Origin of the sequence: Polaromonas sp. (assembly GCF_030680935.1) — a bacterium.
Lineage (GTDB): Bacteria > Pseudomonadota > Gammaproteobacteria > Burkholderiales > Burkholderiaceae_C > Polaromonas.
This window is the reverse complement of sequence record NZ_JAUXUP010000065.1, coordinates 1-109,934: the sequence shown is the minus strand read 5'-3', so window position 1 is coordinate 109,934 and position 109,934 is coordinate 1. Positions and strand designations below refer to the sequence as shown.

Below are 109,934 nucleotides of genomic sequence, written 5' to 3'. Positions count from 1 at the left end.
GCTGCAAGCAGTCGGCCAGCCGGTCGGCGACGACCCAACATCCCTCAACCGGATTTTTGTTCCAGGAACTTGCCATGAAATTCAATCGCTCACTGACCTCCGCTCTCACGGCCATCGCATTGGTCGCCACTGGCGGATTTGCCTACGCACAAGCACAGGCACCTTCCGGCACCCTGCCCGGCGCTCCCGGCGAGACCAACAAGCAGGGCGCAGCCCAGATGAAGATCCCGACCACCCCTGCAGCGCAAGCCCAGCCTCAGGCACCTGCTCAAGTCCGGGTTCAGGCTCAGCCGCAAGCTCAGCCTGCTGCCAGCGCCATGCCCGCGACCACTAGCACGCCTCCAACCAAGACCGCCGTGGTTCGCCAGCCGCGCGCTGACCGCAACTAAATTCACCTTGGGATGCAGGTTTTCTCGGTGGAGTACGGGCTGAAGCCATGAAGTGTCCCCGGGACCACTCAGGGACCGTCCCTTCTCCTTCTGTTACCGTAGTGGCATGAGCTGCATCTTCTCGCACCAAGCCGACGGCCCCCTTAGGGGGGCGGTCGTTTTTCTTGCCCTGTTGGCGCTGGCCTTGCCTGGCCAGAGTGGGCCGGTGGAGGCGCCAAAATCTCATTCGCCGCGGTTGGCCAAGACGGTGCATGTCGCCGATTTCGCCTCTGAAAAGCCTGCACCGACCGTGCGCCAGATGGCGAACTGGGTTTTGTCGTCAGGCGATCACGCAGGCATGCCTTTTGTGATTGTGGACAAGCGGCAGGCCAGGGTGTTTGTGTTTCATCCAAACGGAGTGCTGAGTGGCGCAACCCCCGCATTGATGGGATCTGCTACGGGTGATGATTCCGTTCCGGGTATTGGTGATCGCCAGATGTCCGCCATTCTTCCCCATGAACGCACCACACCCGCTGGACGGTTTCTCTCAAGTCCTGGCGTGAACATGTCCGGCGAAGATATCGTCTGGGTGGACTACGATGCCGCTGTTTCCATGCACCGCGTACGGACCAACAATAAAAAGGAACGCCGGCTGGAGCGGCTGGCGTCAGCCACGCCGGACGACAACCGCATTTCCTTTGGCTGCATCAACCTTCCCGCCGCTTTTTACGACAAGGTCGTCAAACCCGCCCTCGGATCCAGCCCCGGTGTGGTTTACGTCCTGCCTGAAACACGGTCCCTGCAGTCCGTTTTTGGTCTCACGGTGCCTGAGTCACGGTCCCAGTGAGTCGGCGCTGTCGGGCATTGCGCGGCATCACATCTAATTTCTGGGTACCCGGTAGGGTCGGGATCCGGGGCTTTGCATGACGGTTTCCCCGGATCCAGCCACATAAGCCACGCCCCCGGTATTGACACGTGTGGTGTTGACTTGCGGGCAGTCGTTATCGGTGATCGAAAACACCAGATGACCACCGGGGTAGAACGCGGGCAGGGTCTCGTGCAGCTGATAACTCATGTTCACCGGCGCGGCTGCTGCGTGGTACACCACCTGGTTGGCGCGGTTGTACACCGTGTAGCAGGCCAGCGCAGGGCTGCCAAGCAGCAGGGCCAACACGGCGCCGGACGCGAATTTCAGGAGGGTGTGCATGACGCAATCCTTTCATAAAAAGGACATCGTGCGCCAAACTGTGGGTCTGACGCGCAGGCGGGGTGCGCAATACCGTGTCAGCCTGTGGCGTGTAGTTGCTCAATCCGGGGTTATTTGGTTTCCGGGGGCGCGGTGTTCTGAAAATCCACACGCACCGAATCGGCGGCAAGATCCAGCGGCACATCGCGGGCCGCAAACATGCGTTGCAGGTCTTTCAGGTCCTGCAAAACCTCGTCCTCGGTGTCCACTTTGGTCCCCACCGGCTCGGGTGAATCTTCTGGCAGTTCCGGTACTTCGGGAATCAGGGGCACGGAAGGAACCCAGCTCGCCGGATCCGGCATGTCGGGGTAGGGGCAGTTTGTACGCAGGTCAAGCTCCCAGGACATGCCGTGCAGCCAGGTGCTGGCCTGCGGCTCAAACTGGGTGATGGCGGCGCGCAACTGGGTCTCAAAGGCAAAAGCGTAACGCAGCAGGCGCTCGTCCCAGTGGCGCAGGACCAGGCGTACATACAGGCCTGGGCCGCGGCTGCGGCTTTCAGCGACCATCATCTGGCATTCAATCCAGCGGGCCGGAATGCCATTGCGACGCAGGCAATCACGCAGCACCACCTGCACCAGCTGGCGGCGAATGCCGTTGTCCGAGTTGTCCTCTATCGATACGTCCGGGGTACGGCTGTCGCCACCCACGGTTTTTGAGACCCGCGCGTCACCAGAGTCTTTGGTTGCTGCGGTCTTGAGGCCCAGCATTTTGTGGATGGCTTGTCGCATGTTTCGTCGTTCCCTTGCCTGCGCGGTGAGTCCCTGCCTGCAGGATGCTGTGGGTTCAATGGTCGTGCAAGTGGCGGGGCAAGTCAAGCGCGCACAACGACGCGCAAACACGATCGCCGTTCATGCTGGGGGCTGCGTCCTACCCCGCTATCAGCGCAGGACGCCGCTGCCTGGCGGTGGCCAGTGGTACAAACTTGTATCACCACTGGAGACACATGTTCATGGACAGCAACAGCAGCGCCGTCTGGTATGCGCAACTGGTCAAACCGTTTTTTGCACCTCCCGCCACGGTTTTTGGGCCGGTATGGGCTGTGCTTTATATCGTCATTGCCATCAGTTTTGGCTATGTGCTGCTGCAATACCTGAAGCGGCGATTGCCTCTGGCCGTGTTGTTGCCGTTTGTGGTCAATCTGCTGGCCAATCTGGCCTTCACACCCATCCAGTTCGGCCTGAAGAACAATGCACTGGCCAGCGTGGACATTGTGCTGGTGCTGGGCTCGCTGATCTGGGCCATGGTCGCCATCTGGCAACCGGCGCGCTGGGTGGCGCTGGTCAACATCCCCTACCTGCTGTGGGTGGCGTTTGCCACCGTGCTGCAACTGAGCATTACCTGGCTGAACCGGGGAGGGGCATGAACTTGCGCCGCCCGCCCCTGGTGGCTACGGTGTCGCTGCTGGCGGCGCTGATCGTGCTCACCACTTCCGGCTGCGCCGCATGGCGCATTCGCCAGTCGGTGGAGCTGGCGCGGCAGAGCGAGCCGTTCCAGGTGACTTCGGTGGGGGCTACGGCAAGATTGCTGGTGGTGGGTGACAGCACGGGGGTGGGCACCGGTGCTTCTGCGCCGGCGGCCAGCGTGGCGGGCCTGATCGCCCGCGACCATCCGCTGCTGACCGTTGTCAACCGCGCGCGCGACGGGGCCAGGTTTTCCGACATCGCGGCGCAGCTTGAAAGCGAGGAGAAGTTCGATGTGATACTGGTGCTGGGTGGCGGCAACGACGTCATCCGTCTCGCCCGGGACGAGCTGCTGGAGCAGGATATTGCACGTGCCGCCGAGCTGGCGCGCACACGTGCCCGGCTGGTGATTTTCATGCCGGCCGGCAATGTGGGCAGTTCGCCGTTTTTCTTCGTGCCGTGGTCCTGGCTGATGACCGAGCGAAGCCGAAAGCTGCACGCCTTTGTGCGCCAGGCCGCTACAGACAACGGCGCGCTGTATGTGAATCTTTTCAAGGAAAAAGCGGACGACCCGTTTGCCCGGCGCCCCGACGAACTCCACGCCCGGGACGCCCTGCACCCCAGCGATGCGGGTTACAGCTTATGGTACGACGAGATGAACATGCAAACCGGTTTGTCAGACCGGCTTGCCGCGCTGGGGCGTTAGGGGCGGGCGGGCAGCGTTCCCTCAGATGCCCAACATTTTCTTGGCGGCGCCCAGGGCCTTCATCGAGTCGTCGTGTTTGCCTTCCTTGTGGAATTTTTCACCGTCCGCACGCAGGCTCTTGACCTTGCTCATGTCGGCCGCGGCCAGAGTGGGATTGGTCAGGAGTTTGGCGTCAATCGCCTTCATTTCATTCGGGCAGCTGTGGGCCAGGGCCAGCGAAGAGACGGTGAGGGCTGCGGCTGCGATGAGGTATTTCATGCAAATCTCCAGTGCACGTCAGAAAATACTGACCGTAAAATCCTAGCAAAAACCACCCCCTGGCTGCAAGCGCACTTGCCCGCAAGCCCCGGGGCTGGCCGCAGGGGTCCTAAAATCGGACCAAGCCCGACAGGCTCCTCTACCCCCTCTGCTTTTTATCCACATCAGGTTTTTGCCATGTCTCTTGAAGTTATTGAAGCACAGACCGGCGAACAGCCGGTCGCCACGGTTCTTATCCTGCACGGCCTGGGCGCCGATGGCCGCGACTTTGTGCCGGTTGCCGAGCAACTGGATTTGTCCAGCATCGGCCCGGTGCGCTTTCTGTTTCCCAATGCCCCGGTGATGCCCGTCACCATCAACGGTGGCTACCAGATGCCTGCCTGGTACGACATTCTGGGGGCCGATATCACAGCGCGTCAGGACGAAAAGGGCATGCGCCAGACCCAGGACAGCATGAATCAGCTGATAACGCGCGAAATCGAGCGCGGCATCCCGGCCAGACGCATCGTGATTGCCGGTTTCTCGCAGGGCTGCGCCATGGCGCTGATGACCGGACTGCGTTTCCCCGAGCGGCTGGCCGGCATCATGGGCCTGTCCGGTTACCTGCCTCTGGCCGCCACACTGGCGTCAGAACGCAGCCCGGCCAACGCCGATGTGCCGGTTTTTCTGGCCCATGGCACGCGCGACGGCGTGGTGCCACTGACCCGTGCTACCGCTTCGCGCGATGTGCTGCTTGCCCTGGGCCACCCGGTGGACTGGTTTACCTATGAGATGGAGCATTCGGTTTGCGCAGAAGAGATCGCCGATATGCACCAATGGCTGCTGCGCGTGCTGGCGTAGGGACTTTCCCGTGGTTGGCCCTGCTTCTACGCGGCGCCGAAGTGCGTGCGGCTGTCAGTCTTGCAGTCAAATTGGCCTCCAGCCCAATAGGGGTGTGCGTCAACAGCTATTAAACAGATAGCAACTTGTTTGCCCCGTGGTGCCCCTGGCCAAGCGGCTTGCTTGCCTGGCACGAGCTGCGGGCGCAGCCGCCTGCAAACAACAGCGGCCTGTGATACCTTGCACGCCACGAAAGATTCCGAGGGATGGTCCAAATATGAACAGCTTGCACGCGCGATCTACCGCGCTTTTGGGAGACCGCCTGAAGGCGCTCGGCCCCGCCAGGCTGAAAGGCATGCGCCGCGGCATTGAAAAGGAAAGCCTGCGCGCGCAGCCCAATGGCTCGCTGGCGTTGACGCCGCATCCAGCTGCGCTGGGCTCTGCCTTGACACACCCCAGCATCACCACCGACTTCAGCGAGTCCCAGGTCGAACTGGTCACTGCCGCCCATAAAGGCCTCGGTGAGGGTGCGGACGCTGCGCTGCGGGAGCTGACGCAAGTACACCAGTTCACCTACCGCTCCATGCAGGCGCTGGGCGACGAGATGTTGTGGGTCTCCAGCATGCCCTGTGGCCTGCCGACCGACGAGACGATTCCGATTGCGCGTTTCGGCTCGTCCAACGTGGGCCGCGCCAAAAGTGTTTATCGCATGGGCCTGTCGCACCGTTACGGCAGGCGCATGCAGACCATCTCGGGCATTCACTACAACTGGTCGCTGCCGGACGTCAGCAGCGAGCAGTACTTTGCGCTGATCCGCAATTTCCGCCGCCATGCTTTTTTGTTGCTGTATCTGTTTGGCGCGTCACCGGCGGTCTGCTCGAGCTTTGTGGCGGGGCGCGAGCATGAGCTGCAGCAGCTTTCAGGCAGCACCATGTACATGCCACATGGCACCTCGCTGCGCATGGGGCGGCTTGGGTACCAGAGTGATGCGCAGGCTTCGCTGGCGGTCAGCTACAACAGCCTGGACGGTTACGGCGCCTCGCTGCAGGACGCGCTGACCCGGCCTTACCCCGCTTACGAGGCGGTGGGCATCCAGAATCCGGGCGGCGACTACAACCAGCTGGGCGCCACGCTGCTGCAGATTGAAAACGAGTTTTACGGCACCATCCGGCCCAAAAGGGTGATTTTCCCGGGCGAGCGGCCCTTGCATGCGCTGCGCGAGCGTGGGGTTGAATACATCGAGGTGCGCCTGATGGACCTTGACCCGTTTGAGCCGGTGGGCATCAACGCCAGCACCATGCGTTTTCTCGATGTGTTTTTGCTGCACTGCCTGCTCAGTGACAGCCCGCCCGACACGCCGCAGGAAATTGCCGAGCTCAAGCACAACCAGCACAACACCGCGGCGCGCGGGCGCCAGCCGGGGCTGCTGCTCAAGCGTGACGGGCGCGAGGTGCCGCTGACCAGCTGGGGTGCCGAGGTACTGGCGCAATGCGCGCCAATTGCTGCTGCACTCGATACGGCGCAGGGCGGGACGCAATACAGCGACACCCTGGTGGCCGCAGAAGCGGCGCTGCTGGACCCCGGCACGCTGCCTTCGGCCCGTGTGCTGGACGCCATGGCGCGCGAGCACAGCAACTCTTTTGTGGCTTTTGGCCGCGCCCAGTCGCTGCAGACGCAGCAAACCCTGCTGGGCCTGCCGTTTTCCGGCGCCGAGCAGGCCGCTTTCGAGGCTTTGACGCGCGAATCGGTGGCGGCCCAGAAAAAGATCGAGGCGGCAGACACCATGCCCTTCGAGATTTACCGCCAGCAGTATGTGTCTGCCGGTCGCCTGGGCATGGCGCGCGCCGAAACTGCCGCCGCTTGAGCGTCAGCTCAGGGCTGCGGGGTCGCCAGCTGTTTCAGCAGTTCGCGTGCGGCCGGCTCTGAGGATGCCGGGTTTTGCCCGGTGATCAGCAGGCCGTCGGTGCGCACATAAGGCTGCCAGTCGGCCGCCTTGCTGTAGATGCCGCCCTTGTCCCGCAGCATGTCTTCCACCAGAAACGGCACCACGTCGGTCAATTGCGAGGCGGCTTCTTCGGTGTTGGTGAAGCCGGTGACCTGTTTGCCGGCCACCAGCGGTGAGCCGTCCGGCGCGCGGGTGTGCCGCAGCACTGCCGGTGCGTGGCAGACTGCCGCCACCGGTTTGCCGGCAGCGTACATGGTCTCAATCAGCTTGATCGAGGCGGCATCTTCGGCCAGATCCCACAAGGGGCCGTGACCGCCGGGGTAAAACACCGCGTTGAACTGCTTGGCCGACACAGTGGCAAGCGGCTCGGTGTTGGCCAGGGCCTGCTGCGCCGCGGTGTCTGCGCGAAAGCGCCGGGTGGCATCGGTCTGCGCATCAGGGGCGTCACTTTTCGGGTCCAGTGGCGGTTGGCCGCCCTTGGGCGAGGCCAGGGTGATCTCAGCGCCCGCATCCTTGAAGGTGTAGTAGGGCGCGGCAAACTCTTCCAGCCAGAAGCCGGTTTTTTTGCCGGTAGTGCCGAGTGTGTCGTGTGAGGTTAAAACCATCAGTATCTTCATCGCTGTTCCTTGCAGTGTGTGGTGGGTGGGTGGCGCTTGGCCCTTGCTGATCTTCGCGCCGTGGGTTCAAGGCTGGCGTAGGCGCCCGGGTGGTTCGCCTGTCAGGCAGGTGCCGGGTCAGCGTCACACGGCACAATCGGCATGGTGCCGCCCTCGCAGGCGGCTGAAAAACACACAGAAAGAAAATTCAGAAAATGGCGATTCAGTGGTTCCCCGGTCACATGCACCTGACCAAGAAGGCCATCAGTGAGCGCATCAAGGAAATTGATGTGGTGATTGAGCTGCTGGACGCGCGCCTGCCCGGCTCCAGCGCCAACCCCATGCTGGCCGAACTGACGGGCGCCAAACCTGCGCTCAAGGTGCTCAACAAGCAGGATCTGGCCGACCCCACACGCACGCCGCTGTGGCTGGCACATTACAACAGCCTGCCGGGTACCAGCGCGATTGCGCTGGACGCCAGCGAAACCACGCCGGCGCGCCGTCTGATTGATGCCTGCCACGCGCTGGCACCCACACGCGGCAGCATGGTCAAGCCGATGCGGGTGCTGATCTGCGGCATTCCCAACGTCGGCAAATCGACCCTGATCAACACCCTGACGGGCAAACGCGCCACCAAAACCGGCGACGAAGCGGGCATTACCAAATTGGAGCAGCGCATTGTGCTGGCCGACGGTTTCTACCTGTGGGACACACCTGGCATGCTCTGGCCGCGCATCATTGTGGCCAAAAGCGGCTACAACCTGGCCGCCAGTGGCGCCATTGGCCGCAACGCCTTCAACGAAGAAGAGGTGGCGCTGGAGTTGCTGGACTACCTGATTCAGGCCTACCCGGCCCTGCTGGAGGCGCGTTACAAGCTCAAGCTGGCCCCGGACATCACCGACGAGCAGTTGCTGGAAGAAATTGGCCGCAGGCGCGGCGCGGTCTTGAGCAAGGGCCGTGTCAATCTTCAGAAAGCGGCAGAAATTGTGATTTACGAGTTTCGCGCGGCCACACTGGGCCGCGTCACGCTGGAAACGCCGGAGGAATTTGCCCAGTGGCTGGCTGCCGGGCAGTTGCTGGACGCCGAGCGGCAGGTCAAAAAAGACCGGATAGAAACCGACCGGCTGGTTCGGTTCAAGAAAATTCCACGGCCGCCGCGGACTTCTGGCGATGGGGCGTGAGCCGGGTCAGCACGTGGTCAGTGCTTGACCGCACAGTAAGCGAAAAACTGGTCCAGCTCGGTGGATTTGTCGAACACCGCGTCTGCACCTGACGCCATCCACCGAAACCGTATTTCATCGGTGGCGTAGTTGGACAACACCACCACCCGCTGTTGTGGGCTGCGGTTGGCACAGTAGTTGATGACCCCCAGGCCGCTGCCTTCCAGTAAAAACAGGTCCACCACCAGCAATTGCCAGTCGCGGCTGTGGCTGCTGAGCCAGTCGCGTGCCGCCTGTTCTGTTGCCGCGCAACCGAGCACCTGTATGCCCAACAGTTCGTTCATCGTGTCCATCAGGTTGTCCCGGATCAACGCATTGTCTTCAACAATGTAGGCTTTCAGTGCCATGGCGTTATGGGAGTGGGTGAAACTTTCCCGCTGCAGGGGGTAAGTCACCAGAGGGTTCAGGGGAGTCACCGGACCAGTCTCCTGCGGGGCGCCACCCACCGGCGCAAGGGATTGCACCACAGCGCTGTAGGACATCGCGCCCACTGCCGCCTGGCAAGGCGCTGCGTACCATAAGAGCCCTCGGTTCAAGGGGAAATTTGCCTCAACCCCTTGCCGGATATGCGCAAGCAGCTATAAAAAATATAGCGTACCGGGTGCTACAGCGGACTCGAAGGGCCACTGCGGCCGGTCAGGCGGCGGCGCCCATAAACCAGCATGAAGCCGCAGCCCAGCACCAGGGCAAACCAGCCGACCACTGAAGCGCTGGCCACAATGCCCTGCATGCCGGGCGACCGGATGAAGTAGGGTGCCAGCAGCACGGCCAGACCGATCGCGGCACACATAATGCCCTTGAGCAGGATTTCGTTGTTGGCTTTGGTGCTGTGCCGGCGCAGAGGGGGTGGTGGTAGGGGCATGGCCTGATTGTCGGGCAGTTGCCAGGGTCTCGCCCTGGCGGGGACATACAGCAGGGCGGGCCCAATACACGTATAGTGATTGCAATCCATTTTTCCGGTCGTGCCACTGCGCGGCCACTTCAGGAGTTCCTGTGAGCCTGCCATCCGCCGATACCCCCGCCCCCAGCCACCTGCCCAACCGTTTTGGCAGCGGACAGGCGGTGCGCCGCCTGGAGGATGACGCGCTGCTGGCCGGCAGCGGCCAGTTCACCGACGATGTGACCTTGCCGGGACAGGCGCAGCTCTTTTTTGTACGTTCACCCTATCCACATGCCCGCATTCTGTCGGTGGACGTTGCCGCCGCGCTGGCCATGCCCGGCGTTCTGCTGGTGCTCAGCGGCGCCGATCTGGTGGCGGCCGGCGTCAAGCCGATTCCGGGCTCCAGCGGCTTCAAGCGGGCCGACGGCTCTCCCGGCGCCACGCCACAGCGCCGGGTGCTGGCAGATGGACATGTGCGTTTTGTCGGTGAGGCGGTCGCCGCCGTGGTGGCCCAAAGCCTGCAGCAGGCCCGCGACGCGGCCGAAGCGGTGATGGTGGACTACGACGAGCTGCCCATGGTGGTGGACATGAACGACGCCACCGCCCCCGGCGCCCCCGCGCTCTGCCCCGAAGCTGCGGACAACATCGCCTGCGAAACCCGTTACGGCAGCGTGGAAGCGACGGCTGCCGCGTTTGCCAAAGCCAGCCATGTGGTCGCACTGGACATCGTGAACCAGCGCCTGCATGCGCTGAGCCTGGAGCCGCGCACAGTGCTGGCCGCTTTTGATGCGGGCTCACAGCGGCTGACGATACGCATGAGCACGCAGATGCCCACCGGCGTGCGTAATTCGGTGTGTGATGCGCTGGGCATGGCCCCGGAGCAAGTGCGGGTGGTGGTGGGGGATGTGGGCGGCGGCTTTGGCATGAAAACCAGTGTGTATCCCGAAGACATTGCTGCGGCATATTGCGCACGCGCCTTGCACAGGCCAATCAAGTGGACGGCCGAGCGCAGCGAGGAATTTGTTTCCGCCTACCACGGCCGGGACGTGCAGAGCCGCGCCGAACTTGCGCTCGACCAGCACGGAAAAATACTGGCCCTGCGCCTGGCCTCGCTGGCCAATGTGGGGGCGTACGCCACTGGCGCGGGCGTCGCCATACAGTTGCTGATTGGCCCCTGGGTGCAGACCAGCGTGTACGACATCCAGACCATAGACTTTCATTTTCAGGCGGTGCTGACCAACACCGCGCCCACCAGCGCCTACCGCGGTGCGGGCCGTCCCGAGGCCATCTTCAGCATGGAGCGGCTGATGGACGAAGCAGCGCGCCAGATCGGCATGGACCGGGTTGAACTGCGCCGCCGCAATTTCATCCAGCCCGCGCAGATGCCTTACAAAAACCCCATGGGCCAGGTGTACGACACCGGCAAGTTTGAATCGGTGATGGACCAGGCCCTGGTGCTGGCCGACTGGAAGGGGTTCGATGAGCGGGCGGCCCAGTCGGCTTTGCGCGGCCAGGTGCGCGGCCAGGGCATTGCCACCTTTCTCGAATGGACCGGTGGCAATGCACTGGAAGAAACCGTGACCGTGTCCGTTCAGGCCGACGGCATGATCGAAGTGTTCACCGCCGTCAACGCCATGGGGCAGGGCATTGCCACCACCCTGACGCAACTGGTGGTGGACGCCTTTGGTGTGCCGATTGAAAAGGTGCGGGTGGTGATGGGCGACACCGACCGTGGCAATGGTTTTGGCAGTGCCGGCTCGCGCTCGTTATTCACCGGCGGATCGGCGGTGCGCGCGGGTGCCGACAAGGCCATTGCGCTGGGCAAACAACTGGCCGCCAAAGAGCTGGAGGCGGCCGAGCAGGACATTGGCTACGCCGCCGGCAGTTACATCGTGGCAGGTACCGACCTGCGCATCGGTATTTTTGAACTTGCAGCCCGCCAGGAGCAGCAGCGAATTTTTGTGGACTCCACCACGGCAGTCGCTGGCCCGACCTGGCCCAACGGCTGCCACATCAGTGAGGTCGAGGTCGATCCGCAAACCGGCCATGTGGCCGTGGTCGCTTATGCCTCGGTCAACGACGTGGGCCGCGTGGTCAACCCGATGATTGTGCGCGGCCAGCTCGACGGTGGTGCGGTGCAGGGCATGGGCCAGGCGCTGTGTGAACACATGGTCTACGACCGCGAAACCGGTCAGCCGCTGACAGGCAGCCTGATGGACTACGCCGCACCGCGCGCGGACATCGCGCCCCCATTCCGCACCGAGATGGACGAGTCCACCCCTTGTCTGAACAACCCGCTGGGCGTTAAAGGCGTGGGCGAACTCGGCACCATAGGCGCCGGGCCCACGGTGGTCAATGCCGTGGCCGACGCGCTGGCGCGCAGCGGCAGGGCCGCGCAGGCGCGGCAGCTGCAGATGCCGGTCTCGGCCTCCAAGCTCTGGAGCCTGATGCAAGACGCTTGAGGAAGCGCTGCGGGGGACTTGTTCAGCGCTTCCCTAGTGGCGTTGCGCGGGCAACAGCCTCTGCACCAGCGGATGCAACACCTTCTTGTGTGCACCAATGGCAAAGAAGTTTTCTTCAACGCCTTCTGAAATCCCGACGCGCTTGACCCCGTAACGGGCCACGAGATCGTCCTGCACTATCTCAGCCATCGGAAAGACGCCCATACCCGACGCGCCAAAGGTCTTGAGCAGGGCGCTGTCTTCAAACTCCCCAACCACCCGGGGGCGTATGGACAGACGCTCAAACCAGTGATCCAGCCGCGAGCGCACCGCTGCCTGATCGGTCGGCAGCAACACCGGCACCCTGGCCAGCGATTGGGGAAAACCGCGCCGCGCGGCAGCGTAGAGCGACGGCGGCGCATACCAGGCCAGCGTGGAAGAGCCCAGAGAGTGGCTGTACACCTTGAGGTTGGGGTTGGATGGCGCCGGCCTGTCTGCCAGCACCACGTCCAGCCGGTGCAGGGCCAGGTCACTCAACAAGCCCTCAAATTCGTGCACCTGGCAGAGCAGGCGCAGGTTTGGCTCCTGCATGACGGGTTCCATCAAGCGGCTGACTGCCAGCTTGGGCAATGCATCCGATACACCGACCACCAGCCGCACGGTGGGTACGCCCACCGCGTCGCGTACCAGATCGGGCAACTGCTCACCCAGCTGAAAAATATGTTCGGCCTGACGCATGGCGGCCAGGCCTGCCTCGGTCAGCACCACGCCCCGGCCTGCGGGCTTCAGGAGCGCATACCCCAGAGAACGCTCCAGCTCGCGCACCTGCGTGCTCACGGTCTGCACCGCCATGTCCAGCCGTTCTGCGGCGCGCGCCATGCCGCCTTCTTTGGCAACCACCCAGAAGTAATAGAGGTGCCGGTAGCTGAAGGTTTGGTTCATTGTCAGGTTTTTCAGAAGTGTTTGTATCTGATTATCTTCTTTTTATGTGTTCGATAAAGCCCTATCGTTGCGGCCATGTTGTGCTGTTGCAAGAACCTTTATTTCCACTTTGGGGGAAGATTTTCATGAAATGCCCGTGCTGTCCGGACTCTGTACTGCTGATCACCGAGCGCCAGGGTGTCGAAATTGACTACTGCGCGCAATGCCGGGGCGTGTGGCTTGATCGCGGGGAGCTCGACAAGCTGATTGCGCTTTCTTCGGTGGCGCCACCCGTCCGTTCGGTCACGGCCGCGGCGCGAGAAGACTTTGCAGACTCCGACCAGCCGCGCGGATCTGGCTACTACCCGCGCCGTAAAAAATCCTGGCTGGGTGACATCTTTGACTGAGCCTTGCCACCCACCAACAAACCACCGTCCCATGAGAAATCATCCGCAATACAGCTCTCGCGCTGACCGCCTTGTTGCCCCGGCCCTGCTTGCCGACGGGGCGAAGTGCAAAAAAGGGCTTCCGGGTCTGCTGCAGGAGTTCTTGAAACCCGGAGATACGCATGACTGATTACGCCCTTCCCCTCGCATCGCTGGGGGTCTTGTTTTTGTGGTGCGCCTGGCGCGAACGTGTCGCTGATAACCGCCGCGATGCGAAGCTCCTGGCCACTTGTGGTGCCGGCGGTGTACTGGCTGGTGCCGCAGTGTGGCTGGTATGAGCCCGCGCTGCCTTTGCCGGTTGCCGCGTTTTGAAGCGGAACTGCCGGCCCCCCTTTTTGCCTTGGCTTTTTTGCCAGGTATTTTTCCTGACCTGCCGTCGCAGGCTGATTTATGACCAATATCGAATCTTTCGCCACCGGCCCGATGTGGGCCGGTTTTATTGTCTTTGTGCTGGCCATGCTGGCGCTGGACCTGTTCGTCCTGGGCGGCAACAAGGCGCACCGTGTCTCGGTGAAGGAAGCCGGGAGCTGGGTCGTCGCCTGGGTGCTGCTCGCCGTCAGCTTTGGTGCCCTGCTGTGGTGGTACCTCGACGGAACCGCTGGTCGCGAGATTGCCAACCGCAAGGCGCTGGAGTTTTTTACCGGTTATCTGATTGAGCAGACCTTGTCGGTGGACAACATGTTTGTGTTTGTCATGATCTTCACCTACTTCGCGGTGCCGCCCGAGCTGCAGCGCCGCGTTCTGCTGTACGGTGTGATCGGCGCGATTGTCATGCGGGCGGGCATGATCATGGCCGGTGTCTGGCTGGTGTCGGAGTTTGCCTGGGTTCTCTACGTGTTCGGCGCGTTTCTGGTCATCACGGGTATCAAGATGCTGGTTATGGCGGACCAGAAGCCCGATCTGGAGCAAAATCCCTTGCTGCGCTGGCTGCGCAGCCACATGCGTATCACCCCGGGGTTTCATGGTGAAAAGTTCTTCGTCCGCATCAACGGCCTGCGTTACGCCACACCGATGTTTCTGGTGCTGATGATGATAGAGGCCAGCGATCTGGTTTTTGCGGTGGACAGCATCCCTGCCATTTTTGCGGTGACCACCGATCCCTTCATCGTTTTCACCTCCAATATTTTTGCCATCATGGGCTTGCGGGCGCTGTATTTTCTGCTGGCCGACATGGCTGAACGTTTCCATCTGCTGAAGTACGGTCTGGCCCTGGTGCTGGTGTTCATCGGCGGAAAGATGCTGGTGATGCCGTGGTTCCATATGCCCGTACAGTGGTCCCTGGCGATCGTCGGTTCGATCATCCTGATCTCCGTCGTCCTCAGCTTGAAGTTTTCGGGTCGCAACCTTGCGAGGAGTAAATCATGAGTGATATCGCATCGAAGGACCCCATGCCGGTGCCGGTTCTTGAACAGCGCGATGACATGGGGCGGCTCGTTGGTGTCACCTGGCAGGGCATGCACGCCGGAGAAGTCACGGGCAGCGATCGCTGGCTGGTGGCGGTGGACGGTTCAGCGTGCTCCCTTCGCGCAGTCGAGATGGCGGCGCGCATGGCGGCGGTGGAGCAGGGAGCCGGGGTCGACCTGATCCACGTCCAGTCCTGGCTGACCAAGGAGGCGGCAGAGACCGAGCTGGCGCGGCGCGGTTGGGCAGCCACGGCGCAAGCGCGTCAGGTTCTCGACGCGGCGGGCGTCCAGTGGCGCTTGATGTCTCTCATGGGCGAGGAGGCCCCGCAGATCGTCCGCGTGGCGCAGTCGCTCGGTAGTCGCGGCATTGCCCTGGGCTCGCGCGGGCTGACGGCTACCGAATCCGCGTTGCTCGGATCGGTGGCCTACAAGGTGGTGCATCTGGCCAAATCGCCCGTGCTGTTGATACGCTGATGCGCACGCCTGTCCAGAGCCCATGATGTCCAGTTTTGAACCCGTCATCCTCTTCTTTGTGCTGGGCGCGCTGGCGGGTTTCGTGCGTTCGGATCTCAAGATACCGGGCGTCCTGTACGAGTCCTTGAGCATCTTCTTGCTGCTTGCGATTGGCCTCAAAGGGGGTGTCGAGCTTGCGCGTTATCCTCTGTCAGAAGTAGCCTTGCCAGCGTTGTTGGTGGTAGCGGTGGGCGCGCTGATTCCACTCATCGCCTATCCGGTGCTGCGTCGGCTGGGTCGCCTTGGCCGCGCTGACGCCGGGTCGATCGCCGGGCACTATGGTTCGGTCAGTGTGGTCACCTTCGCGGTAGGTGCGGCCTATCTTGCGCGGCTGGGCGAGGCGGCCGAGGGCTACATGGTGGTCTTTCTGGTGCTGCTGGAGTTTCCTGCGCTGGTTATCGGCGTATTGCTGGCGCGGCGCGGGGAGCGTGACACGCCCTGGGGGCAGGTGCTGCACGAAGTGTTTGCCGGTAAAAGTATTGTGCTGCTGGTCGGTGGCCTGGTGATTGGCTGGGTCGCCGGTGCCGGTGGCATTGCCCCCCTGGACCGCCTCTTCTTCGACCTCTTCAAAGGTGTGTTGGCGTTCTTTTTGCTCGAGATGGGGCTGGTGGTGGCCCGGCGGTTCGGTGAGTTGCGCCGCGCCGGCGCTTTCCTGATCGTATTTGCTGTCGTCATGCCCCTGCTGGCGGCAGGGCTGGGCCTGCTCACTGGCTGGTGGCTTGGCCTGTCGGTGGGCGGCATCACGCTGCTGGCTACGCTGTATGCCAGCGCTTCCTACATCGCCGCACCTGCCGCCATGCGAATTGCCGTGCCGCAGGCCAATCCGGCGCTGTCCATAGGTGCGGCTCTTGGCATCACTTTCCCGTTCAACCTGATCGTGGGTATTCCGCTGTACCACCGGCTTGCCCAGTCCCTCCACCCTCTGGGAGTCTGAAACCATGGAAATGACCGCCCGCAAACTCCTGACCATCGTCACCGAGGCCGCGATCGAGGACACCCTTGTGCGTGATCTTGAGCAACTTGGCGCACGCGGCTACACCATCACCGATGCACGCGGCAAAGGCAGTGGGGGCAAGCGCGACGCCACCTGGGGCCCGCACGCCAACATCCGGCTGGAAGTGCTTTGTGATGCAGCGACGGCCCTGGCCATCTGCGCCGCGCTGCGCGAGCGTTATTCCGACAACTACTCGATGGTGATGTACGTCGGCGATGTCGACGTGTTGCGCCCCGCCAAGTTCTGACCATCAACAACCGCCAAAAGTACACCATGCAAATTGTTACCAAGGGGCGTCTGGCCGTTGCGGCCATGCTGGACCTGGCCTTGTGCGCCGACCGCAAGCCGATTGCACTGGCCCATATCAGTGCCAGACAGAAAATCTCTGTGTCTTACCTGGAGCTTCTGTTTGGGCGGCTGCGTCAGCGAGGCCTTGTGCGCAGTGTTCGCGGACCGGGTGGGGGTTACAGCCTGGCGCGCAGTGCGCAAGACATCAGCATGGCGGATATCGTGCTGGCGGTCGATGATTCCGGCGCTCAAGTGTCTGCGGCCATCAGTGATCAACCGCGGGGCCAACGCGTTGCCAGTGACTGGCATGCCGAGCTGGAAAGCAACATGGTGGCGTTTCTGCGGTCGGTGTCCTTGCAGAACCTGGCCGAAGCGCAAGGCCAGCAAGCTCGCAGCGGAGACGCTGCAAGCAGATGACCGCTGGCGCTGCGTCCGCTGCACCTGCGCTGACGGCGGGAAAAGCCCGTGCCGCCGGGCGACAATCGAAGGGTGATGAAAACAATTCTTCCCCTGCAACTGCTGGTTGCGCCCCACAGAAATGACCCGCAGCCCCTGATCCTCTACCACGGTCGCGGTTGCCCGGACGGTTTTGCCGCAGCCCTGGCCGCCTGGCTGTATTACGAAGGCCGGGCCGAACTGGTGGGGCTGGATCACGGCGACATCCGCTCGCTCGCTGACTTGCCGGCACTGGCCGGGCGCGCGGTGTATATCCTCGATTTTTCGTTTTCGGCCGACGTCCTGCGCGGCATCGACGAACGTGCCGCCAAGCTCGTGCTGCTGGACCACCACAAAAGCGCCGCAGAAAAACTCACGGGGTTTGCCTGTCGTTGCGGGGTGCTGCACTTCGACATGGACAAATGCGGTGCCCGGCTGGCCTGGGAGTTCTTTCACCCCGCCGTCCCCTTGCCGGATCTGGTGCGCTACATCGAGGACCGCGACATCTGGGTCTGGCGCCACCCCGAGAGCCCTGCCTTTCTGGCTGCGCTCGACATGGAGCCACAAGAATTTGCGCGCTGGGCGGCTATTGCTGCGTTTACGCCCGAACAGGTGGGGGCCTTCATGGCGCGCGGTCAGGCCATGGACGAAAAATTCAGCAAACTGGCGGCCGGCATCGCAGAAAATGCGCAGCCGGTCACCTTCAATGGCCAGCACGGCCTGATGGTCAACGCGCCCGGCGTGTTTCACAGCCTGGTGGGTGAGATGCTTTCCAAACAAAGTGCCACCTTTGCGCTGATGTGGACGGTGGCCCCGGGCGGCGTTGTCAAGGCCGGGCTGCGGTCGCAGCGCGGATTTGACTGCATCGCGCTGGCAGAGAGCATGGGAGGCGGCGGCCATGCGCAGGCTTGCGGTTTCAAGATGGGCCTGGAGCGCCTGCCGGAACTCCTCAGCGGCAGCTTCAATGCGGTTTCACGCCGGGCACAGGACGGCGGCGCCAGCTCTTAGAGCGGTCCGGTGTATTCGCCGCGCGCCGGGTAATCCTTGCTGATGGCGAAGTCAATCGCCGCCAGCAACTCGTCAAAGTGCGGACGGGCAAAGGGCATGGTCTGTACCTGGCCGAAATACAGCGTGCCGTCCGGTCGGACGATAAAAACGCCGGGTTCGGAAAACAGCGCCGGCTCTTCAATGCCGATGGAGGTCTTGCCGCGACTGGTCGATATGTACAGCCCCCATTCACGCGCCACGCGCAGCGCCAGCCCGTAGCCAAACCGCAGCGCCGGTGCCTGAACCTTGGCGGCCATCTCACCGGCCCGGCCGGCGTCGTCACTGGAAACCGCGATCACCTTCACGCCGCGTTTTTCAAACTCAGGCAACAGCCGGCCCAGTTCCAGCAGGTATTTGGCGCAGACGGGGCAGTGCAGGCCGCGGTAGAACACCACCATGGAAAAGCGCTCGGGGGCGTCGCTTGCGAGCTCGTAGCTTTCATGCGCAAGTGTGTCCAGCCGCAGGGCGGGAACAGGTTGGCGGGGCATCAGCATAGGGTCTCCTTGGGGGTGAAAAGTGCGTTCAACGATATACCAACGGCCGCGAAATTAATGCCCAAGGGCTTTAGGGCATCAGGCTGACGCGCCACCAGGAGGCATTGGCCAGCAGCAGGCAGCCGCCGCCAGCCAGAGGTGTCAGTCGTTCCACCCGGGCCGGCAGCGACCGGGGGTCGGCAAGCTCCTGCCATTTCCCCGGCGCGACCCAGCGTAGCGCATGCAGCGCGCCCAGCTGCATGTCGGGCAGCACAATCGTCGGCCGCTGGCCCGCCTGTTCAACAATCACGGCGAGTCGCTGCTCCAGCATGCCCATCCGGTGATTGGACACGTCCATCGCCCTGGCGTAGGGCTCGAGCTGCGGCGGGCGGTAGTGGTACAGGGTCAGGACGCCCCCCACATGCGGCGTGATCACGCTGGCGAGGTCGAGGCGGCCGTCGCCATCGAAGTCGGCCACGCCCACGGGGTTGAGCCAGCGAAAGGTCGAACCGGCATGCGGGCTGCGCGCCAGCTCGGCCAGATGCCTGGCGGCTTGCGGTCCGCCGGTAGCAGGCCCTGTAGCGCTGGCGCGCAGGCCAAACACGACCATGGCAGCGCCATCAAAAGCGTCGGCCTCCACCAGGATGATTTCGTCGCGGCCGTCGCCGTCGAGATCGGCCAGCCGTGGCACCCGGTCCTCGAAAACCCGGCGCACGGGCAGTCTGTAAATCACCTGCTGCAGGCCACCTTCAGGCGTTCGCGCCAGCACATGCAGGCTGGCCGCATGGGCGCTTGAACCCAATGCGCCATGCGGGTAGCGTTGCGTGGGCGAACCCAGCCAGGCCCAGGCGATATCCCGTTGGCCGCTCACGGCCTGGCTTTGCTGCAGCCGGTGACGGGCAGCCTCAGGCGGCGCTGATAAAGCTGGCGCCGGCACGCCGCACTCGGCCTGCGCTGGCTCCACTTGCAGGCCCATGGCAGAACAGGTGCCAGCAATCCACAGGGGCGCCAGCCAGCACAGCCGCCATTTGTTTTTTGTTTGGTCAGGTCGGACGCGCTTGTAGGCGCAAAAAAAGGAAGTCATGGAAGTAGGTCGGTTTCAGACGAGGTTTCTTACAGTTGCCATGGCCTGGGGCCATGGTCGGGCCTGAGCGGCTGCCGCCCATGCTCCGGGGCTGCGGCACAATCGCCTGCTGTTCATTGCCTGATCAATTTGTTTGTCACGGACAAGCTTCAAGGAAACCCATGCCCCGCCTGCAACCGCTGCCGCCTGAAACCACACCGGCGCTGAAACCGCACTTTGATTTTTTTCTCGGCACACTCGGTTTTACACCCAACAGCGTGCTGACCATGCAGCGCAAACCCAAGCTGGTCCAGGCCCTGGCACAGCTGAACGCTGCCGTGATGGACCCGGACGGTGAGGTTGATCTGGGCTTTCGGCGCCTGATCGGTCATGTGGTGAGCAAGGTGGCGGGGTGCCTGTACTGCCAGTCGCATACGCTGCTGGGAGCCAAAAACTTCGGCATCAGCGACGCCAAGCTGGCCGATGTCTGGACCTACAACACCAGCCCCTTGTACAGCCTGAGAGAGCGGCTGGCACTGGATTTTGCGCTTGCGGCCGCCAGCCAGCCCAACGCGGTCACCGATGAACAGTTTGCGCAGTTGCAGCAGCACTGGAGCGACAGTGAGATCACCGAGATACTCGGTGTGGTGGCGATGTTTGCCTTTTTGAACCGCTGGAACGACACCATGGGCACACCGCTGGAGGCCAGCCCGACGGCGGTGGCCGCGCAGGCGCTGGGCAGCCAGGGCTGGACGGCTGGTAAACACACGGCCTGAAGGCGCTCCAGACCGCGGGTACCGGTCAGACCAATCCGGCTGCCTCTTTGGCGCGCATCTTCGCGCCTATGTACTCGCCGTGCGTCACATGCAGCAAGCCGGCGATCTTGCCGATCAGGTGATTCTCGTGGGCATCAAGGTGGGCGTCGGCGTAGGCGACCTGCCACATGTATTCAACCACCTGTATTTTCTGCGCCTGCGTGAAATGCGCGTTCATGCTGGACGTGAAGCGGTGGTAGTCGTGGCTGGTTTTGGCAGTGTCCTCGGCCAATTCCAGCAGGCGGGCCAGCTCATCATCGGCCAAAGCGAACTTGGAGCCCAGGCTGGCTAGCACCGCGGCACGCTCGGTGTCTCCCATGTCGGCATCTGCGCGCATCACATCAACCAACAGCACCGCAGTCGCGAGCTGGAGCACGTGGCTCAACTGCTGCGGCGACTGGCTTTCCGCAATAGCGGTGAAAGAGTCAAAGATATCTCGGAGGGTTCGAAGCATGAGAGGGGTGTCCTGAATGGCTGCATGTGTTTGCAGTAGTGGAGAAGATAGGCCCTGGATTGGTTCCTGCAAGGCCGGGATGCGCTGTTTTGTGCGTTCAGTTGCGGCTTCAGGTTGCCGCTCCAGGCACATCGCGCTACCCATACATGTAGGAGGTAAATAGCCGGTAAATACACCATTGCCTTACATCGCTTTCACATGGACCGGCCAACAATGGTTGCACTGGGTCACCGAGCTGCGCTGAAAAGTCACCGATCCAGCCAAGCAGCCTCAACAGCCTCCTGCCGCCCCTGGAATTTCCGGCCACGGCAAGTTGTCCCACAGGTTGTTGCTTGTTTCTTCCCGTATTCAGGAGAACCCTCATGAAATCGAAATTATTGACAGCGTCACTTTTGGCCACAGCCCTTTTTAGCGGCCTGGGCCTTTCGCCTGCGATGGCGCAAAACACCAGCACCCCCGGTGTTGACCGCGCCCAGCAGGCGATCAGCGCACGCATCGAGCAGGGCCTCAACTCGGGGCAGATCACGCCGACCGAGGCGCAGGAGCTGTACCGCCGCGACCGCAATATCGCCGCACGTGAGTCCTATTACAAATCCAACGGGACGGCCACCGCTCAGGAGCGCGAGGCGCTGCGCAGCGAACTCGACAGTCTCAGCGCAGAAGTTGAGCGCAAGATGACCAACAGCAAGACGGGCAGCTCGCCCGGCAACATGCGCGGCATAGACCACCAGGAGTACCGGATCAGCCATCGCATCGACGAAGGCATTCGCTCCGGCCATATCTCGCAGCGTGAAGCGCGCAGACTGCGCAAGCGTGAGGTGCAGATTGAACGCCACGAGGCCCGCTTCAAGGCCGATGGTGTTGTAACGCAGCAGGAGCGCAGTCAATTGCGCAACGAGCTGGCAGCCCTGCGCGATGAAGTGGAACGCATGATGCGCAACCGCCGCGGTCGTGGCTAGCCCAAACCAAAAAAAGCCGGGCAATGGCCCGGCTTTTTTTACCCCTGGACGCGATTTGCCTGAAATTTTTGGCTAGCCTGGACCACGCCAGTACAAAAGCCGCAGACAGCAGGCGCTAAACTGGTGGCAAGTTGCTGCAACAGAGGGATTGACAGGCCTTGCGCCGCTGCAGGGCTTTGCAGGGTGTTCGGCCAAAGCGACGCAGGAAAGAGCTATTTGTATGAAGGTGGGGCGGCAGGCATTGTTTTTATCGGACCCCGGCGCAGCCAGGGGCGGGCCAGCGCGACCAGCGCGCCCGGCCATCAGGCGGGTTGCCCGGTCCATTTTCGTGCTGCCATGGCCCTGCAAAAGGGCGGGCGCATGATCGACACCCAGTTTCGCCAGCTGACAGACGCCATGCCGCACATCGTCTGGACCATGCAGGCAGACGGACCGCACACCTGGTTCAATCAAACCTGGCTGGACTACACCGGCCTGTCGCTGGAAGACAGTCTGGCCTCGGGCTGGGGCGGCGTGATGCATCCCGATGACCTCCAGCGTGCTTCCGTGCACTGGGCTGCAGCGTTGGCTGCGGGTGGCCCATGTGAGATGGAATGCCGCTTGCGCCGGGCCGATGGTGTTTACCGCTGGATGCTCGGGCGCGCTGTGCCTCAGCACGATGCAAAGGGCCAAAGAACGCAGTGGCTGGGCACCCTCACCGATATTGACGACCTGAAACAGGCAGCGGCGCACCTCGAGCGCGACATTTTCATGAACCGCATCGCCGGCAGGGTGGCCCGGCTGGGCGGCTGGACGATTGAACTGCCCGACCGCAAACTCACCTGGTCAGATGAAAACTGCCTGATTCACGATGTGCCGCCCGGCTATCAGCCCACGCTGGACGAGGGCATCGGGCTCTTTCTGCCAGAGCACCGGCACATCGTCACGCGCCATGTGCAGGATTGCGCCCATCACGGCATTCCCTACGAATTTGTACTACCCAAGATGACCGTCAAAGGCAGGCGCATCTGGGTGCGTTCGCTGGGTGAGGCGGTGCGGGATGATGCCGGCAACATCATCCGGATTCAAGGGGCGTTTCAGGACATCACCGAACAAAAAGAAGCTGAAGCCCATACCCGCGCGCTGGAGCTGCAGCTGACCAATACGCTGGAAAGCATCACCGACGGCTTCGCCTTGATGGACAGGGAAGCGCGCTTCACCTACCTCAACGGTCAGGCGGAGCGCATGCTCAAGCGCCGCAAAGGGGGGCTGCTGGGCAAGGTCCTCTGGCAGGAGTTTCCGGCCATGGCCGGTACCGCCGTTGAGCGCGAATACCGCGCCGCGGTGGCAGACCAACGCACCACCCGCATTGAAGCTTTTTACCGGCCACTGAAAGCGTGGTTTGTATTTCACATGTACCCGACCGAGGCGGGGACTGCGGTTTACTTTCAGGACATCACCCAGCGGCGCGAAGAGCAGGTGCAATTGCGCCTGCTGGAGACAGCCGTCTCGCGGCTCAATGACGTGGTGGTCATTGCCAAAGCCAGGCCGGGCAAGGACCCCCGGATTGTTTTTGTGAACAACGCTTTCGAGCGCCACACCGGTTACAGCCGCGCCGAAGCCATCGGTAACTCACCCGCCTTTTTGTGGAAACGGCGTGCAGACAGTACCCCGGGTACTGTGCCGGAGGCGATCGTGGATGCTGTCAGAAAGTCGCAGCCGGTACGTACGGAAGTTCTCAGTTACACCAAGGCAGGCCAGCCGCGATGGGTGGACATCGATATTGCACCGATTGCCAACGCAGCCGGAAAACTCACCCACTGGGTGGCGGTGCAACGGGACATCACCGAGCGGCGGGCGCAAAGCCAGGAAATTCTCAGACTCAACGGCGATCTGGAGGAGCGTGTGCTTTTGCGTACCGCCCAGCTTGCCGAGGCGAACCAGGAGCTGGAGTCTTTTGCCTATTCCGTCTCGCACGACCTGCGCTCACCGCTCAATACCATCCATGGCTTCAGCCAGCTGCTGGCAAAAATTGATGCCGAAAACATCAGCGAAAAAGGCAAACATTACCTGACCCGAATTGGTGTCGGGGTTGAGCAGATGGGTGAACTGATAGAGGGCCTGCTGACCCTGGCGCACCTGTCGCGTGAAGAGATCAAGGCAGAAGAGGTGGACTTGTCGGTGATGGTCAGGCGCATGCTGCATGAGCACCAGGAAAAAGAGCCGACCCGCCAGGTAGAGGTGCAGGTCCAGGACGGCCTGATCGCCCAGGGCGATCCACGCCTGTTGTCAGCGGTGTTGCAAAACCTGCTGGCCAATGCCTGGAAGTTCAGCTCCAAAAAACCGGTGGCGCAGATTGTGGTGGGCAGCAAGCCGGCCGCAGAGGGCGCGCCCGTCTTTTTTGTGCAAGACAACGGCGCCGGTTTTGACATGGCTTTTGCCCACAAACTGTTTGGCACTTTTGAGCGCCTGCATTCGCCCGGGGATTTCCAGGGAACGGGCATCGGCCTGGCCACCGTCAAGCGTGTGATTGACCGGCATGGCGGCCGTGTCTGGGCAGAAAGCACACCGGGGCAGGGCGCTACTTTCTATTTCACCTTGAAGCCATCCACCGCCGCCATGGGCGGCTGAAAGCCCTTGCGCGAGTCGCAACACTCAGGCGCCCGTGGCCTCATGGGGCTGGCCGCGCCGGGGGCGGGTTCTGGCGGCGGGGTTGCCCGTCCACAATGATCAGTGCGATACCGCCAAGAATGGCGCAGGAAGACAGCAGCAGTGGCAGGCTGAGCGCTTCACCCAGAAACAGCGCGCCGCCCAGCGCGGCGATCACCGGAACGCTCAACTGCACCGAGGCCGCGTGGGTGGCCTTCAAGGCGGGCAGGGCCTGGTACCAGATCGCATAGCCCACGCCTGATGCCAGGGCGCCCGACAACACCGCCAGCACCAGCCCGCTGCCGTCCAGAGATAACTCGCCATACATCCACAGGCCCAGCACCAAAGCCAGCGCCATCGGCACGGTGCGCATGAAGTTGCCCGCAGTGACCTTGGTCGGATTGCCCTGGCCCTGCGGCGGCAGGCGTTTGCCACGCAGCGAATACACGCCCCAGGCCACCCCCGCGCCCAGCATGGACAAGGCGCCGCTCAGGCTGGGTGTTGCCAGCCCCGGCAACAGCAGCGCCACCAGCCCCGCCAGCGCCACGACCAGGCCCAGCAGTTGGCGGGCCCGCAGGCGCTCGCCTTGGGCCACGCCATAAAGAATCATCGTCGCCTGCACCGCGCCAAACAGCAGCAACGCGCCGGTGGCGGCCGACATGCTGATGTAGGCAAAAGAAAAACCGGCCGCGTAGGCAAACAGGGCGCTGGCAGACAGCCAGTCGCCTTTGCCTTGCGCCGCATCCGCGCTGCGTTGCATCCGTACCAGCAGCCACAACATGCAGGCGCCCGACACCAGCCTGATGGCGGTGAAGCTGGCTGCGTCGATGGCCGTGTGTTTGAGCGCCATGCGGCACAGCAACGAGTTGCCCGCAAAAGCCAGCATGGCCAGGCAGACATAAAAAGCCACGCGCAAACGGCTCATGCTCATGGGTAGTACTGGGGTGGTGAACAGGCAGAAAGTAAGGGCGGGGCTTTGAAGCGCGAGCCCCTGCGGAGCTGCATCATGCCTGAATCGGCGCACGGGCACATTTGCCAGGCCGGCCGAAAGCCGGCGCTGGTCAAACAAGGGCGTGGAGAAACCCTGAAATTCCCTGAAAAACAGGATAGACCCGGTGAAGCGGCCGATGTAGTCAACCGTTCACCGCGTCAGTTGCTATCTATTTGATAGCTGGTTACGCAAGCCCCTTATGGGCTGGCCCCACTTTTTACTTGAAGTTGATGGCTTCAGGCTGCTCAGGCGGCCTTGCGGCGCTGGCTGAAGGCCGTGCTGCGTTTGACGCTGGCGGTGCTCACTTCGTCGCCGGCGATTTTGTTGGCGAGTTCTGCGCTTTTCTGTTCAATCTGCGCGGCCAGTTTGCTCAGGGCCAGTGCGCCGGGTGCGGTGACGTGCGCGATGGTGCTCAGCGTGTTGACGCCGGTTTTTTCTTCAAACATGGCGGCGTTGGCGGCAGCGCGCTCGACGCCGGTTTCTGCGAGCTTCACCAGCTGCGTCACCACTTGTTGTGCGCCGTTGGTGGTCAGGGTCAGCCCCTTGGTGTAATAGGCGCTGAAGGCGGCCTGTGCGGCGCGTGCGTTTTTCGCGGTTTCATCCGTCAGTTCGGTGCGTGACTGCCTCAGTGCTTTGTTCCAGCGCTGCTCCAGCAGGCTGACCACACGCTCGCCGCCGGCGCGGTAAGCATCAATCACGTTTTTGGCGGTGTTGCCGTAAGACTCGATCAGGTCGGCTGCAACGGTGGAGAGGTTCTTGGCGCTCATGGTGTTTCCTTGATAGGTGAGGTTGGCGATGCCTGATCATCAGGGTTTTCACTAGTGGCTGCGACCTAACCGGCTAGAGGCGCGTGTCCAGACGGGTTTGCAGCCAGTGGCAGGCTCGCGATCTGCTATTTTTGTTATAGCTGCTTACGCCCGTGGCTAAAGGGCTAGAGCCACTTTTTGCTTATGCACTTCGGGTAGATGGCTAAAAACACTCTTCTGGCCAACTGTGGGAGTGCGCTTGGGGATCAAGCGGCCAGAAACAGCGCCGGGTCCACCATGGTGCGGTTCAGCATCACGCCCCAGTGCAGGTGCGGGCCGGTCACCCGCCCGGTGGCGCCCACCGCGCCCAGGCGCTGGCCGGTGGTCAGCGTGTCGCCCACTTGTACATCGATGGCGCTCAGGTGGCAGACCATGCTGAGCAGCCCGCCGCCGTGGTCCAGCCAGACCGTCTGGCCGTTGAAAAAGTAGTCGCCGGTGTCTATCACCCGGCCCGGCAGCGGCGCTGCCACCGGCGTACCGGTGGGCGCGGCGATGTCCATGCCGCTGTGCGGGTTGCGTGCCTGGCCGTTGAAGATACGCCGCAGCCCAAACGAGCTGGAGCGCCGGCCCGGCACCGGCACAAGCATGCGCAGGGCGGCGGGCAGCGGCTGGCTGAAGCTGGCCATCACTGCCTGCTGCTGCGCCCGCTCTTGCTCGTGGCGCGCCAGGTCTTCGGGCGACAGATCCACCGTGCGCGGCGAGACCTTGAGCTGCTGCTCGCTGTAACGCTTGGGGGCCACGCTGTAGGCCACTTGGCGCTGCGTGCCGTCAGCCGCTTGCACACTGATGCTGGCTGGGCCAGGCTCTGCCGACAGCGCAATACCGACCAGCGCCGTCCAGTCAATCACATCACCCACCACCAGCAAAGGCACATCACCCGCAAAGGCGACAGGCCGCACGGCAGCCGGACCCAACGACAGCCGCGCAATGCCGCCGGGCACTTGCAGGGGCCGGGGCCAGACGCCGGAAGGATTGGACGAGTTGGACGAGGTGGCGGCAATGCCTGCTGTCGGCAAGGCCAGCAGGCCCAGGCCGCCCAGCAGGGCGGTGCGGCGGTTCAGGCAGGCGTCGGGGTGATGCGGGTTGGCAAACATGCGCGGGATTATTGCTTGTTCGCCGCGCCCTCAGCTTCCCAGGTGATCTTGCCGTCCTTCACGTAGTCGTCAAACTGCGTGCGCGGAATGGCCGTGACACCGGCCACACCGTCACCGGCGTCCCAGCTCAGCGTGGCGCTGTCCGGCTCCAGCCCGACTTCCACCCGGCCCGGTGGGATGGGAATGGGTGCACCGTCGCCTGGGGTGAAGGTGACGCAACCGGAGATGGTGGCAAAGGTGGGCATGGTGTTTTCCTTGAAGGTGAGGCGGCCCAATGAGGCCGCGTGCTTGCTTCATGCCATTAAGCACGAGTGCCATCCGTTCGCCTGTCAGTCAAAAGCGCGTTTTATCGGGTGCGGTGGGGCTGAACTGGCAGCCGGGAAGATCGGGCTAACCGCAGGAAGCACCCGCCGCGCGCGTGAAGCGCTGGCCCTGCGCCAGCGCCATATTGCCTTGTGCGGCAGTGATGCGCAGGGCATCGTCACTGGCCGTCAGCACCAACTCACCGCTGCTGCCTGCCGGTGTGCGCAGCTCACTGCCGCTGATCGTGCCCTTCAGCTCACGCGTGCGATCGCGCCAGGCCAGCGTGCCTTCAAAGGCCTGGTACTTCTGCGTCAGTTTGATGCTGGCACCGCGCAGCAGCCCGCCCGCACACCACAGGCCTTCCACCCGCGCAGGCACCGTCCACAAGTGCACCTTGCTCGACTTCTCGCGCCCCACCACCTTGTCGGGCACAGGCAGAACGGTGGTGCGGTCCGGCGCCCAGTCACCCATGTCCCAGTCGTGCGAGACGATGCGTGTGCCCGGCTTGAGCGCAAGCAGGGAGGGGCGCAACAGAATGTTCACCTCTTGCAGCAGATACATGGTGATCACGGTGGCTTGCGACAGGTCGGTCTTGAACAAGTCCTGCTCGCGAAACTCCACCTTGTCTGCCACGCCGGCAGCACGGGCATTGGTTTTGCTGCGCGCCACCAGCGACGGGTCAATCTCCACGCCCAGGCCGGTGGCTTCAAATTTCTTGGCTGCCAGGATGACGATGCGCCCGTCGCCAGAGCCGAGGTCAATCACATGGTCGCCGCGTTTGACGCCTGCGACGCTCAGCATCTCCAGCGTGACGTTGTCGGGGGAGGTGATGAAGGGGACTTCTTCGAGGGGTTGGGCGTGGGCTACGGCCGCACATAGCAGGGCCATAGCAAGCGACCACAACCGCGACCCAAGCATTCGAGCAGTCGGAGTAAAAACGAAAGCCATCAATGCTGAAATTTTTCCGCGAGCATTTTAAGAAGAGCCTTCACAGTTTTAGCAGTTTTCTCCGATAGCGCATCGGCAATTGGGCCCCGAGCCCGCTCTAGATATTTACGTGCTGGCAGCACCTTGTCTAAGGGATTGGCCTTCAGGTAAAGCGAGTTCTTATCAAGCACTGTTTCCATTGGCACTTCAAAAATTGACGCGAATTCTTCTTTGCTAAAAATATCCTCAATACTTCCGTCAATATTCAGGGCTAATAGACATTCTTTAGAAATTGTCGCCCACTCGCGCTTGATCGATCTTTGTGCGTTTTTGTATGCTTGGTCGTTGTCATACAAGTAGATAACACGAGCGCCCCAACCTTGAAGAATTGTGCCAACTTTAGGCATATTTCCGGCACCGCCGCCAGATACGAAATTCAAGTGTTCTTGTGGATATAAGACATTAAATGCAGTTAGATAGAAGTAGTCAGCAGGCCCCTCTACAACCACATTGTTGAGCTTGTCAGAGCCCACTATTCCCTGATTTAGCTCCAATCCAATCGCAGTAAGGATTGGCGTCAGAGTTTCTTTATCTGAAACAGCGTGTATCTTATTTTCTATGAAGGTACCACGATCAGGTGGCTTCTGAACTAGCCTGATTCGTTCCAACTTGTCTGGCTCAATCAAATACGGCGAGTGGGTGGAAATGAGGATTTGACAGTTTCCACCGGAACTTTCTAAGTGTTTGAGAATGTCCCGTTGTGCGGTCGCGTGAAGATATAGACCAGGCTCATCTATGAGAATAATATTTGGTTTCCCTTCGCGAGCTCTAGCCGCTACGCGAATATAAAACGCGAGATGCCAACGCCTGCCTTGGCTTCGCACTTCCGGTGGGTAGAACTCGTCATTTTCCTGGACCCAAAATTGAATTTTTTCGCTGTTCCAGTCAATGGAAAGATTGGAAAAATCTTGAGTCCAAAATTGCGAGAAATCATTGTTGATCTGTAATCCGAGAGCGTGTTTGTGCCTTTTTCTGGCGGTGCCATCCGAACCAAGGATGGTTTCCACATCAATGTCACTCATCGCACTCAGATCAGCAATCCACTTGTTGTTTCGAAGATCTGTAAACGAAACTTCGTTTGGAAAGACATCTTCAAAACTACTGAATAAGATGAACTTGGGAATTTCTTGAAGGATCGCATCTCTGAGCTTGTCCGCGAGAGTCACCTTTTGAGCAGCGTTCTGTTCTAGCGCACCTTTTAGCGCAGCGAGGCTCGCCTGAACGCTAGCCAGATCCTCGGCCGATAAAGATTCAGATGATTCTGATACCCGAGTTTGATAGTTGGACAGTATTTCAGAGGCGTTTTTCGCTGAGTAAACGTCGTGCCCTAGTTTTGGAAGGCCTAGCTTTTTGGTCAGCGCATCAGTGTTGAGTAGCGAAACCGTGGCATTGAAAGCCGTAAGAAGAACAGACCATTCTGATGGCTTAACTTTCTGAATGTCTGAAAAAATTCCTGCGGTAATCTCGTATTCTGATGAATATGTTTTTTTGACTTTGAGTTGCGGTTTCGCTTCTAGCGATGCGGCGAATTGTTCTTTAAGTGCTGGAGGAAGGTCCAGTTTCTCAACAATCCCTAAGATGGCTATGTCCGTTGACTCGAAAGTAACTTCAATGCACGGCTTCGCGCCGGCGCGGTTTTTTTCGAGTGGAAGGGCTTTTGATGAGATAGCGGAGTTGAAATTGAAGTCGGAAAGTGCCTCCAATATCGAACTTTTTCCGGCCTCATTTTTGCCTGCGAAGATGGTTACTTTGTCTGCTAGAAAGCAGTCCCCGGAGTCAACAATCGATTTGTAATTCCAGATTCTGAATTTGATTATTCTCATATCCTCTCCCCTGTTATTTTGTCGACTGGCGTACTCTCTATTTGGCCCAACTATCCTTCATCCCCGTCACTCGATTGAACACCGCTTTGCCCGCAGCGTGATCCTTCAAGTCAGTGACAAAGTACCCATGCCGCTCAAACTGAAATCTCTTCCCGGCGGTGGCAGATGCCAGTGAAGGCTCCACATAAGCCGTCACCACGCTCAGGCTGCTCGGGTTCAGGTTCTCCAGAAAATCTTTGCCGTCCGCTTCGGGGTGCGCCTCGGTAAACAGCCGGTCATACAGTCGCACTTCGGCTTGCACCGCATCACTGACGCCCACCCAGGTGATCACGCCCTTGACCTTGACCGAGTCTGAGCCGGGCGTGCCGCTTTTGGTGTCGGGTATCAGGGTGGCCAGCACTTCAGTGACTTTGCCGTTTGCGTCTTTGGTGGCGCCTGTGCATTCGATGACGTGGCCGTATTTAAGGCGGACTTTGTTGCCAGGGAAGAGGCGAAAGAAACCTTTGGGGGGTGTTTCTTCGTAGTCGGTGCTTTCAATCCACACCTCTTTGCCTATTTTGAAGTGGCGTTTGCCCAGCTCGGGCAGGTGTGGGTGTACGGGTGCAGAGCAGTCGTCAAGCTTGCCCGCGCCCATGACTTCGTCCCAGTTGGTCAGCACCAGCTTGACCGGGTCCAGCACCGCCATGGCGCGCGGGGCAATCGGGTCCAGGGTGTCGCGCAGTGCGCCTTCGAGCGTGCTGTAGTCAATCCAGCTGTCGCTTTTGGTCACGCCAATACGTTCGGCAAACAGCTGAAGCGCCTCGGGCGTGTAGCCGCGCCGGCGCAGGCCAACGATGGTGGGCATGCGCGGGTCGTCCCAGCCGCTGACGCGCTTTTCAGTGACAAGCTGGGCCAGCTTGCGTTTGCTGGTCAGCACATAGGTCAGGTTCAGGCGCGCAAATTCGTACTGGCGCGGGTGCGGCGTGGCAATCAGGCCGCCTTCGGCCAATCTGTCCAGCAGCCAGTCGTAAAACGGGCGCTGGTCTTCAAACTCCAGCGTGCAGATGCTGTGGGTGATCTGCTCGAGTGCGTCTTCAATCGGGTGGGCATAGGTGTACATCGGGTAGATGCACCATTTGTCGCCGGTGTTGTGGTGGTGCGCGCGGCGTATGCGGTAAATCGCCGGGTCGCGCATATTGATGTTGGGGCTGGCCATGTCAATCTTGGCGCGCAGCACGGCGGCGCCGTCGGCCAGTTTGCCGTCGCGCATCTCGCGGAAGCGGGCCAGGTTTTCGGCCGGTGTGCGGCTGCGGAAGGGGCTGTTGGTGCCGGGCTTGACAAAGTCGCCGCGGTTGACGCGCATCTGCTCGGCGCTTTGTTCGTCAACGTACGCGTGGCCGGTTTCGATCAAATATTCGGCTGCGCGGTACATGAAGTCAAAGTAGTCGCTGGCCTGGTAAAGGTTGTTTTCTCCGTGGTTGTGCCAGTCAAAACCCAGCCACTGAACGGCGTCCTTGATCGAATCGACGTATTCGGTGTCTTCTTTTTCGGGATTGGTGTCGTCAAACCGCAGGTGGCAGACGCCGCCGTAGTCGCGTGCCAGGCCAAAGTTCAGGCAAATGCTTTTGGCGTGGCCTATGTGCAGGTAGCCATTCGGCTCGGGCGGAAAGCGCAGCCGCACCTTGGCGGGGTCGGTCTGGCCGGCGGCATGGTGGGCGGCATCGCCGGGGCTGCCACCCCACTGGCGGGCGGCGTAAGTCTGGTTGCTCAGGTCATGCTCGATGATCTGGCGTAAAAAATTGCTGGTTTTGGGGGTATCTTTGTCTGCAGGGGCGGTCATGTGTTTGATTCTAGTGTGCCGCCCCGGCCGTGCTGGTACGCCACCCCAGGCGCACCGCGCTTTGTAAAGTAGCAAGTAAAGTTACTTTTGGCTACCGTCTTCACTGTGCAGGCGGTAAGCCGTTACGGCACTGCAACGTTAAATACCTGTCAGGGCGCTTCCTGCCCGATTACAGGAGATCAACAATGCTTCAATCAACAACGCTGGCCGCACTGCCCAAAAGGGCGCTGCTGATGGCAGGCGCCACGGCGGCGCTGGCCCTGGCCGCCATGGCCTTTTCGGGCGGCGCCCAGGCGCGCAGCGATGTGTCATTTTCAGTCGGAGTCGGTTTGCCCGGTGTGCATGTGGGTGTGAGCAACGCCTATCCGGTGTATCAGCCGGTGTACCAGCAACCCGTCTATGTGCAACCGGCCCCCGTGTATTACCAGCCGCAGCCTGTCTATGTACAGCCGGCGCCTGTCTATTACGGCCGCCCGCACGGCTGGCACAAACGGCATGGCCACCATGGCCGCGATGACGACAACCGCCACGGCGGTTACCGCAGCAACGGCCATTACGTCCAAAGCCATGGCCCGCAGCCCTATGTACATGGCCCCCAGGGTTTCAAGCCCCAAGGCTATTACTACGGCCATTGATCACTTGAGACGCCCAGGCTAAAAAAAGCCCGCAGGCCTTGAGCCTGCGGGCTTTTTTATGGGTGCTGCTGACGTGGCGCGGCGGCTCAAGATCCGATGGGGCGCCAGAACACGTAGTCGGCCTCATACGGCACTGTGACCCGCATACCCAGTTGCGCCGAGGTGCAGGGGACGACGGTCAGCCAGCCGCCCACCGTGCGCAGGCGCTGGACATAACTGATGTTGTGCAGCGCACCTGGGGCGGCGGCTGGCTCTACCTTGTAGGTTTGCAGCGGCAGGTTGTGGCTGCCATTGGGTACCTCGACAAACTCGCGCGACTGCACGGTGGAGCCGTCACGGTGCGCCCAGCTGGCGCGTGCGCCTGGCTTGTGTTTGATGTTGTCGCCGCGCGCGTCGGTCAGATCAATGTCGGGGTTTCGCGCCAGCCACTCGTATTCAAAGGGCGAGCGTTTGATGGCCTGGCATTCGTAAACCAGCCTGCCGTTGCTGTGTGCCTGCAACACCGGCTGGTGGCCAGCGGGCACGCGCAAGGTGGCGGGGACGTCCTGCTGGGCAAAGGCGTTGGTCAAGGCGAGGATGGGGCGCGATCCGCAGCCGCCCAGCACGGCAGCGCTGCCGATCGCCAGCAGCAGGTAACCCAGGCGGTGCTTTTTGCCGCTCTGGCTGAAGCGGACGGGGCCAGATGCGTGGGAAGAAGGGTTGGTGCTCACAGCGGTTCCAATCGAAGCGGGTGTGATTCCAGTAGACCTGAATATGGTGTTACCGCGTGTAGGACGGTGCAGGCAGCCTGCGCCGGAAAGCGGCGCAACACCCAGCTCGCAAGCCCGGGGTTTACCCGAGTTTTGCGCAGGCGATGTCGTAAGCCGCAGCAGCACCCACGGGCTTGCCGCTTTCTGCCTGGACGCAGTTTTTAAGAACCCTGTCCCAGCCCGCAGGTCGGGCCTGCAGTGTGTAGCTGACGCGACTGATGGTGGCGGCCTCAGATCCTGGGCGCTCGGCCATCAGCAGGTCGCGGCTGGCGGGGGCAAAGGCGTGGGCCTGGCTTTCGTCCAGCAACACCCAGCGCTGGCTGCCGTCGCTGTCGATAACCCGCTGGTACAAGACGGAATCAGAGGCCGCTTGCTGCACCGCCCCCGGCATGGTGGCGGTCGCGGATGGGCGGAAGACGGCGCCCGGCACCTCAGCAGGAGTCACGCCGGAAAACGCACTCATCATCGCGGCGGTACCGGTCACCAGCAGAAAAGCCAGACCCAGGCTTTTGCCCAGGGCGCGCAATTTGTTGTGGGTGCTTTTCATGAGAGGGCTCCTTCAGCTGGCTGAGAACTCCAGTAAATCGTGAAGTGCTGGCCCAGCCTGTAGGAGACTGCCTCCAGGCCGTGACGTCTGTGGCCTGATTACCCATGTAAAAAACCCCACAGGCGCCAGCGAAGCTTTTGCCTGTGGGCGAGGTCACCCGCAAGGCCTGGCGGACCAGTCCCCGCAAGCGCCCCCAAAAGCCGGCCCCACATGACTGCAAAGCCGGCTGCTCACCATGACGGCAAACTTTCCCGGAGAAAACGCAAAAAAGGGGTTTACATCGCCTTGTAGAAGATGTAGTCGGCCTGGTACTTGACGATCTGTTTGGCCGAGAGATTGGCGGCTGTGCAAGGCGCGGCAGGGGCAACACCGCCCTGGGTGTTGACGCGCTGGATGTAAGTCACGCCCTGCATGGCGCCCGCGCCCATGGCCGGGTTGCCCTTGACCAGTTGCAGCGGAATGCTGCCGGCCGTGTGGGGCGCGACGGCCAGTTGCACGGCGGTCAGCTTGGAGCCGTCCATTGCCTCCCAGGTGGCGGGTGGGCCGTAGTATTTGCCGACCTGTTTGCCGCTGCGGTCCAGCAACCTGGCGTCGGGGCCCGCAAACACCCATTCAAACTGGCCTGCCATGTCTTTTTTGGCGCTGCACTGGTAGGTGATCTCGCCCACACCAATGGTTTCCAGGGCGACCTTGTTGCCGGTCGGGACCTGCACCGCAGCGGGCAGGGCGGCCTGCGAGTAGCTGGGCATCACGGGGGTCGTGCTGGCGCAGGCGGCAATCAAGGCGACGGTGGCGGTGGCCATGGCGGTATGGATCATCATGTGGAAAACTCCTGAGTGAGCTGGCAGACGCCAGTTGTTGTCGATAGGCTTGGTGACTGCATGCCATGAAGGGGTGGGCCCGTGCGCAGCTTGCACATTCAGGTTACGCAGCAGTTGCTGCACTGGATGTAGGCCAAAGTGTGCGAATCGTGAATAAGTTCACGCCGCCCCGCGCGTGCCCTGGCGCCGCCGGTTTTATTGACCGAAGCGTGGACCGATTTTCAGAAACTCGAACTCCAGCGCGGTGTTGGTTCGCCCCAGCGCCGAGTTGCGGTGTGGAAAGCGCCCCAGCCGCGCAATGATGTCGCGGTGCTGTTCGGCATAGGTCAGGCTGCTTTGCATCACGTCGCGCAGGTCTTCCGGTGCTGCGGCTGCCAGGCTGCGGTAGCGGCGTACGCCTTCTTCCTGCAGCTGCAGGTCTTCGGCATGCATCAGCGGCATGTAGAAAAATACGCGGCCCAGCCACGGCAGGGACAAGTCGGCTTTGTGCGCAATGCCGATGCTGACCAGGCGCTGGGCGCGCGCGTCTCCGTGAAATGCCCGGGCCTTGCCGCGAAAGATGTTGCGCGGAAACTGGTCAAGCAGCAGTATCAGCGCCAGCCGGTTTTGTGGCTCCGACTCCCATTCGATGAGGTCGCCCGCCTGGGCCAGCGCCACGGCTGCACCAAACCGGCGCCCGATGTCGCTGTCAAGCTCGGCGCCGCCGGTAAACCAGCGCTTGCGCATGTCGGGGTGGAGCCAGAAGTCGATGACCGAGGCGGGGCTGACTGGGGAAGGGCCGCCAGGGGCATACGGAACCGGAGAGGGTGAAGACGGCGTAGTGCCGGTTTCAGGCGCGTTTTCTGGCGGACTCATGCCACCATCATGACAGCATCACAATCCCTGCGCTACCGCCGTGCTTGTGACTTTTGATCGCCGGCGCGTGCTCCTGTCTGGTGCATCCCCCCGCTATGATGGCCGGGATCAAAAAACGGCAGGGGGAATTTCATGTCTTTCGCGCGCATCACAACCGCCTTGGGCTTTGCCACGGTATTGCTGGCCATGGGCGCCTGCAGCACGGCGCCAGCTACATGGCGCGGAACTGCTGGCTGTACATGCGGCTGACGGCCAGCTTTTCGGGCCGGCCGCGCAGGCTTAAAGTGAGTTTGCCGGCCTCATCACGCAGCACGGTGTCTATCGCGCTGCTTTGCACCACGGTGCCCCGGTGAATCTGCCAGAAGCTGCGGGGGTCGAGTTGGGGCAACAAGTCTTTGAGTGCGGTGCGTATCAGGTACTCGTGGCTGGCGGTCAGCACACGCACGTATTTGTCGGCCGCCTCAAAATACAGCACCTCACCGACGGGCACCATGCGTATGCTGCTGCCCACGCTGACCTGTAGCAGCTCGATAGGCGCACCGGCCGACGGGCTTGCTGGCTGCGCAGCGGCCAGCAGGTATTGCAGCTGGTGCAGCGCCTGATCCAGTGTCGGGTTTGCGCTGGTTCCTGTTGTTGCATTTGCTCCTGAATTGATAGCTGTTTGCGCACGACCAGCAAGGGCCAGCTGCACTTTTGCCACTGTTTTTTCGAGGCGCGCAGCTTGTAGCGGCTTGAGCAGGTAGTCCACCGCCTGCACCTCAAAGGCTTGCACCGCGTACTGGTCGTAGGCGGTGACAAACACCAGCGCGGGGAAGGGCGTGTGCTGCGGCCATTCATCAGCCAGCTCGGCCGCTGCCTCCAGGCCAGTCTGGCCCGGCATGCGGATGTCAAAAAACAGCACGTCGGGCAAGAGCTGCAGGGCCTGCGCCACGGCCGAGATACCGTCGCCCACGCTGGCCAGCACGCGCAGCCCCGGCCAGGTGCGCGCCAGCTCGGCCTGCAGCGCCTGGGCCAGCAGGGGCTCGTCCTCGGCAATCAGGGCGGTGGCCGGGTGCTGGCTCATGGCTTGAAGGGAAATCGGGCTGTAGCCCTTGTACCGCTTGCGTAACCAGCTACCAAATCAATAGCAGATGAAGCGCCGTAGCTGTTGGTCAGGCGCTCACGCACCTGGGCCAGGCCAAAACCCGGCCGGTCTTCCTGCGTGCCGGACAGGCCCACGCCGGTATCGGCCACTTCCAGCAGCACAAAGTCGCCCTCGCGCCGCGCGCTGACCTTGATGTTGCCACCCTCTACCTTGGGCTCCAGCCCGTGTTTGATGCTGTTTTCCACCAGCGGCTGCAGCAGCAGCGTGGGGACCGGGTGCTGGGCCAACTCAGGTGGCAGCTCCAGCGTGTAGCTCAGGCGTGGGCCCATGCGGATGGTCATGAGTTCCAGGTAGTCACGCACGCGGTCAAACTCGGCCTGCAGCGGATGGGTGGCCGCCAGCGATGCCCCCAGCGTGGCGCGCAGGTAGGCAATCATGTGGTCCAGCATGACCTGTGCGCGCTGCGGGTCGGTGCTGATCAGCGCGCGCAGATTGGCCAGGGTGTTGAACAACATGTGGGGCTCAAGCTGGGTTTCCAGCAGCCGCAGGCGGGCTTCGCTGGCGTGCTGGCGCGCCTCGGTCATCTTGCGCTGCAGGTAGGCGCTTTTGTTGATGGCGTAGAAGTAGAAGCTGCCGGCAATACCGGCCAGCGCAGTGATCAGGATGGAGCTTCGCAGCTGGGCCGGGTCCTGTTGGCCGGCGTTCGGCGGGTACCAGCCGTAATACTGGCACAGCGCGTTGGCAATCCAGGTGCCGACGACATAACCCAGCACAATCGCGCCCAGCACCAGTGCCAGGGCGGCCCAGCCCTGGGGCCAGCCGGTCTCGTGGCTGGACGGAAAGAAGTCACGGCCCAGGTCAATCACCGCCCAGGTGATGGTGGCAATAAACAGCGAATACACCAGCGGCGGGCCATAGGGCCGGTCCGGCATGAAAGCGTACTGGATGGTGGCGATGGCCAGCGCAAACGCCATGACCTGCAGCATGTGCCGCAGCTTGGCCAGCCAGTCGATCTTCATCGCGGTGTGCCGTCCTGCTGACGTTGGAGTTTGTCGCGCTCTTGCTGCACCATGCGCTCGCGCAGGCCGCTGCCCTTGCCGAGCAGAAACACCGATGCCCCATGTAAAGCCAGACCCAGACCCCAGCCGAGCAGCGGAAACGCAGACCACGACCGGCTGCCAAAACCGTACGTCGAAAAGGCCAACATGGCCAGGTTGACCACCAGGTACAAGGCGGCATGGGCGTACCAGCCGAGTTTGGCACCGGCGCGTTTGCGCGCAAGCTGGTCGAGTTTTTCGGGGCTGAGACGGTGGGTCATGCGGCGTGGGTGTTGCGTTTCATTTTAGGCTGGGGCAGCTTCAGGGGACGAAGGCGCGTGCGACGACCTGAACGGCGGCGCTGTCCAGCGTCAGGCCCATGTGGGTGCTGCCTTCCACCAGGGTCACCGGTACCACGCGGCCGGCGGCCTCGAACGCGGCGGCGTACTTGCTGGCGTCAAACAGTTCGTCGCTGCGGCCTGCCACCACGCGCATCGGACGCTTTGCGTTGCGGATGTCGGCCTGGTAGTCGTCGTGTGGGCGGAAGTTGGTGGCCAGCGTGAAGTCGTAGCTGGGCGTGAGAAATTGGCGCGCCGCGTCGTTCAGGCCAAAGCGCAGCACCGGCAGGTGGTTCCAGGTGGAGATGCCCGCGACATTGAGCAGGGTGACAGCGATCATGCGCGGCAAGCCCACCGACACCCAGCCGCCATTGTTGGGCATGTTGGTGGGGGCGTTGTGGTGCAGAAACGGTGCCAGCAACACGTAGCGGTCAAACAGGTCCTGGCGCGTGCTGCCGGCAAACCGAAGCACAAAACCACCACCCGATGAAAAGCCCGCGAGTGTGGTGGGCCCGGCGTGTGGGATGGCGCGCATGAAGTCCTCGATATCGTCTTCCAGCTGGCCGATGTAGGCAGCATGGCCGCGCGGACCCGAATCGCCATGGCCGCGCATGTCCAGCACTGCCACATCCAGGCCCGTCGCCGCCAATGCCCCGGCCAGCACATGCAATGAGCGGGCGCGTGCTGATGAGCCGTGTACCAGCACGACCCGGCGCGCTGCGGCCGCGTTGCCCGTTGCGATGCCCGCAGCCGGGTAACGCAGCCAGGCCAGGGCCGTGCCGTCACGGGCGGTGTAGCGGCTGGCGGGCGGCACCGTGGAAAAGTCAACCCTGGCAAACGGATCGTTGATGCTGGCCAGCGGCGCGATAGGCTCGGGTCCGCCAAAGGCGACGGCGGCGGCCAGGGCGGTGAAGACCAGCGCCACGGTAGCGAAGGTCGCCAGGGCAATGAATTTGCGCCTCATGGCAGCAGGTGTTTTCTGAAAAAGGCGGTGATTTTGCGGTCCACGGCTGGCAATTGGCTGCGGTCAAAGCCGGGTGGGTCCAGCAGCAGGTCCCGCGCCAGGGGAGACAGTGCATCGGCCGGTGGCGGTGGTGACAGCAGCGCGCCGTGGCCGCCGGTCGGCAGGTCGGCGACAAGCTCGCAGCTTTTGCAGGCCTGCAGCACGCGGTCGCTGTGAAATTTCGGTACCAGCCATTTGTCCTGCCGGGCGGTGACCAGGCCCAGCGGTACCGTCGGCGTGGCCAGCGAGGCCATGTCGAAGTCGGCGGCCAGCGGCACACCGGCCACCACCGCGCGGATACGCGGGTCGGCATGAGCCTGCCATGTGGCATCGCTGAACTTCTGGCTGATCACCCCCAGCGCGACGCTTTTCTTCAATCCGTCCAACATGCCGCCGGTCAGGCGTGTCGTCAGCCCCACGCAGGTGTGGAAGTCGTCGGCGATGTGCGCCTCGCAGTGGCGTGCAAGTTGCGCCGGTGACCAGCGCCCGCCCGCCAGGCTCAAGGCCGTGTGGCCGCCGGCCGACATGCCGTACATGCCGACCTTGTCCAGCGCCAGCAGCGGGGCAAGGCGCTGGTCGCGTGCCACCGCATCGATGGCGCGCGACACCTCGGCCGGCCGCTGCTTCCAGCTGTCAGGCCCGGGGCTGGACGGGTCGGTGGAGTTGTCGCCGCGGTGCCGGGGCAGCGCGACGATGAAGCCGTCGTTGACCAGGTTGCGCGCCAGGTCGGTGTAGGTCCAGGGCGAGCCGCCCGAGCCGTGCGAGATGATGACCAGCCGGCCGTTGCCGCGCACGGGCGGGCCCTCCCGGTCGAGTTGCAACGAAAACGGGCCCATCTGGACGCGCTGGCCTTCGCCGGTAGTGGGGTAGTAGACGGTGACGGGGCCGTCGTCGGACTGGCCGGCGAGTTCGGTAAACCCCATGCCAGCCTGTGCCAGGCCGGCCAGGGCCAGGCACAGGCCGGTGGCAGTGATACGCAACAGTTGAATGGGCATGAAACCTCCTTGTTGACCGATGATCAGGCGGGCACAAACTGGCCGTGCAGGCCCAGCGGCAGGCCATAGGGCAGGGTGACCCTGGCGATCGGACCGGCGTTGACCGCTGCGGCGTCAAACACCGACAGCGTGGTGCGCTCGCTGGGCCAATGGTAGGCCGTGCCCACCACCCAGCCCCGGCCTTCGGTCGCGCTGGGGGCTGACGGCACGTACACATGTTCCTCTGCAATCCAGCCATCGCCGTAGTGGTGGCGTTGTTGCTGCTGACCGTGCAGCGCCAGCACGCTGTCGAAACCGTCTACCCGGTTGTCCATCCCGCGGCTACGTGCCAGCAAGGTGGTGAACTGCGTGGGCAAGCCGTTGCGCGCCGGGTGGATGCGTGGAAACTCCACGTGGTCCAGGCCCAGAGACTGCATCTGTGCCTGGCCGGTGGCGGGGTGGAGTGTGATCTGTGTCCATTGCGTGGCGCGCGTCCTGGCATCGCTGCGGCTGCGGTTCACGTCCATTTGCCGCATGGCGCCCAGGATGTCGGGCTGGGCCACAAAACGCACTTGTACCGTGCCGCCTTGCTCCCAGGCATTGGCCAGGTGAAAAACGCCGGTGGCGGGCAGCTCGAACCGCTGCACCTTGAAGTCGGCCTTGTCCACCAGCAGCACAACCAGCGGCGATTGGTCTTGCCACTGGTAGTGCGACAGCAAATCGCCTGTGCCCGGGGCACCGGAAAACTTCAGCGGCATCAGCAAAAACACCAGGTGTTTTTCGGTGATGGCGAAGTCGTGCACCATGTCGGCCTGCGGCGCGGCCATGACGTGCTGGCGGTGCAACTGGCCGGTGGGGCTGATCTCGTACACCAGCAGGCGGCCCGTACCGGGCATGTAGCCGAAGCTCCAGACGGTGCCGTCGGGCGCCACCCGGGGGTGGGCCGAGAACGGCGCGCCCTGGGTGTCGGGCGACCACACCTTGAAGCCTTTGGCCTGCAGGCTTTGCGGGTCCACCGCCAGCGCCGAGCCGCCCTCCCACAGCGCAAGCAACTCGCGGCTTGCCGGCAGCGACAGCAGGTTGATATTGGCGGGGTTGACGGCGTCAGGACCGCTCAGCGGCGGCGAGTTGGGCAGGGTTTGCGCAAAGCCTGAGTACAGCAGGCGCCCCGCCGCCTCTTCGGCCTTGAGTTTGGGTGTGGCCAGCAGCACACCGCGATGCGAGACCTGGCCGCCCGCAAAGCGAAAAGCCTGCAGCATGCCGTCACCGTCAAACCAGTGGTTCATGGTCACGCCGCCGAGTTCGCGCCGTGCCGGACCCACGCGGTACAGCGTGCCCTGCAGGGCGGCGGGCCAGCGGCCTTCGATGCGCAGGGGTCCGCTGTCCAGCGGCGCTTTTAACGGCCCGTTGTAGGGAGCGTAGCTGCTGCGCCAGGCGTCAGGCGGGGCTGCGGCGTGTCCCAGGCCAGCGGCTCCGGCAGCGGCAGCAGCCAGGGCGGCCAGGGCCGCGCGGCGGTTGAGGGGGAAGGTCATGATGGACTCCGCCTTATTTCAGGTCGAACGCGTGTTGCTGCACACCTTCTTCCACAGGAAAAGCAGCGTCTGCAAACGGCGGTGGCCCGGCCATGGCGCGGGCATTGCGGCTGAACCCGTAAGCCTCTGTCGGCAAACCGAAGAGGTTGCTGTCGAGCTTGCTGTTGCTGTTTTCATCGAGGAAGGCGGTGAGCGCGTAGTTGCCTGGGGGCAGGTCGGTGAACTGCAGGGTGGCCTTGCCCTGAACCGGTTGGGCTGTGGCCGTGCGCAGGGGTGTGCCGCGCGGAAAGCCGTCGGCCTTGTTGAACAGCGCGGCCATCACGGCGCCCTGGCGGTCAGCGGGTACGCTGACTTCGATCTTCAGATCACCGGCCTGGGCAACGCTGGCAGCCAGGATGACGGACAGGACCGGCAGGATTTTGGAGAGAGTGGGGATGTGCATGGAAAACCTTGATGCAGTGAATGGTTGAAACCTAAAAGAATTGAAGCCTGTGAGTGCGACTCACCAGGGGTCGCGCTGCAGCGACAGGCGCTTGCGCTCTTGCTGCACCAGGCGTTCGTGCAGGCCGCCACCACCGGTGGCCAGAAACACCACAGCGCCGTGGATCAGCAGACCGATGCCCCAGCCAAAGGCCGGGAACACCGCCCAGTGCCGCTCGCTCATGGCCGACAGCACGGCCAGCAGCAGGTTGACGATGATGTAAACGCTGGCGTGGAGGTACCAGCCCATCTTGGCCCCGGCGCGTTTGCGTGCCAGGCGTTCAATGTCCGTGTTTTGCAGGGGGCTTGTGTTCATGGTGGCATCCTTTTTCAGGTGTTGAAGGCGGGCTGGATCGGGTCTGCGGCGGGCCGCAGCACCAGGCGGATCAGCCGGACGGAACGGCCGGCAAAGATGCCGCTGAAGACGCCGTAAAGCGTGCCTATGGCCAGGCTGAAGTTGGCGTGGACCTTTAATTCCGGGTGCATCACCAGGCTGACACCGACGGCGTATTTGGTCAGGAAGATGCCCATGATCAGCGCCATGGGCACCCAGCTGCCGGGCAGCTGAAACTGGCGTGTGGCACTGTCGTAACGCGCACCGGCCGGCAGCGCAAGCTGGTTGACCACCAGCACCAGCAGGACGGCGGTGGCCAGCCAGCTGCCCAGCACGGTGGGCGAAGTCCCGAAAGCGGAGATGGTTCCGTAGAGCGAGAACGCGCCCAGGCCCAGCGGCAGCAGCGCGACGCGAGCCAGGCCTGCGGTACGGCTGCGTGTCTGGCTGAAACCAAGCGCCAGCAGTGCGGCCAGCAGGCCCCAGACCCACAGGGGCGTGTTGATGAGGATTTGGGCAATCATGGGTGTTCCTTGGGGTGGTTGGTAGTTGGGGGAAATCAGTCCGAGCCATTGGCCAAAAACCAGGTTGCCGAGGTAACGGCCGGGCAGCAGGGTGAAGGCACCCGCCACCCCGCAGGCGCCTGTGTACAGGCCCAGCATGGTCTTGCGGTGACCGTTGCTGTTGCCCCGGGCCAGAAACCAGAAAGCAAGCAAAAGCATGCCGTACACCACTGGAATCAGCAGGTGAATCGGTGTGAAGCCGTTGATGTTGGGCAGGCGGAAGTCACGGATGAAGATGGCCGATGTAGCGGCCACCAGCATCAGCGTGACCCAGGCGTAACCGAAAGCGCGGTGTAGTTTGGGTCGCTGCGCACCGCTTCCGCGTGCCCACAACGCCACCGGGCCGGCGGCAACGGCGCCCAGTGCGGCGCTGAGGTGAATGGCGATGATCGGCGACATGTCCATGGTTTTGTCCGGTAGGGTCTGTGGAGACGGACTGTGCCGCTGTCGCGCTGCGGCTGCGAGGGTTTTGCGACGAAACCGCCAAAACCGGGCGTGAGTTGCGGCTGGCTGGCGCGAAAAGTGGCCCTTTGGACGGCTGGATCGGCGTCCACCGCGTCACTGGGGCAGTGAGGTGGCAGCGATAATCAGCCCATATTTTCTGGAGCGCTTGTGGACTTTGCATTGCTGATCAAGGCCGCCCTGATGGGCATCGTCGAGGGGCTGACCGAGTTTTTGCCCATCTCTTCCACCGGCCACCTGATTCTTGCGGGCGCCCTGTTGGGCTTTGACGACGAGAAGGCCAAGGTCTTCGACATCGCCATTCAGACCGGGGCCATTTTTGCGGTCATCCTGGTGTATTGGCAAAAAATCCGTGACACGTTGGTGGCACTGCCCAGCGAAAAACAGGCGCAGCAATTTGCGCTGAATGTATTCGTGGCTTTTGTGCCGGCCGTGTTGCTGGGCCTGCTGTTCGGCAAGGCGATCAAGGCCAACCTGTTCACCCCGGTGGTGGTGGCCAGCACCTTCATTATTGGCGGCTTCATCATCCTGTGGGCCGAGCGGCGGCAGCAGCGCAACCCCGCCGTCGCGCGTATTCAGGAGGTGGAGCAGATGACGCTGGGCGATGCCCTCAAGGTAGGGCTGGTGCAATGCCTGGCCATGGTGCCGGGCACCAGCCGCAGCGGCGCCACCATCATTGGCGGCATGTTGCTGGGCCTGTCGCGCAAGGCCGCCACCGACTTTTCTTTTTACCTCGCCATCCCCACGCTGATTGGCGCCGGGGTGTACAGCCTGTACAAGGACCGCGCCTTGCTGTCACTGGCCGACGTGCCCATGTTTGGCGTGGGCCTGCTGTTTTCATTCATCAGCGCCTGGTTGTGCATCCGCTGGCTGCTGCGCTACATCGCCACCCACAGTTTTGTACCGTTTGCCTGGTACCGCATTGCCTTTGGCCTGGTGGTGCTGGTGACGGCGCAGATGGGTTGGGTGCGCTGGGCGGGGTGAACGGGCTCCCTACAGCGCCGCTTCCTGAAGCAGTGCGGCAGCCGGCGGCAAAGGGGCACTGAGCACCGCGAAGGCATCCAGAATGCCGGTGCCCGCCACACCAGGCCCCCAGGGGTCCGGCAGGCGCGCGGTGCTTCTGGCGATTTGCTTGAAGGCCGCAATACGCATCCAGGGCTGGGTATAGGCATTGGCGATCGCCGCCTTCCTGTGAGTCAGCCACAGCGCCGCCACACCGCTGCTCAGTGCGGTGGCGTAAGAGGTACCGTCGCCGTTGTCCTTGTATTTGAAGGGGCCGGCGGCTGAATCAAGCGTGGCGCGGCGTATGTCCGCCGCCGGTGCAGACCAGTCGATCTCCGGGCCCAGACTCGCCTTGGCCCACACCTGATCCTTGCTGGTCGTGCCGCCCACCGCGATGGTGCGGCCGTATTTGGCTGGCGCCACCACCGACGAGACGTGTTGTCCGCCAGCGCATACGAAGAGAACGCCCTTGTTGTAGGCGTTGTTTATGGCGGTTTTGGCTGCTGGCGACAGGTAAGCCGGAAAGATGCCCATGCTGAGACTGACCACATCCACCTTGACTGTGTTGACCAGGTAGTTCAGCGCACTGGCAAAAGCGGGCAGCTGGTCGTTGATGACCACCGAGTTCGAGATGCGCACGATTACATGCGGCACCTTGGGCGCGCAACCGTAAAAATTTCCCCCACCGTCACCGCCGGGGTGCCAGCCTGAAATCGTGGCACCAATACGTGTGCCATGTCCCCAGAACGGGCCGGAGCCCGGGTCTTCGCCGGTGGGCTGGCCCTCTTCGTGGTTGCTGTAAGGAGGTGGCACATAGAAATTGCGGCATTGAGCGCTGTCGAACCAGGGGCTGGCGCCGCCTGTGAAACCGAGCGCAGGGTGCCGGGTGTAGCCGGTGTCGATTTGCCCCACCTTGCAGGTCCAGGCAATGGTGTCCGGGCCACCCAGCAAGGCCCAGGCCTGGGGCGCGTTGATGTTGGCCAGGTGCCACTGCACGCCGTTGACCGGCGGCACCACGATGTTGCTCTGCGCGTCCAGTTCTGCATTGGCCTTGTGGGCGATCAGCGCCAGCGCGTCTTCGTCGCTGATCGATTCAATCTTGTCAAACTTCAGGTGGTTGAACTGAAGGTATTGCCAGGGATCGATGTTGTACTGGGCCTCGATCGCGTCCAGGATGTGACGGCGGATCAACGCGCGGTTGCGGCTGACCGGGGTCAGTCGTACATCCAGGCCTTGAAGCAGCAGGCTGTTGATGGCCTTTTGCACGGCCGGAAAAGTCAGATGGTCCGACTCAATCAGGTAGTTGCTGTAGTTCACCGCTGCGCTCCTTGCGTGACTGCTGGGCATCACATCCTAAAGTCGGGCGACCGGCCGCGCATCCCCCAAACAGGGGAGACGCTCAGTCCATCAGGTTGCGCAGCGCCGCTTCAATGGCGGCCGCCGTCGCCACCGGCTTTTCCATTGGAAACAGATGGCTGCCGTCGAGCATCATGATGCGGCCCTTGGTGACCTTTTCAGTCATCGCCATGCCCACCTGTTTCATCTCGGCCGACTGGCGCCCGCCTATGAAGGCGACCGGGCATTTGATCGGGTGCCGTTTGAGAATGCCTTCGAGGTTGTGCGGCAGGGTGTTGTAGATCGCGGTTTCCACGTCGCGGTCAAAACTGAGCAGGCGCTGGTTGTCCCCTTCGCCCTGCGCGTCGTGGGTGCCGTGTTCGATGTAGTCCAGCAAAACCTGCTCGTCCCAGCGCGCAAAGGCTTTTTTGCTGCGGAAATGCGCCAGCACTTCGCTCTGCCCCAGCCATTGGTGTTTGCGTTTGCGGCTGATCGCGCCGGGCGAGATCGAGCCGACCAGCTGCGCGCGTTTGGCGACACTGAGCGCGGCGGCGCGCCAGCCGCCGAGGATGGGCGAGTCAATCAGCAGGACGCCGCGCACCGGCTGGCCGCCAAGCTCGGGGTTGCGAGCCGCACACATCAGGCTCAAAAAGCCGCCGAGCGAGTGCCCAACGAGAAATACCGGCTGACCGGTTTTTTCAACGGCCTCGGCGCTGAAGTCCGCCAGGTGTTGCACCAGGTGCGGCCAGTTGCTGGTGACCGGGTAACGTGGGTCGTGTCCGAATTTTTCAATGGCCCGGACCTGAAAGCCGCGTGCCTTCAGGCTCTGGAACAACACGCCATAAGTGCTGGCCGGAAAGCTGTTGCCGTGGGAAAAAACGATGAGGGGTTTGGCGGTAGTGGGCACTGCTTAAATCAGTTTTTCTTCAGGAGAGGTGATTTTTTTCAGCGGCTGGTTGCGTGTCAGGGGTGTCAACAGCGGCACCTGCGTTTCGCCGCCATTCCACAGCGGGTCTTCAATGCTGTCAAACACCTCGCGCAGTTTTTTGCCCCAGTTGTTGTGCAGCATGCGGAAGTAAGGATTCTCGTGGTCTATGCAGACCACCTTGTCGCTTTGTAGCGCGTTGACCTCATAAACCACCATGTCCAGCGGCAGGCCGACCGACAGATTCGACTTGAGCGTCGAGTCCATGGACACCAGCGCGCATTTGGAGGCTTCGTCCAGGGGCGTTTCGGGGGTGATCACGCGGTCCAGCACCGGCTTGCCATATTTCGATTCGCCCACCTGAAAATAAGGCGTTTCGGACGTGGCTTCAATGAAATTGCCGGCCGAGTACACCTGGAACAAACGCATGCCTTCGCCTGCGATCTGGCCACCAAAGATCAGCGAGACATTGAAATCAACACCGGCGTGTTTCAGGTCCTCGGCGTCGCGCTCATGAACCCGGCGTATGGCAGAACCCAGCACCCGCGCCGCCTCAAACATGCTTTTGGCGTTCCAGATGGTGATGGGCGGGCCGCCGTCGGGGTCCTTGAGTTGCTCCACCTGCAGGATCTCGCGCACCGACTGCGAAATCGACAAATTGCCGGCCGAAAGCAGCACCATGAAGCGGTCGCCCGGCTTTTCATAAATGATCATTTTCCGGAAGGTGCTGATCTGGTCCAGTCCGGCGTTGGTCCGGGAGTCGGACAGAAACACCAGGCCGGCGTTGAGTTTGATGGCGACGCAATATGTCATAGGGTCAATCTTTATCTGGAAAGAGGGTGGAACTGCTCAGACAGCAGCGATTTTTTTAAGTTGGTACAGGGCGTCCAGCGCCTCGCGCGGGCTCAGCGTATCGGGGTCTATCTGCTGCAGTGCTTTTTCCACCGCAGTGGCATCGGGCTCGGCCTGCGGCGGCGGTGCGGCAAACAGATCGACCTGGGCGCGGGTGCTGGTTTGCTGCGTTTCAAGCGCGGCCAGCGCGTGGCGGGCGTGGCTGACCACTGCGGCTGGAACGCCCGCCAGCTTTGCCACTGCAATGCCATAACTTTTGCTGGCCGGGCCAGGTTCGATGTGGTGCAGAAACACAATGTCGGCGCCGGACTCGACCGCACTCACATGCACGTTCACTGCCGCATGATGCCGCGCCGGAAACTCGGTCAGCTCGAAGTAGTGGGTGGCAAACAGCGTGAAGGCCTGGGTCTTGTTGTGCAGGTGCGCGGCAATGCCGCCGGCCAGCGCCAGCCCGTCGAAAGTCGAGGTGCCGCGTCCGATCTCGTCCATCAGCACCAGCGAATGCGGTGTGGCAGCGTGCAATATTTGTGCGGCCTCCAGCATTTCGAGCATGAAGGTCGATTGCGCGTTGGCCACATCGTCTGCGGCACCTATGCGGGTGTGGATCGCGTCGATAGGCCCCAGACGGCAACTGGTGGCTGGTACGTAGGAGCCCATGCTGGCCAGCAGCACAATGATGGCCACCTGGCGCATGTAGGTGGACTTGCCGCCCATGTTGGGGCCGGTGATGATCTGCATACGGGTCTTGCCGCCCAGGCTGCTGTCATTGGCGATAAAGCTGCCACCGCTGGTTTCAGCCAGCCGCGCTTCCACCACAGGGTGGCGGCCCTGGACGATATCGATACACGGCTCTTTCACAAACAGCGGGGCGGCCCAGTTCAGGGTGAGCGAGCGCTCGGCCAGTGCGCACAGGGCGTCGAGCGCGGCCAGTGCCCGCGCCAGCCGGCCCAGGGCCGGTACAAATACCTGAAGCTCGTCCAGCAGTTGTTCATACAGCCATTTTTCGCGTGCCAGCGCCCGCTCCTGCGCCGACAGGGCCTTGTCTTCAAAGGCCTTGAGTTCGGGTGTGATGTAACGTTCGGCGTTTTTCAGGGTCTGGCGGCGCCTGTAGTCGTCTGGCACCTTGTCCAGCTGGCCCTGGGTGACTTCAATATAAAAGCCATGCACCTTGTTGAACTGCACGCGCAGGTTGCTGATGCCGGTGCGGGCTTTTTCGCGGCCTTCCAGATCCAGCAGAAAACCGTCGCAGTTGGTCTGGATGGCGCGGAGCTCGTCCAGGTCGGCATCGCAACCGTGGTTGATCACGCCCCCGTCTCGAATCAGCGCAGCCGGTTCGTCCAGGACATACCGCTGTAACAAGGCGCCGCAGGCGGGCGGCGCCTGCAAGTCCTCAAAAATAGTGGTCAAAAGTGCCGGTAGCCCTTGCTGGCCGGGCGTGAGCAGCTCTGTTTTTTGTAGCGTTTTGTCCAGGGTCTGGCGCAGCGCGACCAGTTCGCGCGGGCGCACCTGGCGCAGCGCGATACGGGCGGTGATGCGCTCGACATCGCTGCAACCCTTGAGGCCGGCGCGCAGCGATTGCTGCAGGCCGCCGCGCAACACCGCGATGGCGTCCAGCCGCGCCTGCGCCTGGCTGCGGTCGCGGCGGGGGCTGAGCAGCCAGCTTTTGAGCGCGCGGCTGCCCATGCCCGTGCTGCAGCTGTCCAGCAGAGAAAACAGCGTGGGAGCATCTTCTCCGCGCAGATTCTGCGTCAGTTCCAGGTTGCGCCGGGTGGTGGCAGGCAGATCAATCAGCTCACCCGCGCGCAACACCTGCAGGCTTTGCACATGCGGCAGGGCGCGGCCCTGCGTGTGTTCGGCGTAACCCAGCAAGGCAGACGCCGCTGCGTGCGCTTCGGGCAGTACATCGGCGCTGAAGGCGGCGAGCGAGGCGACCTGCAACTGCGCCAGCAGGCGGCGTGCGCCCAGCGCGGCGTCAAACTGCCAGGCCGGGCGCGCGCTGACGGCGCAGCGCAGGGCCGCCAGGCGTTGCTCAAAGGCCGGCGTGGCATCGACGTTGTAAAGCAGCTCGCTGGGCGCCACCCGCGTTATCCAGGCTTCCAGCTCATCGCTGGGACATTGCGCCAGGTGAATGCTGCCCTGGGTGACACTGAGCCAGGCCAGACCGCAGGTGTTGCGGCTGCCCTGGTGCACCGCCAGCAGGATGGATTCGGTCTTGTCGCCCAGCAGCTCGGCGTCCAGCAACGTGCCCGGTGTCACCACCCGCACCACTTTTCGCTCTACCGGCCCTTTGGCGCTGGCCACGTCGCCCATCTGCTCGCATATGGCGACCGATTCGCCCAGCTTGATCAGTTTGGCCAGGTAGCCTTCGAGCGAGTGAAACGGCACGCCGGCCATGACCACCGGCTCGCCGGCCGACTGGCCGCGCCGCGTCAGCGTGATGTCGAGCAGGCGCGCGGCTTTTTCGGCGTCGGCATAAAACAGCTCGTAAAAATCGCCCATGCGGTAAAGCAGCAGGGTGTCGGGGTAGTCCGCCTTCAGGCCCAGGTACTGGACCATCATGGGCGTGTGTTTTCCGGCCTCCCCAGGAGTGTCACCAATTTTGTTTTTTTCTTTTGACATGAACAACTTAGCTGAAATTTGCATCCTCCGGTGGCCTTCCAGGGCCGTTAAATGCCTTTCAGTTCCCCGTGCCTGCGGGGGGGGGGCCGGGGGGAGGGTGACTGGATTTAATTATCCACTGCAAATGGGATGCCAGATGGCTGCAAGCTCCCGGGCAGGTAGGAGTGCATCCGCCGAAAAGCTTCCAAGGTATCGCCGGACGATTTGGGTTGGCGAGCGCTTGCAGGGACGTTTTCCCCTGCGGCCGGGGCCGGAAAAGAAAACACCCGCGAAGCGCGGGTGTTTTCTGGATGGCCGGACGATCTACAGGGGGCTGGCCAGCGTGGAGGACGAGCCGCCCGGGTCGGTGATGGTCACCGTGGGTGGCAGGACAATCGCATAACAGGCCGCACCGGTGTTCAGGAACTCCATCGTATTGGCGACGTCGAATTTCACCCCTATATTGGGAGCCGCCGTCGCCGTGGCCAGCACCGCGAAAACCGGCAAGCTGGTTGTCATTTGAAGGTCTGAGCCGACAATCGCCATCCCCGGCACATTGCCGATCGCGGCATTGGCTTCCGGCGGGACCGACAGTACGCGGTCATCGGTCGAGCCATTGCGGTTGACCACCTGGATGGTATACCCGCCACTAACGATGTCACCGCTACCGCCGGTGGAGCACGTGGCTGCAGCGCCGGGGCCGACTGACGTAGCCGAGCCATTCATCGTGAAGTTGCGCGCAAGGGTGACCCGGATGCCGTTGTAGGCACCCGCAGGAATTGAAACGCCTTCACCAATTGCGCCGCCGGAGCCACCGGCTTGCACCTTGCCGCTGCCCAGGTCGATGGAAGATGCGCCTGAGAAAAAGTTCCAGAACGTCCCATCCAGACGACGGAATTGTATTGATTTGATCGTGACGACATACTTGCTCGGCGTGGCCGCCTTGCCGCCAGCCGTGACAATCGGTCCAGACCACGCGCTGCCTGAAACAGCAACGACCGCCGCTGCGAGCCAACCCGCCGCACTGCTACCAGAGCGCTTTTTAAACAAGGTCATCGTCAATTCCTCCGCCCAATCGTTACACCACTACCGCCGCTGGTCTTTCTTTCCACAACGATATCGTTCTGCCTGCGCACCTTGTCAAGCGTGTGCAGCGTCAGGTCGCGCGCCTCGAATGAAACCGGACTGCGCAGGCCTGTGAGCAGGGTCCCCGCCACGCCGTTGCCCGGATTTCCCAGCAGGTTGTAGGAGATTTTGATGAACGATGCCGGACGGCTGTAGTTATCGTCCTGGCGGCCCAGCTCTAGGGAGACATTCTTTGAGATATTGCCCTTGAATGCCAGCTTGGCGCCTTTGACGTCGTCCACCCCGCTGGTTGCACTTTTCCAGCGGTAGGCGTTGGCGGCCACGCGCATCCAGGAAAGATAAGGAAGCGGGGCATCGATCTCGAAATCGTGACCACTCAGCGCCTTTTCCGTCGTGCTGATCCCGTTGATCAGGGATATTGTTCTTTCGCCGCTGATGGCGTGGTAAAAGTTGGTGCGAAAGGTCAAATACTGACCGATCGCCTCGGCGCCCAGGCCCCAGCGTTTGTGGTCGTACCTGGTCGTCGTGTCGTAAAAGGTATTCACACCCAGTAGCCAGGTCTTGTCATCTAGCAGCTTGCGATACCCCAAGCCAAGATTGAAGGTGTTGTCACTGTTGCGACGGCCCCAGCGACCCTGGAAAAAAACCGTATCGCTCAAGGTCCTGGGCGTCTGGTAAATCGGCTGCACCGTTTCAACCGACCAGGTCGGGTTGTTTCTGTCCATCGATTCGACGCTGATGTCGGTCCGGCGCAGCCAGTCGGGCAGGCTCAAGCCGCTTGCTGGCGGCTGGGCGGCGGTTTGAGGCGCTACCGCCGTCAGCGCGACAGGGTCAGCGGCCCGCGCAGAAAGCAGGCCGAACAGGCCCGCCGCCAGGACCGCCATTGAGGTTTTCTTCATTGGACTTGCTCCCTTTCTTGAACTGCCAAAAAACCGCTGTTTCGGTGCTTGAGCGAACAGGATTCGCCGCGCTTGAGAAGAATATTGTTAGCAGATGTGTCGATTCTGGGCGGATGGAGAAAGGATTTTTTGATCTGCGTCAAACCTGGAGCACAAACGAACGCCAGGAAATAGTTGCTTCAAGCTTCCCGGACCTGCGCTGGAGGCGCTCGCCTGGGGCCTGGAGGCGAGATGAAGGCTGACTTGACCGTCAAACTGGTCAGACTTCCCGACCGTTCAGAAGGGGGCGGCGATGGGCACGTTGGCCAGAGGCTTTGTGGCGCCGGGCAGGCACGAGCTGCAGGCCATGCCTTCGATCGGAAGGTGAAACCAGGCTTCTGCAAGTTCATGTCCGCCAGGTTCGCTGCAGCGTGGGCGCTTTCTGCATGTTTGGCTCGATACGCCCGAAAATCCGGGCGATGGAAGGATCATCAACCTTGCCATCATGTTAAGGTCAAGCCCCTTCCGAAAAAAAGTTTTTCCCGCGCCCTCTTGACTCTGCCCCAGTGTCAACCTCGACGATCCAGGCCTTCATCCACTTTTTTGGAGTTAGCCATGATCGAATTCAATCTCCCCGACATGACCTGCGGCCACTGCGCCAGCACCGTTGCGCAGACCTGCAAGCTCGTCGACCCCGCCGCCAAGGTCGAGGTCGACCTGAGCGTCCATCAGGTCAAGATCTCTTCGAATGAGGACCGCGCGGACTTCGCCGAGGCGCTGGCCGAAGCCGGCTACCCGCCAGCCCAGTGAGACGGGAGCTTCGGCAATGGAACGGCCACTTCCGCCGTCTCTTCCGTTGGGGCTGATATCCGCCGCGCCGCGCGACTGGGCGCGTCGCGCCGTTCAATTCGCCGTGGCCGCTCAGCGCCGCCTGCCTGGATGGCTGGCCGCAGCCGTTCTCGCGGCGGTGTTGGCCAGCTGGCTGGTCAATGCGGTCGATTGGGGTCATGGCGACGCCCGATTTCTTGTCGCCATGTGTCTGGGCGGGCTGGTGGCGACGGCCGCCCTGGTGGCAGGTTGGGTGACGGAGCCCGACGAGATCGCGCTCTGGGCGCTGCGCGCTCTGGTGGCCGCTTTCGCCGTGACGGTGCCTGTTTTTGCGTCGGGCGGCTAGAAGCGCCCGGAGTGGGTGCCGACGCGCGCGAAGACCGCGGCGCCTCATGGCTCGTCGACCATCACGACTCGGTAGATCAGCAGGAAGTCGCCTCCGACGCGGCACCCGCGGTATTTCGACCACTGCCTCTGGCGCGGGTAGTCCCTGTAGTCGAAGACACCGTGGCGCGTGTTGAATGCGGCTACGAGCTGGCCCTGCCCTTGCATGAAACTGCAAGACTAGACATTTCACTACAAGAATCCGCCGCCTGCGGCCATAAACTCCCTGAAGAGCTGTGCTGGATGTACAGCCAGAAATGCCCGCAGACCCGACCCGCAAGTGCGGCAGATGCGGCATTCCAGACAGGGAAACAAAATGACCGAACCCATCATCGAGGCCGCCCCGGCAGACGGATTGACCCCCTGCGACGTGCTGGTGATAGGCGGCGGCCCGGCAGGCGCCACCGCCGCCGCCTTGCTGGCGCAGCGGGGCCACAAGGTGGTGCTGCTTGAAAAAGAGCATCACCCGCGCTTTCACATTGGTGAGTCGCTGCTGCCTGCCAACCTGCCCCTGCTTGAAAAATTGGGGGTTGCAGATGCCGTCAAGGCCATTGGCATGGAAAAGTGGGGCGCCGAGTTTGTCTCTCCCTGGCACGAAAGCAAAAGCCAGACCTTCCAGTTTGCCGATGCGTGGGACAAATCCATGCCGTTTTCTTACCAGGTGCGGCGCTCCGAATTTGATGAAATCCTGATCCGCAATGCCGCCAAGGCAGGTGCCGAGGTGATTGAAGGCTGCCGTGTGCGCGATGTGGCTTTTTCGGGCGGCCCGGACGGCGCGACGGTGCAGGCCGAGCATGAAGACGGCCGCACCCAGCAGTGGCGCGCACGTTTTGTGGTGGATGCCTCGGGCCGCGACACGCTGCTGGGCAAGCAGTTTGACATGAAGCGGCGCAACCCCAAACACAACAGCTCGGCCCTGTACGGCCACTTCACTGGCGCCACCCGGCACGCAGGCCAGGACGAGGGCAACATCACCATCTTCTGGTTTGACCACGGCTGGTTCTGGTTCATTCCGCTGGCCGATGGGTTTACCAGCGTGGGTGCGGTGGTGTGGCCGCATTACCTGAAGACGCGGACCAAGACGGTGCGGGAGTTTTTTCTCGATACCATTGCGCTGTGCCCGGCCCTCAGCGAAAGGCTGGCCCTCGCCACGCTGTCCTCCGATGTCGAAGCGACCGGCAATTTTTCCTATGCCTGCGACCGCACCCATGGCCCGGGCTACATCATGATTGGCGACGCCTTCACTTTCATTGACCCGGTTTTTTCATCGGGCGTGATGCTGGCCATGCAAGGCGGTTTTGTCGGCGCCGAAACGGTGGACACCTGCCTGCGCGAGCCGGCCAAAGCCGCAGCCGCGCTGGCCCGTTTTGACGGCCAGGTGCGCAAGGGACCCAAAGAGTTTTCGTGGTTTATCTACCGCGTCACCAACCCGACCATGCGCGACCTCTTCATGGCGCCCAGCAATGTCTGGCGCGTCAAGGAGGCGCTGCTGTCCATGCTGGCTGGTGACATTTTTGGCAAGACGCCGATTTGGCGGTCGCTGGCGGTATTGAAAGGCATTTTTTATGTGGCCTCTGCCCTGAACTTCAAGCGCTCCTTGCAAGCCATGCGCCTGCGCAAAGCCAATATCCGCGTGGTGGAAGACGCTGCCCCGGCTGCGCATTGACCGACGGCCAACAAAGCAAGCCCATGGAACAGGACTCGAACATTCTCCTCACCGAGCCGCTGGCTTTGCCCGCCGGGCGCAGGGCCCTGCATGAGACCCTGCGCATGCACCTGGGCTATCTGCTGCTGGGCGTGATGTGCCTGGTTGTGACCCTGTTGGCCTTTCCCATGCGTGCGCTGCTTCCGCGTGTCATGAGCAAACGGCTGGGCCGGCATCTGGTGACCGCGATGACGCGCCGCTACCTGCACTTTCTGGTGTTGATGGGGGCTTGTCGCTTTGACCTGTCTGAGCTCGATGCGCTGCGCGATGCCCCGCCCATGGTGATTGCGCCCAACCATCCGTCACTACTGGATGCGGTGATGATTCTTTCGCGCCTGCCTGGCGCGGCCTGCATCATGAAGGCCGAGCTGGTGAACAGTGTTTTCTACGGTGCGGGTGCCCGGCTGGCCGGCTACATCCGCAACACGCCGCTGCGCACCATGGTGCAACTGGCAGTGGACGACTTGCACCGGGGCAGCCATCTGCTGCTGTTTCCCGAGGGCACACGCACCACGCGATTCCCCGTCGGGCGCATTCAGGGCACCACCGGGCTGATTGCCAAAAGTGCCGGGGTGCCGGTACAGACGGTGTTTATAGAAACTGATTCAGGTTTTCTGGGTAAAGGCTGGTCCTTGCTGTGGACACCCCGGATGCCCATCACCTATAAAGTACGGCTTGGCCGGCGTTTTGAGGCGCCGCTGCATACGGCAGAATTTGTCCGCGAGCTGGAACAATACTTCCATGCCGAACTGGCCCAGGCGCGGCTGCCTGATTTTCCCGTCAGGGCGCCACCGGCTTGACCCGGTTTCCGGTTTCCGGTTTCCGCCTGCTACTGTGCATGTTTCACCCGCCTGGATACCCATGCCTGCCTTTTCGCCTGATACCTCCCGCAGCCACCTGGTGCTGATCCCGAGCTACAACCCCGGCCCCAAGGTGTATGAAACCGTGCGCGCTGCCCGGTCCCAGTGGACACCGGTCTGGGTGGTGGTCGATGGCAGCACCGACAGCAGCGCCGCAGGCCTGCAGGCCATGGCCGCGCAGGACGATGGCCTGCGTGTGATGGTGCTGCCGCACAACGTCGGCAAGGGGGCGGCGGTATTGCATGGCATCAACATCGCCGCAGCCCGGGGTTTCACCCATGTGTTGACCATGGACTCGGACGGCCAGCACCCGGCGCCACTGATCCCCGAGTTCATGAAAACCTCTGCCGCGCAGCCGGCAGCCATGGTGCTTGGTGTGCCGGTGTTCGCCGCCGACGCGCCGCGTTTGCGCGTCAATGGCCGCAAGGTTTCAAATGGATGGGCTGATCTGGAAACCCTGTGGGCCGGTATTGGCGATTCATTGTTTGGCTTTCGCGTGTACCCGATAGCACCGCTGCGGCGTGTCATGCAGGGGCAGCGCTGGATGCGGCGGTTCGACTTTGACCCCGAAGCGGTGGTGCGCATGTGCTGGGCGGGCGTCAAGCCGGTCAACCTGCCGGCCACTGTTCAATACTTCAGGCCAGAAGAAGGCGGCGTGTCGCACTTCAACTACCTGCGCGACAACTTGCTGCTGAGCTGGATGCATTCGCGCTTGTTTCTGGGGTTTGTGTGGCGCCTGCCGCTGCTGCTTTGGCGTCGCATCAGGGGTAGCTGAATCCAACAATTTGCTATCGAAATAATAGCTACTTGCGCATTTGGAGCAAGGGCTACAGCCCGAAATGACTGTTGATCAATGGTCAAACCGGCGCCCAGGCGCAGGTTCAGATCATTCCGCCATTGATCGAGATGACCTGCCCGCTGATGTAGGCGGCGCGGTCTGAGGCCAGAAAGCCCACCAGGTCGGCGACCTCTTCGGCCTTGCCGGCGCGTTTCATCGGCACCATGGTGTTGATCGCCTCTGCGCTGAAGCTGCCTTGACTCATCGCGGTGTCTATGATGCCGGGCGCCACCGCGTTGACGGTGATGCCCCGGCTGGCCACTTCCAGTGCCAGCGATTTGGTGGCGGCGTGCAGCGCACCCTTGGCCGCTGAATAGTTGACCTGGCCCCGGTTGCCAGCCACCGCCGCGACCGAGGTGATGGTGATGATGCGGCCCCAGCGTGTGCGAATCATGGGCATCGTCAAGGGCTGGGTCACATGAAAAAAACCGTTGAGCGACACATCCAGCACACGCTGCCACTGCGCCAGCTGCATGCCCGGAAAAACCGCGTCGTCGTGAATGCCGGCGTTGTTGACCAGTACCTGGATAGGGCCTGCTTCCAGAAGATCCTCCAGCGCTACTGCCGTGGCCGCCGCATCGGTGATATCAAAAGCAACGGCCTGCGCCTGACCGCCTTGCGCAACGATGGCCGCCGCGACTGCCTGTGCGGTGTCCAGATTGCTGTTGGCATGCACGATGACATTGAAACCATCGGCGGCCAGACGTCGGCAGATGGCCGAGCCGATGCCGCCGCTGCCACCAGTGACAAGTGCCCGTCTGGGGTCTGTGCGCATGGTCGAGTCCTTCATGGTTCTAATTTCCCCCGACTGCCGGCTCGGCGCTCAGTGCCGCTGCATCCAGCACCACCACAGCGCGGCCACGCAACAGGATTTTTGTGCTGGCCCGTAGCTCAAAGCTGTACAGCGCGGTGTTGTCGTCGCCGGTGACCCGCTCTGCGCTGACCGTGAGCGGGCCAGATTGGGTGTCAAGCTGGGTCACCAACAGGCTGACGCTGCGCACGCTCGCCAGGTACCCGGCGCGTGGTCGCGTGTTGCCGCCTTCAGCCAGCGCCTCGCCCATCAGCGCACCGTGCACGGCCATGGCCTGCGCCGCATATTCGACACCGCATGCCGCGCCCAGGCGACCATGGGCGCGCAGCGGGTTGTCGGACGCCTGGTGGCTGCGGGTCTGGCACATGATGTGTTGCGCATCCCAGCCGGTGACTTCGTCGAGCAGGCACATGTTGCCCTGGTGCGGGATACGCCGCGCGATCCCGTCGCGTGCAAGTGTTGCCGGCGGTTGGCCGGGTGTCAGCACGGCGCCACCTGCACTGCCAGTTGCAGACCCTTCAGATAGTCCAGCACCACCGTACCCGCACCGTGGGTGGCCACGCTGTGCAGCAGCGGCAGGCAACGCGCAGCCGGTATGGCTGCACGCAGGGTTTCCAATTCACGGTTGCCCATGAGATGTGCGGCGGTGCTGGTCAGACACGTGGCTGGCGCCAGCGTCCACTGCGCCAGGCTATTGGGACTGCGCAGTGGCGTCAGCACCAGCGCCACCCCAAAGGTGTCGGGCAGGGGCCGCACGCTGCGCAGCGGCTCGGGGTAGTCGGTGTCGTAGGCGACCAGCAGCACGCCGGTGTTGTCCAGCCTCACCTGGGCTGCGGCCTCCAGCAGGCCGGCTGCAAAACTGCCGTCGCGGGCGCACAGCACAGACGACGGGGCCATGGCGCCGGTCGAAATGCTCCAGTAACCCGAGGATGCGTTGTGCACCGAATTGTGAAAGCGCGTGGGTGAGATCAAGCGGTCGTTCGAGGCCAGTGCGCTGCATATTTCATGGCAGTTGATCGCATCACCGCTGGATGATGTGAATACCGAGGGCAATTCGCTGGCCGGGTAGCCCGATGCCTCTACCGCTTCCTGGCCCACAGCCAGCGATACCTTGACCACCGCACCAGCGCGCCGGCGCTCGGCGGCGGGCAGGGCCATGGGCAGTGGCAGTACGCTACGCGCGCTCTGGTAAGGCAGCTCATCGGCCAGGTACTGGCGCCCAAGTGTCCAGCCGGGCAGGCCGGGGCCGAGCAGGCCAATACCTTCGACAAATACAGTCAACGGGGGCGCGCCAGGGGCGGGATGGGAAGTCATCATGTTTTCACCCGGCCCGGCCAAAAATCAGGCTGCAGTTGGTGCCGCCAAAACCAAATGAGTTGCTGAGCACGCGCTTGACGGGCTGCTCACGGTTGTGCAGCAGGTAGTTCAGCGGCAGCGCCGGGTCCAATTGCTGTGTATTCAGGCCCGCTGGCAACAGGCCGTGTTGCAGGGCCAAGGCGCAGATCACCGCCTCGACGCCGCCCGCTGCGCCCAGCGTGTGGCCGGTGGCGCCTTTGGTGGAACTGCAAGGCGTGTTGTGACCGAACAGGCCCGCCACGGCTTTGGTTTCGGCTGCGTCGTTGCTGGGTGTGGCTGTGCCGTGCAGATTGATGTAGTCGATGTCTGCGGCGCTGAGTCCGGCCATGCTCAAGGCCTGCTGCATGGCCATCCGTGCACCAAGGCCGTCGGGGTGTGGCGAGGACATGTGGTGCGCGTCACTCGATTCGCCGACGCCCAAGAGCAGCACGGCATCGGGCTCCAGCTGCGCCGGCGCCCGCTCCAGCAGCGCAAAAGCCGCGGCCTCGCCGATGGATATACCGTCGCGGTCCGCATCAAACGGCCGGCAGGCCCGGGTGGAGGTCAAGCCCAGGGAGTTGAAGCCGTACAGGGTGGTCAGACACAGTGAATCCACACCGCCTACCACCGCAGCGTCGATCAGGCCAGCCTCCATCATGCGGCGTGCCGAGGCAAAGACCTTGGCGCTGGAGGAGCAGGCGGACGACACCACCACGGCCGGGCCTGTCAGGCCCAGAGCGGCGCGTGTGAAATCGGCGACCGAAAAGGTGTTGTGGGTGGTCGGGTAATTGAAATCGGGCGGAAAAGCCCCGGTGACCGGATCCAGCCGGCGGTAGGCCAGTTCGGTCTGCAAAATGCCGGAGGTGCTGGTGCCGATGAAGACGCCGATGCGTTGCGGACCGTACTTCAGGCTGGCCTTTGTTATGGCTTCAGTAAAACCATCCTGCGTCAACCCGAGAAAGGCCAGGCGGTTGTTGCGGCAGTCAAAGTCGGCCAGTGCTGCGGGAAGCTGCACCGAATCGACGCCTGAAACCTCGCCGGTGAAGGTGGCCAGGTCCACGCTGTCAAAGGTGCAGGGCGCCAGCCCGCCGCGCTGCTCGCGCAGGGCAGACAGGGTCTGCGGCAGGCCAAGACCGATGCTGCTGGTCGCGGTGAAGTGGGAAAGCCAGAGCGGATTCAGCACAAAAAGAGGCGATCTATAAGTAAGTTCATATTAGCAAATGCCTGCGGTCCAGCATCGACAAACGGGCTGCCAGACCGCCCAGAAAGAGGCCGGCCCACATGTCCACAGCCACATGCTGGCGCGTGGCGAGCGTGGCGTAAATAATGCCGGCGCACCACAGGCCGTTGCACAAGCGCACCCACATCGGACTGCCAAAGCGGCGCAGCAAGCGGTGTAGCCACAGGCCTGAAAAAACGGCAGTGGCGACATGCAGCGAAGGGAAGGCATTGCCTGAGGCATCGAGGTTTTTCAGGAACGCCACACCCGGGTACAGAGCCCAGTCAATATCAGCCGGAGGAACGGTGGTGGGCCAGAAATAGAAAATCAGCAAGGCGATCAGGCAGGTGCTGGCCATGGCCCTGCCATAAACCAGCAGCTCGCGCCGGTCCGCCAGAAACGCCGGTGGCAACGACACGTACACCCAGAGAGACGCATACAGCGGCAGTGCGCCAGGCGCAAAACCGATCAGGCCGTCCAGCCAGGTGACCGGCATCACGGTTACCGGGTAGGCAGGGTATTTGAGTACATAAAAGTAGGCGCCGAAAAACACCGCAATAAAAAGCGGTATGCCTATGCTTTTGAGGCCTATGTGACGCGGCAGCACCTGCGCCGCCTGCCGGTACCAGGGTATGGGCTGGCGGATGATGTTCATGTCAGCGCCTCGCGCAGGGTGACGGTACGCAGGCCGGCCGTTGTGGCGGCTTCCAGCAGGCCGGGCAAGACTTCAAGAATGACCGGCACCCCGTGGGCCGTGGTGGCGGCGTGGCCATCGTGCAGCAGCACAATCGCACCGGGCTTGAGCCTGCGCAGCAATGTTGCCCGGACTTTTGCGGCATCCCTGATACGGGTGTCAAAACCACGCGCCGACCAGCTGGCCAGTTGCAAACCGAGGCCGGCCAGCACGGGCTGCAGAAAAGGGTTGCGCAAGCCGGCAGGTGCGCGAAAAAACCGGGGTGGCTCGCCGCAAATGCGGGTGAGGGTGTGTTGTGCCGCCTGCACCTCGCGCCCCATGCCGCGGGGTCCCATGACCGAAAAATGATGGCGGTGGTGCTGACTGTGGTTTTCAACCGCATGGCCACGGCGCACGATCTCGCGGCACAACTCCGGGTGGCGCAGCGCCTGTTCGCCTATGCAGAAAAAAGTTGCACGGGCGGCGTAGCAGTCCAGCAGGTCCAGCACCTGCGGCGTGACGCGCGGGTCGGGCCCGTCGTCGATGGTCACTGCAATCTCCTGCCGCGCGGCGGACGCTGCCGGTAAACGGGTCCAGTTTGGACCGAGCCAATGGCTGCGCGGCCACAGGCCGGTGGCCGCAATCAGCAGGTGGTTGAGCGCCACAGCGCCCAAAGCCCAGGGCCACAGTGCCGGTTCAAAGCTGACCAGGACCAGCGCCAACAGATGCAGGGCGATGGAGCCACGGATCAGCGGCGGCGCGTGCCAGCGGGTTTCACGCATGGGGCTGCCTCGCAAATATGGCGGCGTAGACCAGCGCCAGAATGACACCTGGCGCCACCGTGACTCCCATGGCCTGAAGGATGGCGATATTGGAAAACGCCAGCAGGCCAAAACCTGCCACAGTGGTCAGATTGGCCAGCGCCATCGAGGCGAGTGTTCGATCAGAAACAGACGCCTGAGGGCTCGGCCGTTCAAAGAACAGCGCGTAGTTGGAACCGACGGCCACCACCAGCAGCAAGCCGACCAGGTGCAGGATGATGAGCGACTGGCCGGCCAGCGCCAGCCCCGCGGTGACGGTGACGACCGAGGCCACCAGCGGGGCAATGATGCGCAGCACACGCCGTGGCGAGCGGAACACGACCAGCAACAGCACCACAATGGCCACCAGCCCGCCAAGTGACAGCAGCGTGGCCTCTCGCAGGTAGCCGGAGTAGAGGCGGTCGGACTCGGCTTTCATGTCGACAAACAGCACGTTGGGCAGATGCATGGTGGCCAGGGCGGCGCGAATCCGCTCGGCCTGGATGCCCACACCCTCAGGCGCCTTCAGCGGCAGCAGGGCTGTCCAGCCGCCGCGCGATTGCTGCAGCAACAGCGCATCAACCGCCATGGCCATCGAGGTATTGTCGAGGTCGCCGGGCAGCAGTGCGGGCTGGCTGCGGGCGGACTCTACATCGGCCAGAAACGGCGCGAACAATGGCGCGCGGACCGGCAGTCCCTGGACCGCCTGCGCCAGCCGGGCCTGCAACTCATCGGGTGCGGGCAAGCTGGCCTGGCGCGCGCGCTGGGTGGCCAGACTCGGGAGGTAGCGGCTGGGACTTTCAAACCCGGCGAGTTCCCCTTGGTCCACCTGCAGCTGCAGCAGCGCAGACACCTGGTCGGCTGCGCCCAGAACGGACTCCCGGCTGTTGCCCGAGACCACCACCAGGTAACGCACGTCGGGCGCACCCATGTCGGCGCGCAGTCGTTCGTCGAGTGCGATGTCGGCCTGCGACACCGGACTCAGGGAAGAAATTTTCTCGTTCAACAAGGTATCGCGCTGCGTCACCAGAACGGCGCAGGCCGCCAGCAGCAACAGCAACGCAGGCCAGCGCAGCGCACTGGCGCGCCGGGTCAGACGGCCCAGCACGCGCCCGATGGCCGATACGTCGTGAATACGAAACCGCGCTGGCAGCAAGTGCGGCAACACAAAACGGGTCATCGCGGCGGCGGCAAGCAGCCCGGCGATGGCGTACAGCCCGAGTTGCGCCAGACCCGGAAAACCCGATAGCAACAGGGATGCAAAGCCGAAGATGGAGGTCAGCACCCCCAGGCGCACGGTGGGCCAGAACAGCTTGACCCAGCGGTCTTGCCTGGCCTCGGCCTGCTCCGACTGCACAAACAGGTAGATGGAATAGTCCACCGCCTCGCCGATCAGGGCCGTGCCAAAACCCAGCGTGATGCCGTGCACCGAGCCAAACCCCAGGCTGACGGCGGCCACCCCGGACAGTACACCGCTGATCACCGGCAAAAAACCCAGGGCCAGCGCAGTCACCGAGCGGTACACCAGCAGCAGGAGCGTGGCAATCAGGATGACGCTGATGAGGGACAGCCGGCTGACCTGGCTGTGTATGGCCTCGCGCGAGGTGACGGAAAACACGCCCGGGCCGGTCATCAACAGGCTGGCGCCCGGACCCGCCTCATCTGCGGCGTCAAAGGCCTGGCGGATAGCGGCCATGGCACGCTGCTGCGCATCGGTGTCGGAGCCCGCCGCGCGTATCTGCACCAGCAGCAGTGCGCGTGCGCCATCGCGTGAGGCCCAGGCGCCGTCGTTCAGCGGCGGCTGGGTGCCGCTGCCCAGTTGCCCCAGCAGTTGCACCATCTCGCCGGTCGGGTCGCGCGGCAGCAGCGACTTGACCATCAGCCCTGCGGGCGATGCCAGCAGGTCTATGCTTTCAGCGAGGGCCGCGTGCAGACCGTCAGCGCTGAAACGTTCGGGCGTGACAGCGGGGCTTAGCAGGTAGCGGTTGTTGAACAGGTAGGCCCGGTCGCGTTCGGTGTTGACCGGCTCGCCGTTGTTGATGCTGACAAAAGCCGGGTCGGTGCGCAGGCGCCGCGCCACCTCTTTGGACAACCTGGCGCGGGCCGGTGCATCAGCGCCCTCTATGCCCACCAGGATCAGGCGCGACGCCAGCCCATCGCGCAACTGGTCCATCAGCAATTGTTGCTCAACCGTCGGTTTGCTGGGTAAAAAGGCCGACAGGTCGGTGGTGATGGGGGTGCGGCTGATGACCGCGCCGCAGGCCAGCAAAAAGGCCAGCCACAGCCAGACCGGCCACAGGGAACGTTGCAAAAACCGCTGCATCAGGGGGCTGCGAGTTTGCTGATGACCATCACCGACCGGTCCTTGTCGGCCTGCTCGATTTCAATCGTCTTGACCTCGGCGCGGCTGCCGCCAATTCGGATGCGCTGAACGACGGCCAGCATTTTTGTTTCCACCGGTCTGAGGGTCAGCGTCCAGCGCTCTTCAGTACCGTCGAGGTCCAGGTTGTAAACGCGCCGCAGCGCCACCTGGTCACCGGCCAGCGTGCCGCGTATGCTTTCTGTGAACGCGACCAGCTCCGGGTAGTCCGTCAGGCGCAGCACCATGCGGCGCTTGCCACGTTCCACCGTGAGGCTGCCACTTTCAATCAGCAGCGATTCGGGCCGGGGTTTGAGGGTGCGTTTTTCCAGCCGGTCCGGTGCGGTGTAAAGCAGCTCGCCCGATGATTCCACCGGGGTGTCCAGCAGCGCAATGTATTTTTTCTCGACAAAACTGGCGCGGCCAGATTTGTTGAGGGCCAGGGCCTGCATCAGTGCATTGACATCCCACGCAGCGTGGGCCGGCGCCAGGCACAGCAAACAGCCAGCCACGGTCAACCACCGCTTGAGGCGCAAAGTCGCTGAATGAGCTGTGTCATGCATGAGGCTGTCCCGCATTGGCTGCAGGCGGCGTTGGACCTGCCTGCCAGAAGTTGAAAAAGTTGAACCAGTTGAAGGGCGCGGCGCGGCTGTGTTTCTCCAGCAGCGCTGCATACCTGGTCAGGGCCGCTTGGACAGCGGCCTCGCGGCCACCCGCAGGAACGGCAGAAAAGTCTGCCAGCGTTTCAAAATGAATATCGTAGCGATTGCCGCCCGCGTACAAGCCCACCATGAACAAGACAGGCCGTCGCAAGATCGCTGCCATGCGGAAAGGGCCGACCGGAAACTCGGCGCTTTCCCCCAGGAAGGAAGCGGAGCGGGTGCTGTCCTGGTTCAGGCAGCGGTCTGCCAGCATGCCGACCACGCTGCCGGTCTCAATCAATTCATGCACCCGCAGCATGGAGTCGGCATGGCCCAGCGGCACGATGTCTTGCTGGGCCGCGGGGTTGATGGCTTTGAGCGTTGCGTTGATCTTGCGCGCGTTTTCTTCGTACATCACCATGGCCACCCGCAGCCCGGGTTGGCGCCGGCCAACGGCGCGCAACACCTCAAAGCTGCCAACGTGGGCGCCCATCAGGAACACCCCCTTGCGGTCGGCGGTCAGCTCGGCCACCAGATGCTCCTGATGAATCCTGATGTCAAACAGGTTGAATCGGTCGTTGATCAGGTACACCCGGTCATGGATACACGAGGCAAAACTCAAAAAGTGTTTGAATATCGTGCCCCAGCCGACATGCGCCGTGGCGGGCAGGGCGCGCCGCAGATAGGCGCGCGAGGCCTGGCGCGCCGCCGCATTGGCCAGCAGAAAATACCCCGCAATGCCGTAGAGCACGCAGCGCGCCACCGGGCGGCCCAGCCGCAAGGATATCCAGGTCATGACACGCAGCATCAGCATATTGCTGCGTTCGGGCCGCTGGCGCCAGCCGCTTGCCGGACCCGGGGGCAGGGCACTCATGACGCGACTTCCCTGGCCTCTGCCAGCACCGTACCGCTGGCAATCTGACGTTTGCCGCAGACAATCGTGAAACGGCTGCTGCCGGCAGCGCCGGGTACCCAGGACAGGGTCAGTGTTTCACCGGGCTGCACCGGGCTGAGAAATTTGGCCGAGGCAAATTGCCAGGCGCATGGCGAGCCGGTATCTGCGCTGCAGGGCTCAGCTTGTGTCTGCGTTATCGCATGCACAACGGCATCGAGCAGCAGCGCCCCTGGCACCATCGGCTGCCCCGGAAAGTGGCCGGCGAAGGCAGGGTGATCTGCGGCGAAGTGCAGGCTGGTTTCAGTTGGCATGGTCGTCGCCGCTGGGCGCTGGCCGCGCCTGATGTTGGCGCGCCAGGGTTTGCAGTACAGCGCGCGGAAGTTTGCCGGTTCTGTTGCGCGGCAGTGACTCCAGCAGCACCAGCGGGCGCGGCAGAAAGATGGCATCGATGCGTTCTTTCAGTGCCTGCTGCAGTTCAACGGAAGTCACGCCGGGTGCGACGGCAAATGCCATCAGGCGCACAACGCTGCCCTGTTCACCTTCATCCGGCATGAAAAATGCGCCATCGAGCACGCCAGGGATCTGGTTCAACTGGTGGTTCAGGTAAGACAGCGAGTTGCGTTTTCCGGCGATGTTGACCAGGTCTTCCAGTCGCCCGTGCAACAGGAAGTGGCGCGCATCCACCACCTCCAGCACATCGTTGAGCGGCACCACCTGCTCGACATGACCGCCGCAGGCCCAGATGCGCTCGTCGTGCGGAGTCAGGGTCACGAGGGGGAACAGCTGCCACTCGGGAGTTTGCACAGTGCGCCGTGAAGCGATTTGCCCGGTTTCAGTGGAGCCGTAAATTTCAAACAGCGGGGCGTCGAAGCGGGCTTCACATTCTTCTGCGAGCTGGGTGGACATCGGGGCGGTGGCCGACAACACCAGATCGAGCTCGGGCAGATCGATATCCGCGTGCACCAGCACCCTCAGGTGCACCGGTGTGCTGACCAGCATGCGCGCCGAAGGCAGGGGCCGCAGCGCCGCAGCAATATCGGCTGGGTAAAAGGGCTGGCCGGCATGAAAGGCGCAGCCGCTGTGCATGGGCAGCAGCACGGTTGATTCAAGGCCGAACATGTGTTGCGCCGGCACGGTGCCAACCAGTGTGCAAGGCCGGCCCGCATGGAGGCCCAGCCGCTGGGCCTCGGCACGCGCGCTTTGCACCAGCGAGCCCCAGGTTTTACGGTGCGGCAGCGGCAGGCCGGTGGAGCCGGATGTAAACACGTCGGCCACCGGCTGGTTGCCAGGCAGGTAGGGGATGTCACATGCGTCGTCGGGATCAAGCTCTGGAGCGCCTTGCGCAAAGGCATCGTGATAGACAAAACCGGGCAGAGCAATTCCATGGGGAGCGTCGGCCAGGCAAAACACATCCGGCGCCTGCAGTTGCATCTGGCGCATCATCTCGGGCGCGTGGGTAGGTGGCAGCAGGCAGATTTTGCGGGTCAGCAGCGCCGCACCCAGACCTACCGCAAAGTGGTAGCGGTCGCTGCACGCATTGAGCATGTGCTGGCTGGCTGGCAAAGCCGCCGCCAGATGCCGTACATCCGCCAGGTAGCGGCGCACGGTGATGGCTTCTCCGTAGCGCCATGCCACGATGTCGTCGCCACTGTGGTGACTGATGAGGGGGTAGGTGGTCATGACCATGAGCAGGCTCAGGACGATGGTGGCAGCGGGCCGGTACCGCTGGCCTGTCGGTAAGCGCGGAAGGCCTGCAAGGGGCCAGCCCGGTCGGACGGGTCCAGCAGGCACAGCCGTGCCACATATTCGGCTGCAAACATCACAATCACCAGCGGAAGGTTGAGCAGGTTGGCAAAAGCCGACCATATGGCTACCGGCGCCAGCCAGAACAACAGCAGCGACAGTGCCCCCATGCAGGCAAAGTACAGGGTCCAGGCCCAGGTGACCTGCCGCGTGTAGCGGGCCAGAGCGGGTGACAGCGGGCCGTGGATCAAGGCGGCAAAACGCGACACCATGGGTACCTGGCCTGCGCGCAGGGTGCGGCCAAAGGCCAGGCCCAGCAGTACCTGCATACCGGCGTGTTGCAGCAGAAAAACCCAGTTGAAGTGTTGCACCAGCCAGGCGCTGGCTGCATACAACACAGCGATGGTGGCGGCGCACAGCAGCAGCATCAAAGGCCGATGTGGGGAGCGCCAGGCCAGTACCAGTGCCAGCAGCAGCAGCGGAGCGATGGCGACTGCTGCATCCAGCCAGTCGGGGCTGGGATCGGCTGCCGCCAGATGGGCTGCCACCGAGTAGGCGATGCCGACTGCGGCGACGGCTGCCCAGCGGGCGCCGCGCAGCAATTTTGCCGTCAAGCCGGGTTTCACTTGCTTCTTTGCAGGGCGATGTGCTCGGTCAGGCTGCGCAACGACTGGAAGATGGCGGTGTTGTCTTCATGGTCGGCGCGTAATTGCAGGCCGTAACGTTTGGACAGCACCAGCGCGATCTCCAGAATGTCGATCGAATCGAGGCCCAGGCCTTCGCCATACAGGGGCTCGTCCGGCTGGATGTCTGCGGCCGCTGTGTCCAGGTTCAGCGCGCTGACCACCAGCTCGGCCACTTCGCGCATCAGGCCGGCGTCGGCGACCGTTGCAGAAGCTGAAGAAGAAGCGGCAGCAGCGGGTAAAAGTGAAGATTCTGGCATGGTGTGGGTACCGCTTTGGGGGTCAGGTTTCAAGGGTTGGCGCCGGGGCAACGGCCCCTCCATTCAGTCGTGAATTGATGGTAACTGACATTGTGTGACCGGCCTGCGCACGGTGTAGGCAAACATCCCTCGGCGCTGTCAGCTTGATGCGAAACAAAACGTAAAAACAGCGCTGTAAAGCGCTGTGCGGCCGGCTTCAGGTCTGATCGCCGGGGCTGGGTGTGACGGGGTGTGCAGCCCTCGCGCCACGCGGCCTTGACAGGGTTTGGGTGGCAGCGGGTGCATCGGTGGCCGCCGCGTCATCGGTCAGTGCCTGTCGCACCGTGGCCTTGTCGCCTGCGCCGGCAAACTTGCTGTACTTGCCCAGGGTGGTGACCAACTGGCCATAGATGCGCGGATTGCCGGCCACACATTCGCCGTGGTCCATGAAGTCGGCCTCGCCGGTGAAGTTGCCAATCAGACCGCCTGCTTCAGTGACCAGCAGCGAGCCGGCTGCGACGTCCCAGGGCTTGAGGTTGCTTTCAAAAAAGCCATCGCTGAAACCAGCGGCCACATAGGCCAGGTCGAGTGCTGCAGCGCCGGGGCGGCGCACGCCGGCGCACTGGCTCATGACTTCGCCGAGCATGTTCAGGTAGGTCTTGAGCTTGTCCCCGGGGCGGTAGGGAAAGCCGGTGGAGATCAGGCATTCCTGCAGCCGCGTCCGTTTTGCCACGCGGATGCGCCTGTCGTTCATGTAGGCGCCGCGGCCTTTGGTGGCGCAGAAAATATCGTTGCGGGTGGGGTCGTACACCACCGCCTGCTCGACCTTGCCCTTGACGCTGAGTGCAATGCTCACGCAATAGACCGGAAAGCCATGGATGAAGTTGGTGGTGCCGTCCAGCGGGTCGATGATCCAGACAAACTCGGAGTCTTTGGCGCCGTGTTCGCTGCCTGATTCCTCGGCCAGAATGCCGTGGCCGGGGTAGGCGGTCAGCAGGGTTTCGATGATGGCGGCTTCTGCGGCCTGGTCGATTTCGGTGACGAAGTCATTGGTTTGCTTGACCGAAACCCGGACCGACTCCACGTCAAGGGCTGCACGGTTGATGATGGCGCCGGCGGCGCGTGCAGCCTTGATGGCCACGTTGAGCATGGGGTGGAGATTGCTGGACATATAGGACTAAGAAAGAGCACAAGGGCTGCGGCCCGGTAACCGGGGCAGGCGACAATAAAGCCATTTTACCGGCTCGCACGCTCCGTCTGCCCCTTTTACCCATGAAAACGCGATTTGTCCTGATCAACACCAGCCATGCCGGCAACGTCGGCGCCGCCGCGCGCGCGATGAAAGTCATGGGGTTTGACGATCTGGTGCTGGTGGCGCCGCGCTGGGCCAATGTGCTGAACCGCGAAGAAACCATTCAACGCGCCAGTGGTGCGCTGGACGTACTCAAAAACGCGCGGATTGTGGCGACGCTGGATGAAGCCCTGGACGGCGTGACGCATTTATGCGCCACCGCAATGACGCCGCGCGACTTCGGCCCGCCGACCCGGGCGCCACGCGAACATTTTTCGGCCTTGCTGGGCGGCACCAATTTGCTATCACATCAGGAGCTTCTTTCGCCCGCCGCACAAGGGCTGCAGGCCAATTTGGCTTCAAAACCAGAAGGTGTGGCCTTTCTGTTTGGTTCTGAACGTTTTGGCATGCAGAACGAGGACGTCTACCGCTGCCATGTGGCGCTCAGCATACCGACCGATCCGAAGTTTGGATCGCTGAATCTGGCCGCTGCAGTGCAGTTGATTGCCTACGACTGGCGCGAGGCGCTGGGGGGTTTTGCGGTACAGGCTGCCCAACCCGCGCAGGCGCTGGCCGATGCAGCTGCGGTGGCCGGCATGTTGACTCACTGGCAGCAGGCGCTGACCGACATCGGCTTTCTGGACCCAGCCGCGCCGAAAAAACTGATGCCGCGCATGAACCAGCTCTTCAACCGGGCGCAACTGAGCCCGGAAGAGATTCATATCCTGCGCGGTGTGGCCAAGGCGATGTTGCAAAAGGGCCAGCATGTCGCGCCAGCAAAAACTGCCGCCAAGCCATAAACTCCCAGCATGTTCTCCCGACTCCAATCCGACATCCAGTGCATTCTTGAACGCGACCCCGCCGCCCGCACCGGCTGGGAAGTGCTGACCTGCTACCCCGGCCTGCATGCCCTGGTGTTGCACCGGCGCGCGCACTGGTGCTGGCAAAACGGCTTCAAATGGGCTGGACGGTTTATCTCGCAGCTGTCGCGCTGGCTGACCGGTATCGAGATTCACCCCGGCGCGAAAATCGGCGAGCGGGTGTTTTTTGACCACGCGATGGGCGTGGTGATCGGTGAAACCGCCGAGATTGGCGACGGCTGCACGATTTACCAGGGCGTGACGCTGGGCGGCACCTCGCTGTACAAGGGCACCAAACGGCACCCGACGCTGGGCCGCGATGTGGTGGTCAGCGCCGGGGCCAAGGTGCTGGGCGGTTTTCTGGTGGGTGATGGCGCCAAGATCGGCAGCAACGCGGTGGTGATCAAGCCGGTGCCCGCGGGTGCCACCGCCGTGGGTATTCCGGCGCGCATCATCCCGTCCAAAGCTGGCGAAAGCGCCGACGTCACCACCACCTCGCCCAAGTTCTCGGCCTACGGCATCACGCTCGAAGACGACCCGCTGGGCCAGGCCATGAAGGGCCTGATCGACAACGCCTCGTCGCAGGAGCACCAGATTGCGCTGCTCTGGCAGGCGATTGAAAAGTTGTCTGAAAGCAGCAAGGCGCATCGCGACTGCGTGCCCGATGACGCGGCGCTGCAAGAGACCTTTGAGGCCGACAAGATCAATCAGCTGATGGGCAAATAAGGGCGCCGCCCCAGCGCGCAGCCACCGGCATCACGACCCGGCCTCTATCATCTGCGCAATCGCCTCGCGCCCCAGCCGCCTGGCGTGCTGCAAGGCGTTGACACCATCACGGTCCACCAATGCCGGATTCGCCCCGGCTGCCAGCAGGCGCTGAACCACGGTGCTGTGCCCGTTGATGGCGGCCAGCATCAGCGGTGTTTTGCCCATCGCGTCAGGTGTATTGACTGACGCACCTTGCGCGATGAGCTGCTCGACTTGCGCCAGCCGCCCTGCGCCAGCCGCCGCGTGCAGCGACGCAGCGGCGCTTCGGCTGAGTTCGCGCGCCCCTGCCTGTTCACTGCTGCGTTCTTCCTGTTTTTGCTGCTGGGCCTGCGCGCGTGGGGCGGCCGCTGGCGCGGCCGCAAACGATGGGGGATAGGCCAGGTCGGGTCGGGGCGCATCCGGTGCTGCTGGTGGCGCCCGAAATGCAGGGGCCGCAGCGCGGCCTGCTGAAATGGTGGCTTCATCGAGCGCGTTGTTGGCGTTTGTATCGGCCAGACGGCTGCGCGCTGGCGCCACCTCGACGGGAATGGCAGGGGCGACAGGCGCTGGTGCCGTCTTGGCGGCAGGCGCAGGGGATGCTGGTGCAGGCGACAAGGCGCGGGGCAGCTCGGCCTGGCTTCTGGCGGGCGCGGCCTTGGCAGTGGCGGTGGCGGTGGCGGTGGCGGCACTTGCCTGTGTCTCTGGCGCGGTATGGGCAGCGGGGCTGGCCTCGCGGCTTGTTGACGGCCCTGCGGACGTGGCGGGGCTGCGGCCTGCAGCGCTCTGGCCGGCCACCAGCTCTTTTTCTTGCGGCGTGCCACGTTCAAACTGCAGCACCAGCAGCCCCGCCAGACCGACCACGGCCACACTGGCCAGCAGGGACAGCTTCCAGCGCGGCTGGTTGGCGGCGGGTGCGGGCCGGGTTGTGCGGCTGGTCGTCTGGCCTGCCAGCACGGCCTGTGCATGGGCGCGCACTGCCGCGCGCACATGTGCGCCGGGGCCGCGTGTATCCTGCGCGCTGGCCTCGTGATAGCGCCGCAGCAACTCGTCGTCGGGGCGGGGGGCTGTCATGCAAACTCCTGTAGCTGTTGTCGCAGGCTGCGTCTGGCATAACGCAGGCGGCTTTTGGCGGTTTCAAAACTCACGCCGGTGGTGCTGGCAATCTCTTCCACACTCATCCCGGCTTCGGCCTGCAGCAAAAAAGCTTCGCGTTGTTCGGCTGGCAATTGCTCCAGCGCCGCCATCAGCGCGGCAGCCTGCTCGCGCGACTGCAACTGGCGCAGCGGCCCAAAACCCGAATCAGCGGCCAGGGTGTTGATGAGGCTGTTTTCATCATCCTCCCCGCCGCCATGCCCGTCGATGGAGACATGTGGCCTGGCGGTCCGGAAGTGATCCACCAGCCGGTGGTGCGCGATGGTGAACAGCCAGGTGGTGAAGCGCGCTGTGGGCCGGTAGCCGGCATTGCCGACCCCCTGCCGGGCTACCGCAAACCACACGTCCTGCAGCAAGTCGTCGGCCACGGCCTGCACCCGCACACTGCGCAACAGGTAACGCCAGACGCGTAGCTCGTGGCGGCCATACAGCACGTCAAAGGCCGCCAGATCACCCGCTGCATAACGCAACATCAGGGACTCGTCGCTGTCAATTGCGGCGTGGTCGGGCGGGTCGGCGCTGGGCATGCGCCACGTTAGCACGGCCAGCAGCCCGCCTTTCTCAATACCTGCGGACAGGCGGGTCAGGTACGTAGGAGGTATTGGCCGACTGGGGAAACGGATTGGGCACCGGCCACAGCGCTGCCGGCTCGCGGATGACACCTGCGGCGATCAGGTTCTCGCGGCTGTCATAACGGATGCGGATGACCTCGTTGGGCTGCGCCTGCAGGCGCGCAAAGCTGGTGTGCGACACCACCGAGGTTTCACGCTGCCCATGTGCCGTCCCCAGCTGGGGTGCAGGCCGGGGCGCAAACGAAGGAGCCGCTTTGGCCAGGCTGTCGGCGGATGCGGACCCGCGCTGCGACTGCTCGCGCAGTGGCGCCTCGGCGCTTCTGCGCTCTGCCAGACCGGTGCTGTTTTCAGCCAGGGGCGTGGCTGGCGCAGGCGCACTGCGCGCACGCGGCAGGACCGACTCTTCACGCGAGAGGTCGCGAAAGGAGTCGCGCGACTCATCGCGGCGTGAATACTCGGGCAGCGGCAGCACCGGCTCGGGCAGCCGCTCACGAAACAGCGCCACACCAATCACCCCCACGTTGCCGGGCCGGCCGGTGCGGCCCGCATAGGATTCGCCAGACACGGAAAACTCGAAGGCCGCCACTTCGCTGCTGCTTTTGCGCCAGCCTGTCACCTGGTACTGCTGCCAGGGCGAAAACACATAACCTGTCTGGTCCCAGGCGGCGGTTTCGCCGCTGAGCACGTTGACGCCGTCCACCGCCGTCACGGCCAGCACACGCTCGCCCAGGCGGTTGCGCACCAGCACCGCATATTTGGCACCGTACTGGCCCGCCACCCAGTACTCGCCCCGGTGGCGGTACACCGGCAAGGTGGCGCCGGACTGTCGGTCTATCACCGTGACATCGGCCAGGCTGCCAACGGCATGTGCCGGCAGGGCAAAACCGGCAGCAGCCAAAAAAAGGGACAGGGCAAACGGCATGAGTTTCATGAAAGCTCCATAAAAGTTGGTTGGAACTGACTGAAACGAAGCAGGCGGTCAAAAGGGGTTAAAAAGGGCCAAAAAAATTGGGCCGCAAGACAGGTGTCAGGCCAGACGCTACAAAAAATGTAGCTGCTTACCGCCGAATCTAAAGGGCTGCAGCCCGATTTATCCTGAAGAATTGGTCAAACAGCGGCGTCAGGGCCGCAAAATCCTGGGTGAAGCGCGCACGGTTGACAAAGTAGGCTTCACACGCGACCGCAAAAAACTCGGCCGGTGCCGTGGCGCCATAAGCGTCCAGCCAGGGGGGCTGGCCGCCAAAACGTTCGGCGATGGTGACCTGCTCGCGGAAGGCGTCATAGGCCGGTTGCATCACGGCGTGCCAGGCGGCGTGGGCGGCGCGAGAGCCCAGGGGCGGGCAGCCGTCGGGGACGCCGTTTTTCATGTCGATCTTGTGCACAAACTCATGAATCACCACGTTGTAGCCCTGGCCGGCCTGCTCGCCGGCTGAGGCCACGTCTTGCCAGCTCAGGGTGACAGGGCCGCGGTCCATCGCCTCGCCGGCCAGCACTTCGCTGTAGCGGTGCACCACGCCGCTGGCGTCTTGCGTCTCGCGGCGCGCCAGCATTTGCCCGGGGTGCACCACGATGCCGACAAAGTCGCTGTACCAGTCAAGTCCCAGGTGCAGCACCGGCAGGCAGGCCTGGGCAGCAATGGCGACGGCCATTTCGTCGGAGACAAGCAGGCCGTGTGCGCCGGAAAATTCTTTCTGCGCCAGAAACTCACCCACCAGCGCACGTAATTGCTGCAGGTCGGCGGGCGGGCGGTCTGCCAGAAAAGGGTAGGCCGCCAGCGTGGCCTGCCACAGTGCGTCGGGAATGGGTGTGGAGCGGGCATTGCGGCCCCCCAGCAGCTGGCGCAACCAGTTCAGCATGGCCTAGTGGCCTGTCCCACAGACAAAGGCGATATGAAATCGCCCATTCAGCCGCCATGCGGCGTTGCTCGTCGTTGCCATGGCGATGGCCATGCCGCCTCCTCGCGCCTTGCCTGACAGCTGACTGGACAATTTCATTGCATCCCCCTATTTGTGGGACAGGACACTACAGCAGGCTGATGCGGCGCAGGCCGCCGGCCGTCAGGCGCAGTACCTCGGCGCGCGGCACGGTGGCAGCGGCGTCCCAGTCGCTGAGCACCACACGCGAGAAGCCGTGGCCCAGGTCGTGCACGGCGGGCTGGTGCGTATGGCCGTGAATCAGGATGTGCGCGTCGGCGGCGCGCAGTTGCGCCAGGGCGGCAGCGCTGTCCACATCGGCGTAGGCCAGGCCCGATAGCTGGCGCTTGTCATGCTGGGCCTGGCTTTGCTGGCGCAGGCCGCGCGCAAGGGCCTGGCGTTCGGTCAGTGGTTTGGCCAGAAAATCACTTTGCCACGCCGCGCTGCGTACCTGCTGGCGAAACGCCATGTAGTCGGTATCGGCCAGGCACAAGGCGTCGCCGTGCGACAGCAGCCAGCGTTGCCGGTGAAAGCCCAGCACCGTGGGGTCGGCCAGCAAGGCGGTGTTGCACAGGTCCATCAGGCGCTGACCGACCAGAAAGTCGCGGTTGCCATGCATGAAAAACAGCGCCAGCCGGCTGGCGGTCTGTCCCATCACGTGGGCGCAGCGGTCTTCAAACGCGCCGACGCACGCAGTGGAAGCTACATCGTCGCTGACGGCATCGTCACCGACCCAGGCTTCAAACAGGTCGCCCAGCATGAACACCGCGTCGGCGGGCGTGCTTTCCATGTAGTGCTGCCAGGCCGCAAAGGTGGCGGGCGCATCGGCCTGCAGGTGCAGGTCGGAAATGAAATCGACCGTGCCCCAGGCGGGCGGCGCATCAAGCTCCGCTGTCTGGGGCACGGTCGGGGGGGTGTTCACGGACGGAGCCGGGTAATAGCGCCGTCCCGCGGGATCAGGCGAGGGCCACGGCCTTTTCGATCACCACATCGGTTTGCGGCACATCGTCATGAAAGCCTTTGCGGCCGGTTTTGACGGCGGCGATTTTATCGACCACGTCCTTGCCGCCCACCACCTTGGCAAACACCGCGTAACCCCAGCCGGAGGCATTGGGTGCGGTGTGGTTCAGAAAGGCGTTGTCAGAAACGTTGATGAAAAACTGCGAGCTGGCCGAGTGCGGCGCGTTGGTGCGCGCCATGGCGACGGTGTAGTGGTCGTTTTTCAGGCCGTTGTTGGCTTCGTTTTCAATTTCGCCGTCGGTCGGCTTTTGTTTCATGCCGACTTCAAAGCCGCCGCCCTGAACCATGAAGCCCGGGATGACGCGGTGAAACACGGTGTTGCTGTAGTGGCCCTTGTTGACGTAGCTCAGGAAGTTGGCGACCGATTTGGGTGCCTTGTCCTGGTCGAGTTCAAGGGTGATGACGCCGTGACCGGCAATATGGAGTTCGACTTGTGGGTTGCTCATACGGGTTGATTCAGTGGGTTTTCAGGGATCTATTTGACAAGGGTGGCAGAGGTGACGAGAACCGGAGTTTTTGGCACGTCGCTGGGGAAGGGGCCACCCGGGCCGGTGGGCGTGGCCTTGATCTTGTTGACGACGTCCATGCCGCTGATGACTTTGCCAAACACGGTGTAGCCCGGCGCTTGCACGCTGGGGTTCAGAAAGTCGTTGTCGCGCACGTTGATGAAAAACTGTGCCGAGGCGGAATTGGGGTCATTGGTGCGGGCCATCGCCAGTGTGCCGACGACGTTTTTGTCGCCACCCTTGGCCAATGCTTCGCGACCTTCGTGCACCACGGGCGCGCGGGTTGGCTTTTGTGCATAAGCCGCGTCAAAGCCGCCGCCCTGCACCATGAAGTTGTCGATCACGCGGTGAAACACCGTGCCGTCGTAGTGTTTGTCTTTGACGTATTGCAGAAAGTTGTCAACGGTTTTGGGGGCTTTGTCGGGGTACACCTCGACCACAAAATCCCCGGCGCTGGTGGCAAATTTGACCTTGGGCGCGGCGGCTGTGCCATGCGCCCAGGCCTGGCCTGCCAGCAGGCCAAGTGTCGCCAGTGCCAGGCAGGCGCGCCGGCCGAATGTACGTGTGCTCAAAGTCATCCAATCACTCCTTCAAAGAATATTTTCCATTGCTTGCCCTGGCGCATCCAGTACTGGCGCCGGACCGGGCCGGTGCGTGCACCGCTGGGCACTTCGCCAAAGGTTACCACCATGGTATCGGCGCTGTCGGTCCAGCGCAGGTAGGACAGATCCTTGAGTTGCACGCTGCGGCCGCGTATTTTGCTGGCCTCGCCGCGCAGCACAAGTGTCCAGTCGGTCAGGGTCTTGCCGTAGCTGGTGAAGTCGCTGCTGTACAGGCTGGTCAGCGCCACCATGTCGCCGCTGGACCGGGCCTGTTGCCAGCTGTGCAGTGCATCCTCAAAACTCTTGCTGTCTGCCTTGGCGGTTTGCGGCGCCACCCACTTGAGGCTGTGTGCAATCACGACGGGGGTGCTGCGTACTTCCACTGTGCGGACAATGCGCTCCAGGTCGGGGTTGGCCAGCACCACGCAGCCATCACTGGCCAGCGGCGCGCGCGCAAACTGTCCCGGCGGCGTGCCGTGCAGCCAGATGCCGCTGCCGGTTTTCCCGCGTTTGAGGTCGAGCTGGTTCGGGTAGTTGATGGGCAGTGCGCCCGAGCCGTAAAAATCCTTGAGCGAGCGCGGGTCCAGGTTGCTGGTCACAAAATAAATGCCCAGCGGCGTGCGTGAGTCGCCTTCGACGTTTTTTTCAATGCCCGACTTGCCGACCGAGATGTAGTAGTCGGCCAGCAGCTTGAGCCCGGCTTCGGTGTTTTCAAACAGGTACAGACGGGAGCGCGAGGCGTCTACCGCAATCGCGTGTTTGTTGCGTGGCGACAGTGCCAGAAACTGCGAGGGAATGGTGCCGGCAGCCGGCCTTTCGCGCAGCGCTTTCAGGCGCATCAGCGACTCCTGGCGCAGCTCGGCCAGGGTGCTGGCGCCGCCCCTGGCCTCGGCCTCCGGCACGTCGCCCAGTGTGCGCAGTGGCCTGGACTGTGCCGCCAGCAGGTCGCCATAGACCAGCTGTGCCAGCTGGAAGTTGGGGTGGTCGTTGACCAGGCGCTCGGCTTTGGCCAGGGCCTCTCGCGCTTTGGACTGGCCTGCGAGTTTGTAGATTTCGATCAGGCGGGCCTCTGCCTCGCCGTCCTTCACTGCAGCGCGTTTGGCCCCGCGCGGGCTGGCCGACGGTCGTTTGTAGTTGGCGCCGTTTTCGATGTTGACGCGCCCGGCTTTTTCTTTGTCGCCTTGGGCAAATACCGCAGCGCTGCACAGCAGCAGCGCCGTGGCAAACGCAGCGCAGACAGCACGAGGAGAAAAGGCGCGGTGGACCCGTGGCATGAAGGGGATAAGAAACATGTCAGGTACACATGCCGGCGGACAGGCCAGCCATCAACCGCCGGTGGATTCCCGGACGATGAGCCAGCGCTCACCCGCACGCGCCATGTCCAGTGTCTTGCGGCTGGAGACATTGAGCGCGTCGGCGCTGTAGTCCTGCTTGAACTTGGCAGTTGCCTTGCTGCCTTTGACATCGACCGACAGGTTGCTGATCTTCACGCTGATGCGCGACTTGCCGACGATGCGGCTGCGGCGCTCTTCTTCCCAGCTTTTGCGAGTCTGCTCACCCGGCGGGTCAAAGTCTTTGGCATAGGCGGCCAGATAGGTGTTCATGTCTTTGGCCGCCCAGGCGCTGGCCCAGGCGCGCACCGCGCTTTCCACGTCCTTGTCGGCGGCGCTGACGGGTGCTGAAGCTGGGGCCGCAGGCGCCACCGGGGTTGCCGGTGCAACTGGGGCGGGGGGTGCAGCAGCGGGTGCCGGAGCGGGCGGGGCTACCGGTACAGGTGGGCTGACAGGTGCTGGCGTTGGTTTGGCAGGTGCCGCAGGCGTGGCTGCCGGCGCGGCCGCGGCATTGGTCGCGGCCGGTTTTTGCGCCCGGGTATCGACGGTGAACAGGGTGCGGATCAGGGCAAGTTTGGGTGGCACGGCGCTGTTGCCGCCGTCCAGTTGCAGGGCCTTGCTATAGGCCTGGCTGGCAAGCCGGGCGTAGACATCACCGAGGTTTTCATGGGCGGTGGCGTAACTGGGGTTGGTGCGTATCGCCATTTCCAGTGAGGCCCTGGCCTTGTCAAACTGGTTCTGGCCGGCGTAAAGCACAGCCAGGTTGTTGTAGGGCTCGGGCAGCTCGGGGTAGTCCTGGGTGATTTTGGTAAAGGTGGCAATGGCGTCGGCCTGTTTACCGCTTTCGGACTGGATCACGCCTTTGAGAAAACGCATTTGCGGGTCACGCGGTTTGCCTGCCAGGTACAGGTCGGCCTTGATCAGCGCCTGGGCCAGCTGGCCTGCGCGCACCAGGGCGTTGACGTCGTCGTAGTCGTCGGCATGGACCGCTGGCACATACAGGCCTAGGGCTGCGGCCAGTGCCAGCCAGCGCAATGCAGACGGCAGGCTTGAAAAATGGGCTGACTTGGGCATATGTCCTCTGGAACGCATGGGTGGCTGGTCTGAAAGATGAACCTGAAAGCCGGCGGCGCAGCATGCTGCACGGGCTTTGGCGAGCTGGATATACTGATTGATTGTATCTGAGGGGTATAGTTTCAGTTCCGGTGAAAAAACGCCGCGCGCCTGCCTGTTGATTCACCTTTCGGAGCAGCTTTCCCCTTGTTCGGCGATTCCAGCCTTACCGATCACCCACACCCTTCATGAGCCTTCGCATTTACAACACGCTGTCGCGTGCCGTGGAAGATTTTTCGCCTCTGGTCGCCGGCCATGTGCGCATGTACGTGTGCGGCATGACGATTTACGACCTGTGCCACATCGGCCACGCCCGCATGATGATGGCCTTTGACGTGGTGCAGCGCTGGCTCAAGGTCAGCGGCTACCAGGTGACTTACGTGCGCAACATCACGGACATCGACGACAAGATCATCAAGCGTGCGGTGGAGCGCGGCATCAGCATCCGCGCCTTGACCGACGAGATGATTGCGGCCATGAACCAGGACATAGGCGCGCTGGGCATTGAGCCACCTACCCTGGAGCCACGCGCTACGGAATACGTGCCACAAATGCTGGGCATGATCGCGACGCTTGAAAACAAGGGCTTCGCCTACCGCTCGCCCAACGGCGACGTCAATTACGCGGTGCGCAAGTTCGATGGCTACGGCAAGCTCTCCGGCAAATCGGTCGATGAGCTGCGGTCCGGCGAGCGTGTCGCGGTACTCGATGGCAAGGAAGACCCGCTCGATTTTGTGCTCTGGAAATCAGCCAAACCGACCGAGCCGGACGACGCGAAATGGGACAGCAACTACGGTCAGGGCCGGCCCGGCTGGCACATCGAATGTTCGGCCATGAGCTGCCAGACTTTGGGTGAGACCTTCGATATTCATGGGGGCGGTGCCGACTTGCAGTTTCCGCACCATGAAAACGAAATTGCCCAGAGTGAAGCCGCCAACGGCAAGCCGCTGGCCAGGTATTGGGTTCACAACGGTTTTGTGCGCGTGGACAACGAGAAGATGTCCAAAAGCCTGGGCAACTTCTTCACCATCCGCGAAGTGCTGGCCAAGTACGACCCGGAGACCGTGCGGTTTTTTATTGTCCGGGCGCACTACCGCAGCGCACTGAACTACAGCGATGCGCACCTGGACGACGCACGCAATGCGTTGAAGCGGCTGTACACCGCGATACATGCCGTGACCCCTGCCGAGGTGGCGATTGACTGGGCCCAGCCCTTTGCCGCGCGCTTCAAAGCCGCGATGGATGAGGACTTTGGCACACCAGAGGCCGTCGCCGTGCTGTTCGATCTGGCCAGTGAAATCAACCGCAACCGCTCGGCCGAACTGGCGGGCCTGCTACGGGCGCTGGGTGCTTGTCTTGGTTTGCTGCAGGGCGACCCGGCTGCCTTTCTACAGGCAGGAGCGACCCTTGACGATGCCGCCATCCAGGCGCTGATTGCCGAACGTGCGGCAGCCAAACAAGGCCGCGACTTTGCGGCCGCTGACCGTATCCGCAACGATTTGCTGGCCCGGGGCATTGTGCTCAAGGATTCACCCACCGGCACCACCTGGGAAGTGCAGTCTTGATCAAACCTACAAGTCAAATCGCCTCCAAGCCCTTGTCCGCCTTGCGCAAGCAGCTATGAAAAAGATAGTAAAAAGTGGCCCGGCCAGCGTTGAACTGGCCGAAGTGGCCGAGCCTGCGGTCAGCGCGGTGCCCGCCTACTGGGCCGAGGCTTGCAAACACCTGGTCAAAAAAGACCGGGTGATGAAGCGCCTGATCCCACGTTTTGGTGACGCCTGCCTGCAGTCGCGCGGCGACGCCTTCAGCACGCTGGCGCGCAGCATTGTGGGTCAGCAAATATCGGTCAAGGCCGCGCAGACGGTGTGGCACCGTTTTGAGGCCCTGCCTCGAAAAATGACGCCCGCCCATGTGCTCAAACTCAAGGTGGACGACATGCGCGCTGCCGGGCTGAGCGCGCGCAAGGTCGAATACCTTGTCGATCTCGCCATTCATTTCGACGCCGGCACGGTGCATGTGAAAGACTGGCAGGCGATGGACGACGAAGCCATCATTGCCGAGTTGATCGCCATTCGCGGTATTGGCCGCTGGACGGCGGAGATGTTTCTGATTTTTTACCTGATGCGACCCAATGTGCTGCCGCTGGATGATGTGGGCCTGATCAATGGCATCAGTCAAAACTACTTTTCTGGCGAATCGGTCAGTCGCAGCGACGCGCGCGAAGTCGCCGCGGCGTGGGCGCCGTATTGCAGCGTCGCAACTTGGTATATTTGGCGCTCGCTGGACCCTTTGCCGGTTCTGGGCACCGAGACCTGAATTTCTAGCAGCCTGAGGAGCAGACCATGGCCAAAAAGACCTTTCTCGATTTTGAGCAGCCGATTGCGGAGCTTGAGGGAAAAATAGAAGAGCTGCGTTATGTCCAGACTGAATCGGCAGTCGATATCTCGGAAGAAATCGACCAGCTGGCCAAGAAAAGCCAGCAGCTCACCAAAGACATCTACAGCGACCTGACGCCCTGGCAGATCACCAAGATTGCGCGCCACCCCGAGCGCCCCTATACGCTGGACTATGTCAACGAGCTGTTCACCGACTTTGTCGAACTGCACGGCGACCGGCATTTTGCGGACGATCTGAGTATCGTCGGCGGTCTGGCCCGTTTCAACGGCAACGCCTGCATGGTGCTGGGGCACCAGAAAGGGCGCGACACCAAAGAGCGCGGCCTGCGCAACTTCGGCATGAGCAAGCCCGAGGGTTACCGCAAGGCACTGCGCCTGATGAAAACCGCCGAAAAGTTCAAGCTGCCGGTTTTCACCTTTGTGGACACGCCGGGCGCCTACCCCGGCATTGATGCCGAGGAGCGCGGCCAGTCCGAGGCCATTGGACGCAACATTTTTGAAATGGCGCAGCTGGAGGTGCCCATCATCACCACCATCATTGGTGAGGGCGGCTCTGGCGGCGCGCTGGCAATTTCGGTGGCGGACCAGGTGGTGATGTTGCAGTACTCGATTTACTCGGTGATCAGCCCCGAAGGCTGCGCTTCCATCCTGTGGAAAACCTCCGAAAAAGCCGAGGAAGCCGCCGAGGCCCTGGGCATTACCGCGCACCGCCTGAAGGCGCTAGGCGTGATCGACAAGATCGTCAACGAGCCCGTGGGTGGCGCGCATCGCGATCACAAGCAGATGGCGGCTTTCCTGAAACGTGCGCTCAACGACGCCTTCCGCCAGGTCAGCGACCTCAAGGTCAAGGAACTGCTGGACCGCCGTTACGAGCGCCTTCAAGGTTATGGCCGCTACACCGACACCAAGGCTGACGCCAAATAGCTGGCCGTCGGCCGACCAGCGGCTGGCGTGACATGAGCCGCCGGGCCGTTCTCAAGGCGAATACCGCAGCCTGCAAGGCGAAGGTTATCCAGTGAGCCGCCGGGCCGTTCCCAAGATGAATACCGCAGCCTGCAAGGCGAAGGGTACCCAGTGACTACCACCGTTGACGACGCCATGCGCGTCTTTGCCCCCGCGCTGCCGCTGGCCGTGGCCTACAGCGGCGGCGCCGACTCCACCGCCTTGCTGCTGGCCTGTGCCGACAAATGGCCGGGGCAGGTGAGTGCCGTACATGTGCACCATGGCCTGCAGGCGGCAGCGGATGACTTTGTCGCGCACTGCCAGGCCGCGTGTGCCATGTGGCAAATACCTTTGCAGGTGTTGCGTGTGCAGGCCGGACATGCGCCAGGCGAAAGCCCGGAGGACGCTGCCCGCAAGGCCCGTTATGAGGCATTTCGGGCCCTGGCCCATGAGGGGCAAGCGCCAGCAGCTATAAAAAACATAGCGCTTGCACAACACGCCGATGACCAGGTGGAGACCATCCTGCTGGCACTCAGCCGTGGCGCGGGTTTGCCGGGGCTCAGCGCCATGCCGGCCAGCTGGCAACGCGACGGGCTGAGTTACCACCGACCCTTGCTGGCAGTGCCCGCGACGGAAATCCGCGCCTGGCTGGTGCGGCGCTGCGCGTCTTTTATCGAAGACCCGACCAACACCGACGAGCGTTTCACGCGCAACCGCATCCGTGCCCGCCTGTTGCCGGTGCTGGGCGACACCTTCCCGCAATTCAGGGAGACTTTTGCACGCAGTGCCCGCCACGCAGCCGAGGCGCAGGCGCTGCTGCTGGAGGTGGCGCGTGAAGACTTGCTGGCCGTGGGCAACCCGCCAGCGCTTGCTGCGCTGCAGGAGCTGTCGCAGCCGCGCCAGGCCAACTTGCTGCGCCACTGGTTGCAGGCGTCACACCGCGCCACACCCAGCGCGGCGCAGCTTGCCCAGTTGCTGGCGCAGATAGCCGCCTGCACCACGCGCGGTCACCAGATTCACCTGAAGGTGGCGGCCGGTCACATCACACGGGCAGGTGCACACCTGCGCTACGCGGCTTGAGCCTCGTGCCCGGCTGGCCCCGAGGGGTGGGCCCTGAACCGGCAGCATGGGGCCCAAGGCGGACCAGCCGCTAGTTATAATTGAAGGCTTTGCTGAGGCGCCTGAGCTGTGGCGCCGCGCAAAAAAGCAGTCCCTAACAAAAACCTGATTGACCCCGCAATGGCTTTGATCGTTCACAAGTACGGTGGCACATCGATGGGCTCGCCCGAGCGCATACGCAATGTGGCCAAGCGCGTCGCCAAATGGGCTAGGGCCGGCCACCAGATGGTGGTGGTGCCCAGCGCCATGAGCGGCGAGACCAATCGCCTGCTGGGCCTGGCCAAAGAGCTGGCGCCAGCAAAAAGCGACGATGCCTACCACCGCGAGCTCGATGCCCTGGCGGCGACCGGTGAGCAGGCTTCCAGTGCGCTTCTGGCCATCGCCCTGCAGGCCGAAGGCATGCAGGCCGTGAGCTACGCCGGCTGGCAGGTGCCTATCAAAACCAACAGTGCCCACACCAAGGCGCGCATTGAGTCGATTGACGACTCACGCGTGCGCGCCGATCTGGATGCCGGCAAGGTGGTCATCATCACCGGCTTTCAGGGCGCGGATGCAGCTGGCAACATCACCACGCTGGGGCGCGGTGGCTCGGACACCTCGGCCGTCGCCGTCGCTGCGGCCATGAAGGCGCACGAATGCCTGATCTACACCGACGTCGATGGCGTGTACACCACCGACCCGCGCGTGGTGCCTGAAGCGCGGCGCCTGCTGACCATCAGTTTTGAAGAGATGCTGGAGATGGCATCGATGGGCTCCAAGGTGCTGCAGATCCGCTCGGTCGAGTTTGCGGGAAAGTACAAGGTACCGCTGCGTGTGCTGTCGAGCTTCACGCCCTGGGACATCAACATCGACGAAGAGGCCAAGTCCGGCACCCTGATCAGTTTTGAGGAAGACGAACAAATGGAACAAGCCATCGTATCGGGCATCGCGTTCAACCGCGACGAAGCCAAAATTTCCGTTCTCGGCGTGCCTGACACACCGGGTATTGCCTACCAGATCCTCGGTGCCGTGGCAGATGCCAACATCGAAGTCGATGTGATCATCCAGAACATCAGCAAGGACGGCAAGACTGATTTCAGTTTCACCGTGCACCGCAACGACTACGCCCGGGCGATGGATCTGCTCAAGGCGCAGGTGTTGCCCAAACTGGGCGCACACGAGATCATCGGTGACGCGAAGATCTGCAAGGTCAGTATTGTCGGCATCGGCATGCGCAGCCATGTGGGCATCGCAAGCAAGATGTTCCGCGTGCTGAGCGAAGAGGGCATCAACATCCAGATGATCTCCACCAGCGAAATCAAGACCTCGGTCGTGATCGACGAAAAATACATGGAGCTGGCCGTGCGCGCACTGCACAAGGCCTTTGACCTGGACCAGCCCTCAACCTGAAGCGCACAAGCGAGCGGCTGGACAAGTGTGCAAGTCGTGAGATAATCGCTGCTCAGCCAGGAATCAGGAAACGTGACCGAGTGGCCGAAGGTGCTCCCCTGCTAAGGGAGTATGGGGTGTAGAGCCTCATCAAGGGTTCGAATCCCTTCGTTTCCGCCAGATAAAAAGCCACCGCAAGGTGGCTTTTTTGTGGGCGTCTGGCGGACGACCGGTCCGCCTGAGCAACCAGTCGTAAAAGTACGGGCCTTGTCGGGCTTGCCGCGTTATGGTGTGGATTTACACATGGAGAACGCATGTCCTTGAAGTTACTCGCAGTCAGTCTGGCCGTGGCCGGTTTGGGTGTTTTGACTGCTTGCACCACGCCCGGCAGTTCGCCTTCGACCAGCACCAGCCCGATGCCACCGCCTCCCGCCGGAAGCGCCTGCAACGCCCAAGGAGCCCAGTTCGCCATCGGCAAAGCTCCGGGCGCCAGTGTGGTTGAGGAGGCACGCCAGCGCTCCGGCTCATACATCGCGCGGGTCTTGAGGCCCGGCCAGATGGTCACCATGGAGTTCAACGCGCAGCGCCTGAATCTGGACCTCGATGCAGCCGGGGTCATCAGAAAGGTGCGCTGCGGTTAAAGCAGGCGCCGTCGGGGGCGCTCCGGGCTTCTCCGGTTGAGAGACATTTGTTTTGTATTTTACAAAAACATGATACAAACGTTTCATGTCCGCACCCGCCTTGTTTGCCGATGTTCCGCTTGACGGCCTGAGCCCGGAACTGCTGCGTGCTGCGCGCTGGGTCGAGGCGCACCCGCGTGAGGTGGCTTTGCACTCGATGCGTGAATGCGCGCGCCGTGCAGATATGGCGCCGGCGACCCTGAGCCGGTTGGCGCAAGCGTTGGGCTTTTCCGGCTTTGACGCGATCAAGCACATTTGCCAGGAGTCGTTTGCGGCGCGCGGGGGGTACGCGGGCCGGGCCGAGGTGTTGCAAGCCAGTGCTCGGCACCGCGCGGACTGGCTGGCCATACTCAATGAAACCCAGCATGCCAACACCGCGTCCATCAGCGGGTTGAACCAGCGGGTGCAGCTGGAAGCCGCGGCAGATGCCATGCTGGCCGCGCGCTGCGTCCATTTTCTGGGCCTGCGTGCCAGCCACGGCCTGGCGCTGCATCTGCATTACAGCTATGGCCTGCTGGCGTCCAACGGGCAGCTGGTTCAAGGTGTGGGCGGCACGCTGAGCGACCAGATCGACGAGATCCGTGCGGGTGACCTGCTGGTCGCGATGTCGCTGGCGCCTTATACCCGGCAGACGGTGGACGCCGTGAACCAAGCGCTGGGGCAGGGCGTGGACCTGCTGGTGCTGACCGACAGTGCGCTGTCGCCGATTGCCCGTTCTGCCACACATACCTTGCTGTTCCGCGCCGACAGCCCCTCGTATTTCCAGTCCATGGTCGGTGCACTGGCGCTGGCCGAAGCATTGGCCGCCGCTGTGGCGGTGCGTGGCGGCCGCAAGGTGCTGGCGCACCTGCAGGCACGGCAAGACCGGCTGGAGAGCGAGGGCGCTTACTGGGACAAACGTGCCGACAAACCCGGGCTTGCTCGCCCATCCCATTCTTCAGCCAGGAAATAAGTTTTATGCCCTCCGCATCCACCCACGTTTTTCATCGCCAGCTTCAGCACACCCCACCGGTCGCCGTCAGTGGCCAGGGCGTTTATCTGACTGACGCGGAAGGAAGAAAGTACATCGACGCATCGGGTGGCGCGGCTGTGTCTTGCCTGGGCCACGGTCACCCGGACGTGGTGGCTGCGATGCATGCGCAGATTGACAAGCTGGCGTATGCCCATACCAGCTTCTTCACCACCGAAGTGGCCGAGGAACTGGCCGATGAGCTGATCCGTACGGCGCCCGGCGGCATGAGCCATGTGTACTTTGTCAGTGGCGGTTCCGAGGCGATGGAAGCCGCTATGAAAATGGCGCGCCAGTATTTTGTCGAGACCGGCCAGCCGCAGCGTACCCATTTCATCGCGCGCCGCCAGAGCTACCACGGCAACACGCTTGGGGCGCTGGCGGTAGGCGGCAACCAGTGGCGGCGCGCACCGTTTGCACCCATTCTGATCCCGGTGACCCATGTGGCGCCGTGTTACCCCTACCGCGAACAGCTGGGGCATGAGACTCCAGAGCAATACGGTCAGCGCCTGGCCGCTGAACTGGAGCAGGAAATCATGCGTCTGGGCGCGGACTCCGTAATCGCATTTGTGGCCGAGACCATAGGCGGTGCGACGGCGGGTGTGCTGGTCCCGGTGCCGGGCTATTTCAAAGCCGTGCGCGAAGTCTGCGACCGGCATGGCGTGCTCCTCATACTCGACGAGGTGATGTGTGGCATGGGCCGCACCGGCTCACTGCACGCCTGCGATTTTGAGGGTGTGGTGCCCGACATCATGGCGATTGCCAAAGGACTGGGCGGTGGTTACCAGCCTATAGGTGCGGTACTGGCTCAGCAGAAGATTGTGCAATCGATGTCATCGGGCAGCGGATTTTTTCAGCATGGCCACACCTACCTCGGCCATGCGGTGGCGTGCGCGGCTGCGCTGGCGGTGCAGCGCGTGATCGCGCGTGACGGGCTGCTGGCACGGGTTCAGGTGAGCGGCACGCGGCTCGAGGGGCTGTTGCTGGACGCCTTTGGCGCGCATCCCCACATCGGTGACATTCGCGGGCGCGGATTGTTCTGGGGCATCGAGCTGGTGCAGGACCGGGGCAGCAAGAAGCCTTTTGATCCGGCACGCAACGTGCACGCACGTATCAAGCGGGAAGCCATGACGCGCGGATTGATGGTTTACCCGATGGGCGGCACCGTGGATGGGCGCTATGGTGACCATGTGCTGCTGGCCCCACCGTTCATCACCAGCGAATCTGAGCTGGCGATGATCGTCGAACGGCTTGATGCCGCCATCCGGGCCACGCTGTCCGATCTGTGATCTTCCCGATCCATCCATTTTTTAACGAGGAGTATTTCAATGTCCAGAACGTTTGTATTCAAAGCCCTTGCCGCGGCTGCCGCACTGTCGGGCGCGTTTGCCGGCGCGCCGGTCATGGCTCAGCAAAAGTTTGTGACCATAGGCACCGGTGGTGTGACCGGTGTGTACTACGCCGCTGGCGGCGCCATCTGCCGCCTGGTCAACAAAGACCGCGCAAAACACGGCATACGCTGCTCGGTGGAATCCACCGGCGGATCGGTGTTCAATGTCAACACCATCAAGGCAGGAGAACTCGACTTCGGCTTCACCCAGTCGGACGTACAGTACAACGCGGTCAAGGGACTGAACCAGTACAAGGACGGCGCTTACAGCGATTTGCGCGCGGTGTTTGCAGTGCATCCCGAGCCTTTCACCGTGGTGGCCCGCAAGGAAGCCAACATCACGAAGTTTGAAGACTTCAAGGGCAAGCGCTTCAATGTCGGCAATCCGGGCTCTGGCACCCGTTCCTCGATGGAAGAAATGCTCGGCGCCATGGGCTGGAAGCTGGGCGATTTTTCACTTGCGTCCGAACTGAAGGCCGACGAACATGGTCCGGCCTTGTGTGACGGCAAGATTGACGGCTTTTTCTATGGCGTGGGACACCCGTCGGCCAACATCCAGGACCCCACCACGTCCTGCGGCGCCAAGCTGGTGTCGTTGACCGGCCCGGTGATTGACAAGCTGGTCGCTGACAAGCCCTACTACGCCAAGGTCACGATTCCGGCCGGCCTGTACCCGAACAACCCGCTGGCGACCCAGACTTACGGTGTGCTGGCCACAGTGGTGACATCCAGCAAAACACCGGCCGAGACGGTGTATCAGCTTACCAAGGCACTGTTCGAGAACTTCGACGAGTTCAAGAAGCTGCACCCGGCGCTTGCCAATTTGAACCCGCAAAACATGGTCAAGGACGGCTTGAGCGCACCCTTGCATGACGGCGCAGCCCGCTACTACAAGGAAAAAGGCTGGATCAAATAATCCATCCCGGGATAAAAAAGGCGAAGCGGGCTTCGCCTTTTTTTTCGACCAGTTTTAGAAAAAGCATCTGAAAAATAGTGAGGAGCGGCCATGGCGTCCGATATTGAGAAAGCATCGTCCGAGTTGCAGCAACTGGTGGCCGACACCGACACGGGCGGTCGCAAACCCGCGGGCACTACCGGCGCGCTGATTTTTGCGGTGGCGCTGGCCTGGGCCCTGTTCCAGTTCTGGTATGCCTCGCCACTGCCCTTTGTTCTGCGCTTCGGTGTACTCAACGACACCGAAGCGCGTGCGGTGCATCTGGCGTTTGCGATGTTCCTTTCTTTCCTGGCCTGGCCGGCCACCAAGCGCTCGCCGCGCGACCGTGTACCGGTGCTGGATTGGGTGTTTGCCCTGGCGGGCGCTTTTGCGGGCGCCTATCTGCTGCTGTTTTATACCGAGCTGTCCACGCGGCCGGGGCAACCGAACCTGATGGATGTGGTCGTGGCTACAGCCGGCATGGTGCTGTTGCTGGAAGCCACCCGGCGCGCCGTAGGCTGGCCGATGGCTGTGCTGGCGGCGCTTTTTATCTTTTACGCAATGGCCGGCCCCCTCATGCCCGAGGTGCTGCAGCACAAGGGCGCTTCGCTCAACCGGCTGGTTTCGCATATGTGGCTGACCACCGAAGGCGTGTACGGCATCGCGCTTGGGGTGTCCACGGGAGCCATTTTTGTGTATGTGTTGTTTGGTGCGCTGCTCGACAAGGCTGGCGGCGGCAACTACATGATGCAGGTCAGTTTCGCGGCACTGGGCCATTTGCGTGGCGGGCCGGCGAAGGTGGCCGTAGTGTCATCCGCGCTCAACGGCATGATCTCGGGCTCGTCGGTGTCCAACGTCGTCTCGGGCGGCATCTTCACCATTCCGCTCATGAAAAAAGCCGGTTATGGCGGCGTCAAGGCCGGGGCGATTGAAACCATGTCCTCCGTCAACGGCCAACTCATGCCGCCGGTCATGGGGGCGGCCGCTTTCCTGATGGTGGAATATGTGGGTATTCCGTATTCGGACATCGTCAAGCACGCGCTCCTGCCGGCCGTGCTCTCGTACATCGGCCTGTTTTATATCGTCCACCTGGAAGCGGTGAAGATGGGCATGAACCCTATCGTGCAACGCGAAGCCAAACCATGGCGCGTGCGACTGTTGCGCAACGGCCTGGGCCTGTCTGGCAGCATCATAGTGGTAGGTGCCCTCTATTACCTGTTTGAAGGCATGAAGCTGTGGCTGGGCGAGGCTGCCGGCTGGTCCATCGGCGTGGTGGTGGCGGCGCTGTATCTGTATGCGATTCGCGAGGCGGCAGCCAGCCCCGACTTGCCGCAAGACGTCGATATTGAAGACCCCAAGCCGCTGGAGACCTGGCCAACCGTCAAGGCCGGCCTGCATTTCCTGCTGCCTATCGGCACGCTGATCTGGTGCCTGATGGTCGAGGAGATGTCGCCCTCCCTGTCGGCTTTCTGGGCCATTTCCGTGCTGATTGTGCTGATGGTCACCCAGCACCCGCTGGTGGCCTTTTTTCGCAAGGTGCCCGCCGCAGGTAGCTGGCGCGGTGGCTGGAGCGACGTGGTGGCGGGTTTCCATGACGGTTCGCGCAACATGATCGGTATCGGCATCGCCACGGCGACAGCCGGCATCATCGTCGGGGGTATCACGCTCACCGGACTGGGCCTGCGCATGACGGAGTTCGTCGAGTTTGTCTCTCAAGGCAATGTGATGTTGATGCTGCTTTTCATCGCCTTCGTCTGCCTGGTGCTCGGTCTGGGCGTGCCGACCACCGCCAACTACGTGCTGGTGGCCACGCTGATGGCGCCGGTGGTGGTGGAACTGGGTGCCCAGTCGGGGCTCATCATCCCATTGATTGCGGTCCATCTTTTTGTTTTCTATTACGGCATCATGGGTGACATCACGCCCCCGGTGGGGCTGGCCACATTTGCAGCCGCCGCGATCTCCGGGGAGGACGCGATCCAGACCGGTGTCCAGGGGGCGCTGTATGCGCTGCGCACGGTCATCCTGCCCTTCATCTGGATATTCAATTCGCAATTGCTGCTCATCGACGTGGATGGTGCGGGGGAACTGATGCGGGTGGTGGCGGCCTGCACCATCGCCATGCTGGTGTTCACCGCGATCACCATGGGGTGGTTTCGCGACAAGTGCCGCTGGTGGGAAATCATCCTGCTGACGATGGCGGTGACGCTGCTGTTTCGCCCGGGCTTTTTCATGGACCGCATCACGCCCGAGTACCGCGATGTCTCGGCTGTCCAGGTTTTCGAAGTGGCAAAAGCGGCCGACCCGAACGACCAGATGGTCATGCTCATCAAGGGCACCACCATTGAAGGCGAGGAGGTCACCAAGACCGTGGCCTTGCGCCTGGGAGCGGCTGGTGCTGAGGGCCGAAAACGACTGGCCGATGCCGGCCTTCAGCTGGTGCCGCTCGGGGATCAGGTGCAGATTGGTGCGCTGAAGTTTGGCTCGCGTGCGCACAAAGGCGGGTTTGAGCAGGGTTGGGATGTGGCCATGCTCAAGGTCAAAGCCGACCGGCCGTCCAAACACTGGTTTTACCTGCCGGGACTGCTGCTGATTGTGCTGGTCTGGTGGCTCCAGGGGCGGCGCATGCGTCGTGAAGGTCGATTGTGAATGCGTTCAGCGGCTTCAACGAATTTATCGGGTCGAATCGGCCTTCAGCCCTTTATCTACGTGCGCAGGCAGCTATAAAAAACGGAGCATTTCAGCGATCCGCCGAGGCGCTCCAGCGGTCGCCCCAGTCTTTGCCCTGGGCTTTCTCCAGACTGCGCCGGTCACGTTTGGTCGGGCGGCCATGTTCAATGCTGCTGGCTGGCTCACTGTTCAGGCGGCGTTGCTCGGCGGCGGTTTCCCGCAGGCGCAGGCTGTCCGCTGTTTCTTCATAAAGCTGCTGCGCGACAGGGGCGGAGCCGCGCTGCTGGCTCAGGCCCCGGACCTGCACCGTGCGGATGACCGGGCCCTGGCGTATCGCCACCGTGTCGCCCGCCTTGACCTCGCGGGCAGGCTTGGCTTCGAGGCCATTGATCTGCACCCGGCCCTTGCCGATTTCGTCCGTGGCCAGCGTCCGGGTCTTGTAAAACCGTGCGGCCCACAGCCACTTGTCAAGACGCATACGTCAACGCCATCGGATCTTTTGTCATGAATCAATATTGTGAACCAGCGGCAGGCGCACCGTGGCGTCCAGCCCGGCAATACGCCCATGGTCTTCGCGGTTTTCCAGCGTGATGCTGCCGCCCAGGGCCTGGGTGATTTCCCGGCAAATCGCCAGCCCCAGACCAGAGCCATGGCGCACATTGCCCGCAGAAAACGGCTGGTACAAGCGAGACGCGAGCTCGGCCGGGATACCCGGACCACTGTCGCTGATGGTCAACGCCAGGTAGCTGCTGTCGGCCAGCAGCCTGACCGACAGGGCGCCGCCGACCGGGCAGTGTTTGATGGCGTTGTGCAGCAGGTTGCGGCACAACTCGCCCAGCATCCATTCATGCGCCGTGACGCTGGCGGGCGCGGTGTCGATGTCAAAGTCCAGATCCTTGTCGGCAATCAGCGGCGCCAGGTCCAGCGCCACCGCGCGCACGATGGCAGCCAGGTCCACCGGCCCGAGGTCAGCCTGCGCACGCAACTGCTCGACCTTGGCCAGTGCCAGCATCTGGTTGGCCAGCAAGGCGGCGCGGTCTACCGTCTGGTTGATCTCGGAGAGCGCGACCTGGCCGTCCATGTCGCCGCGCAGCGCCGACTGCACCTGCACCTTGAGCACAGCCAGCGGGGTGCGCAACTGGTGGGCGGCGTCGCGCACAAAACGCTTCTGGTTGTCCAGCAGGTGCTGCAAGCGGGCCATGACCTCGTTGGTGGCCTCGACCAGCGGCAGCAACTCGCGCGGCGCATCGGGTGCGGCAATTGCAGTCAGGTCGCCCTCGGGCCTGGCCTGCAGCTCGGCGCTCAGGCGACGCACCGGCCGCGTTGCGCGCTGCACGACCACCACGGCCACCAGTGCAATCACGGCCAGCAGCAAGGCCTGGCGCCAGAGCGTGTCCAGCAGGATTTTGCGAGCCAGGTCGGTGCGCAGCTCCAGCGTTTCCGCCACCTGGATGACCGCCATGCCGCGCCCGTTGGAACTGGCCACCGGTTGCAGCAAGACGGCGACACGCACCGCGTCGCCGGCATATACGTCGTCGTAAAAATCGACCAATGCCGCGTAAGGCGGCTTGGCCGGAATCTGGCCGCGCCAGAAAGGCAGTTGTGCGTAACCCGAGACCATCTCGCCATTCAGGCTGGAGACGCGGTAGAACAGGCGGCTCTGGTTGTCGGCCTCAAAAGCTTCCAGGGCGGCGTAGGGCACCGTCACGCGCAGCTCTGACTGGTCGTCGTAGCCCCTGACGTCCAGCTCTTCACCTATCGATTTGGCAGAAGCCAGCAGCGTGCGGTCATAGGCGGTGTTGACGGCGCCCAGCGTCTGGCGATACAGGGTGGCGGTGTTGATGGTGATCAGCAGACCGACCGGCAGCAGGATGCCCAGAAGCAGGTATCTCCTGAGCGAGATGGCGCCCACGTTTTTCATGCGGCGTTGACCTTCAGCAAATAGCCCAGGCCGCGCAGGGTGACCAGGGTGACGCCGGTGTTTGTCAGTTTCTTGCGCAGCCGGTACACCACCACTTCGACGGCTTCGTACTGCACATCGACCTCTCCTGGAAACACCAGCTCGAACAGTTTTTCTTTCGACACTGCATGGCCAGGCTTGACGATCAGCACCTGCAGCAGCGCCAGCTCCCGCGGGGTCAGTTCCAGCACCTGATCCCGGTGGTAAATTGCGCCGCTCTCCTTTTCATAGCGAAGTTGGCCCACCAGCTGTGGGCTGGAGGCCGATTCCGATCCTGTTCCTGGGTGCCGGCGGCTCAGGGCGCGTAGCCGCGCCTCCAACTCGTCGAGGTCAAACGGTTTGGGCAGGTAGTCGTCTGCGCCGGTGTTCAGCCCGACGACGCGGTCGCCGACCGTGCCGCGTGCGGTCAGGATCAGCACCGGGGTGCGCAAGCCCTGGCGCCGGGCCTGCTCCAGCACCTGCAGGCCGTCCAGGCCGGGCAGGCTCAGGTCCAGCACCACCACATCGGGCTCGGCCGCTGTCCATTGCGCCAGCGCTTTGCGGCCATCGGTGCAGCCGAGCACCTCGATGCCGCGCCGGGCGAGCGCACGCTGCAGGGCGGCCTGCATGGCGTCGTCGTCCTCAATCAGCAGCAATGTCATGGTCGTTGGCATGGGCAGGACATTAGCACTTTCCCCAATGCTGCGGACAGCCGTTTGACAGAATGCGGGAGCATGATCGGAGAGTTAGCACTCATCACCAACCACCAGCAGGAGACATACATGCGCCGCGATACCTTTCTCAAATCCCTGGCCGCTCTGGCCGCCTCGGGTGCCTTCCCCCTTTCTGCCCTGGCTGCGGCCAATGTGAAGATGATGGTTCCAGCCAACCCCGGTGGCGGCTGGGACACCACAGGCCGCGCCCTCGGCAAGGCCCTGACGGACTCGGGCGCGGCGTCTAGCGTCACCTATGACAACAAGGGCGGCGCCGCAGGCGCGCTGGGCCTGGCCCAATTCATCAACGGCAGCAAGGGTGACCCCAACGCGCTGATGGTGATGGGTGCCGTGATGCTGGGCGGCCTGATCACCGGCAAGCCACCGGTCAGCCTGTCTCAGGTCACGCCTGTCGCACGCCTGACCAGCGAGTACAACGTGTTTGTGCTGCCCGCCAACTCGCCTTTCAAGACCATGGCCGACGTTGTCGCCCAGCTCAAGAAAGACCCCGGCAGCGTCAAGTGGGGTGGTGGTTCGCGCGGCTCTACCGAGCACATTGCTGCGGCCATGATTGCGCGCGAAGTGGGTGTGGATCCGTCCAAGATCAACTACGTTGCCTTCCGTGGCGGCGGTGAGGCCACGGCAGCCATCCTGGGCGGCAACGTCACGATCGGCGGCAGTGGTTACAGCGAATTTTCGGAATACATCGCTACCGGGAAAATGACAGCCCTGGCCGTCACGTCCGACACCCGCCTCAAGGGTGTCAACGTGCCGACGCTCAAGGAGCAGGGCATCCCTGTGGTGATCGGCAACTGGCGCGGCGTTTATGGCGCGCCAGGCATCTCGGCCGCCGAGCGCCAGGTGCTGACGGACATGGTTCTCAAAGCCGTCAAGTCCAAGAGCTGGACCGAGGCCCTGGAGAAGAACAACTGGACACCTGCCGTCCTCACCGGCGCCGCCTTCGACAAGTTTGTCGATGACGACATGGCCAGCCTGCGTGCCACCATGGTCAAGTCGGGCATGGTCTAAATCCTGCCCCCTCCGTCCGGCCGCTGCCTGTCATGGGTGGCGGCCTGGCGGGCAGAACCGGCAGACCTTTTTTTTCGACAACTCTGTTCGATGCATGACGGCGTGGCGTTCCTGCGTCTGATCGGCAGCAGTTTCATTTTCCGGATTGGCAAGCCATGACCCAAGCTCAGGTTCCTTTTCACGCCCAGACTCTGGTCGGCGCCGGCATTGTTCTACTTGCTCTCGGCCTGGCGGCGGGGGCCGTCAGTATCCCCTCGGCGGCCGGGTACGGCGGCGTGGGTCCCAATTTCCTGCCCTGGCTGGTGGCGGCGGCCCTGCTGGTGTGCGGTTGTTTCATGGTCTGGGAGGCTCGCACCGGCGGGTTTCGCTCCCTGGATGAGCCCGCGGGCGCCGACCATGGCAACTGGACAGGTTTTGCCTGGGTCTCGGCCGGTCTGCTGTCCAATGCGGCGCTGATCACCACCATTGGTTTCATCTTGAGTTGCACACTGTGTTTTGTGTTTGCGGTCCAGGGGCTGCGCGGTGCCGCGGGCCAGACCGACCGGCGGCCGGTTGCCTGGTTCAAGGACGCGGCGATCGGGCTGGCGATTTCAGCGCCTGTGTTCTGGATGTTCACCAAATTCCTGGCGATCAATTTGCCCGGTCTCACTTCATCGGGCTGGTTGTAAATCATGGATATTCTTAACCAGCTGATGCAGGGCTTTGCCACTGCAGCTACCCCGATCAACCTGCTATGGTGTTTTGTCGGCTGTGCGCTCGGCACGGCCATCGGTGTCTTGCCCGGCATCGGTCCGGCAGTCGCGGTGGCCATGTTGCTGCCTATCACCGCCAAGGTGGAGGCCACGGCTTCCATGATATTTTTTGCCGGTATCTATTACGGCGCCATGTATGGCGGCTCCACCACATCCATCCTGCTCAACACGCCCGGGGAGACAGCGAGCATGGTCACGGCCATGGAGGGCAACCGGATGGCCAAGAGCGGGCGTGCCGGTGCGGCGCTGGCCACGGCTGCGGTAGGGTCGTTTATCGCGGGCACGATTGCCACCGTGCTGGTTACCTTGTTTGCGCCTGTGGTGGCGGAACTTGCCGTCAAGCTCGGACCGCCCGAGTACTTCATGCTGATGGTTCTGGCCTTCACTACGGTCAGTGCCGTGCTGGGTAAAAGCACGGTGCGCGGCATGACGGCCCTGTTTATCGGACTCGCAGCGGGTCTGGTCGGGCTGGACCAGATATCCGGTCAGGCGCGTTATACCGGCGGTGTGCCGGAGTTGCTGGATGGTATTGAAATTGTCCTGGTCGCCGTCGGTTTGTTCGCCGTGGCCGAAGCGATGTACGCCGTGCTTTACGAGGGCAGGGTAGTCGAGTCACAGAACAAGATGAGCCGGGTACACATGACCGGCAAGGACTGGCGCCGCTCCTGGCCCGCCTGGCTGCGCGGGACGGCCATCGGCGCGCCGTTTGGCTGCATACCCGCAGGGGGCACCGAGATTCCGACCTTTCTGAGTTATGCCACCGAGAAAAAGCTGGCCAAAGAAGGGGATCGGGCCGAGTTCGGTACGGCCGGTGCCATCGAAGGCGTGGCCGGCCCGGAGGCCGCCAACAATGCCACGGTCACCATGGCCATGATCCCTCTGCTGACGCTGGGTATTCCGACATCGAACACCACGGCCATTTTGCTGGGCGCTTTTCAGAACTACGGCATCCAGCCAGGGCCGCAGTTGTTCACATCGTCGGCCACCCTGGTGTGGGCGCTCATCGCGTCGCTGTACATTGGCAATGTGATGTTGCTGGTGCTGAACCTGCCCATGGTCGGGCTGTGGGTCAAGCTGCTGAAGATTCCCAAGCCTTATCTGTACGCGGGCATCCTGATTTTTGCCACCGTCGGTGTGTATGGCATGCGGCAAAGTGCTTTCGATCTGTTTTTGTTGTATGGCATTGGCGTGCTGGGTGTATTGATGCGCCGCTTCGACTTTCCGACCGCGCCGGTGGTAGTCGGCATGATTCTGGGGCCCCTGGCCGAAGCGCAGCTGCGCAATGCCATGTCGATAGGCGAGGGCAGTGCAATGGTGTTTTTGCAGCGCCCGGTCTCGGTGATCCTGATCGTGGTGGTGCTCGCGGTGCTGATCTTGCCGCGCCTGGCCAAACGCTGGTCTGCGCGGCGGCTTGCTGCCTGAGTCGATGTTTCAAGTCAAAATGGCTTGCAGCCCATGAATGGCGAGCGTAAGCAGCTATAAAAAGAAGAGCGACCTGAGTGCTTCCCCTTGCTCAGCGGCTGCTTGACCGGCGCCCGTTTGGCGGCACGCTACCATCAGCGCATGCAACACCCAGAGACATCACCGCACGGCTTGCCGCTGGATGCCCAGAGCATTCTGGAACTGGCGGCGCGGTCCATGTTCCACCTGTTTTCCAGCATCAGCCAGGGCATGTTCCTGGTGGACCGCACCGGGCGTATTGTCTGGGTCAACGAGGGCTACAAGCGTTTTCTGCCAGCGCTGGGTTTTTCGTCGGTGGAGCAGTTTGTCGGCCACATGGTGGAAGAGGTCATTCCGAACACGCAGATGCGACGGGTGCTGGAAACCGGCGAAGCCTTCCTGATCGACCTGCTGACGAATCGCGCCGGCACTTTTGTCGTGAGCCGCATCCCGCTGCGCGACGAAAGCGGCGACGACATCATTGGCGCCATCGGCATCGTGCTGTTCGACCACCCCGAAACCACGCTGCAGCCGCTGATCAGCAAGTTTGCGCTGTTGCACCGCGACCTCGACGACGCACGCCGCGAGCTGGCCAGCCAGCGCCTGCAGCACACCGGCGGCCAGCGCCAGTCCAAACACACGTTTGCAAGTTTCATCGGCACCAGCCCGGCGGCGGTTGAGGTCAAGCGTCAGGCTCGCCGTGCTGCGCAGACCACCAGCCCGGTGCTGCTGCTGGGGGAAACCGGTACCGGCAAGGAGTTGCTGGCGCACGCCATCCACGCGGCATCCAGCCGCGCGCGTGGACCCTTCATCAGCGTCAACATCGCGGCCGTGCCCGATACCCTGCTGGAAGCCGAGTTTTTTGGTGTGGCACCCGGCGCCTATACCGGTGCTGACCGCAAGGGCCGTGATGGCAAGTTCAAGCTGGCCGACGGCGGCACCTTGTTCCTCGACGAGATCGGCGACATGCCACAAGCGCTGCAGGCCAAGCTGTTGCGCGCGCTGCAGGAGGGCGAGATCGAGCCGCTGGGCTCGAACAAGCTGATTCCTTTTGACGCGCGTCTGATTGCCGCTACCTCGCGAGACCTGGCAGTGCTGGTGCGCGAAGGCAAGTTTCGCGAGGACCTGTTTTACCGACTCAATGTGTTGCCGGTACGCGTGCCGCCGTTGCGCGAAAGGCGCTCCGATATTCCTGCGCTGCTGGAAGTGCTGGGCGAAGAGATGGCGCTGCGCAGCGGTGACCGCCAGCCCGAGTTGTCTGCCGATGCGCTGGCGCTGCTGTCGGCGCAGACCTGGCGCGGCAACATACGGGAACTGCGCAACGTGCTGGAGCAGGCCGCCATGCGCAGCGACTCGGCCAACATTGACCGCGTGCAATTCGAGCAGGTTCTCAAGGAGGCAGGCATCGAACGTATTGCCCCGGCGCCGGTAGCGCTGGACGGCACGGGTGCGTCGATGTCCGACCCGCTGCGGCCGCTGGCCGAGCAGATTGCGCAGGTCGAGCGCCGGGCGATTGTCGCCGCCATGGAGGCCACAGGCGGCAACAAGCTGGCGGCTTCCCGCTTGCTCGGAATCTCCCGCGCGAAGCTGTATGAACGTCTGGATAACCCTGATCGAAAGTAATACAAATGTCTAAAATAAATACAACTTTATTGCATTTATTTCAGGCAATTTGGTGGGGTCGTAATAAAATCCCCATATAAATCAATGACTTGAAGCTGGCACGACCTGTGCGTTCCTGGTGCGTAACCCACAACAGGAGACATTCCATGTACCGTCGCACTCTGATCGCGCTTGCCGCCATCGCCACTACCCTGGCTTCGCCGCTGGCCCTGAGCCAGTCCAAAGAGATCAAGATCGCCATCATTGCCAGCAAGACGGGCCCGCTCGAGGCTTATGCGAAGCAGACCATCACGGGATTCCACATGGGACTGAACTACGCCACAGGCGGCACCATGATGGTGGCGGGCAAGAAGCTCGTGGTGATCGAGAAGGACGATCAAGGCAAGCCCGACGTGGGCAAGGCGGCGCTGGCTGCAGCTTATGCCGATGAAAAAGTGGACATCGCCGTAGGCCCCACCGCCTCGCCAGTGGCGCTGGCCATGCTGCCGGTGGCCGAGGAATACAAGAAGATCCTGCTGGTCGAGCCTGCCGTAGCCGACAGCATCACCGGCGACAAGTGGAACAAGTACATCTTTCGCACCGGCCGCAATTCCAGCCAGGATGCCGCTGCCAACGCCGTGGCGCTGGACCAGCCGGGCAGTGTGGTCGCCATTTTGGCCAACGACAACGCTTTCGGTCGCGATGGTGTGAAGGCTGCCAAGTCGTTCATGAAAAACGCCAAGATTGTTCATGAAGAGTACCTGCGAGTGGGCACCACCGACTTTACGGCGGGCCTGCAGCGCATTGTGGACAAGCTCAAGGACCAGCCGGGCAAGAAGTATCTGTCGGTGGGCTGGTCGGGCAGCCCGACGCCGTTCCCGAAGATCGCCGATCTGGACCTTGAAAAGCGCTACGGCATCAAGCTCGCCACGGGTGGCAATATCCTGCCGGCCATGGTGGCCTACAAAAGCTTCCCGGGCATGGAGGGTGCGTTGTACTACTACTTCGGCATCCCCAAGAACCCGGTGAACGATGCGCTGGTGGCCCAGCACTACAGCCAGTTCAAGACTCCGCCGGATTTCTTCACCGCGGGTGGTTTTTCTGCTGCCATGGCGGTTGTCACCGCGCTGAAAAACAGCAAGGGCGACACCAACACCGATACGCTGATCAAAACAATGGAAGGCATGAGCTTTGACACGCCCAAGGGCAAGATGACCTTCCGCAAGGAAGACCACCAGGCCATGCAGAGCATGTTTCACTTCCGCATCAAGGCTGATCCGGCATTTGCCTGGGGCGTTCCCGAGTTGATCCGCGAGATCAAGCCGGAAGAGATGAACATCCCCATTCTCAACAAGCGCTAAAACAGCGTGCTCGGCTACTGCGCGCGCCGATAGCGGCGTTGCGCAGTGCTCGAAATCCTCACGTACCTGAGTACGTTCCGGTTCCTGCGCGCTGCGCGCCTTGCTCTCGACCCGCTCGCTACGCCGCTCCCGCTGTTTTGGGGGACACAGAAAACATGCTTCAAACCAAAGAACTCACGATCCGCTTTGGCGGCCACGTGGCGGTGAATGCCGTGACCTGCTCCTTCGAGCCTGGCACGCTCACGGCCATCGTCGGCCCCAATGGCGCGGGCAAAACGACCTATTTCAATTTGATCTCTGGTCAACTCAAGGCCAGCAGCGGCACGGTCACTCTCAATGGCCGGGAGCTTTCAGGCATGAGCACCTCGGCGCGTACACATGCCGGTCTGGGCCGGGCTTTTCAGCTGACGAATCTGTTTCCCAACCTCACGGTGCTGGAAAACGTGCGCCTGGCCGTTCAGGCGACGCGCCACGGTCCGCACCGGCGCGGTTTGAACCTGTGGAGCATCTGGAGCGACCACAAGGCGCTGGTGCACAGGGCCGAAGAAATTCTTGAGGCTGTGGCCATGGAGAGCAAGGCGCAGATGCCGGTGGCCAGCCTGCCGCATGGCGATCAACGCAAGCTGGAAGTGGCCCTGTTAATGGCGCTGGAGGCCCAGGTGTTCATGTTTGACGAGCCGACGGCCGGCATGAGCACCGACGAGGCGCCGGTAATTCTCAACCTGATTCGCCAACTCAAGCAGGACAAGAGCAAAACCATTTTGCTGGTGGAGCACAAGATGGACGTGGTGCGCGAACTGGCCGACCGCATCATCGTGCTGCACAACGGCGCGCTGGTGGCAGACGGCGAGCCGGCAGAGGTGATTGCCTCGCCGGTGGTGCAGGAAGCGTACCTGGGCATCGCCCCCGAGAAGGAGGCAGTGCCATGAACGCCAATCTTCTGGCCCTCGAAGGCGTACACACCCACATTGGCGCGTACCACATCCTGCATGGCGTGAATCTGGCCATACCGAAAGGGCAGCTCACCATGCTGCTGGGGCGCAACGGCGCCGGCAAAACCACCACGCTGCGCACCATCATGGGTTTGTGGCAAGCGTCGCAGGGCAAGGTGACCTTCGGCGGACGCGACATCACACAGCTCAACACGCCGCAAATTGCCGGGATGAATATTGCCTACGTGCCCGAAAGCATGGGCATTTTTTCGGACCTCACCGTCAAGGAAAACATGCTGCTGGCCGCACGCAGTGCCAAACGTGCCAGCCAGATGGACGAAGACCGCCTGAAGTGGATCTTCTCGCTGTTTCCGGCGGTTGAGAAATTCTGGAACCACCCGGCCGGCAAATTGTCGGGTGGGCAAAAACAGATGCTGGCGGTGGCACGTGCCATTGTCGAACCGCGTGAGCTCTTGATCGTCGACGAGCCCAGCAAGGGCCTCGCACCGGCCATCATCAACAACATGATCGACGCGTTTGCGCAGCTCAAGGCCAGCGGCGTGACGATTTTGCTGGTGGAGCAGAACATCAGCTTTGCCAAACGCCTGGGCGACACCGTCGCCGTGATGGACAACGGGGTGGTTGTTCACGCCGGGTCCATGGCCGAACTGGCCGAAGACGCTGCCCTGCAGCAATCTCTCCTGGGGCTCGCGATATGAAAACTCCTGATTTCGACTGGAAGCCCTTGGCGCTGGTACCAGTGCTGGCGGTGGGGATTTTTCCCTTCATAGGCTCCGGCTCCACCTGGCTCACCTTGACGGTGGCAGGGCTCGCCATGGGCATGATCATTTTCATCATCGCCTCGGGCCTGACGCTGGTATTCGGCCTGATGGATGTGCTCAATTTCGGCCACGGTGTGTTTATTGCGTTGGGCGCTTTTGTGGCCACCAGCGTGCTGGGTGCGATGGGTGACTACACGCAAAGCGAGTCGATGCTGCGCAACATGCTGGCCGTGTTGCCTGCGATGGTGGTGGCCATGCTGGTGGCGGGTGCCGTGGGCCTGGTGTTTGAGCGTTTCATCGTGCGACCGGTTTACGGCCAGCACCTCAAGCAGATTCTCATCACCATGGGCGGCATGATCATCGGCGAAGAACTGATCAAGGTGGTCTGGGGGCCGGCGCAAATTGCTCTGCCCATGCCCGAAGGCATGCGTGGCTCACTGCTGTTCGGTGATGCGGCGATTGAAAAATACCGCCTCATCGCTGTGACCGTGGGCCTGGTGGTGTTCGGCATCCTGGCCTGGACGCTGGCGCGCACCAAGGTTGGCCTGCTGATCCGCGCCGGCGTGCAGGACCGCGAGATGGTCGAGTCGCTGGGCTACCGCATCAAACGCCTGTTTATCGGTGTGTTTGTGGTGGGTAGCGCGCTGGCCGGCCTGGGCGGCGTGATGTGGGGCCTGTACCAGCAGAGCGTGACCCCGCAAATGGGCGCGCAGGTCAACGTGTTGATATTTATCGTCATCATCATTGGTGGCCTGGGTTCCACCGGCGGCGCGCTGATAGGCGCCTTGCTGGTCGGCCTGATGGCCAACTACACCGGTTTCCTGGCACCCAAGGTCGCGTTGTTTTCCAACATCGCGCTGATGGCTGCGGTGCTCTTGTGGCGGCCCCAGGGCATTTACCCCGTGACCAACCGCTGAGGACCAGGCCATGAACAAAATCCTCACACGTCTGGTTTCTGGCGACTTCCCGCGCAACCGCGTGCTGGCCGTGATTCTGGTCGGCCTCTTGCTGGCGCTGGCTTTTGCACCCTTCATTTTCCCCGGCGTCAAGGCGCTCAACGTGGCCGCCAAGGTGCTGATTTTTATCGTGCTGGTCGCCAGCTTTGACTTGCTGCTCGGCTACACCGGCATTGTCAGTTTTGCGCACACCATGTTTTTCGGCATTGGTGCTTATGGCATTGCGGTGGCCACCAGCCACATGGGCCCGACCTGGGCGGCGCTGGCCGTGGGCCTGATTTGCGCGCTGTCGCTGTCGTTTGTGCTGTCGCTGGCGGTCGGTCTTTTTTCGCTGCGGGTAAAGGCCATCTTTTTTGCCATGATCACGCTGGCTGTGGCGTCGGCCTTCCAGACGCTGGCCTCGCAGCTGTCGGAAATAACCGGCGGCGAAGACGGCCTGAGCTTCAAGGTGCCCGCGTTGCTGTCGCCCAGCACGGAGTTTTTTGAGCAGCCTTTTCTCGGCGTGTCCATCGACGGGCGTCTGCTGACTTACTACCTGCTGTTTGTGGTCACCCTGGTGCTGTTATTGAGCCTGCTGCGTATCGTCAACTCGCCTTTTGGCCGCGTGCTGCAGGCCATCCGCGAAAACGAGTTCCGCGCCGAGGCCATCGGTTACCGCGTGGTGGTCTACCGCACCACCTCCAGTGTGCTGTCCGCACTGTTTGCGACCATGGCCGGCGCCATGCTGGCACTCTGGCTGCGCTACAACGGGCCGGACACTTCACTCTCGTTCGAAATCATGATCGACGTGTTGCTGATTGTCGTGATCGGCGGCATGGGCACGATTTACGGCGCTGCCATTGGTGCCGCGCTGTTTCTGGTGGCCCAGAGTTATCTGCAGGACTTGCTGCGCCTGGGCAGCGAGGCCGCTTCCGGCTTGCCCTGGCTGGCCGCATTGTTGTCGCCAGACCGCTGGCTGCTCTGGCTGGGCCTGCTGTTTGTTTTATCGGTGTATTACTTTCCCACCGGCGTTGTGGGGCGGCTCAGGGCCGTACGTGCTCAGGGACTTTCCAAACGGACCTGATGGCAGGCCACAAGCAGGAGACAAACAATCATGAAAACTTTCAACACATGGGGCAGGCAGGCTGCGGCGGCGCTGGCACTGAGCGCCCTGACGGGCCTGGCGGTGTCTGCAGACCTGGTGATCGGACAGGTTGCACCATTGTCTGGCGTGCTCGCCAGCACAGGCCACCAGATGGTGGTCGGTGGCAAGATCTACTTTGAGCACATCAATGCCCAGGGTGGCATCCACGGTGCCAAAATCAGGCACGAGGTGGTGGACGACGGCTACAAAGTGCCCGAGACGGTGCGCCTGACGCGCGAGCTGCTGGCCAGGCCCGAAGTGGTGGCCTTGTTTGGTTTTGCCGGCACTGCCAATGTGACCCAGTTGCTCAAGGACGGTGTGCTCGACGTGGGCGGCGCTGCGCTGGTGGCGCCTTACACCGGCGGCGAGTCGCTGCGCAACCCGTTCAACCCCTGGATATTCCACGTGCGCGCCGGTTATGCCGACGAAGCCGAACACATGGTGCAGCAGGTGACCACCCTGGGCATGAGCCGCGTTGCCGTGATGTACCAGGACGACGGGTTCGGCAAGGCCGGTCTGCTGGGTGTCGAGAATGCACTGACCAAACGCCAGCTGAAGCTGGCCGCTTCCGCCGGGTATGAGCGCAACACCGACAAGGTGGAAGAGGCGGTCAAAACCATCAAGGCTTCGGATGCGCAGGCCATCATCATGATCTCGGTCAATAAATCCACGGCGGCTTTTGTCAAGCTGTACCGTGAGAGCGGTGGGGGCGCGCAGCTGTACAACATCTCGGTGGTGGACCCGGCCGAACTGGTCAAGCTGGCCGGCCTGAAAAATGCCCATGGATTGGGCATCAGCCAGGTGGTGCCTTACCCCTTCATGCCGAACATACCGGTGGTGCGCGAGTACCAGGCGCTGCTGAAAAAGTACGCACCCAAGGAAGTTGTCAATTACACGAGTTTTGAGGAATTTGTCGGTGCCAAGGTGCTGGTGGAGGCGTTGCGCCGCGCCGGCCCCAATCCGACACGCGCCAAGGTGGTCAAGGCCCTGGAAGGCATGAACAGCTACGACACCGGTGGCGTGACCGTCAACTACTCGCCCAGCAACCGCATTGGTTCACGTTACGTGGAAGTTACTGTCATCGGCAGCACCGGCAAGTTGCTGAAGTAAATAGAGGCGGCGGCGTGCTCACGAGAATCCATCCCACAGAGTCCGACAGCATGTCCTTCACGTCGAATTATCTCAGCTGCGCTGGGCGCGAGATCCACTACACCGAGTGGGGTGCGCAACACAACGCCACCGTGATCGCCTGGCACGGCCTGGCCCGCACCGGGCGCGACATGGACGAACTGGCGGCGCACCTGAGCACGCGTTACCGGGTGATTTGCCCCGACACGATTGGGCGGGGCCTGAGCCAGTGGAGCCCGGACCCTAAAAGCGAATACCAGCTGTCGTTTTACGCACACATCGCGGCAGATCTGTTTGATCAGCTCGATATCGACAAGGCGCACTGGGTGGGTACGTCGATGGGCGGCGCGATTGGTACTGTCTGCGCGTCCGGCCTGTTTCAGCCCCAGCTCAAGGACCGCATTGTGAGTCTGGTGCTCAATGACACCGCACCCCGGATTGCCGATGCGGCGATAGAGCGCATCAAGTCCTACGCCGGTAACCCACCGGCCTTCGACACCATGCTGGAGCTTGAAAAGTTTTTCAGGCAGGTGTACAAGCCCTATGGCTGGCTCAGCGACGCGCAATGGCGCCGCCTGACCGAAACCTCCACCCGCCGCCTGCCCGATGGCCGCGTGACGCCGCATTACGACCCGGCCATGGTGCAACAGTTCACCCATCACCCGGATGACTACCTGGTGTGGGACCACTACGACGCGCTGATGATTCCGGTGTTATGCCTGCGCGGCGCTGAATCCGACCTGGTGCTGCGTGACACCACCGCCGAGATGCTGACGCGCGGGCCAGGCGCGATGGGTTTGACGCAGGTGGTGGAGATCGAAGGTTGCGGCCATGCACCGGCGCTGAATGTGCCGGACCAGCTGGAGCGCGTAGCGGCCTTTGTGGATGCGGCGCAATGAGACGCCGGGCTTGATCAAGCCTGGAAGTTTGGCTCCCTTTGGGGTCGAAGCGGCTTCCAGCCCTTGCCAAAAAAGCGTAAACAGCTATTGTTTCAATAGCGTTTAGTGGCGATCTGATCGCAGATCTCAGTGACCAGCCGTCCCGACTGCGCGGCGCGAACTGGCCAGATAGGCGAGAAAATACAGCACCACCACCGTGTCAAAAACGACGGCAAGCCCGGCCTTGCCCAGATACTGGCTCCCCAGAGTGAGCACCAGTGTGATGAAGACAATTTTGCTGGCAACCGCCACCACCAGGATGAAGTGGCGGTGCACCGGCTGCAAAGCGCCATAGATCAGCATGGCCCCTATCAGGGTGATGAGTGCGCCCCAATTGCGCACAACGATCTCAGCCAGTGGCCCGCTGATGGACGCTCCGAATGTGCTGAGCAAGGCCGCTTGCGGCGCGATAGCGGCGTAGATCATGGTGCAGGTCAGCGCACCAGATACCAGCATGACCCATTTGATGGATTTGGAAAAAATGTTCATTCAGACCTCCAGTTTTTTTGATGCGATGGGCGCGTGATGGATCTCTCAAGCCGAAAGCAGTGTGGCCGAGATCAAGGCCAGGTCAAGCGTATCAAAGCTGCTGTTGTGCCGCTCGGTCAAGGGGCCACCGCCCGGAATGACTTCACCCTGAATGCCATAACCGACGGCCTTGAATTTCCATCGTCCCCCGATCAGTTTGAGGTTTCCCAGGTGGTCACCCTGGCTGGACAGCAGGCGGTACACGCCGTCATTGACCTCGCTGATCGTCAGGGGTTTCAAAAGCGATCACCTCCCCGTGTCGGTGGGGCTGCTGTGACGGCCATAGTCAGGCCTTGATCGCGGCGGCGAGCTCGCGCCTGTCGATGCCGTACATGTCGACAAACTCATCGGCGCTTTTCCCGCTGCTCTCGAAGGTGCGGCGCAGGGCTTCGCGTTTGGCCAGCTGTTGCTCGCGCTCGGCAAAGGCTTCTTCCAGCAGGGCGGTTGCGGCCACGTCGCCGGTTTGTACCTTTGCCTGGTAGTCCTGTCGGCTCAGGCCGCTAGCTTCATAGGCGGCCATTAACTGCGCGCGAAATTTGGGTCGAAGGTCTTCCCGAGCGCGGACCTGCCGGCGGCGGAACAGCTCGAGCAGCGTCAGGTACACATGTTCCGGTGCTACGTCTTCAACCGGGTTGCCTTGCAGGTCGTGGCGTTTGTAACCGGCGGCCACACATTGCAGGTAGCGGGTGGAGCGGGTGTGAAAACCCAACGCAGCCTTCAGGCTTTCGCGCTGAAAATGCTCGGGGTGGGCGGTTAGCAACTCCTGAAAAATACCAAGTTTGAGCGGCCGGAAATCCGCGCCGAACAGCTGCGGGTAAAGCTCGAACAGTTTTGCGAGGACCGGCTGAACGGAGCGGGAGCGCGCCTCAGCCGGTGAGGCCTGGCTCGGGTCAGTGCCTGGGGCAGGCGTGCCAGCCAGCGCGGGCTCGTCAGGGGGAGTGTTGGCGTCGGGCAGGGTTTCGGCTTCTGGGGAGGTCATGGTCATGAGTATCAATATTGCGAGAACCCGTGATTGTCAACCAAACGCCCCGGGCCTATGACCGGCCCCATGTTCATGGGGTGAAGATAGGTGCCCAGTCGTGGTTTTTCCCGCCCTCCGTCACCGATAATTTGGGGGCCTCTCGCTCTTCATTTTTCCAACAGGTAAACACCATGATTTCTGGAATAAAAGCCCTTGCAGTCCGATTTTCTCTCGCAGCTGTCTTTTTGCTGGCGGGCGGTCACGCCATGGCTGCGGGCGCGCTGGCGATAGACAGCCTGCAAGGTGAAAAGTACGGTTTTTCCTTCAACCACCCCAGCATCAATCAGGCGGAGCAACGCGCCATGCGCGAGTGTGGTTCAGATTGCAGTGTGGTGCTCAGGTTCAGCCGTGAATGCGGCGCCTATGCGGCCGACCAGGCCAAGGGTTCCAATGCGTACGGCTGGGCGACTGGCGCCACCAGTGGGGTCGTGCAGCAACGCGCCCTTTCAGAGTGCCGGGCCAAAGGGGGCTCCAGCTGCAAGGTGAGATCATGGGGTTGTGATGCGGTGGCTTCGTCCGATAAAGATTCCGGGTCAAGGGACAACAATTCGGCCAGTACAGAGTTCCAGATGCAGGGCGACTGGCAGGTGGAATATGCGGGATCTGACGGTTTCCCCTACAGCGGCAGTTTGCGGGTCGGTGAAAAAACCGGCAATGGCGTTTACCGGGGCGTGATGGTACTGGCATTCACCAACAACCAGGGCCAGTCCAAGCGGGTCCAGCAGAACACGCTGATCACCGTGCGGGGAAACACGGTCACCATCCAGGGCAGCAATCCGGTTTACCTGCAGGGCTCCGGAAATTACTCGGCCGACGCGTACACCATGAGCATCAGCAATTCCGGCCTGATGAGGGGGCAGAACAATGATGCGGGTGGTGCCGGCGGTTCGGTGGTGATCACCAGAAGGTAATACACCGCGCGATGACTTCCCGAGGATGAGTACGCTGCGCAGAAGCAGCCGGTGCCGGATATAAAATCCGCACGAATGACTACCAGCCGCGCACCTCTTCCGCAGTCCAAGGGCGCATCGGCATCCGGGCAGCAAAAGGCGGTCGCTGAGGCACAACGCATTGCTGCCAAGCTGACCGCCGCCGTCGCCTTGCATCAACAGGGCCGCCTGGCGCAGGCCCGGCTGCTTTATACCGAGATATTGCAGGCGCAGCCGCGCCACTTTGACGCATTGCAGTTGTTGGCCACGATTGCGGTGCAACAAAAAAATCCTTCTGAAGCGCTGGTTTTGTTTGAACACGCATTGAAGATCAATCCCGACAATGCGATTGTCCTGAGCAACCAGGCGTCGGCCTTGCTGAATCTGGGACGCTATGAAGACGCGCTGCAAAGCTGTGATCGCGCGTTGAAAAGTCGGCCTGACTATGCCGAGGCATTGAGCAATCGCGGCAATGCCTTGTGGGCGATGAACCGCGCCGCCGAAGCGTTGCTCAGTTATGACCGAGCGCTTGAGATCAAGCCCGACTATCCCGAGGCACTGAGCAGCCGGGGCGCCGCGCTGCGGACCCTGGGCCGACCGCTGGAGGCGCTGCAGAGTTACGACCGGGCGCTTCAGCTCAGGCCGACCTACGCTGACGCGCTGAACAACCAGGGCGCCGCCCTCCAGGATTTGCAGCATCCCGCCGAGGCGCTGGCCAGCTATGCCCGGGCACAGTCGGTGCAGCCGGTTTATGCCGACGCCCACATGAACGAAGCCCTGTGCCGGCTGATGCTGGGCGAGTTTGAACTGGGTTGGCAGAAATACGAATGGCGCTGGAAGAAAGAGCCAGGCCTGTCGATGGCCAGAAACTTTGCCCAACCCCTGTGGCTGGGCAAAGAGCGGTTGGA

The 109,934-nt window shown here is 62.6% G+C and carries 115 protein-coding genes, 1 tRNA gene and 2 pseudogenes; 52 read left to right on the top strand and 66 right to left on the bottom strand.

Going from position 1 to position 109,934, the window contains the following annotated elements:
* Positions 1–74 precede the first annotated feature (74 nt).
* Both Q8L50_RS16185 and Q8L50_RS16180 read left to right on the top strand, forming a co-directional pair.
* Positions 75–389 (top strand): hypothetical protein, encoded by a 315-nt coding sequence (locus Q8L50_RS16185; RefSeq protein ID WP_305349663.1) that lies wholly within the window; start codon positions 75–77, stop codon positions 387–389.
* Positions 390–624: 235 nt separating this feature from the next.
* Complete coding sequence (locus Q8L50_RS16180) at positions 625–1,215, top strand: L,D-transpeptidase (RefSeq protein WP_305349662.1); 591 nt, start codon at positions 625–627, stop codon at positions 1,213–1,215.
* A 33-nt stretch (positions 1,216–1,248) separates the two neighbouring features.
* On the opposite strand, the gene Q8L50_RS16175 is transcribed toward Q8L50_RS16180, so the two are convergent.
* Together Q8L50_RS16175 and Q8L50_RS16170 are read right to left on the bottom strand one after the other, a co-directional pair.
* Positions 1,249–1,575 (bottom strand): hypothetical protein, encoded by a 327-nt coding sequence (locus Q8L50_RS16175; protein WP_305349661.1) that lies wholly within the window; start codon positions 1,573–1,575, stop codon positions 1,249–1,251.
* Between the two features lie 110 nt (positions 1,576–1,685).
* Positions 1,686–2,342, bottom strand: coding sequence for a hypothetical protein (locus Q8L50_RS16170; protein ID WP_305349660.1), 657 nt, complete (start codon positions 2,340–2,342; stop codon positions 1,686–1,688).
* Positions 2,343–2,563: 221 nt separating this feature from the next.
* Here Q8L50_RS16170 and Q8L50_RS16165 point away from each other — a divergent pair, with 221 nt between their 5' ends.
* Both Q8L50_RS16165 and Q8L50_RS16160 read left to right on the top strand, forming a co-directional pair.
* Positions 2,564–2,977, top strand: a complete 414-nt coding sequence (locus tag Q8L50_RS16165; protein WP_305349659.1) for a TspO/MBR family protein — start codon at positions 2,564–2,566, stop codon at positions 2,975–2,977.
* Entirely contained in the window at positions 2,974–3,720 is a 747-nt protein-coding gene (locus Q8L50_RS16160; RefSeq protein ID WP_305349658.1) for an SGNH/GDSL hydrolase family protein, read from the top strand. The genes Q8L50_RS16165 and Q8L50_RS16160 overlap by 4 nt, the downstream gene beginning before the upstream one ends.
* A 21-nt stretch (positions 3,721–3,741) precedes the next feature.
* Here Q8L50_RS16160 and Q8L50_RS16155 read toward each other — a convergent pair whose 3' ends face one another.
* Positions 3,742–3,978 (bottom strand): hypothetical protein, encoded by a 237-nt coding sequence (locus Q8L50_RS16155; RefSeq protein WP_305349657.1) that lies wholly within the window; start codon positions 3,976–3,978, stop codon positions 3,742–3,744.
* 177 nt (positions 3,979–4,155) lie between these two features.
* Between Q8L50_RS16155 and Q8L50_RS16150 the strand changes: the two genes are divergently transcribed.
* Complete coding sequence (locus Q8L50_RS16150; protein ID WP_305349656.1) at positions 4,156–4,818, top strand: alpha/beta hydrolase; 663 nt, start codon at positions 4,156–4,158, stop codon at positions 4,816–4,818.
* Between the two features lie 256 nt (positions 4,819–5,074).
* Positions 5,075–6,661 (top strand): glutamate--cysteine ligase, encoded by a 1,587-nt coding sequence (gshA, locus tag Q8L50_RS16145; protein WP_305349655.1) that lies wholly within the window; start codon positions 5,075–5,077, stop codon positions 6,659–6,661.
* Positions 6,662–6,669: 8 nt separating this feature from the next.
* Here the strand turns inward: gshA and Q8L50_RS16140 are convergent, their stop codons facing one another.
* Positions 6,670–7,359 (bottom strand): type 1 glutamine amidotransferase domain-containing protein, encoded by a 690-nt coding sequence (locus Q8L50_RS16140; RefSeq protein ID WP_305349654.1) that lies wholly within the window; start codon positions 7,357–7,359, stop codon positions 6,670–6,672.
* Between the two features lie 194 nt (positions 7,360–7,553).
* Between Q8L50_RS16140 and ylqF the strand changes: the two genes are divergently transcribed.
* Positions 7,554–8,519, top strand: a complete 966-nt coding sequence (ylqF, locus tag Q8L50_RS16135) for a ribosome biogenesis GTPase YlqF (protein ID WP_305349653.1) — start codon at positions 7,554–7,556, stop codon at positions 8,517–8,519.
* Between the two features lie 17 nt (positions 8,520–8,536).
* Here ylqF and Q8L50_RS16130 read toward each other — a convergent pair whose 3' ends face one another.
* On the bottom strand, positions 8,537–9,040 hold the full coding sequence (locus Q8L50_RS16130) for a response regulator (RefSeq protein ID WP_305349652.1): 504 nt from the start codon (positions 9,038–9,040) through the stop codon (positions 8,537–8,539).
* 122 nt (positions 9,041–9,162) lie between these two features.
* A complete protein-coding gene (locus tag Q8L50_RS16125; RefSeq protein WP_305349651.1) occupies positions 9,163–9,420 on the bottom strand; it encodes a hypothetical protein in 258 nt (85 codons plus the stop codon).
* 131 nt (positions 9,421–9,551) lie between these two features.
* On the opposite strand from Q8L50_RS16125, the gene Q8L50_RS16120 reads away from it, so the two are divergent.
* Positions 9,552–11,900 (top strand): xanthine dehydrogenase family protein molybdopterin-binding subunit, encoded by a 2,349-nt coding sequence (locus Q8L50_RS16120; protein ID WP_305349650.1) that lies wholly within the window; start codon positions 9,552–9,554, stop codon positions 11,898–11,900.
* Positions 11,901–11,933: 33 nt separating this feature from the next.
* Here the strand turns inward: Q8L50_RS16120 and Q8L50_RS16115 are convergent, their stop codons facing one another.
* A complete protein-coding gene (locus tag Q8L50_RS16115) occupies positions 11,934–12,821 on the bottom strand; it encodes a LysR family transcriptional regulator (RefSeq protein ID WP_305349649.1) in 888 nt (295 codons plus the stop codon).
* A 125-nt stretch (positions 12,822–12,946) separates the two neighbouring features.
* Here Q8L50_RS16115 and Q8L50_RS16110 point away from each other — a divergent pair, with 125 nt between their 5' ends.
* The 8 genes from Q8L50_RS16110 to Q8L50_RS16075 all read left to right on the top strand — a co-directional run bounded on the left by Q8L50_RS16110 (position 12,947) and on the right by Q8L50_RS16075 (position 17,887).
* The gene (locus Q8L50_RS16110; RefSeq protein WP_305349648.1) at positions 12,947–13,207 is read left to right on the top strand and encodes a zf-TFIIB domain-containing protein; all 261 of its coding nucleotides are present in this window, start codon (positions 12,947–12,949) and stop codon (positions 13,205–13,207) included.
* A gap of 161 nt (positions 13,208–13,368) precedes the next feature.
* On the top strand, positions 13,369–13,524 hold the full coding sequence (locus Q8L50_RS16105; protein ID WP_305349647.1) for a hypothetical protein: 156 nt from the start codon (positions 13,369–13,371) through the stop codon (positions 13,522–13,524).
* Between the two features lie 112 nt (positions 13,525–13,636).
* Positions 13,637–14,611, top strand: a complete 975-nt coding sequence (locus tag Q8L50_RS16100) for a TerC family protein (RefSeq protein WP_305349646.1) — start codon at positions 13,637–13,639, stop codon at positions 14,609–14,611.
* Entirely contained in the window at positions 14,608–15,123 is a 516-nt protein-coding gene (locus Q8L50_RS16095; RefSeq protein WP_305349645.1) for a universal stress protein, read from the top strand. The genes Q8L50_RS16100 and Q8L50_RS16095 overlap by 4 nt, the downstream gene beginning before the upstream one ends.
* A gap of 25 nt (positions 15,124–15,148) precedes the next feature.
* Positions 15,149–16,096 (top strand): sodium-dependent bicarbonate transport family permease, encoded by a 948-nt coding sequence (locus tag Q8L50_RS16090; protein WP_305349644.1) that lies wholly within the window; start codon positions 15,149–15,151, stop codon positions 16,094–16,096.
* A gap of 4 nt (positions 16,097–16,100) precedes the next feature.
* The gene (locus Q8L50_RS16085; protein WP_305349643.1) at positions 16,101–16,403 is read left to right on the top strand and encodes a transcriptional regulator; all 303 of its coding nucleotides are present in this window, start codon (positions 16,101–16,103) and stop codon (positions 16,401–16,403) included.
* Positions 16,404–16,429: 26 nt separating this feature from the next.
* On the top strand, positions 16,430–16,861 hold the full coding sequence (locus Q8L50_RS16080; RefSeq protein WP_305349642.1) for an Rrf2 family transcriptional regulator: 432 nt from the start codon (positions 16,430–16,432) through the stop codon (positions 16,859–16,861).
* Positions 16,862–16,936: 75 nt separating this feature from the next.
* Positions 16,937–17,887 (top strand): DHH family phosphoesterase, encoded by a 951-nt coding sequence (locus Q8L50_RS16075; RefSeq protein WP_305349641.1) that lies wholly within the window; start codon positions 16,937–16,939, stop codon positions 17,885–17,887.
* On the opposite strand, the gene Q8L50_RS16070 is transcribed toward Q8L50_RS16075, so the two are convergent.
* Both Q8L50_RS16070 and Q8L50_RS16065 read right to left on the bottom strand, forming a co-directional pair.
* Positions 17,884–18,420, bottom strand: a complete 537-nt coding sequence (locus tag Q8L50_RS16070) for a peroxiredoxin-like family protein (RefSeq protein ID WP_305349640.1) — start codon at positions 18,418–18,420, stop codon at positions 17,884–17,886. The genes Q8L50_RS16075 and Q8L50_RS16070 overlap by 4 nt on opposite strands.
* A 70-nt stretch (positions 18,421–18,490) precedes the next feature.
* Positions 18,491–19,483, bottom strand: coding sequence for a VCBS repeat-containing protein (locus Q8L50_RS16065; protein WP_305349639.1), 993 nt, complete (start codon positions 19,481–19,483; stop codon positions 18,491–18,493).
* 161 nt (positions 19,484–19,644) lie between these two features.
* On the opposite strand from Q8L50_RS16065, the gene Q8L50_RS16060 reads away from it, so the two are divergent.
* Complete coding sequence (locus Q8L50_RS16060) at positions 19,645–20,238, top strand: carboxymuconolactone decarboxylase family protein (RefSeq protein ID WP_305349638.1); 594 nt, start codon at positions 19,645–19,647, stop codon at positions 20,236–20,238.
* Positions 20,239–20,263: 25 nt separating this feature from the next.
* Here the strand turns inward: Q8L50_RS16060 and Q8L50_RS16055 are convergent, their stop codons facing one another.
* The gene (locus tag Q8L50_RS16055; protein WP_305349637.1) at positions 20,264–20,731 is read right to left on the bottom strand and encodes a TerB family tellurite resistance protein; all 468 of its coding nucleotides are present in this window, start codon (positions 20,729–20,731) and stop codon (positions 20,264–20,266) included.
* A gap of 362 nt (positions 20,732–21,093) precedes the next feature.
* Here Q8L50_RS16055 and Q8L50_RS16050 point away from each other — a divergent pair, with 362 nt between their 5' ends.
* Together Q8L50_RS16050 and Q8L50_RS16045 are read left to right on the top strand one after the other, a co-directional pair.
* Positions 21,094–21,690 (top strand): hypothetical protein, encoded by a 597-nt coding sequence (locus Q8L50_RS16050; RefSeq protein ID WP_305349636.1) that lies wholly within the window; start codon positions 21,094–21,096, stop codon positions 21,688–21,690.
* A 216-nt stretch (positions 21,691–21,906) separates the two neighbouring features.
* Positions 21,907–24,300, top strand: a complete 2,394-nt coding sequence (locus Q8L50_RS16045) for a PAS domain S-box protein (protein ID WP_305349635.1) — start codon at positions 21,907–21,909, stop codon at positions 24,298–24,300.
* A 40-nt stretch (positions 24,301–24,340) separates the two neighbouring features.
* Here the strand turns inward: Q8L50_RS16045 and Q8L50_RS16040 are convergent, their stop codons facing one another.
* The 7 genes from Q8L50_RS16040 to Q8L50_RS16010 all read right to left on the bottom strand — a co-directional run bounded on the left by Q8L50_RS16040 (position 24,341) and on the right by Q8L50_RS16010 (position 32,141).
* Positions 24,341–25,243: a DMT family transporter gene (locus Q8L50_RS16040; protein WP_305349690.1), complete on the bottom strand. Its 903-nt coding sequence runs from the start codon at positions 25,241–25,243 to the stop codon at positions 24,341–24,343.
* A gap of 311 nt (positions 25,244–25,554) precedes the next feature.
* Entirely contained in the window at positions 25,555–26,076 is a 522-nt protein-coding gene (locus tag Q8L50_RS16035; RefSeq protein WP_305349634.1) for a hypothetical protein, read from the bottom strand.
* A 245-nt stretch (positions 26,077–26,321) separates the two neighbouring features.
* A complete protein-coding gene (locus Q8L50_RS16030) occupies positions 26,322–27,209 on the bottom strand; it encodes a M23 family metallopeptidase (RefSeq protein WP_305349633.1) in 888 nt (295 codons plus the stop codon).
* 8 nt (positions 27,210–27,217) lie between these two features.
* Positions 27,218–27,454 (bottom strand): hypothetical protein, encoded by a 237-nt coding sequence (locus Q8L50_RS16025; RefSeq protein WP_305349632.1) that lies wholly within the window; start codon positions 27,452–27,454, stop codon positions 27,218–27,220.
* 145 nt (positions 27,455–27,599) lie between these two features.
* Positions 27,600–28,400 carry a cyclopropane-fatty-acyl-phospholipid synthase family protein gene (locus tag Q8L50_RS16020; protein ID WP_305349631.1) on the bottom strand — a complete coding sequence of 267 codons (801 nt, stop codon included), beginning with the start codon at positions 28,398–28,400 and terminating at the stop codon, positions 27,600–27,602.
* Positions 28,401–28,459: 59 nt separating this feature from the next.
* The gene (locus tag Q8L50_RS16015; protein ID WP_305349630.1) at positions 28,460–30,322 is read right to left on the bottom strand and encodes an AAA family ATPase; all 1,863 of its coding nucleotides are present in this window, start codon (positions 30,320–30,322) and stop codon (positions 28,460–28,462) included.
* Positions 30,323–30,359: 37 nt separating this feature from the next.
* A complete protein-coding gene (locus Q8L50_RS16010; protein ID WP_305349629.1) occupies positions 30,360–32,141 on the bottom strand; it encodes a glutamine--tRNA ligase/YqeY domain fusion protein in 1,782 nt (593 codons plus the stop codon).
* Positions 32,142–32,326: 185 nt separating this feature from the next.
* On the opposite strand from Q8L50_RS16010, the gene Q8L50_RS16005 reads away from it, so the two are divergent.
* Positions 32,327–32,776 (top strand): hypothetical protein, encoded by a 450-nt coding sequence (locus tag Q8L50_RS16005; RefSeq protein ID WP_305349628.1) that lies wholly within the window; start codon positions 32,327–32,329, stop codon positions 32,774–32,776.
* A gap of 86 nt (positions 32,777–32,862) precedes the next feature.
* Here Q8L50_RS16005 and Q8L50_RS16000 read toward each other — a convergent pair whose 3' ends face one another.
* The 14 genes and pseudogenes from Q8L50_RS16000 to Q8L50_RS15935 form a co-directional block, all read right to left on the bottom strand.
* Positions 32,863–33,486 carry a DUF3455 domain-containing protein gene (locus tag Q8L50_RS16000; RefSeq protein WP_305349627.1) on the bottom strand — a complete coding sequence of 208 codons (624 nt, stop codon included), beginning with the start codon at positions 33,484–33,486 and terminating at the stop codon, positions 32,863–32,865.
* A gap of 121 nt (positions 33,487–33,607) precedes the next feature.
* The gene (locus Q8L50_RS15995) at positions 33,608–34,072 is read right to left on the bottom strand and encodes a hypothetical protein (RefSeq protein ID WP_305349626.1); all 465 of its coding nucleotides are present in this window, start codon (positions 34,070–34,072) and stop codon (positions 33,608–33,610) included.
* A gap of 275 nt (positions 34,073–34,347) precedes the next feature.
* Positions 34,348–34,893: a DUF3455 domain-containing protein gene (locus Q8L50_RS15990; RefSeq protein WP_305349625.1), complete on the bottom strand. Its 546-nt coding sequence runs from the start codon at positions 34,891–34,893 to the stop codon at positions 34,348–34,350.
* 195 nt (positions 34,894–35,088) lie between these two features.
* The gene (locus Q8L50_RS15985; protein ID WP_305349624.1) at positions 35,089–35,748 is read right to left on the bottom strand and encodes a DUF924 family protein; all 660 of its coding nucleotides are present in this window, start codon (positions 35,746–35,748) and stop codon (positions 35,089–35,091) included.
* A 211-nt stretch (positions 35,749–35,959) separates the two neighbouring features.
* Positions 35,960–36,811, bottom strand: coding sequence for a LytTR family DNA-binding domain-containing protein (locus tag Q8L50_RS15980; RefSeq protein ID WP_305349623.1), 852 nt, complete (start codon positions 36,809–36,811; stop codon positions 35,960–35,962).
* Positions 36,808–37,851 carry a sensor histidine kinase gene (locus tag Q8L50_RS15975; RefSeq protein ID WP_305349622.1) on the bottom strand — a complete coding sequence of 348 codons (1,044 nt, stop codon included), beginning with the start codon at positions 37,849–37,851 and terminating at the stop codon, positions 36,808–36,810. The genes Q8L50_RS15980 and Q8L50_RS15975 overlap by 4 nt, the downstream gene beginning before the upstream one ends.
* Positions 37,848–38,150 carry a 2TM domain-containing protein gene (locus tag Q8L50_RS15970; protein WP_305349621.1) on the bottom strand — a complete coding sequence of 101 codons (303 nt, stop codon included), beginning with the start codon at positions 38,148–38,150 and terminating at the stop codon, positions 37,848–37,850. The genes Q8L50_RS15975 and Q8L50_RS15970 overlap by 4 nt, the downstream gene beginning before the upstream one ends.
* 40 nt (positions 38,151–38,190) lie before the next feature.
* Entirely contained in the window at positions 38,191–39,171 is a 981-nt protein-coding gene (locus Q8L50_RS15965; RefSeq protein WP_305349620.1) for an alpha/beta hydrolase, read from the bottom strand.
* A complete protein-coding gene (locus Q8L50_RS15960) occupies positions 39,168–40,205 on the bottom strand; it encodes a dienelactone hydrolase (protein ID WP_305349619.1) in 1,038 nt (345 codons plus the stop codon). The genes Q8L50_RS15965 and Q8L50_RS15960 overlap by 4 nt, the downstream gene beginning before the upstream one ends.
* Before the next feature lie 23 nt (positions 40,206–40,228).
* Positions 40,229–41,716 carry a carotenoid oxygenase family protein gene (locus tag Q8L50_RS15955; RefSeq protein ID WP_305349618.1) on the bottom strand — a complete coding sequence of 496 codons (1,488 nt, stop codon included), beginning with the start codon at positions 41,714–41,716 and terminating at the stop codon, positions 40,229–40,231.
* A 13-nt stretch (positions 41,717–41,729) separates the two neighbouring features.
* Positions 41,730–42,158 (bottom strand): DUF2141 domain-containing protein, encoded by a 429-nt coding sequence (locus tag Q8L50_RS15950; protein WP_305349617.1) that lies wholly within the window; start codon positions 42,156–42,158, stop codon positions 41,730–41,732.
* A 60-nt stretch (positions 42,159–42,218) separates the two neighbouring features.
* Complete coding sequence (locus Q8L50_RS15945; protein ID WP_305349616.1) at positions 42,219–42,512, bottom strand: 2TM domain-containing protein; 294 nt, start codon at positions 42,510–42,512, stop codon at positions 42,219–42,221.
* 14 nt (positions 42,513–42,526) lie between these two features.
* A pseudogene (locus tag Q8L50_RS15940) lies at positions 42,527–43,045 on the bottom strand (DUF6622 family protein); the annotation flags it as partial.
* A gap of 39 nt (positions 43,046–43,084) precedes the next feature.
* Positions 43,085–43,495 (bottom strand): annotated as a pseudogene (locus Q8L50_RS15935) (DUF2306 domain-containing protein); the annotation flags it as partial.
* Between the two features lie 207 nt (positions 43,496–43,702).
* Here Q8L50_RS15935 and Q8L50_RS15930 point away from each other — a divergent pair.
* Positions 43,703–44,536 (top strand): undecaprenyl-diphosphate phosphatase, encoded by an 834-nt coding sequence (locus Q8L50_RS15930; RefSeq protein WP_305349615.1) that lies wholly within the window; start codon positions 43,703–43,705, stop codon positions 44,534–44,536.
* A gap of 9 nt (positions 44,537–44,545) precedes the next feature.
* On the opposite strand, the gene Q8L50_RS15925 is transcribed toward Q8L50_RS15930, so the two are convergent.
* From Q8L50_RS15925 to Q8L50_RS15900, 6 genes are all read right to left on the bottom strand, one after another.
* Complete coding sequence (locus Q8L50_RS15925) at positions 44,546–45,871, bottom strand: S8/S53 family peptidase (RefSeq protein ID WP_305349614.1); 1,326 nt, start codon at positions 45,869–45,871, stop codon at positions 44,546–44,548.
* 82 nt (positions 45,872–45,953) lie between these two features.
* On the bottom strand, positions 45,954–46,796 hold the full coding sequence (locus Q8L50_RS15920) for an alpha/beta hydrolase (RefSeq protein ID WP_305349613.1): 843 nt from the start codon (positions 46,794–46,796) through the stop codon (positions 45,954–45,956).
* Between the two features lie 3 nt (positions 46,797–46,799).
* On the bottom strand, positions 46,800–47,627 hold the full coding sequence (locus tag Q8L50_RS15915; RefSeq protein ID WP_305349612.1) for a proteasome-type protease: 828 nt from the start codon (positions 47,625–47,627) through the stop codon (positions 46,800–46,802).
* A 36-nt stretch (positions 47,628–47,663) separates the two neighbouring features.
* Entirely contained in the window at positions 47,664–50,285 is a 2,622-nt protein-coding gene (mutS, locus tag Q8L50_RS15910; protein WP_305349611.1) for a DNA mismatch repair protein MutS, read from the bottom strand.
* A 303-nt stretch (positions 50,286–50,588) separates the two neighbouring features.
* Entirely contained in the window at positions 50,589–51,320 is a 732-nt protein-coding gene (locus Q8L50_RS15905) for a hypothetical protein (RefSeq protein ID WP_305349610.1), read from the bottom strand.
* Positions 51,321–51,322: 2 nt separating this feature from the next.
* The gene (locus tag Q8L50_RS15900; protein WP_305349609.1) at positions 51,323–52,234 is read right to left on the bottom strand and encodes an inverse autotransporter beta domain-containing protein; all 912 of its coding nucleotides are present in this window, start codon (positions 52,232–52,234) and stop codon (positions 51,323–51,325) included.
* Positions 52,235–52,843: 609 nt separating this feature from the next.
* Between Q8L50_RS15900 and Q8L50_RS15895 the strand changes: the two genes are divergently transcribed.
* From Q8L50_RS15895 to Q8L50_RS15875, 5 genes are all read left to right on the top strand, one after another.
* Positions 52,844–53,038, top strand: a complete 195-nt coding sequence (locus Q8L50_RS15895) for a heavy-metal-associated domain-containing protein (protein ID WP_305349608.1) — start codon at positions 52,844–52,846, stop codon at positions 53,036–53,038.
* Between the two features lie 16 nt (positions 53,039–53,054).
* A complete protein-coding gene (locus Q8L50_RS15890) occupies positions 53,055–53,402 on the top strand; it encodes a hypothetical protein (protein WP_305349607.1) in 348 nt (115 codons plus the stop codon).
* A gap of 354 nt (positions 53,403–53,756) precedes the next feature.
* Entirely contained in the window at positions 53,757–55,106 is a 1,350-nt protein-coding gene (locus tag Q8L50_RS15885; protein ID WP_305349606.1) for an NAD(P)/FAD-dependent oxidoreductase, read from the top strand.
* Positions 55,107–55,129: 23 nt separating this feature from the next.
* Entirely contained in the window at positions 55,130–55,945 is an 816-nt protein-coding gene (locus Q8L50_RS15880; RefSeq protein ID WP_305349605.1) for a 1-acyl-sn-glycerol-3-phosphate acyltransferase, read from the top strand.
* A gap of 61 nt (positions 55,946–56,006) precedes the next feature.
* A complete protein-coding gene (locus Q8L50_RS15875; RefSeq protein WP_305349604.1) occupies positions 56,007–56,780 on the top strand; it encodes a glycosyltransferase family 2 protein in 774 nt (257 codons plus the stop codon).
* Positions 56,781–56,886: 106 nt separating this feature from the next.
* Here Q8L50_RS15875 and fabG read toward each other — a convergent pair whose 3' ends face one another.
* The 14 genes from fabG to Q8L50_RS15810 all read right to left on the bottom strand — a co-directional run bounded on the left by fabG (position 56,887) and on the right by Q8L50_RS15810 (position 69,412).
* Positions 56,887–57,633, bottom strand: coding sequence for a 3-oxoacyl-ACP reductase FabG (fabG, locus tag Q8L50_RS15870; protein WP_305349603.1), 747 nt, complete (start codon positions 57,631–57,633; stop codon positions 56,887–56,889).
* Positions 57,634–57,637: 4 nt separating this feature from the next.
* On the bottom strand, positions 57,638–58,141 hold the full coding sequence (locus Q8L50_RS15865) for a hotdog family protein (protein WP_305349602.1): 504 nt from the start codon (positions 58,139–58,141) through the stop codon (positions 57,638–57,640).
* Positions 58,135–58,968, bottom strand: coding sequence for a beta-ketoacyl synthase chain length factor (locus Q8L50_RS15860; protein ID WP_305349688.1), 834 nt, complete (start codon positions 58,966–58,968; stop codon positions 58,135–58,137). Before Q8L50_RS15860 ends, Q8L50_RS15865 begins: the two co-directional genes overlap by 7 nt.
* Positions 58,969–58,975: 7 nt before the next feature.
* On the bottom strand, positions 58,976–60,169 hold the full coding sequence (locus Q8L50_RS15855; RefSeq protein ID WP_305349687.1) for a beta-ketoacyl-[acyl-carrier-protein] synthase family protein: 1,194 nt from the start codon (positions 60,167–60,169) through the stop codon (positions 58,976–58,978).
* Positions 60,170–60,197: 28 nt separating this feature from the next.
* Positions 60,198–60,863 carry a phosphatase PAP2 family protein gene (locus tag Q8L50_RS15850; RefSeq protein ID WP_305349601.1) on the bottom strand — a complete coding sequence of 222 codons (666 nt, stop codon included), beginning with the start codon at positions 60,861–60,863 and terminating at the stop codon, positions 60,198–60,200.
* Positions 60,860–61,663, bottom strand: a complete 804-nt coding sequence (locus Q8L50_RS15845; RefSeq protein WP_305349600.1) for a polysaccharide deacetylase family protein — start codon at positions 61,661–61,663, stop codon at positions 60,860–60,862. The genes Q8L50_RS15850 and Q8L50_RS15845 overlap by 4 nt, the downstream gene beginning before the upstream one ends.
* Positions 61,656–64,004 (bottom strand): MMPL family transporter, encoded by a 2,349-nt coding sequence (locus tag Q8L50_RS15840; protein WP_305349599.1) that lies wholly within the window; start codon positions 64,002–64,004, stop codon positions 61,656–61,658. Before Q8L50_RS15840 ends, Q8L50_RS15845 begins: the two co-directional genes overlap by 8 nt.
* Positions 64,004–64,603 (bottom strand): LolA-related protein, encoded by a 600-nt coding sequence (locus Q8L50_RS15835; protein WP_305349598.1) that lies wholly within the window; start codon positions 64,601–64,603, stop codon positions 64,004–64,006. Before Q8L50_RS15835 ends, Q8L50_RS15840 begins: the two co-directional genes overlap by 1 nt.
* Positions 64,596–65,555: an acyl-CoA synthetase gene (locus tag Q8L50_RS15830; protein WP_305349597.1), complete on the bottom strand. Its 960-nt coding sequence runs from the start codon at positions 65,553–65,555 to the stop codon at positions 64,596–64,598. The genes Q8L50_RS15835 and Q8L50_RS15830 overlap by 8 nt, the downstream gene beginning before the upstream one ends.
* A complete protein-coding gene (locus Q8L50_RS18970) occupies positions 65,552–65,887 on the bottom strand; it encodes a 3-hydroxyacyl-ACP dehydratase (protein WP_370869818.1) in 336 nt (111 codons plus the stop codon). The genes Q8L50_RS15830 and Q8L50_RS18970 overlap by 4 nt, the downstream gene beginning before the upstream one ends.
* Complete coding sequence (locus Q8L50_RS15825) at positions 65,877–67,256, bottom strand: AMP-binding protein (RefSeq protein ID WP_370869817.1); 1,380 nt, start codon at positions 67,254–67,256, stop codon at positions 65,877–65,879. Before Q8L50_RS15825 ends, Q8L50_RS18970 begins: the two co-directional genes overlap by 11 nt.
* A 14-nt stretch (positions 67,257–67,270) precedes the next feature.
* The gene (locus Q8L50_RS15820) at positions 67,271–67,933 is read right to left on the bottom strand and encodes a hypothetical protein (protein ID WP_305349596.1); all 663 of its coding nucleotides are present in this window, start codon (positions 67,931–67,933) and stop codon (positions 67,271–67,273) included.
* 8 nt (positions 67,934–67,941) lie between these two features.
* The gene (locus tag Q8L50_RS15815; protein WP_305349595.1) at positions 67,942–68,262 is read right to left on the bottom strand and encodes a phosphopantetheine-binding protein; all 321 of its coding nucleotides are present in this window, start codon (positions 68,260–68,262) and stop codon (positions 67,942–67,944) included.
* Between the two features lie 196 nt (positions 68,263–68,458).
* On the bottom strand, positions 68,459–69,412 hold the full coding sequence (locus Q8L50_RS15810) for an inositol monophosphatase family protein (protein WP_305349594.1): 954 nt from the start codon (positions 69,410–69,412) through the stop codon (positions 68,459–68,461).
* A gap of 101 nt (positions 69,413–69,513) precedes the next feature.
* Here Q8L50_RS15810 and Q8L50_RS15805 point away from each other — a divergent pair, with 101 nt between their 5' ends.
* Complete coding sequence (locus tag Q8L50_RS15805; RefSeq protein ID WP_305349593.1) at positions 69,514–70,332, top strand: RNA methyltransferase; 819 nt, start codon at positions 69,514–69,516, stop codon at positions 70,330–70,332.
* Between the two features lie 9 nt (positions 70,333–70,341).
* Positions 70,342–71,118, top strand: coding sequence for a serine O-acetyltransferase (gene cysE, locus Q8L50_RS15800; RefSeq protein ID WP_305349592.1), 777 nt, complete (start codon positions 70,342–70,344; stop codon positions 71,116–71,118).
* A gap of 30 nt (positions 71,119–71,148) precedes the next feature.
* Here the strand turns inward: cysE and Q8L50_RS15795 are convergent, their stop codons facing one another.
* The 9 genes from Q8L50_RS15795 to Q8L50_RS15755 form a co-directional block, all read right to left on the bottom strand.
* On the bottom strand, positions 71,149–72,210 hold the full coding sequence (locus Q8L50_RS15795) for an ankyrin repeat domain-containing protein (RefSeq protein ID WP_305349591.1): 1,062 nt from the start codon (positions 72,208–72,210) through the stop codon (positions 71,149–71,151).
* Positions 72,207–72,818, bottom strand: coding sequence for a sigma-70 family RNA polymerase sigma factor (locus tag Q8L50_RS15790; protein WP_305349590.1), 612 nt, complete (start codon positions 72,816–72,818; stop codon positions 72,207–72,209). The genes Q8L50_RS15795 and Q8L50_RS15790 overlap by 4 nt, the downstream gene beginning before the upstream one ends.
* 34 nt (positions 72,819–72,852) lie before the next feature.
* Positions 72,853–73,794, bottom strand: a complete 942-nt coding sequence (locus Q8L50_RS15785; protein WP_305349589.1) for a hypothetical protein — start codon at positions 73,792–73,794, stop codon at positions 72,853–72,855.
* 139 nt (positions 73,795–73,933) lie between these two features.
* Positions 73,934–74,719, bottom strand: a complete 786-nt coding sequence (locus Q8L50_RS15780) for a zinc-dependent peptidase (RefSeq protein WP_305349588.1) — start codon at positions 74,717–74,719, stop codon at positions 73,934–73,936.
* Between the two features lie 166 nt (positions 74,720–74,885).
* Positions 74,886–75,698: a UDP-2,3-diacylglucosamine diphosphatase gene (locus tag Q8L50_RS15775; RefSeq protein WP_305349587.1), complete on the bottom strand. Its 813-nt coding sequence runs from the start codon at positions 75,696–75,698 to the stop codon at positions 74,886–74,888.
* Between the two features lie 34 nt (positions 75,699–75,732).
* On the bottom strand, positions 75,733–76,242 hold the full coding sequence (locus Q8L50_RS15770) for a peptidylprolyl isomerase (RefSeq protein ID WP_305349586.1): 510 nt from the start codon (positions 76,240–76,242) through the stop codon (positions 75,733–75,735).
* Positions 76,243–76,271: 29 nt separating this feature from the next.
* Positions 76,272–76,880 carry a peptidylprolyl isomerase gene (locus Q8L50_RS15765; protein WP_305349585.1) on the bottom strand — a complete coding sequence of 203 codons (609 nt, stop codon included), beginning with the start codon at positions 76,878–76,880 and terminating at the stop codon, positions 76,272–76,274.
* Positions 76,877–78,196 carry a L,D-transpeptidase family protein gene (locus tag Q8L50_RS15760; RefSeq protein ID WP_305349584.1) on the bottom strand — a complete coding sequence of 440 codons (1,320 nt, stop codon included), beginning with the start codon at positions 78,194–78,196 and terminating at the stop codon, positions 76,877–76,879. Before Q8L50_RS15760 ends, Q8L50_RS15765 begins: the two co-directional genes overlap by 4 nt.
* Before the next feature lie 33 nt (positions 78,197–78,229).
* Positions 78,230–79,309 carry a tetratricopeptide repeat protein gene (locus tag Q8L50_RS15755; protein ID WP_305349583.1) on the bottom strand — a complete coding sequence of 360 codons (1,080 nt, stop codon included), beginning with the start codon at positions 79,307–79,309 and terminating at the stop codon, positions 78,230–78,232.
* Between the two features lie 227 nt (positions 79,310–79,536).
* Between Q8L50_RS15755 and cysS the strand changes: the two genes are divergently transcribed.
* The 11 genes from cysS to Q8L50_RS15700 all read left to right on the top strand — a co-directional run bounded on the left by cysS (position 79,537) and on the right by Q8L50_RS15700 (position 91,832).
* Positions 79,537–80,913, top strand: a complete 1,377-nt coding sequence (gene cysS / locus Q8L50_RS15750) for a cysteine--tRNA ligase (RefSeq protein WP_305349582.1) — start codon at positions 79,537–79,539, stop codon at positions 80,911–80,913.
* 55 nt (positions 80,914–80,968) lie between these two features.
* Positions 80,969–81,664 carry a DNA-3-methyladenine glycosylase gene (locus Q8L50_RS15745; RefSeq protein ID WP_305349581.1) on the top strand — a complete coding sequence of 232 codons (696 nt, stop codon included), beginning with the start codon at positions 80,969–80,971 and terminating at the stop codon, positions 81,662–81,664.
* A gap of 26 nt (positions 81,665–81,690) precedes the next feature.
* A complete protein-coding gene (locus tag Q8L50_RS15740) occupies positions 81,691–82,668 on the top strand; it encodes an acetyl-CoA carboxylase carboxyltransferase subunit alpha (RefSeq protein ID WP_305349580.1) in 978 nt (325 codons plus the stop codon).
* Positions 82,669–82,818: 150 nt separating this feature from the next.
* Positions 82,819–83,766: a tRNA lysidine(34) synthetase TilS gene (tilS, locus tag Q8L50_RS15735; RefSeq protein WP_305349579.1), complete on the top strand. Its 948-nt coding sequence runs from the start codon at positions 82,819–82,821 to the stop codon at positions 83,764–83,766.
* A 159-nt stretch (positions 83,767–83,925) separates the two neighbouring features.
* Positions 83,926–85,194, top strand: coding sequence for an aspartate kinase (locus tag Q8L50_RS15730; RefSeq protein ID WP_305349578.1), 1,269 nt, complete (start codon positions 83,926–83,928; stop codon positions 85,192–85,194).
* 66 nt (positions 85,195–85,260) lie between these two features.
* Positions 85,261–85,353: transfer RNA gene (locus Q8L50_RS15725), tRNA-Ser, on the top strand.
* A gap of 134 nt (positions 85,354–85,487) precedes the next feature.
* Positions 85,488–85,814, top strand: coding sequence for an I78 family peptidase inhibitor (locus Q8L50_RS15720; protein WP_305349577.1), 327 nt, complete (start codon positions 85,488–85,490; stop codon positions 85,812–85,814).
* 85 nt (positions 85,815–85,899) lie between these two features.
* Positions 85,900–86,805, top strand: coding sequence for a MurR/RpiR family transcriptional regulator (locus Q8L50_RS15715; protein ID WP_305349576.1), 906 nt, complete (start codon positions 85,900–85,902; stop codon positions 86,803–86,805).
* A gap of 5 nt (positions 86,806–86,810) precedes the next feature.
* Positions 86,811–88,151 carry an aspartate aminotransferase family protein gene (locus tag Q8L50_RS15710; protein ID WP_305349575.1) on the top strand — a complete coding sequence of 447 codons (1,341 nt, stop codon included), beginning with the start codon at positions 86,811–86,813 and terminating at the stop codon, positions 88,149–88,151.
* 39 nt (positions 88,152–88,190) lie between these two features.
* The gene (locus Q8L50_RS15705; protein WP_305349574.1) at positions 88,191–89,168 is read left to right on the top strand and encodes a TAXI family TRAP transporter solute-binding subunit; all 978 of its coding nucleotides are present in this window, start codon (positions 88,191–88,193) and stop codon (positions 89,166–89,168) included.
* 90 nt (positions 89,169–89,258) lie between these two features.
* Positions 89,259–91,832 carry a TRAP transporter permease gene (locus Q8L50_RS15700; protein WP_305349573.1) on the top strand — a complete coding sequence of 858 codons (2,574 nt, stop codon included), beginning with the start codon at positions 89,259–89,261 and terminating at the stop codon, positions 91,830–91,832.
* Between the two features lie 91 nt (positions 91,833–91,923).
* On the opposite strand, the gene Q8L50_RS15695 is transcribed toward Q8L50_RS15700, so the two are convergent.
* The 3 genes from Q8L50_RS15695 to Q8L50_RS15685 are packed head-to-tail and all read right to left on the bottom strand — an operon-like array spanning position 91,924 to position 94,454.
* On the bottom strand, positions 91,924–92,331 hold the full coding sequence (locus tag Q8L50_RS15695) for an RNA-binding S4 domain-containing protein (protein ID WP_305349572.1): 408 nt from the start codon (positions 92,329–92,331) through the stop codon (positions 91,924–91,926).
* 24 nt (positions 92,332–92,355) lie between these two features.
* Positions 92,356–93,774: a sensor histidine kinase gene (locus Q8L50_RS15690; RefSeq protein ID WP_305349571.1), complete on the bottom strand. Its 1,419-nt coding sequence runs from the start codon at positions 93,772–93,774 to the stop codon at positions 92,356–92,358.
* Complete coding sequence (locus tag Q8L50_RS15685) at positions 93,771–94,454, bottom strand: response regulator transcription factor (protein ID WP_305349686.1); 684 nt, start codon at positions 94,452–94,454, stop codon at positions 93,771–93,773. Before Q8L50_RS15685 ends, Q8L50_RS15690 begins: the two co-directional genes overlap by 4 nt.
* 120 nt (positions 94,455–94,574) lie before the next feature.
* On the opposite strand from Q8L50_RS15685, the gene Q8L50_RS15680 reads away from it, so the two are divergent.
* The 11 genes from Q8L50_RS15680 to Q8L50_RS15630 all read left to right on the top strand — a co-directional run bounded on the left by Q8L50_RS15680 (position 94,575) and on the right by Q8L50_RS15630 (position 106,509).
* Positions 94,575–95,534, top strand: coding sequence for a tripartite tricarboxylate transporter substrate binding protein (locus Q8L50_RS15680; protein ID WP_305349570.1), 960 nt, complete (start codon positions 94,575–94,577; stop codon positions 95,532–95,534).
* 155 nt (positions 95,535–95,689) lie between these two features.
* Positions 95,690–96,202, top strand: a complete 513-nt coding sequence (locus tag Q8L50_RS15675; protein WP_305349569.1) for a tripartite tricarboxylate transporter TctB family protein — start codon at positions 95,690–95,692, stop codon at positions 96,200–96,202.
* A 3-nt stretch (positions 96,203–96,205) separates the two neighbouring features.
* Positions 96,206–97,708, top strand: coding sequence for a tripartite tricarboxylate transporter permease (locus Q8L50_RS15670; RefSeq protein ID WP_305349568.1), 1,503 nt, complete (start codon positions 96,206–96,208; stop codon positions 97,706–97,708).
* A gap of 141 nt (positions 97,709–97,849) precedes the next feature.
* Positions 97,850–99,349, top strand: coding sequence for a sigma-54-dependent Fis family transcriptional regulator (locus Q8L50_RS15665; RefSeq protein ID WP_305349567.1), 1,500 nt, complete (start codon positions 97,850–97,852; stop codon positions 99,347–99,349).
* 146 nt (positions 99,350–99,495) lie between these two features.
* A complete protein-coding gene (locus tag Q8L50_RS15660) occupies positions 99,496–100,689 on the top strand; it encodes a substrate-binding domain-containing protein (RefSeq protein ID WP_305349566.1) in 1,194 nt (397 codons plus the stop codon).
* 155 nt (positions 100,690–100,844) lie between these two features.
* On the top strand, positions 100,845–101,618 hold the full coding sequence (locus Q8L50_RS15655) for an ABC transporter ATP-binding protein (protein ID WP_305349565.1): 774 nt from the start codon (positions 100,845–100,847) through the stop codon (positions 101,616–101,618).
* Positions 101,615–102,340, top strand: a complete 726-nt coding sequence (locus tag Q8L50_RS15650; protein ID WP_305349564.1) for an ABC transporter ATP-binding protein — start codon at positions 101,615–101,617, stop codon at positions 102,338–102,340. Before Q8L50_RS15655 ends, Q8L50_RS15650 begins: the two co-directional genes overlap by 4 nt.
* Positions 102,337–103,320, top strand: a complete 984-nt coding sequence (locus Q8L50_RS15645) for a branched-chain amino acid ABC transporter permease (RefSeq protein WP_305349563.1) — start codon at positions 102,337–102,339, stop codon at positions 103,318–103,320. Before Q8L50_RS15650 ends, Q8L50_RS15645 begins: the two co-directional genes overlap by 4 nt.
* 10 nt (positions 103,321–103,330) lie before the next feature.
* Positions 103,331–104,422 carry a branched-chain amino acid ABC transporter permease gene (locus Q8L50_RS15640; protein WP_305349562.1) on the top strand — a complete coding sequence of 364 codons (1,092 nt, stop codon included), beginning with the start codon at positions 103,331–103,333 and terminating at the stop codon, positions 104,420–104,422.
* A gap of 30 nt (positions 104,423–104,452) precedes the next feature.
* The gene (locus tag Q8L50_RS15635; RefSeq protein ID WP_305349561.1) at positions 104,453–105,592 is read left to right on the top strand and encodes an ABC transporter substrate-binding protein; all 1,140 of its coding nucleotides are present in this window, start codon (positions 104,453–104,455) and stop codon (positions 105,590–105,592) included.
* Positions 105,593–105,642: 50 nt separating this feature from the next.
* Complete coding sequence (locus tag Q8L50_RS15630; protein WP_305349560.1) at positions 105,643–106,509, top strand: alpha/beta fold hydrolase; 867 nt, start codon at positions 105,643–105,645, stop codon at positions 106,507–106,509.
* 126 nt (positions 106,510–106,635) lie between these two features.
* Here Q8L50_RS15630 and Q8L50_RS15625 read toward each other — a convergent pair whose 3' ends face one another.
* Genes Q8L50_RS15625 through Q8L50_RS15615 form a run of 3 tightly spaced genes read right to left on the bottom strand, consistent with a single transcriptional unit; the run spans position 106,636 to position 108,055 of the window.
* Positions 106,636–107,037 carry a hypothetical protein gene (locus Q8L50_RS15625; protein ID WP_305349559.1) on the bottom strand — a complete coding sequence of 134 codons (402 nt, stop codon included), beginning with the start codon at positions 107,035–107,037 and terminating at the stop codon, positions 106,636–106,638.
* A gap of 45 nt (positions 107,038–107,082) precedes the next feature.
* On the bottom strand, positions 107,083–107,316 hold the full coding sequence (locus Q8L50_RS15620; RefSeq protein ID WP_305349558.1) for a hypothetical protein: 234 nt from the start codon (positions 107,314–107,316) through the stop codon (positions 107,083–107,085).
* Positions 107,317–107,362: 46 nt separating this feature from the next.
* On the bottom strand, positions 107,363–108,055 hold the full coding sequence (locus Q8L50_RS15615) for a ProQ/FINO family protein (RefSeq protein ID WP_305349557.1): 693 nt from the start codon (positions 108,053–108,055) through the stop codon (positions 107,363–107,365).
* Positions 108,056–108,228: 173 nt separating this feature from the next.
* Between Q8L50_RS15615 and Q8L50_RS15610 the strand changes: the two genes are divergently transcribed.
* Both Q8L50_RS15610 and Q8L50_RS15605 read left to right on the top strand, forming a co-directional pair.
* Complete coding sequence (locus Q8L50_RS15610) at positions 108,229–109,008, top strand: DUF4189 domain-containing protein (protein ID WP_305349556.1); 780 nt, start codon at positions 108,229–108,231, stop codon at positions 109,006–109,008.
* A gap of 75 nt (positions 109,009–109,083) precedes the next feature.
* Positions 109,084–109,934: tetratricopeptide repeat protein (locus tag Q8L50_RS15605; RefSeq protein ID WP_305349555.1), on the top strand; the 851-nt coding region annotated here is incomplete at its 3' end.

Excerpts from the sequence above, each read along its gene's own strand:
- Q8L50_RS16185 (WP_305349663.1), top strand. The coding sequence starts at position 75 with ATGAAATTCAATCGCTCACTGACCTCCGCTCTCACGGCCATCGCATTG.
- Q8L50_RS16175 (WP_305349661.1), bottom strand. The coding sequence starts at position 1,575 with ATGCACACCCTCCTGAAATTCGCGTCCGGCGCCGTGTTGGCCCTGCTG.
- Q8L50_RS16170 (WP_305349660.1), bottom strand. The coding sequence starts at position 2,342 with ATGCGACAAGCCATCCACAAAATGCTGGGCCTCAAGACCGCAGCAACC.
- Q8L50_RS16165 (WP_305349659.1), top strand. The coding sequence starts at position 2,564 with ATGGACAGCAACAGCAGCGCCGTCTGGTATGCGCAACTGGTCAAACCG.
- Q8L50_RS16160 (WP_305349658.1), top strand. The coding sequence starts at position 2,974 with ATGAACTTGCGCCGCCCGCCCCTGGTGGCTACGGTGTCGCTGCTGGCG.
- Q8L50_RS16155 (WP_305349657.1), bottom strand. The coding sequence starts at position 3,978 with ATGAAATACCTCATCGCAGCCGCAGCCCTCACCGTCTCTTCGCTGGCC.
- Q8L50_RS16150 (WP_305349656.1), top strand. The coding sequence starts at position 4,156 with ATGTCTCTTGAAGTTATTGAAGCACAGACCGGCGAACAGCCGGTCGCC.
- gshA (WP_305349655.1), top strand. The coding sequence starts at position 5,075 with ATGAACAGCTTGCACGCGCGATCTACCGCGCTTTTGGGAGACCGCCTG.
- Q8L50_RS16140 (WP_305349654.1), bottom strand. The coding sequence starts at position 7,359 with ATGAAGATACTGATGGTTTTAACCTCACACGACACACTCGGCACTACC.
- ylqF (WP_305349653.1), top strand. The coding sequence starts at position 7,554 with ATGGCGATTCAGTGGTTCCCCGGTCACATGCACCTGACCAAGAAGGCC.
- Q8L50_RS16130 (WP_305349652.1), bottom strand. The coding sequence starts at position 9,040 with ATGTCCTACAGCGCTGTGGTGCAATCCCTTGCGCCGGTGGGTGGCGCC.
- Q8L50_RS16125 (WP_305349651.1), bottom strand. The coding sequence starts at position 9,420 with ATGCCCCTACCACCACCCCCTCTGCGCCGGCACAGCACCAAAGCCAAC.
- Q8L50_RS16115 (WP_305349649.1), bottom strand. The coding sequence starts at position 12,821 with ATGAACCAAACCTTCAGCTACCGGCACCTCTATTACTTCTGGGTGGTT.
- Q8L50_RS16110 (WP_305349648.1), top strand. The coding sequence starts at position 12,947 with ATGAAATGCCCGTGCTGTCCGGACTCTGTACTGCTGATCACCGAGCGC.
- Q8L50_RS16105 (WP_305349647.1), top strand. The coding sequence starts at position 13,369 with ATGACTGATTACGCCCTTCCCCTCGCATCGCTGGGGGTCTTGTTTTTG.
- Q8L50_RS16100 (WP_305349646.1), top strand. The coding sequence starts at position 13,637 with ATGACCAATATCGAATCTTTCGCCACCGGCCCGATGTGGGCCGGTTTT.
- Q8L50_RS16095 (WP_305349645.1), top strand. The coding sequence starts at position 14,608 with ATGAGTGATATCGCATCGAAGGACCCCATGCCGGTGCCGGTTCTTGAA.
- Q8L50_RS16090 (WP_305349644.1), top strand. The coding sequence starts at position 15,149 with ATGTCCAGTTTTGAACCCGTCATCCTCTTCTTTGTGCTGGGCGCGCTG.
- Q8L50_RS16085 (WP_305349643.1), top strand. The coding sequence starts at position 16,101 with ATGGAAATGACCGCCCGCAAACTCCTGACCATCGTCACCGAGGCCGCG.
- Q8L50_RS16080 (WP_305349642.1), top strand. The coding sequence starts at position 16,430 with ATGCAAATTGTTACCAAGGGGCGTCTGGCCGTTGCGGCCATGCTGGAC.
- Q8L50_RS16075 (WP_305349641.1), top strand. The coding sequence starts at position 16,937 with ATGAAAACAATTCTTCCCCTGCAACTGCTGGTTGCGCCCCACAGAAAT.
- Q8L50_RS16070 (WP_305349640.1), bottom strand. The coding sequence starts at position 18,420 with ATGCTGATGCCCCGCCAACCTGTTCCCGCCCTGCGGCTGGACACACTT.
- Q8L50_RS16065 (WP_305349639.1), bottom strand. The coding sequence starts at position 19,483 with ATGACTTCCTTTTTTTGCGCCTACAAGCGCGTCCGACCTGACCAAACA.
- Q8L50_RS16060 (WP_305349638.1), top strand. The coding sequence starts at position 19,645 with ATGCCCCGCCTGCAACCGCTGCCGCCTGAAACCACACCGGCGCTGAAA.
- Q8L50_RS16055 (WP_305349637.1), bottom strand. The coding sequence starts at position 20,731 with ATGCTTCGAACCCTCCGAGATATCTTTGACTCTTTCACCGCTATTGCG.
- Q8L50_RS16050 (WP_305349636.1), top strand. The coding sequence starts at position 21,094 with ATGAAATCGAAATTATTGACAGCGTCACTTTTGGCCACAGCCCTTTTT.
- Q8L50_RS16040 (WP_305349690.1), bottom strand. The coding sequence starts at position 25,243 with ATGAGCCGTTTGCGCGTGGCTTTTTATGTCTGCCTGGCCATGCTGGCT.
- Q8L50_RS16035 (WP_305349634.1), bottom strand. The coding sequence starts at position 26,076 with ATGAGCGCCAAGAACCTCTCCACCGTTGCAGCCGACCTGATCGAGTCT.
- Q8L50_RS16030 (WP_305349633.1), bottom strand. The coding sequence starts at position 27,209 with ATGTTTGCCAACCCGCATCACCCCGACGCCTGCCTGAACCGCCGCACC.
- Q8L50_RS16025 (WP_305349632.1), bottom strand. The coding sequence starts at position 27,454 with ATGCCCACCTTTGCCACCATCTCCGGTTGCGTCACCTTCACCCCAGGC.
- Q8L50_RS16020 (WP_305349631.1), bottom strand. The coding sequence starts at position 28,400 with ATGGCCCTGCTATGTGCGGCCGTAGCCCACGCCCAACCCCTCGAAGAA.
- Q8L50_RS16015 (WP_305349630.1), bottom strand. The coding sequence starts at position 30,322 with ATGAGAATAATCAAATTCAGAATCTGGAATTACAAATCGATTGTTGAC.
- Q8L50_RS16010 (WP_305349629.1), bottom strand. The coding sequence starts at position 32,141 with ATGACCGCCCCTGCAGACAAAGATACCCCCAAAACCAGCAATTTTTTA.
- Q8L50_RS16005 (WP_305349628.1), top strand. The coding sequence starts at position 32,327 with ATGCTTCAATCAACAACGCTGGCCGCACTGCCCAAAAGGGCGCTGCTG.
- Q8L50_RS15995 (WP_305349626.1), bottom strand. The coding sequence starts at position 34,072 with ATGAAAAGCACCCACAACAAATTGCGCGCCCTGGGCAAAAGCCTGGGT.
- Q8L50_RS15990 (WP_305349625.1), bottom strand. The coding sequence starts at position 34,893 with ATGATGATCCATACCGCCATGGCCACCGCCACCGTCGCCTTGATTGCC.
- Q8L50_RS15985 (WP_305349624.1), bottom strand. The coding sequence starts at position 35,748 with ATGAGTCCGCCAGAAAACGCGCCTGAAACCGGCACTACGCCGTCTTCA.
- Q8L50_RS15980 (WP_305349623.1), bottom strand. The coding sequence starts at position 36,811 with ATGAGCCAGCACCCGGCCACCGCCCTGATTGCCGAGGACGAGCCCCTG.
- Q8L50_RS15975 (WP_305349622.1), bottom strand. The coding sequence starts at position 37,851 with ATGAAGATCGACTGGCTGGCCAAGCTGCGGCACATGCTGCAGGTCATG.
- Q8L50_RS15970 (WP_305349621.1), bottom strand. The coding sequence starts at position 38,150 with ATGACCCACCGTCTCAGCCCCGAAAAACTCGACCAGCTTGCGCGCAAA.
- Q8L50_RS15965 (WP_305349620.1), bottom strand. The coding sequence starts at position 39,171 with ATGAGGCGCAAATTCATTGCCCTGGCGACCTTCGCTACCGTGGCGCTG.
- Q8L50_RS15960 (WP_305349619.1), bottom strand. The coding sequence starts at position 40,205 with ATGCCCATTCAACTGTTGCGTATCACTGCCACCGGCCTGTGCCTGGCC.
- Q8L50_RS15955 (WP_305349618.1), bottom strand. The coding sequence starts at position 41,716 with ATGACCTTCCCCCTCAACCGCCGCGCGGCCCTGGCCGCCCTGGCTGCT.
- Q8L50_RS15950 (WP_305349617.1), bottom strand. The coding sequence starts at position 42,158 with ATGCACATCCCCACTCTCTCCAAAATCCTGCCGGTCCTGTCCGTCATC.
- Q8L50_RS15945 (WP_305349616.1), bottom strand. The coding sequence starts at position 42,512 with ATGAACACAAGCCCCCTGCAAAACACGGACATTGAACGCCTGGCACGC.
- Q8L50_RS15915 (WP_305349612.1), bottom strand. The coding sequence starts at position 47,627 with ATGACATATTGCGTCGCCATCAAACTCAACGCCGGCCTGGTGTTTCTG.
- mutS (WP_305349611.1), bottom strand. The coding sequence starts at position 50,285 with ATGTCAAAAGAAAAAAACAAAATTGGTGACACTCCTGGGGAGGCCGGA.
- Q8L50_RS15905 (WP_305349610.1), bottom strand. The coding sequence starts at position 51,320 with ATGACCTTGTTTAAAAAGCGCTCTGGTAGCAGTGCGGCGGGTTGGCTC.
- Q8L50_RS15900 (WP_305349609.1), bottom strand. The coding sequence starts at position 52,234 with ATGGCGGTCCTGGCGGCGGGCCTGTTCGGCCTGCTTTCTGCGCGGGCC.
- Q8L50_RS15895 (WP_305349608.1), top strand. The coding sequence starts at position 52,844 with ATGATCGAATTCAATCTCCCCGACATGACCTGCGGCCACTGCGCCAGC.
- Q8L50_RS15890 (WP_305349607.1), top strand. The coding sequence starts at position 53,055 with ATGGAACGGCCACTTCCGCCGTCTCTTCCGTTGGGGCTGATATCCGCC.
- Q8L50_RS15885 (WP_305349606.1), top strand. The coding sequence starts at position 53,757 with ATGACCGAACCCATCATCGAGGCCGCCCCGGCAGACGGATTGACCCCC.
- Q8L50_RS15880 (WP_305349605.1), top strand. The coding sequence starts at position 55,130 with ATGGAACAGGACTCGAACATTCTCCTCACCGAGCCGCTGGCTTTGCCC.
- Q8L50_RS15875 (WP_305349604.1), top strand. The coding sequence starts at position 56,007 with ATGCCTGCCTTTTCGCCTGATACCTCCCGCAGCCACCTGGTGCTGATC.
- fabG (WP_305349603.1), bottom strand. The coding sequence starts at position 57,633 with ATGAAGGACTCGACCATGCGCACAGACCCCAGACGGGCACTTGTCACT.
- Q8L50_RS15860 (WP_305349688.1), bottom strand. The coding sequence starts at position 58,968 with ATGACTTCCCATCCCGCCCCTGGCGCGCCCCCGTTGACTGTATTTGTC.
- Q8L50_RS15850 (WP_305349601.1), bottom strand. The coding sequence starts at position 60,863 with ATGAACATCATCCGCCAGCCCATACCCTGGTACCGGCAGGCGGCGCAG.
- Q8L50_RS15845 (WP_305349600.1), bottom strand. The coding sequence starts at position 61,663 with ATGCGTGAAACCCGCTGGCACGCGCCGCCGCTGATCCGTGGCTCCATC.
- Q8L50_RS15840 (WP_305349599.1), bottom strand. The coding sequence starts at position 64,004 with ATGCAGCGGTTTTTGCAACGTTCCCTGTGGCCGGTCTGGCTGTGGCTG.
- Q8L50_RS15835 (WP_305349598.1), bottom strand. The coding sequence starts at position 64,603 with ATGCATGACACAGCTCATTCAGCGACTTTGCGCCTCAAGCGGTGGTTG.
- Q8L50_RS15830 (WP_305349597.1), bottom strand. The coding sequence starts at position 65,555 with ATGAGTGCCCTGCCCCCGGGTCCGGCAAGCGGCTGGCGCCAGCGGCCC.
- Q8L50_RS18970 (WP_370869818.1), bottom strand. The coding sequence starts at position 65,887 with ATGCCAACTGAAACCAGCCTGCACTTCGCCGCAGATCACCCTGCCTTC.
- Q8L50_RS15825 (WP_370869817.1), bottom strand. The coding sequence starts at position 67,256 with ATGACCACCTACCCCCTCATCAGTCACCACAGTGGCGACGACATCGTG.
- Q8L50_RS15815 (WP_305349595.1), bottom strand. The coding sequence starts at position 68,262 with ATGCCAGAATCTTCACTTTTACCCGCTGCTGCCGCTTCTTCTTCAGCT.
- Q8L50_RS15810 (WP_305349594.1), bottom strand. The coding sequence starts at position 69,412 with ATGTCCAGCAATCTCCACCCCATGCTCAACGTGGCCATCAAGGCTGCA.
- Q8L50_RS15805 (WP_305349593.1), top strand. The coding sequence starts at position 69,514 with ATGAAAACGCGATTTGTCCTGATCAACACCAGCCATGCCGGCAACGTC.
- cysE (WP_305349592.1), top strand. The coding sequence starts at position 70,342 with ATGTTCTCCCGACTCCAATCCGACATCCAGTGCATTCTTGAACGCGAC.
- Q8L50_RS15795 (WP_305349591.1), bottom strand. The coding sequence starts at position 72,210 with ATGACAGCCCCCCGCCCCGACGACGAGTTGCTGCGGCGCTATCACGAG.
- Q8L50_RS15790 (WP_305349590.1), bottom strand. The coding sequence starts at position 72,818 with ATGCCCAGCGCCGACCCGCCCGACCACGCCGCAATTGACAGCGACGAG.
- Q8L50_RS15785 (WP_305349589.1), bottom strand. The coding sequence starts at position 73,794 with ATGAAACTCATGCCGTTTGCCCTGTCCCTTTTTTTGGCTGCTGCCGGT.
- Q8L50_RS15780 (WP_305349588.1), bottom strand. The coding sequence starts at position 74,719 with ATGCTGAACTGGTTGCGCCAGCTGCTGGGGGGCCGCAATGCCCGCTCC.
- Q8L50_RS15770 (WP_305349586.1), bottom strand. The coding sequence starts at position 76,242 with ATGAGCAACCCACAAGTCGAACTCCATATTGCCGGTCACGGCGTCATC.
- Q8L50_RS15765 (WP_305349585.1), bottom strand. The coding sequence starts at position 76,880 with ATGACTTTGAGCACACGTACATTCGGCCGGCGCGCCTGCCTGGCACTG.
- Q8L50_RS15760 (WP_305349584.1), bottom strand. The coding sequence starts at position 78,196 with ATGTTTCTTATCCCCTTCATGCCACGGGTCCACCGCGCCTTTTCTCCT.
- Q8L50_RS15755 (WP_305349583.1), bottom strand. The coding sequence starts at position 79,309 with ATGCCCAAGTCAGCCCATTTTTCAAGCCTGCCGTCTGCATTGCGCTGG.
- cysS (WP_305349582.1), top strand. The coding sequence starts at position 79,537 with ATGAGCCTTCGCATTTACAACACGCTGTCGCGTGCCGTGGAAGATTTT.
- Q8L50_RS15745 (WP_305349581.1), top strand. The coding sequence starts at position 80,969 with ATGAAAAAGATAGTAAAAAGTGGCCCGGCCAGCGTTGAACTGGCCGAA.
- Q8L50_RS15740 (WP_305349580.1), top strand. The coding sequence starts at position 81,691 with ATGGCCAAAAAGACCTTTCTCGATTTTGAGCAGCCGATTGCGGAGCTT.
- Q8L50_RS15730 (WP_305349578.1), top strand. The coding sequence starts at position 83,926 with ATGGCTTTGATCGTTCACAAGTACGGTGGCACATCGATGGGCTCGCCC.
- Q8L50_RS15720 (WP_305349577.1), top strand. The coding sequence starts at position 85,488 with ATGTCCTTGAAGTTACTCGCAGTCAGTCTGGCCGTGGCCGGTTTGGGT.
- Q8L50_RS15715 (WP_305349576.1), top strand. The coding sequence starts at position 85,900 with ATGTCCGCACCCGCCTTGTTTGCCGATGTTCCGCTTGACGGCCTGAGC.
- Q8L50_RS15710 (WP_305349575.1), top strand. The coding sequence starts at position 86,811 with ATGCCCTCCGCATCCACCCACGTTTTTCATCGCCAGCTTCAGCACACC.
- Q8L50_RS15705 (WP_305349574.1), top strand. The coding sequence starts at position 88,191 with ATGTCCAGAACGTTTGTATTCAAAGCCCTTGCCGCGGCTGCCGCACTG.
- Q8L50_RS15700 (WP_305349573.1), top strand. The coding sequence starts at position 89,259 with ATGGCGTCCGATATTGAGAAAGCATCGTCCGAGTTGCAGCAACTGGTG.
- Q8L50_RS15695 (WP_305349572.1), bottom strand. The coding sequence starts at position 92,331 with ATGCGTCTTGACAAGTGGCTGTGGGCCGCACGGTTTTACAAGACCCGG.
- Q8L50_RS15690 (WP_305349571.1), bottom strand. The coding sequence starts at position 93,774 with ATGAAAAACGTGGGCGCCATCTCGCTCAGGAGATACCTGCTTCTGGGC.
- Q8L50_RS15685 (WP_305349686.1), bottom strand. The coding sequence starts at position 94,454 with ATGACATTGCTGCTGATTGAGGACGACGACGCCATGCAGGCCGCCCTG.
- Q8L50_RS15680 (WP_305349570.1), top strand. The coding sequence starts at position 94,575 with ATGCGCCGCGATACCTTTCTCAAATCCCTGGCCGCTCTGGCCGCCTCG.
- Q8L50_RS15675 (WP_305349569.1), top strand. The coding sequence starts at position 95,690 with ATGACCCAAGCTCAGGTTCCTTTTCACGCCCAGACTCTGGTCGGCGCC.
- Q8L50_RS15670 (WP_305349568.1), top strand. The coding sequence starts at position 96,206 with ATGGATATTCTTAACCAGCTGATGCAGGGCTTTGCCACTGCAGCTACC.
- Q8L50_RS15665 (WP_305349567.1), top strand. The coding sequence starts at position 97,850 with ATGCAACACCCAGAGACATCACCGCACGGCTTGCCGCTGGATGCCCAG.
- Q8L50_RS15660 (WP_305349566.1), top strand. The coding sequence starts at position 99,496 with ATGTACCGTCGCACTCTGATCGCGCTTGCCGCCATCGCCACTACCCTG.
- Q8L50_RS15655 (WP_305349565.1), top strand. The coding sequence starts at position 100,845 with ATGCTTCAAACCAAAGAACTCACGATCCGCTTTGGCGGCCACGTGGCG.
- Q8L50_RS15650 (WP_305349564.1), top strand. The coding sequence starts at position 101,615 with ATGAACGCCAATCTTCTGGCCCTCGAAGGCGTACACACCCACATTGGC.
- Q8L50_RS15645 (WP_305349563.1), top strand. The coding sequence starts at position 102,337 with ATGAAAACTCCTGATTTCGACTGGAAGCCCTTGGCGCTGGTACCAGTG.
- Q8L50_RS15640 (WP_305349562.1), top strand. The coding sequence starts at position 103,331 with ATGAACAAAATCCTCACACGTCTGGTTTCTGGCGACTTCCCGCGCAAC.
- Q8L50_RS15635 (WP_305349561.1), top strand. The coding sequence starts at position 104,453 with ATGAAAACTTTCAACACATGGGGCAGGCAGGCTGCGGCGGCGCTGGCA.
- Q8L50_RS15630 (WP_305349560.1), top strand. The coding sequence starts at position 105,643 with ATGTCCTTCACGTCGAATTATCTCAGCTGCGCTGGGCGCGAGATCCAC.
- Q8L50_RS15625 (WP_305349559.1), bottom strand. The coding sequence starts at position 107,037 with ATGAACATTTTTTCCAAATCCATCAAATGGGTCATGCTGGTATCTGGT.
- Q8L50_RS15615 (WP_305349557.1), bottom strand. The coding sequence starts at position 108,055 with ATGACCTCCCCAGAAGCCGAAACCCTGCCCGACGCCAACACTCCCCCT.
- Q8L50_RS15610 (WP_305349556.1), top strand. The coding sequence starts at position 108,229 with ATGATTTCTGGAATAAAAGCCCTTGCAGTCCGATTTTCTCTCGCAGCT.